Source organism: Rhizobium sophoriradicis (assembly GCF_003939025.1).
GTDB lineage: Bacteria > Pseudomonadota > Alphaproteobacteria > Rhizobiales > Rhizobiaceae > Rhizobium > Rhizobium sophoriradicis.
In genome coordinates, this window is the sequence record NZ_RQIH01000015.1 from 1 (window position 1) to 111,599 (window position 111,599).

Here is a 111,599-nt window from a genome sequence, read left to right on the forward strand (position 1 = left end):
GCTGCCGCCTGCCTGCGGCAACAACGCATCAACAAAGCTGAATTGACCCGTCTGCTTCACCGCCATCCAAATCATCTCCGTTCAAAAACAACGGAATCATATTCTCAGCATTTTGCAACAGTCCCCGCTGGGGAGAAGAGGATATGCCGCCCGCGCCTCGTCCCACGCGATATCTGCTGACGCTAATTTTCGCCATTTCGCCAGCCGTCCTACTGCCTTCGCATAGGGTGACAGCGACGCAGGGAGAGTGGTCCGCGGCCGCGATCCGGTGCATTCTCCTACGCATCGGTGGCAACCGCCAGCAGCCGGAAGTTCGCGCGGTGACGCCCTGTACCGATGAAGTCGCTTGCCTCCCGAGGACGCGACTTCGGCAGCCATCTTCCAGTCAACAGAGGAAACCCTCGCTGAGGACAAGGAGACTACCCATGAAGATCGTCATTATCGGCGGCACCGGCCTGATCGGCTCGAAGACCGTGGAGAGATTGCGCAAGAAGGGGCATGAGGTGCTGGCCGCCTCGCCGAATACAGGCGTCGACACGATTACCGGCAAGGGCGTGGCCGAAGCGCTGGCAGGCGCTCAGGTGGTGCTCGACCTTGCGAACTCGCCTTCCTTTGAGGACAGGGCCGTTCTCGAATTCTTCCAGACCTCGGGCCGCAACCTGCTGAAGGCAGGGGCTGCCGCCGGCGTGAAGCATCATATCGCACTCTCGATCGTCGGCATGGAGCGCCTGCAGGGCAGCGGCTACATGCGCGCCAAGATGGCGCAGGAAGAGCTGATCAAGGGCTCCGGCATTCCCTATACGATCGTGCATTCCACCCAGTTCCACGAATTTATGGCCGGCATCGCTCAGTCCAACACCGTCGGCGAGACCGTGCATCTGTCGCCCGCCTATCTGCAGCCAATCGCTTCGGACGACGTCGCCGATGTGATGGCCGACGTGGCGCTTGCCGCACCCGTCAATGGCACGATCGAAATCGGCGGGCCTGAGAAGATCCGCCTCACCGAGATCGTGACACGCCTGTTCAAGGCAACGAACGATCCGCGCCAGGTGGTAACCGATCCGCACGCCCGCTATTTCGGCGTCGAACTCGATGACGACTCGCTCGTGGCCGGCCCCAATGCGCGGCTCGGCCGGATCCGCTTCGAGGACTGGCTCAACCAGCAGCCGCCCCAGAAGAAGAGCGCCTGACAGGGATTTGCGCCTGTCGTATCAACTGAGGAGACCAGACATGCCAGGAAAGATCATCTCGGCGGCGGCACTCGCCCTCACTCTGGCCGCCGGCACGCAAGCGCAGGCCGGGGACAACAGAGCGCGGATAACCGTCGTTTACGATCAGAAGCTTCCCAATGTTCCAGGCAAGAGCATGAAGGCGGTGCTGGTGGAGTATGCGCCGGGCGGCATGTCGCCTGGGCATACCCATCCAGATTCGGCCTTCATCTATGCCACCGTTCTCGAAGGGGCGATCCGCAGTGCGGTGAACAGGGGCCCGGAGAAAACCTATAAGGCCGGAGAAAGCTTCTCCGAATTTCCCGGCGATCATCACAGCGTCAGCGCCAATGCCAGCAAGACCGAGCCGGCAAAACTGCTGGCAGTCTTCGTGCTCGATACCACCGAAACGGAACTGACGATCGACGACAAGTAGGCGGCCCGCGATGCCCGGCGCCGCCGGGCATCGTCCCCTGCCGCCTCAGGCCGCCTGCAGCGCCAATTCCAGGTCGGCGATCAGATCGTCCGGATGCTCGATGCCGATGGACAGGCGGATGGTCGATTCCAGCACGCCGATCCGCTCTCTTATTTCGGCGGGCACGCCGGAATGCGTCATGGCGGCCGGATGGCTTGCGAGCGACTCCGTGCCGCCAAGGCTGACGGCGAGCTTGAACACCTGCAGCGCATTCAGGAATTTGAAGGAGGCCGGTTGGCCGCCGCGGATATCGAAGGAGAAGGTCGAGCCCGCGCCGCTGCATTGGGCGGCGAAGGTGCGGCCCGACGGCGAGTCCGGATCGTGATAGGGCAGGTAATGCACTCTCTCGACCTTTGGGTGGTCGCGCAGGAAATCGGCGACCGCGCGGGCGTTGCTGTTCGCCCGTTCCATGCGCAGCTGCAGCGTTTCGAGCGAGCGGCCGAGCATCCAGCAGGAATGCGGATCAAGCTGCGTGCCGATTGCGCCGCGCAGCGCCTTGACCTGCTTGATCACAGCCTTGCGGCCGAGAACGGCGCCGGCGATGAGGTCGGAATGGCCGCCGACATATTTGGTCAGCGAATAGAGCGAGATATCGGCGCCATTCTCGATCGGCCGCTGGAAGACCGGGCCGAGCAGGGTGTTGTCGCAGACGACGATCGGCGTATGCCCCTGCTTCGCGCCGATCGCATCGGCGACGCGCCGGATCATCGCGACATCGACCAGGCTGTTGGTCGGATTGGCCGGCGTCTCGATCAGGATGACGGAGACGCGGCCCTTGGCCATCGCCTCTTCCGCCGCCTTCTGCACCGATCCCTCGCTGACGCCATCCGCAAAGCCGACCGCGGCGACGCCGAAATTGAGGAAGGTCTTTGCCAGCAGGGTTTCCGTGCCGCCATAGAGCGGCTGCGAATGCAGGATCGCATCGCCCGGCCGCACGAAGGCGAAGAGAGTCGTGGCGATCGCCGCCATGCCTGAGGAAAACAGCGCGCCGCTTTCCGTCCGCTCATAGACGGCGAGGCGATCCTCGACGATCTCGCTGTTGGGGTGGTTGAAGCGCGAATAGACGAGGCCAGCGCCCTTGCCGGCCGGCGGCTCACGACGGCCCGATACATAGTCGAAGAAATCCTTGCCGTCCTCGGCAGTATTGAAGACGAAGGTGGAGGTCAGGAACACCGGCGGCTTAACCGCCCCTTCCGAAAGCTCGGGGTCGTAGCCGTAGTTCAGCATCTGCGTTTCGGGATGCAGTGCATGATTGCCGATATGCGTTTTGGAAGGATGCGGGGCGGTCATGATCGTCTCCTCTGTCGAACCTGCCGAAGCATAAAATACATCAAAACCGCATCGAAGCAGCGGGCATCGATGCCGCTCCTTAACGATCAGCTCACGGTCTCGCCCAAAGTGTCCGCGACATAAGCCCCGCGCGCGCCCATCGGCAATGGCTGCCCCGTCGTCGTGTCCTTGGCCGTCTGATGCTCGAGCTCGGCGTTGAGTTCAGCGCCGATGATGAGAATGACGACGGAAAGCCAGATCCAGACGAGAAAACCGATCAGCGCACCGAGGGCACCGTATGTCGCATTATAATTGGCGAAATGCTCGAGATAGAAAGAGAAACCGAGCGACATGGCGGCCCAGGTAACGGTCGTCAGAGCCGCGCCCCACGTCATCCATCGAACCCTCGCAGGCTCGCGACTCGGCCCGAAGCGATACACCAGTGTAACGGCCACCGCCACTACGAGCAGCAGCAGCGGCCACCTGAGGAGGAGCGCCATCTGCTCCTTGAACTGATCGAGCCAGAGATAGGAGAGCACAAGCGGCATCACGCCGACAAGCGCCACCATGAGGACGGCGAAGAACACTGCGCATAAGGTGAAGCAGAGGCCGATAAGGTTCAGTCGCACGAGGCTCCGTTTCTCATCCTCCTCATAGGCCACGTTCATCGCATCGAAAATGGCGAGCGTGCCGTTGTGCGTACTCCAGAGGGCGATGGCGAGACCAACGAAGAAGGCGATGCCGAGCGTGCTCTCGCGTCGTTCGACGAGCGCCTTGATTTGGTCGGCGAGAAGATCGAACGCCCCGGGCGGCAGGAGAACGACCAGCTCGCGGAGATGTTCGGATATGGTGACCGGATCGGCAACCAGCCCGTAGAGGGAGACGAGCGCCGCCAGCGCGGGAAATATCGCCAGCAGCAGATAGAAGGTGACGCCGGCGGCAATCAGAGTGACACGGTCGTGCAGGATCTCGTGGAAGACCCGCCAGAACACGTCACGAAGACCGCTGAGCGGAATGGCCTCCGGCGTAGCGGCGCTGCGCCCATGATCGTCGTCGCGGGAGGTATCGCCGGGCGGGACGACAGCACCGCGCTGCCTTGCCTCAAGGATAACAAGCGCGGCGATCGCTGCGGCCATCGCCGTCGCGCCGATGGAGAACCTCTTGAGGCGGAACGCGTCTGCCATTACCCTATCCTCCGATTTGCTGCGGGGATAACGCCGATAGCCGCTAAAGGATGCAAACCGTTGCTTTCTTGCGGAGATTCCAGCAGGCGAAGGGCCCGGCGCCCTAAGAAGGCCAGGCCCGCGGCAGCTTCGCAAACTGCAAGCCTCTGGTTTTATTAAATTAACAGTGCACTACGGAAGCAAAACACGACTTTGGTTTCGTTACTGCTGTGTAACGGCGAATGTCGAGGCTTCGCGGTTCGGGCTCGTAGAGGCCCGATTATGCCTAAATAACGCGGCCCGGGCAGATGGCGGCAGGGCGGCTGCGTTTGCATTTCTTGACGCGCCCAAGCGGCCGGATCCGATCGACGCATGCGGAGGGCCAGCGGGGAATTCCTTATTCCGGGAGGCCGGCCTTGCGCAAAGCCGACGCCAGCCCCTTCATGAGCTGCGGCCGCACGACATCCATTCGCACGAAACCGCCCATTGTCCAGTCCGGCGCAACTTTCAGCAATCGCGCGGCCGCCGCTCGCGCAGCCTCCAGACGATGGAGATTGGCATAGCTTGCCACCAGGCTGGCGTGGAGAATGCTGAATCCCGGGTTCACCTGAATTCCCAGAGCCGAGTATTTCACGGCATCCTCGAACCGCCCGGTAAACAGGCTGACCCAGGCCAATGCGAGATAGGAATGATAATTCATCGGATCGAGCGGACTGAGCCGAAGGGCCTTGAATGCGTGGTCTCGGGACCGGTCATAGGTCTCGTTGAACATATGTACCATCGCGCTCAGCCCGTAGGCGAGCGACGAATTGCCGTCCAGCATCAAAGCCCTGTCGAGCGCATTGATCGAGCGCTCGTAGTCATGGGTGATGGTGGCGTGGACGAAAGCTCCGAGACACAGCGCTTGCGGATCGTCCGAGCCGGTGACGAGCGCCGCATCGGCGTGGCCGAGCGCCGCGGCCCTGTCCTCGGGATCGAAGCCGCCGCGCAGGAATCGCTGCTCGTATCCCCAGGCGGCATAGCCGTGCACGGCGGCATAGTTGGGATCCAGACGCAAAGCTTCGGTCAGCAGCCGCAATGCTTCGCTGGTGTCCGCCGGGGTGTTGGCATAGCTATGCGGCAATGCGCGAAGGAAGAAATCATAAGCGTCCAGGCTATCAGGCCGCTTGCGACGCGCCCTCTCTATCTCGGCACGCCTGATCGTCGGCACGAGCATCCCGACAATGCCCTCGGTCAACTGATCCTGCAGATCGAAAATATCTTCGGCCGCACCCTCGAACTTGTCGGCCCATATATGGGTGGCATCCTTCCCTTCAATCAATTGCGCGCTGATGCGCACCCGGCTTGCCGCCCGCCTGATGCTGCCTTCCAGCACGTAGCGGACGCCGAGTTCCCTGGCAATCTGCCTGACGTCGGTCGCCTTGTTTTTGTAGGCGAAGGTGGAATTTCGCGCGATGACAAACAGGCTCGGAATTCTCGAGAGGTTGGTGATGACATCCTCGACCAGCCCATCGGCAAAATACTCCTGCTCAGGATCACCGCTCATGTTCGCAAAGGCCAGCACGGCTATCGACGGTTTGTTCGGCAAAGCAGGCGGCCTGGACAGCCGCGCCTGCGGGGAGGCACCTTCCTGCACGAGACGGTGAACCGTGATCGGCTCGGCAATGTTTTTGACCTGCTGCTCACCCATCGCTTCAAAGCCGAAGGCGAGCGTCTTTTCGACCTCACGCGCGACTTTGCCGGAGATGCAAACACCGCCAGGATCGGCGAGTTGCTGCAAACGCGCTGACACGTTGACGCCATCGCCATAGCAGTCGTCGCCATCGACGATGATTTCGCCGAGATTGAGCCCCATTCTCAATTCGAGCCGCTCGTTCTCCTTCACCTCAGCGTTGCGCTCCTTGAGCGCACCCTGCAGCGACACCGCGCATTCGACTGCATCCACGACGCTGCCGAACTCGGCGAGCAACCCGTCGCCCATGAGCTTGAAGATACGGCCGCGCCGCTTCGCGATTTCCGGCTCGATCAGTGCTTTTCGAATCCCGATAAGACGCTCGAACGTCCCGGCCTCGTCACGCTCCATCAGCGCCGAATATCCAACGACGTCGGCCGCAAGGATGGCCGCAAGCTTCCTCTCCATGGCCCCCTCACAAGACGCCGTGCCGAAGGTTAACACACAAACAAGTGGCGACCTATAGACCACCACATCAAGCTCATTCGCCGCGCCGACCTGTGACGGCGAAGACCGAAACGGTTATCGGCAGCGGCGACTGCATGACACTGAATCGAGGGGGCCGATTCAGCCGGTTGTCCGCGGACAACGTTCACAGCGTAACATTCAGACATGCAATACGCGACTGAGCGCTACTCCGCATTCGCCGCCGCTGGCCTCCTGCGGGCCTGGATGATTTCCCCTACTGCGCTGTCGTATCTGTCATCGGGGAATACGATGTTCCAGAGGAGGCGATGCAACGCCTCCCGGGGGATGCTCCGATATCCAAGCCCCTCCAGCCGAAGCAGCATCAGCAGATGGTCGATCACGACGACCAGTCTCGCATAGGCGCTGACCTGATTCAGCGTCGGACGCATGGCGGCATATGAGTTGAAGCCAAAGGATGCGGCGATGGCCTCATCGAGGTGCGATGACTTGATGTGGGGATATTGCCGCCGCAGAGCCTTCTTCAAGGCGGCGATGTTCGAAGGCGAGAATCTCATCGATGGATGGAGCATAGGACGATCCAATGTTCTTGGTCGAAGTCTGCCGATTACGCTTCGACCTTGGTGAACATGGCCGTCGATAGATTCCAAACGCCCTTCAACCCGGCAGCAGGTTTGGTGTGGGCCTCCAGATCCGGAGTCTAACCTTCAAACCCGCCAACCTCAAGGGCCACGCTCTCACCAGCGTTTCATCAGCTGGCATTCAGAAACGTGACGAATACGAATGACCCGTTGCCCATCCGTTGTCCGCGGACAACCCGTTCGATATCCACACTGGAGCAGGAGGAGCAAAATCGCCGGACGTCACCAACTTGACCGCCACCCATGAGCCACCCCGCAGTCTTTCAAAAACAGCCTCCAGCCCTGCAGAACGCCGAATAGGGACAGACGCATCGGCACTTAATAGATGAAGGGAAGCATTGCACCGCATACCGCGGGGCCGCCATGCGCTACGCACCGCCGGATGGACTGTTGGGTATTGCTACGCACTTGAGTGAGTGCCGGCATCCAAAAGACAGCAAATAGAGTGCGGCTGGCTGCAACTGGTTGTCCACGGACAACATCGCACCAGGGCTGACAGCTGGCGATGAACAAACGCCGCATCCGCAGCCACGCTCCCGGCTCGCATCTACATCTGCGCAGTATTGACACAACCGCGGGCTTGAATTCGCCGTCTTGCCTCCCTACGTCGTAACGAGCTGACGCGCCGTCCCCTCCTAAGCTGCGTCGGCCCGATGGACAGCACTCCTCCTCCCATGCTGTCGGTCATTATTGAAGCCCGGCGCCCTCTCCCGCGCCGGGCTTCTCTCCTCCGAAAAGCGCCGGCGCGTCGGCCTCCCTTCGAGCACGTCGGTGTCGGGCTCCCCTGAGCGCCTGGCCGCCCTATACTCTCCAACCTCCCTCATTGGATGCCCCCCAGACATCGAACAGGACCGACAGCGAGCGAGCGAAGCATGCGCAGCGCGGATTGGTCTCACCGGCCGCTGCCGCAAATGACCCGTCGCGGGGCTAGCGAGGGCGCTGATCCAAAGGCGCGTTGCCGGAGTTTGACGGCGCTGTTCCGATCTCGATGCACCCGCCTCGTCCTTCGGGCCCCTGCGGGGGCACCTCAGGATGAGGCTCTCTTGAGCGCTTGCGGCCATCTGAAGGTTTCTCATCGGCGCGGCATCCTCCAACGCCCCTCATCTTGAGGCGCGCAGCCCGTAGGGCGAAGCCTCGAAGACGCGCCGCGATGCCACTCCTTGCATTCTTCCGGTTTCGGCGCACCGGCCTGGCCCCTTCGAGGCTCCAGCCTTTGGATTCCGCACCTCAACTGAGGTTCTCTTGAGCGCCTGCAGCATCTTGGAATGTTTGCGTGCTCGCGGCCACCTTGCGGCGGTGGCGGCCTTCCTAGAGGCTCCATCGAGCGCCAGCGCGGCATCCTCCAATGCTCCTCATCCTGAGGCGCGCAGCCCCCGTAGGGCGAAGCCTCGAAGGACAGGCCGCAACGCCGCTCCTTGCATGAATGAACACTGACCCGCCTACCTCATCCTTCGAGGCTCCAGCCTTCGGCTTCCGCGCCTCAGGGATGTGGCTCTCTTGAGCTTGCCGCAATTGGAACTGCTTGAGCGCTGGCGCTTATAGGTTTCTCGGGACGTCGGCGTCATATCGCCCCCCGGATGTAACGGAATTGAATCATCAGATTACTTCCATAAAGAAATCCGTCGCAGAGAAATCAATGCGTTATGCTTCGGTTTTCGGCTCAGCAGTGAAAGCCGATGGTGCGATCACAGCACCTTTCTCTAAGGCGAACCAAAATCGCCGCCGGCAACGCGCGAAATATGATGACATATTGCTGCTGCGCTGGCCTCAGCGGATCTGGCAGTAACATCCAGATCCAGGGTAAACCGATGTCCGGGATCGAAGACACGCGCTTGCCTGCATTTCTCTCTGGAGGCTTGCGCGTCGATCGACTTCAACCGCTCACGACGCGCGGGTGTGGAAACACGGCGTGCCAATTCCTCCTCATCGCAAAGCAATCTAATCGGAACCAGCAGCGCTTGGCATTGTCGGGCAGCGTCGGAAATCTGCTGAAAAGTGCGAGCGCTACGCTCGTCACCGTCGATACCGGCATGGGTGAAAATGAAGTTCGCCGGGTGAGGGCAGTATGCGACAATCGCATCCAGCACCGTCTGCCGTACTCTGCCGGTGTACTCCCAGATTCCCTTCGGAAGCGGTGTCGCACCGTCGTCATCGAGCAGGCGGAGTATCGGATTATTGAACCAATGATTATCGATGATCTTTGCAGGGAAGAGAGAACTCAGTTCTGTCGCGATAGTCAGTTTCCCCACGCCGGGGAAGCCTGTCAGCAAAACGAAAATGCTCATGAGAGTGTCAGCTTTCCAGTTGCACGCTGAGAGATCGGCAGAATAGGGGATATCGCGAAGGTCGCAATGGCGGCGGACAGTGGTCTATATCCGATCCTCTGCCCCACCCCTCAGACCACCAGCAACCCCTGCCTCTCCGCCAGTGTCACCACCGCCCGCGTCCCGGCATTGAATTCCAGAAAATCCGCCTCGATGCCGTCGCTGAAGATGACGCCGTGTTCGGGCATTTCGGAGACGATGGTCAGCGGCCGGGTATTGGAGACCAGGCCGGCGACAATGGTGGCGCCGGTGGTGCGGCTCGGGAAGGGTTCGCGCACGAAATAGCGCAGGAAGTCGGCGTCCCAGGCGAAGGACATGTCGATCGTCCGCTCAGCGGGGTCGAGACCGAGCGCGCTAGCGGTTCCGAGCCAGCCGGAATAGAGGCTCTTCAGCCAGCCGGTCGAGCCCATGCCCGTGGAGACGATGATGCCGCTCGAGGACTGGCGCTCCTCGCGCTCCTCGGCCTGCAGGACATAGCGGGCCGAGACGTGGCTTTGCGGGCCGATGAAGAGATCGTTGACCGCATGGATGACGGCGCCGGTATTCAGCGTTGCCTTGGCCATGCTGACGCGTTTGATCGGCCGCTTGTTCCTCAGCGCTTCGCCGATCACCTTCGGCAGGCTCTTGGGGTTGAAGGGAAGCAGCGGGCCGTCCCAGCGTGCAGGATCAGGGTTGACGCCAAGCACCGGCTGGCCGTCGAGATATTTCAGCGTATTGGCGACCAGCCCGTCCTGACCGAGCACGACGACGACATCGTCGGGGCCGAAGACGAAGTTCGGGAGGTAGCGGCGGTCGAGACGCTGCACGCGGGCGACGGCGCGCAGGATGGCCTCCACGTCGGCGATCGCCGTTTCGTAGCGCTTGTTCTCGGCGAGGTAATCGCTGAAATCGGCACCGAGATGCTCGACGTAGAATTGCGCCTGCTGCACCGTGTTGAACCGGGCGATGAGTTCGTCGAGGCGGGTCGGGCGGACGACGAGGATGATCTTGCGTTCGTCAGAGGCCGGCACGGTCCTTGCCCTCCTGCGGCTGCAATATCTCGCGCAGAAGATCGGGCGAGACGTTGAGCTGGCCGATCTTCGTCGCATTGTCGGCGAGGTCGCGGAAAGCGAGCGCCATCAGCTGGCCTGGCTTCATGCCGACCGAGGCGAGCGCCTGCAGCACTTTCGGATCGGCCTGCTCGCAGGATTTCATCATCGCCGTCAGCGCATAGGCCTGGGCATCGGCCTCGGCCTTGGCGTTGGTCGCGGCAAGCGTCACCAGATCGCGGTTCTGCTCTTCCAGCGCGATCTTGCCGGCCATTTCTTCCCGCCGGATCTGCAGCTGCCGCTCCTGCACGGCGCGTTCGGCTTCCATCTGCGCCTCGCGCACCTGCCGCCTCTTGTTCTCAAGCGTGATCTCGGTGGCGATCTCGTTTTCCTTGATCGTCCGCTCCTGCTCGATGGCGGCATTGCGCCTGCTATAGATAGCCTCGTCGGCCTGGCGAAGCAGGGCCTCGCGGGCATGGGCTTCCAGCGCCTTGGCCGTCTCGGCTTTCGGCATGACGGCGAGCAGCGACAAGCCGAGAATTTCAAGGCCGAGCGCTTCGATCGTCGGATGTACCTTAAGCGCTTCCGCCACGCCGGCGACGAGCGCCTCACCCGAGGCGAGAACTTCCTTGAGCGACAGCGTCTGAACTTCGGCGCGCATCGCCACCTGCACGCGGTCGATCACCCGGGTCGAAAGCTTCTGCGGATCCTCCGAGACATAGCGGCCCTTGTGGTCAAGCGTGAAGTTCAGGAGTGCTGCCGTGCGGCGCGGCTCGGCGATGCGATAGGTGATCTGCCCCTGCACGGTCACTTCCTGGAAGTCGGATGTCACCAGCGGAAAGATGAAGGGGTCGTTGACGCTCGCCGTCGGCACAAGCACCAGCGAGCTCGACGGCGCAAAATGCCAGAAGGCCAGACCGGCGCCTTCACGAATGGCTTTGCCGTTTTGATATTGGATGACGTATTGCGTAGGTTCCGTCTTGATGAAGCGCAGTCCGAACATGACCTTTTCCCTGTTGCTGGCGCGAGCCCCTGCTCGTGTCGACATGGAGAAAACATGACTTAGTGATAAATGTCAACTAACTTAGTTGGATATTTACACTAAGCCTCGCGTATGCTATGTTCGCATCATGACATCGCATGACAATGACGCCTTCAAACCGATCGCGACCGTCGATCTCGCGATCTTCTCGCTGTCGCCGGCGGGCCTTTCCGTGCTTCTCGTGCGGCGGGCGAACGCACCCTTTTCCGGCGACTGGGCCTTGCCCGGCGGCTGGATCCATATTGACGAGGATGCGGATCTGGAAGCTGCGGCACGGCGCGTGCTGAAGGAAAAAACCGGGGTCGAGACACCCTATCTCGAACAGCTGCAAACCACGGGCAGCCGCACCCGCGACCCGAGGGGCTGGAGCATCAGCATCGTCTATATCGCGCTGCTATCGGCCGATGACGTCGCCGAACGGCAGGGTGGAATGGCCGGAGAGGCCGAATGGCGGCCGATCGGGGGCGAGGGCGTCGGCTTGTCCCTTGCCTTCGACCATGCGGCTCTCCTGAAGGAGGCGCTCGGCCGCATCCGCAGCAAGGTCGAATATTCGAGCCTGCCCGGCCATCTGCTTCCGGTCCATTTCACCTTGAGCGAGCTGCAATCGGTCTATGAGACCCTTCTCGGCCGCAAGCTCGACAAATCGGCCTTTCGAAAGCGCATGGCCGAAGCCGATTTCCTGGAGCCGGTCGAGGGCGAAATGCGCCGGGCGAGCAACCGGCCCGCCCAGATGTTTCGCCTGAAAGATGCGCAGTCGCTGGCGCTGTTCGACCGGACGCTCTGACGCGCCCGATCAGGCGTTCAATCGCTGCTGCATCTGCCGGTCGAAGGCGCCCAATCGCCACATATTTGTCAGCAGCCGTTGCGGAACAATGACCTGCCAGTGAGGTTGTGGATAGGCCAATAAGGCAAAATTCCCAAGGAGGATATCGCAATGCATATGAAACTCGTAGCAGCTTCGCTGTTTGCCATCGGCATGGCCACATCAGCCTTCGCCCAGTCCAATCCGGCTCCGGCCGGCGCCACGATCGACAAGAATGCGGCAGATCAGGGCGGCGGCGCGAGCGGCGACATGAAAGCCAAGAAGCCGATGGCCACTGATACCACCACGACCGGCTCAACGACCGGCGGCACGATGAAGACGGACAAGGTCAAGTGCCCCGATCCGGTGAACAATTCCGACAATCTCCAGACGCAGGGCGGCAGGAGCAATGCTACTCCGATGGACGAAGCGTGCGCAGCCCACAACAATTGACGGCTTGCCTGCCCAGGAACCCCGCTTCGGCGGGGTTCGGGGTCGCAGAGAAGCTCACTCTCGTTGCCGAGGTGCGTTGGAGGATGCCGTGCCATGCCGCGCGGGGAGGGGATTCCGCACCCGACAAGGCAGCGGAAGATGACGTAAAAAAGGGCTGGCGCGCAGCGCACGCGATCCACAGCGGCGAACTGCACCCGCTTGACTCATCAAAATGGGATTGATACCGGTATGGGTAATCGATAACCCAAAGCAAGCCAGTGACCGCTTCACTCAACGACATAGCCGCCCGTGCAGGCGTTTCCGTCAAGACCGTCTCAGGCGCGTTACATGGCGGCTCCGCGCGCATGTCCGATGAAACCCGGCAGCGGATCAAGGAGATCGCCGAGGAGCTCGGCTATGTCACCAACTTCGCCGCCCGCAGCATGCGGCAGGGCTGGATGCCGCTCGTCGGCCTTGTCGCCGATGATCTGATCACCTCGCCTTTTGCCACGGAGATCATCAGGGGGCTCGACGGCGCCGTGCGCGCCGCCGACATGGCCGTCTTCGCCATGACGCTCGGCGGCCACCGGAGCATCGCATCGATCCTCGACGAGATGCGGCGCTTTCGTCCGCGGGCGATCGCCTACGCCGCCATGTATCACAAGAGCGTCGACCTGCCGCCCGAATTTGCCGATGCGGTCGGCGTCATGATCAATTGCCGCGATGCCAACGACCGCGTCACTTCGCTGGTGCCCGATGAAACTGGGGCGGCGCTCGAGATTACCAACTATCTCATCGATGCCGGCCGCCGCAACATCGCCTTCATCAATCTGCCGGGGCTGCTCGCCGGCGAACTTCGTGAACTCGGCTTCCGGCAGGCGCTCGATCAGGCTGATATCGACGGAGCCGGCGCCATCGTCCTGCCCGCCGTCAGCAAGGCGATCTACAGCGACCGGGCCCACAGCCTTGTCTCCGCGCATGTGCATGCGATGATGAACGGCTCCCGGCGCCCCGATGCCATCCTGTGCGGCAATGACCGCGTTGCCATGGAGGTCTATGCCGCGCTGCGCCGGACAGGCGCGTCCATTCCCGACGACGTCGCCGTTGCGAGTTTCGACAACCAGGTCGAGATCGCCTCGCGTCTCGACCCACCGCTGACCACCATGGCGCTTCCCCATCGCGCCATGGGCCGCCAGGCCGCACAAATCCTGCTTGCCGAAGACCGGGTCCCGGTCGGGGTGCAGAAACTGCCGTTCCAACTGGTGGAGCGGGCATCCGTATAAATTGAAATAGGCCCATTCAATTGAGGAGGAATTCTAATGGGTAAACGTTTACTTTGGTCTCTGGTCCTGTCCTCGGCCTTATCAGCCATGGGGGCGCAGGCAGCCGAGAAAACCGTCATCCAGGTCATGCACCAGGGCGATCCCGGTTTTGTCGCCGCCTATGGCAAGGTCGCCGAACGGTTCGAGGCGGCCAATCCCGATGTTGACGTGCAGTTCATCTATGCGCCGCACGATGCCTATAACGAGAAGTTCAGCGCCGCCGTCATGGCCAAGCAGCTGCCCGACGTCATGGAGCTCGATGCACCGTTCCTCGCCAATTACGTCTGGTCGGGCTATCTTCAGCCCATCAAACCGCTGATCGACAAGGATCTCCTCGACGACATGACGGAGTCCAACATCGCCCAGGGCACATACCCGATCGATAAGGACCTCTACGCGATCGGCCTGACCGACTCCTCGGTCGTTCTTTACGGCAACAAGAAATATCTCGAAGCGATCGGCGCCCGCATCCCGAAATCCGTCGAGGATGCCTGGACCCGGGAGGAGTTCGAAACCTATCTTGAGAAGCTTTCCAAAGTCGACGGCGTGAAGTGGCCGATCGACACCTTCCGCGGCTACGGCATCAAGACCGAATGGATCACCTATGCCTATGGCCCGATCCTGCAATCGGCCGGCTGCGATCTGATCGACCGCAAGGCCTGGAAATCCGAGGGCACGCTCGACAACGACGCCTGCGTCGATGCGCTTGTCATGATGCAGAAATGGGTCAAGAACGGCTGGGTCGTGCCGCAATCGGCCGGAACCAACCAGTTCTTCGCCGAAGGCAATCCGGCAGCGTTGGCGCTCGGCGGACACTGGGTCTATGCGGAAGCCGCCGCGACCATGAAGGACAACATCGTCGTGCTGCCGCTTCCGAAATTCGGCGCCAAGGGCGCGAGCCCCGACGGCACCTGGATCTGGGCTGTCACCAAGACGTCGGCGCATCCCGAGATCGCAGGCAAGTTCGTCAGCTTCCTGCTGAAGGACAAGGAGTTCCGCACTTACGTCGCAAGCCAGTCCGGCTATCCCGGCCTGAAGAGTTTCGCCGCTGAATCTCCGCTCTATGCTCCCGGCGGCCCGATGGCGATCGCCTTCGAGCAGGCCTCGAAGACGGCCATCGCCCGCCCGCCGCACCCAGCCTATCCGACCATCACCTCCGCCTTCATGCAGGCCGTCGACGAGGTGTTCAATGGCGGCGATCCGAAGGAAGCGCTGACATCGGCCGCCAAGAAGATCGACCAGGATATCGAGGACAATGACGGCTATCCGCCATTCGGCGACGAGCAATAGGCGTCTCGTCGTCGACAGGTCGCGGCCCGGCGATGTCTCCGGCAGACATCGCCGGGCGCGACCGGCAGCCAAATTGGGAAAGGAGGAGCTATATGGTCCTGCAGCAATCGACATCTTCGACATCAGTTCGAAAAGCCTCGGCGCGCCGCCACGACAAGGGACGGCTGATGCAGGAAGCCGCCATGCTGGCGCCGGCCGTCATCCTGTTGACCCTCTTTCTGATCGTGCCGTTCCTCCTGTCCTTCTGGACGGCGATGACCAACCAGCCTCTGGTGCCGCGGCCGACGCCGGTCCGGTTCGTCTGGTTTAACAATTTCATCCGTATCTTTCAGGACGACCTGTTCTGGACGGCCCTTTGGAACGTGTCCCGCTTCACCTTCTGGATCATTCCAGCGCAGTGCGGCCTCGCTTTTGCGACGGCGCTGCTGCTCCATCAGAAGCTGCCGTTCCGCAACCTGCTGCGCGGCATGTTCTTCCTGCCGGCAATCACCTCGATGGTCGTGGTCTGCGTCATCTGGGGCACGCTGTTCCAGTATCCCACCGGGCCGTTCAACCAGATCCTCGGTTTCCTCTCGGGCGGGGCGATCCAGCCGATCGACTGGCTCGGCGATCCGCAATGGGCAATGTTCTCGCTCGTGCTGCTCTCGGCCTGGCAGGCCTATGGTTTCCAGATGATCGTCTACCTCGCCGGGCTTCAGGGCATTCCTGACGAACTCTACGATGCGGCCAAGATCGACGGCGCCAACGCTTTCCGCCGCTTCTGGCATGTGACCATGCCCGGCCTCAGGCCGACCCATGTCTTCGTGCTTGTCATCACCACCATCCAGGCCTTCAAGCTCTATACCCAGGTCGCTATCCTCACGCAGGGCGGGCCGAAAAGCAGCACCGAAACGGTGGTGCACTACATGGTCCGCGCCGGCTTCGAAGAGCAGAAGATGGGTTATGCCTCCGCCGTCTCGGTCATCCTGTTCGTGATCGTTCTCGTCATCGCGCTGATCCAGCGCCAGCTCCTGAGGCGCTTCGATGTCTGATATCGCTCTCTCGATCCCGCAGGCCAGCACGGCGCAGCCGCGTTCCGCCACGAGGATTCTGCGCACCATCCAGACCGTCTGCATCTTCATCATCGCATTGGTGATCGTCTCTCCATTGCTGCTGCTCGTCGTCGCCAGCCTCAAGGACGACCGGTTCCAGATTCTGGCCGATATGGGTAGCTTCCGGGCCTTCTGGGTGTCGAACCCGACGCTTTCCAACTACGCCGAGGTCGGCCACCTCTCCGGCGAACTCGCCTTCGGACGCTATCTCATCAACTCGTTGATCATCCTGATCACCACGGTCTGTTCCGGCCTGATCGTCAATTCGATGGCCGGCTTCGTATTGGCCTGTGGATCGCTAAAGGGCCGCGCCGTCATCCTGTCCGTCGTGATTGCGCTCTACGTGATCCCGCAGGAAAGCATCATCATGCCGCTGGTGATCATGGTTTCCAGGGCTGGTATGTCAGATACCTTCGCGGTGCAGATCGTGCCCTGGGTCGCAAGCCCGCTTTACATCTTCCTGTTCTACCAGTTCTTCGCGCAGCTGCCGAAGGAATTGCTTGAGGCCGCAGAGGTCGACGGCGCATCCTTTTTCCGGGCCTATCGCTCCATCTTCCTGCCGCTCAGCCTGCCGGCACTCGCCACCGTGTCGATCCTCATGGGCATCGAGACCTGGAACCAGTATCTCTGGCCGATCCTCGTCACGCAGACCGATTATGCCCGCCCCATCGCGGTGGCCATCGCCACCTTCTTCGGGCAGGACAGCATCTACTGGGATCGGGCGATGGCCGCCTCCGTTTTGATGATGATCCCGATCCTGGGGCTCTACCTCGCATTCCAGCGCTGGTTCGTGAGCTCCTTTATCGGCTCTGCCGTGAAAGGTTGAATTGATGACAAGCCAAGCGATTTCGCCCTCGGATGAAGCGGGGCTGGAGACGATCAGCGCCGTGCTGCCGGCGGGTTGCACGATCCATGCCTGGATCAAGGCGACGCATGACGGCGCCCCGGCAAGGCTGACGTCACATGTCGATGGAGACCTGACCGGCGCCCTCGAAACGTCAAATCCTGATGAATTCGAGTTTCGGCCGCTGATGCTGGAACGAGGCGGAGAAACCGCCTTCTCCTACGATCCTGCTACAACAGAGGTCTCGGTACTCTATGCCTTCCGCCAAGCCTCGGTTCTCGAAAAAGGCATCCGGCTGCTGCATGCCCGCCCTGCCAACGCCGCCCCCGAAGTGCCGGGTGGCTATCATTTCCGCCCGCCTTTCGGCTGGATGAACGATCCGAACGGGTTTGGAAGGTTCGGCGGCAAGCTGCACCTCTTCTACCAGCACTATCCCCATAGCCTTCGGTGGAACAACATGCATTGGGGTCATGCGGTCTCGAAGGACTATCTTCGCTGGACGCATCTCCCGATCTTTCTTTTCCCTTCGGATGAACTCGCCGCGCGGGCCGACGGGCGGGGCGGGGCATTTTCCGGCTCGGCGATCGCTCTTCCCGGCGATCAAGCCGGCCTTCGCATTTTCTTCACCGAGCATATGAAGGACCGGGAACCGGAGGAACAGGTTCAGTTCACCGCCACCAGCCGCGATCTTGTCAATGTCGAGCCGGCGCGCCTGATCCTGCCGGCGCGTCCCGCCGGGCTCGGGCTGACGACCGATTTCCGCGACCCTTACGTCTTCAAAGGCCCCGACGGCAAATGGAAGATGCTGCTCGGCACGCGAGACCGCGAGGGCGGCGTCATCCTGCTCTACGAAGCCGACGATCCGGCCGCGGCGGAGGGATGGACCTTCCTCGGCACGCTTCACCGCGAGAACCGCTTCGGGATGACGGCGGCGGAATGCCCCTGCATGCTGCCCCTCGATGGCCCCGCCAGCGATCCGACGACCCGCTGGGCCCTGATCTTCGGCCTGCTGACCAGCCGCGACCCGACAACCGGCCGGCGCAACATGACGCTTGCGACCGTCGGCCGTTTCGATGGCCGCAGCTTCTCCGTGGAATTCGAGCAGGAGCTGGATTTCGGCACCGACGCCTACGCGTTCCAGGCCTTCGTCGACGAGGCCGGTCCGGTCGGCATTGCCTGGCTTGCGAACTGGACGGATATTTCGAGAGAGATCGACATGCCGACGGCGATGACCCTGCCGCGCCGGCTGGCATTGCAGAGCGGTGCGCTGATCACGCCGCCGGTGCCAGGTGTCGAAAGCCTCCGTCAGCGCCAGTTGGATGCCAAAGCTCTTCTGGATGGCCGGACCGTCGATCTCGCCAACGGCTCCGTCGAAATCCTGCTCACCCTCGGGCAGGCCGGCAACGCTTTCCGCCTCGATCTCGAACACCCCGAGGCAACGGTTGCAGTTCAGCTGAACGACGACGGGCTGAGCATTCCCTTCTCGGTGGCAAACACCAAGGCATCGCCCCGCTATATCGCCGCCGGCGCGCGCCCGTCGACCATCCGGATCTTCCTCGATGCGGGCTCGATCGAAGTCTTTGCCGACGATGGGCACTGGACCGGAACCAAGCGGCTGCCTGGCTTCAAGGGGGTGAGCACAGCGCGTCTGATCGCACCCGAGGGAAATATCATCGCCGCCGAAATCTGGCAGCTTGGTCTTTGATCTCAGGAGAAGCAGGTGCAAAGCACGGCCGCCGGGGCGGCGGCCGTTGCTGAATGAACGGGCTCAGGCTGCCTTGCCCTTGCCCTTCACGTTGGCCGAAGCCTCGGCGATCCGCGTGAGTTTCTTGTCGGTTGCCTCTTCTTCGGCCAGCGTTGCCTGCAGCAGCGGCACGGCATCCTTGAGGCCGAGCTGCTTTGCCCACGCGATCAGCGTGCCGTAGCGGGCGATCTCATAATGCTCGACGGACTGCGCCGATGAGATCAGGCCGGCGTCGAGGGCGACCGTGCCCTTGAACTCGTCCATAATTTCCTCGGCTTCGGCGATGATCCCCTGAATGGCTTCGCATGTCTTGCCACGGGCCGGCTTGCCGACCATCTCGAAAACCTGCTCGAGGCGTTCGACTTGAGCCTGGGTCTCGTCGCGATGCTGCAGAAACGCGGCCTTGCCCTCTTCCGATTGCGCGGCGCGGGCCATCTTTGGCAGGGCCTTCAGTATCTGCTTTTCGGCATAGTAGATGTCCTTAAGGGTATCGAGAAACAGGTCGTTCAGAGTCTTCTCGGTTGCCATTTCAGTCCTCCTGTGGCGTGTCGTGACGACAATCAACTCTCGCATCGGCCGGATGTTCCGCGTGGAAATGACGCCTCCGTGGCTGGAGGCGTCATCTCTATCCGGCCAAGGAAGAGGCCGACCCTTGTCGGGACGGCGATCAGCCGAACAATCGCCGAAAGCCGTTGTTCCCATTTGTACGGTCGTGAATGCTCCTTGTCCGCAATGCTGGTCGCGGGCGAGGTCGTGACTGGTCGACGAGAAAGCCGGTCCGGGCAAAACACCGCTTTGTCCGATATCGTACGGCAACGAATAGGACGGCAGGAACTTTCCCTCTCATCCCAGGAGAGAAAAATGACTTCCTCGTCTTCCGTACGTCCTGCGTCGCATTGCAAAGAAAAGTCCGCAATCGAGCTTGAGATCGTCGAACTGACGCCGGCATTGCGCGCCTTTGCCCGCAGGTTTCTGCGCAGTGAGGACGACATTGATGATCTCGTCCAGGAGACCTTGCTGAAGGCGCTGAACTCGCTGCATCTCTATCAGCCCGGCACCTCGCTCAAATCTTGGCTTTTCACCATCCTTCGAAATACGTTCTGCACCAATTACCGCCGGCAAAAACGCGAGCCGGTCGGGATGGATGCGGCGCTGGAACAGGTTGCGATCGCGCCGACCCAGGAGTGGACGCTACGGGAGCACGAGCTGCAGCGGGCCCTGACACGTCTTTCCGACGACCGGCGCCGCGCACTGACATTGGTAGCTGCCGGAACGAGCTACGAGGATGCCGCCAGGATGTGCGGGTGCCGGATCGGCACCTTGAAAAGCCGCGTCAGCCGTGCCCGCGAGTCCCTGCTGCAGATGCTCGGAAACCATCTCGCCGACTGAGCGCCCAGTCGGTTCATCGGCCGGCCGGCAGGAACAAAAGGTCCTCGTCCCGGTTCCAAATTCAAGCCGATAAGATGGCTCTACACGTACAGGTCAGACCCCTCCGCCATGGAGGGCCGCTGCCGACCGGGCTGGAGTGTCATGAATGCGCGAAGCCACGCTGTTTTTCCCAGAGTAAACCGTGCCGGGTGGACCGATACGCTTCGGGTGATCATGACGATCGTGGCCCCGACGGTTGCCAAGGGCATCATCATCCGCCGCCCGACGATCGAGCATCTGGCGGAACGCCAGGACTGGAATGCAAAAGCCGTGAAACAGATGCAGCGGCTGAAAAAGAAATACGGTCCGGCGCCTCTTCTGCTACCTATTCCATTCCGGCCGCAACTGCTCCTCCTGGATCCGGCCGATGTCTCCACGGTGCTCCAATCTTCGCCCGAACCGTTTGCCGCGGCAACGCCGGAAAAGCACGCCGCCCTTGCCCACTTCGAACCGAAGAACCTCCTGGTTTCGTCGGCCTCGCAGCGCGCCCAGCTTCGGCCAGCTCATGAGCAGGCATTGGCAACAGCAGATCGGCTCCATCCATATTCCGCCCATTTCAAGGGCGTCATCGACGCCGAATTCCTCCAGCTTTTGGGCGACATCAGATCCAACCGGTCGGGTGAGCTCGATTGGCCAGCTTTTTCGCAGGCCTGGTTTCGAGTCGTCAGGCGACTCGTCCTCGGCGAGCGGGCGCGCAATGACATCAAATTGACCGAGACCTTGAACGACCTGCGGGGACGGGCGAACTGGGCTTCTGCCGCCCCGGTCGACCGGCGCGAGCTTGCCCTGTTTCATCAGCAGGTCGGTCGCTATCTCAGCGAACCTGACAAGCACAGTCTCGTCAGCCGGCTTCCGAAAGGCGGTGAGATCGCCCCGGAAAGCCAGGTGGCCCAGTGGCTGTTCGCTTTCGACGCGGCCGGAATTACCGTCATCAGGACGCTGGCGATGCTGGCCTGCCATGTGAGCTATTGGGGCAAAGCCGTGGAAGAGGCCATGAGCGGGGACCTCGATCGTCCTTTCACCCGCAGTTGCCTGCTCGAGGTCTTGCGGCTCTGGCCGACAACACCCGTCATCCTCAGACAGCTGACCGAGGATATCAAATGTGGCGGCAGGATCATCCCGCGTGGCACGGGCGTCATCATCTTGGCACCATTCTTCCATCGAGACCCCGAGTTCCTCTACGCCAATCGGATGGACCCGAGCATCTGGGGTCCGAATGATGCGTTGCCGGCAGCAGGGCTCGTACCCTTCAGTGCCGGTCCCGTCATCTGCCCGGCACATAATCTCGTACCGACTGTTGCGAGCCTTGCCGTCGGCGCCTTCTTGTCGGCGGCTGATGTTGTGCTGCTCCAACCCTCGCTTGCTGTCGACAATCTGCCCGGCACTCTCGATCACTTCGCCATCCGGCTCCGGCTGGCCGCTCGACGCAGGGAAAAATAGGCTCTGCCCTTCGATGGCGGTCGTTCGCCAGGAAATTCCGCCCGCGCGTGCTACATCCTTTGCATTACGCCGTAGACGAGGATCGAGACGTAAAGCAGAAAGGCGATGGCGACCATTGTTGCTCTAATATGGCGATGACCAGCCACAGGGGTTTCAGGCCGTTCCGCTGCTGTTCACTGCTCAGCCCGTCCACCCGGACCGAACCGTCGCTCTCCTGGAACGCAGGCAGCAGAAGCGATCATAGCATCGAGTTTTCAAGGGAGGCCAATCCGTGATGGAACGGCCGAAAGCGTAGTGCCGAGCACGATCAAAAGCCCGACTAGGACGATGGCTGCGATATAGACCGCGAAAGCGCGACGATCCGAACCTTGGTTCATCTTCCTCTCCTTCGGCTCCCGAACCAGCCGAAAGGCGGAATGTTCCGGACAACCGGTTGAGAAGGGCTCTACCAGCGGAGCAGGCGAGGTCCGGCGGCGGGTATGCCGGAAGATAAGTCGCGGCCGGGCTTCGATCCGCTTGCTCAGGCCGGGCGTGGGGAAGGTATGTCGTTCGGACCACGCTTCGGTTTCCTGAGAGGTCCGATCAGCCGCTCATATTCGTCCTCTGCCTTGCCATAGGCGTCGGAGGCGAAGTCCTCCAGGCCGGCGCGATCCCTGACGATCACCAGGCCGCGAACGGAGCGGATGAAGCGGTAGCCTTCGAGCAGATGCAGGGCCGTGGTGACGCTCGGCCGCCGCACCGCCAACATCAAGGCGATGAACTCGTGCGTGAGCGCAAGTTCGTTGCCGTCGATCCTGTCGTGACACATCAAGATCCAGCGGGCCAACCGTTCATCGATCTCGTGGACGGCATTGGAGAGGGCGGTGAAGCCGGCCTGTGTGGCCAGAACATAGACGGCCTTGTGGAGCAGGCTGGCAAAAACCGGCTGGGTTTTCATCAGATCGAGCAGCGTGCCTTGCCGTAGACGATAGGCGAAACCCGGCACCTGGACGGTGACTTCCGGGACACTGATGCTTGCACCGACCACCGCAGCCGCCGGTGCAAAGCCGTCGCGACCGAACAACCCTGCTTCGACACGATTGCCCTCGGGCGAGATATTGATGACCGAACCTATCCCCTCGCAGGGAAAATAGGCGTGCTCGATGATTGCGTCGGCCGGGGCGATGATGAAACCGCGAGGTATGGCGCAGGGTTCGAGATGGGCGACAACCGCCGCATACTCATCCTCGGGCAACAGGCCCAGCAGGCGGTTCTCCTTCGGCTGCATCGTCGTTTCTGCCATATTCGCTCTCCTATGAGTGCGGGACTGCAGGCAGTGTTATGGGTTCATGGACGCGATGGTTGGCCCCCAGCCGACTTCGTCAATCGGTTCCGCTTTGGTCAGCTGGTGAGCCGCTGAATTGAAAGCCTACACCTTGGCCGTCTCGCCCAACTGGCGCAGCGACAGGAACTTCGTCGTAAGAGCGACCAGATTGCCATTGATCCATTCCGCCATCGCCAGCTCTTCGGCCAGATTAGCCTGAAGACCGGACGTAGCCGCTCCGTATCCGCCCGCCTCGGCGACCGCCAGCAGCGATTTATAAGCGGCAGCTTCGTAGTTTTCGAAGGCGAAATTGGCGAAGGCGTTCTTCAGGATTTCATCGCCGGCAGCCGCATGGCCGAGAGCGGCCACGGACCCGGCAACCGAAAGCGCCATATCTTTCAGGGTCGATTTATCCTCGCCCAATCCATCGAGAATCTCCTCCAGCCGCACGATCTGGCCGTCGGTTTCGCGTATGTGTCGATCGAGCTTTTCGGCAACTTCAGGATAGTTCTCGATTCGTTTCAATTGCGGCTTCATGATGCTGAGCGCCTGGTTTTCCATGGCGTGCGCATTTCTCAGACCGACGACGAAGACGTCGCGAATTTCGTTCTCTGCCATATCAGTTCTCCTTTTTCGCCAGCTCTAACCGCCCGGTCTCGCCCTGGTTCCAAAATAAGAATCAAACGCGGATGCCTTGGCGTGCGGAACCGTCCCCGCATCCGCTTGTTGGGGAGCATTCGCGCTTGCAACGTCGCTCAATCGAGGATCAGGAGACAATCATGCGGCTGCTATTCAACCTTTGCCTGCTCTTGTTGACGTCGGTACCCAGCTTGGCTGCCGATGATGCCGCTCGCAGCAAAGCAACCGATTTCGTCGCCCGCGCCGCCATGTCGAATATGTTCGAAGTGGAGGCAGCCAAGATTGAAACTGCCAAAGGCAAGGCAGAGGACGCCAGGCAGTTTGCCGGCGACATGTTGAAGGATCACGGCCGGGCAGGGTCGACGCTTGCCGATGCGGCCAAGGAGGACGGCATTGCGCTGCCCACAGCGCTCGACGACCAGTACAACAGGAAGCTCGAGGCGCTTCGCCAAAGCGATCAGGCAAATCTCGACCAAGCCTATCTTTCGACACAGCTGACGGCGCATCAGGAGGCTGTAGCGCTCTTCGCGGACTATTCACAAAATGGTCCGGACGGCGCGGTGAAACGCGCCTCGCAGAAGATTCTGCCGGACCTCAGGATGCATTTGACGAGGATCCAGGGGCTGACCTCAAAGTGAGCGTGGCCAGCATCAGGAAAAAAGCCGGTTCGGGGCCCTCTTTCACCACGCAGGAACTGCGCGGCGCTCGAAGGCTCAACGCGCTCCTCGGTCTCTTGCCTCGTTACCACACCGATCGGCGCTGGAATGCCAAAACGATCCAAGCCGTGGTTCGGGCGGTCCAGTCCCTGGTTCCTGATCTGCTGGCCCGTCACGGCCAAACCGCCGGCCGCACTACCTTGAGCGTTGGCAGTCCTGTCGGCGTAAGAATGATCCTGCCGCGAGCGAACGCTCGTGGCCTTTATATCCATTTCCATGGCGGTGCCTGGGTGATGGGCAATGCCCGTCTCGATGACGGCATCACCCGCCCGATCGCAAGGGATTGCGGGGTGCTGGTGGCCGCGGTGAATTTCCATAACGCCGTCGATGATCGGCTCGACGTCACCCTCGATGGCTGCAGGACGACGGTCAAGTGGCTTGTCGAGCACCTCGCCGAACTGCAGGTTGAACGGATCATCCTCGGCGGCGAGTCCTCCGGCGCCCATCTTGCCGCGGAGGCGCTTCTTCATCTGCGCGAGTGCGGCAAGGCACAGGCAGTTGCAGGATTTGTTTCCATGTGCGGTGGTTTCGACTTGACCGGATCGGAGAGCCTGCGGCGGTCGAGCGGAAAGAGTCTCGTGATCGACGGGCCATCGGCGCTCCGCAACCTTCAGCGGCTGACACGGAGCCTAAACGGGCGAGAGGCCAAAGGTCCGCTGTTTGCCGATCTCTCTGGGCTTCCGCCCGCCTTGCTGATCGCCGGAGCACTCGATCCGATCATCGACGACAGCCTTTCCATGGCGCGGCAATGGCAGCAGCAAAGCAGCAACGCCGACTGCGTGATCTTTCCCGAAGCCCCGCACGGCTTCAATCGCTTCCCGACGAAGCTGGCGGCGAGAGCAAACAGACTTGTCCGTGAATGGATATCGAGGACAATCGCGACGGCGGAGAGCTCGAGCTAGGCGGTCATCTGGCATGTTCCGGCTTATCAGCACTTCTCAACATCAAAATCTGTCGCCGAAGACGACATCGAGCGGCCCCAAGGTAAGGCTGGAGGGTTCATCAGACGCATCAGCAGCAGCCGCAGATTTGTACGCTAGTGCACAGTGTGTTGCTCAACGATTCTAGATGGTTAGGTTCGCCCGCGAGAGGGTCGCATTACCATAGATGCGCGAATGAATTTGGATCACCAGCAATTGACTTTTCGAAACGAACTTTTGCGGGCCATGGGGCCGCAGGAGCGTGCACTTCTCGTGCCCTATCTGGAGCCGCTCGATCTCGAGGTTCCCTTGGTCCTTGAATTGGAAGATACGCCGATCAGCAATGTCTATATTCTGGAATCTGGGCTTGCGTCGATCGTGGCGAGATTTCCGGGCGGGCGCGACCTCGAAGTGGGAATCGTCGGCCGTGAGGGCATGACCGGCGCCGCGGTCATACTCGGAGGCGAACAGTCCGCGAACCGGACATTCATGCAGATTTCCGGACACGGCTTCAAATTGCCCGCACCCGTCCTTTCTGCCGCCGTGGAAGAAAGCCGCGTCCTGCGCAGTCTTCTTCTTGCCTATGTTCAGACGCTGCTTGCCCAGACGACCTCGACGGTTCTTGCCAACGGCCATGCCAAGCTTGAGGAGCGGCTCGCGCGCTGGCTGTTGATGGTGCATGACCGAACCGATGGCACGACCATCTGGCTGACGCATGAGTTTCTGGCTGTGATGTTGGGCGTCCGTCGGGCCGGCGTCACCGTCGCGCTACACCTGCTCGAAGGCAAAGGGCTAATCCGCTCCACCCGTCGGCAGATCGTTATCCTCAACCGGCGCGGACTGATCGAAGAGGCGCACGGATCCTACGGTGCAGCCGAAGAGGAATATAGACGATTGATCGGCACTCAACTCACGCGTTGAGCCTGTACCGACGTTCGATCCGCCACGTCTGGAACGGACCTGCCTGGAATCTTGCGGCTGCGCCGATCAGTTTTTGCTTTTCCGCTCGGCTTCTGACGCGTGCCAGTCAGCATCAATCCTGCCCTCTTCCGCTTTATGGAAGAATTGCGAGCAGACGAGCCAGCCCTTGAGCGGACGCAGAAGGAGGACACAGGCAAGTGCGGTCACCGGGAGGGTGACCAGAAGATGAACCCAGATCGGCGGCTCGAACGCCAATTGGATCCATAGGGCGAAGGCGAGGGCGGGCACGGCGGCGATGCTCATTGAGAAGAAAGCGGGCCCATCTGCCGGATCCGCGAAGGAGTAGTCCAGGCCGCAGACATCACAGTGGCGTGCGAGCTTCAGATAAGTCGCAAACAGATGGCCCCGCTGACATCGCGGGCAACGGCCGAGCAATCCAGTGATCGCCGGATTGGTCGTTGGTTCAAATTCGCTGATGTCGTGGTTCGGTTCCATCTCCCCGAACTTCGGCCGCGCCATCGGGTTCCATATCCTTCATGCAGGCGGCCGTTCGGATCGCGTTCGGCTATGGCGCCTCCACCTGCCCGCCAGGTTTGAATGCGGTGGCTTTTGTCATACCGCGCGCATTCTGTGTCAGTGCGAGGCGGCCAACCGATAGCAGCTTGTCAGGGTCTGTCACGCCGTGGCGAAAGAGGCCGATCAGCAATGCGGCGATCTTCTGCATCGCAGGGCCGCACAACGGCTCGCCGGTCTCGCGGCAGATCGCATTCAGGATGGACCGCAAGCGGCTGATACCGGCAGAATCCAGTGCTTTGAGATGTTTGGACTGACAGTCAGGCATAGCGCCCTTCCTGATGCCGAAGCTTCCCATTGTGCCGCTTAATAATGGCGTTCGACGAAGGCCGGTACAACTCCCCTGGCAGAACTGTACGGAAGCGAACATCCTCAATGATAATAGGAGGCATCAGGTCCGAACAAAGCCGCGGCCACCGCATCGATATCGGAAGAACGACCGCTCAGCACAAAGCCGCCGGGAGGCGCTTGCGACTGCTGGTGATGGGCAAAGACGAAGGGGATTCGGCGTGTCTCGAGCCAGTCGTTCAGCCAGAGCAAGGCTTGATCGGAAATCCTGATGTCGATGATTACCGCCTCGAATTGAAGACCTTCGCTTAAGCGCTCCATCGCGCTGGAGACGACGACAGGCCCGGCGATCGAAGCCTGGCGGCGGATCAATGCCCGTTTTGCCTCGTTCGACAGAAAGCCGGACTCACCGATAATGAGGATCGTCTTGCCGGCGACCGGGTTGAGCGATTTCATGGCGGGCGCCTACAATAGCCTTGGTTTGACGATGATCATGCTGCTCAATGGCGACTCAAACCTCAGGCGATCCGCTTCTGCACCCTGCGTATCACATTCAAGCCTGCCGTGCGACGTTCTTCCTCGTTCCTGCCGAACCTGATCCGACCTCGTTGGTTCCACGGTCTTGTGGCTGGAAATCAACCCGGCAACCGGCATACGTACGCTTCCGTACCCGTGATTGAAATCGAAAATCCGAAGATTAGGATCACCTCACGTAATGGGGAGGAATGCGGAAATGACCCAGCATTCGGGGATTACGAAGCCGGCGCTGCAGCCCGAGGACATCGGCATGTTACACTCTGTACTGAAGGAATGGTGTCGGGAAAAGTCCTGCGAAATCGGCAGTCCGGCGGCGCAGCAGGTTGCGCGGGAACTTGTCTCCTGGTTCGAATGCGGGATCCGCAACCCGCATAGGCTCAGTGGTTTGATGCGGCACATGCATCTGGATTTCGAAAGCTTGCCAATCTCGACAGCCACATCAGGCGCGCGCTCGCCAGCCGTCAAGGCCGACCGGTTAGCGTGTCATGATGAATAGGAGGCGGCCTAACGCCCTAATCGCGGTTTGTTCCTCGTCCCTGAGCTTTCGAGAACGGCGGATTGTCCTCAGACAGATCATCGATGATCTTCAGCATCTCTGCGACGACCGTTCCGATCGACAGGCCCTCCACCGTCTCCTTCAGACGATCCGCAGGTCGATGACATCGATCGCCAGCGCCGATGAGGATTGCTGGGAAGATATCCTCAGGGAACTCCTCCAGCTTCGCGCGACGATCATGCGCCTTCAAACCGGCGCCGCCATCACCTACCATTGATCCCATGTCCCACACCGGACGACCTGATTGTTCTCAGTCCTTCGATGACATGCAGTTCGTTCGACACGCCGGAGCGCCGCACGCCGAGCATAAGCGCCAGGAATTCATGGGGTGAGCGGCAGGTCGTTGCCGGCCAGCGGCCGCTCAAGCATCTCTCGGCAATCGAATGACGAAACCCGCACCCGGCCGTCGATCTTCGATCTGGAGCTCGGCCCTCAGTTGCTGCACAAGCGCGCGCACCACCTTCATTCCCAGGCTTTTTCCGCCATTTTCGTCGGACGAAAATTCCGGGGGCAGGCCCTTGCCGCCGTCCGATACTTCGAGGCGGAGTTCACCGCCGTTGTTGCGCGCGATAACGCAGACTGCGCCGCCGCCATCGCAATAGGCGTGCTTGAAGGCGTTCGTTACCAGCTCGTTGACCAGAAGGGCGATCTGGATGGCACGGTCGGCATCGACAATGCAAGGATCCGCGTCGACGGAGACGGTGTGGAGGGAGGTCGACTGTTCGAGACGCTGGCACAGACTCGACAGGAAATCGGCGAGATCCACCGTTTCGATATGCGGCTGCCGCCACAATTGATCATGCACCTGGGCAATCGTTCCGACGCGTGCTTCCGCGTCACGCAGGGCCTGCTCGACGTCCGGGTGTTTCGTCGAGCGCGCCTGCATCGCGAGCATTCCCGCAACCAGCGCGAGGCTGTTTTTGATGCGATGGCTCATCTCCCGCATCATGACCTGCTGATGTTCGTCGGCGGAGTGCCGCTGGGTGTCGTCGCGGAGCACCTTGAGAAAGCCGGCACCATGATGATGGGCACGCAGCGGCATCGTCAATCCGCTGCCCCAGAATGTCGAACCGTCCTTACGTAAGTGGAAGCGTTCGTTTTCCGCGCGGCCGTGCTCCAGCGCGGCCTTCATCTCGCGTTCCGGTGCGCCATCTTCTCGATCCCCCGGGAGAAAGAGAATACGCGCGTCGCGTCCGAGAATCTCCTGTTCCTCATAGCCGAAGATCCGACAAGCTCCCGTGTTCCAGCTGATGATCATTCCTTCCCGATCGAAGGCGAAGATCGCATAGTCGATCGCACTTTTGAGAATGAGCTGCAGGCGCTCCTCACTGGCGCGCAGCGCTTCGTCCTGCTGCAGCCTTCGTGTGCGGTCGCGGACGACCTTCATCAGGCCGTAGATCTGGCCGGTGTCGTTACGAAGCGGCATCATCAGCCCGGAGGCCCAGAACATGCTGTTGTCTTTTCGGACGTGCCATCGATCGTCGCTGGCACGTCCGGCGGTAAGAGCAAGCCTCATCTCCTTGAGCGCTGCACCGGCGAGCTGATCCTCGAAGGTAAAGATCACGGCGCTGTTCTGTCCGAGGATTTCCGGTGCTGAATAACCGAAGAGGCGTTCCGCGCCGGTGCTCCACGTCGCCACGGTGCCCTCGAGATCCATCGCAAATATGGCGTAGTCCAGCGCACTCTCGACGATGTGGCGATAGATTTCTGCGTCGTCGCCCGGAAAGGTATATTGATCCATACCAGAGCACTCCCGGAATTCCATTCCGCTACATTAGCACCTGCGACGGCAGTTTCGGTCCGACGTGCGCTTGCGTACAAAAGCCTTGGGTCTGCGCAACCTGCTCGACGATGCAGGCTGCGCCAGGCGGCTTGCAATCTCTCCTCCCGGGGTCCATAATTGCTGGCATCTTCAGCAGATTTTATGGCGCTGGCGGCTAAGAGCGATGTGCTCTTGCCAAGCAAAGGACAGGGCCATGCGATGCACCCAAAATCTCATCCTATCGCATTTGACGGATACCGAGTTTCTCGCCTTCGAGACGGTACTCGAGCCGCTCATCCTGCCGCGCGATCTGCGTCTCGTTCATACCGGCATGCCGGTCAGTCACTATTACTTTCTGGAAAACGGTATAGCCTCTGTGGTAGCGGCATCTGCCGCGGGCAGGAGCGCGGAGATCGGCCTTGTCGGCAGGGACGGCGTGTCGCCGCCGGCCCTTATCGTAGAAGGGAATAGCTTCCCTTTCGAGATCACGATGCAGGTCGCCGGCCATGGACGTCGCGTCGAGACCGCTGCCCTGGCAGGATTTCTGCGTGAGAACCCCGCAGTCTTGCCGCTGCTCTCGCATTTTTTCCATAACTTCTTCGCGCAGGTCGCCCACACCGCGCTCTCCAACGCCGTTCACAAGATCGACGTGCGATTGGCGAAGTGGATCCTGATGTGCAATGATCGTCTGAACGGCGAGGAGATTGCCATTACTCATGAGCATCTCGCGACGGTGCTTGGCGTCAGGCGGTCGAGCGTTACCGATGCCTTACACATCCTGGAAGGCGAGCATCTCATTTATTCCACCCGCGGCCTGGTGATCATCCGCAACCGCCGGGCCCTCGAAGCTTTCGCGGCCGATGCCTATGACCTCCCAGGCGTCTCCGGCCCCGCTTCACCCGAAATCGCCCGACCGCCCCGCGCACGAGCTGCCGCCCACTGATGGGCTTCCTGCCGTCGCAGCCGCGTTAGCCATTCCTTGTAAGGCCTCAGCATCTGGCCTGGGAAACGCCTTTCGATGGCGCTTTCGGTGAGAACGATCTTGACGAAGGTCTCGTCTGTTGAAGAGGATCGGCCCGATCCTTGGCTACGCATTTCCAGTTTTGCCATCAGGCGGAAAAGCTCTTCGTCCGTCATTGATTTGAGCGCTGCGGCGAACGCACGCTCCTGAATAACCGCAAAACCCGCCATGGTGCACCTCCTGCCGATGGTGGCGAGCCCGCTCGCCGTGTTGGGCGGGCGGCCCTAAAGCGGCGTCGCGATCTTTCCGATTCGCTTCTCGCGCTTTAGCTCTTTGTTTTCACGCATGTCGTTGCCGCAAAACCGCTGCACGCTTTTGCGCGAACATGCTTTAATCACCTTCCCGGCAGATCCTTTTCAGTCGTCGCGGCCGCCGGAAGCCTGTTTTGCGAGCCCTCCCTATCGGAGGCACGCAGGGGGGCCGTCGGGGCGGTGGCGACATAGACACCCACTCCCAGGGCGCCGATGGCAACCACGAAAGCGCCGGCAATGGCAGCGATCGAGCGCCGGCCATCCTGCTTGATCATTCCGAAGCAGAGAGCAACGCCCAGAAGGGCCGCTCCTCCCGCCACCGCAAAAAGCCAGAGATAATTCATCGTCATGCTCCCAAATCGGCCACCAAAACACTGGATGGCCGCGAAGGTTCCCAGCACTCCGCAACCACCCGCCGACCCGGTCAGAGCGACCTGCGTCCACAGCAGCATTCGTGTTCTGCGTTTATGCGGCGTATTGACGCACAACCCGAGGAATGGTATCGATGCGTTAATTGGTCAGGCCAGTTGACCAGCCGCGGCTTGAGGAGAAGCCGCCAGGGAGACCGTGATGTTTTCGCCAGTGGAATCACGCCGCCTCTATCGCCAGGTAGCGGATCAGATTCGTTTGATGATCGCGAGCGGCGAGCTTGCCGTCGGCCAGCGGCTGCCGGCCGAGCGCGATCTGGCGGAGCAATTGTCCGTATCACGCCCGACGGTGCGCGAGGCGCTGATCGTCCTGGAAGTCGAAGGCCTCATCAACATCCGCATGGGATCCGGCATCTATGTGGTGCGCCAGCATAGCGCCAATGCCGCGGCAAGCGAACGCGAGCCGGTGGAGGGACCTTTCGAATTGCTGCAGGCGCGCGCCATCATCGAATGTGCCATTGCCGAGGAAGCGGCGGGCTGCGCCAAGCCGGACGGCATCGCCGTGCTGGACGAGGCGCTGATGCGCATGAGCGGCGGCGTCAATGATGCGAGCGCGGTGCTTGCCGCCGACCGCGCCTTCCACACCGGCATTGCCGCCATCGTCGGCAATGCGACGCTGATCCGGGTAACGGGCGAAATGTTCGACATGCGCATGACCCCTTATTTCGCCAGGCTCGCCAGCCATTTCGAGGGGCCGACGACATGGCGCAGCGCTCTGGACGAACATCGGGCCATTCGCGATGCGATCGCCGCCGGCGATGCGGCGGGCGCAAAGGCCGCTATGCGCACCCATCTTACCATGTCACAGAAGAGGTTTTCCGAGAGCTTCGGGGAGGAGTTTTCGGGAGAGGAGAAGCGCGGCTCCGCTAAGGGGCGCGCGAAAGGAACCGTCAAGACTTAACCGAGCTCGGAGGAGAGAGCGATGAAGAGCAGACTGGCAACGATACTTTGCACCGCAGCCGCGATCATGGCGAGCACGGCGATCGCCCACGCCCAAACAGTGCTGAAATGGGCGCATGTCTATGAAACGTCCGAGCCCTTCCACACCGATTCCGTCTGGGCCTCGGAGGAGATCGCCAAGCGCACCGACGGACGCTACAAGATCGAGGTCTATCCGGCCTCGCAGCTCGGCAAGGAAGCCGACATCAACCAGGGCCTCAAGCTCGGCACCGTGGACATCATCATATCGGGGTCGAGTTTTGCGGCGCGCGACTATAAGCCGATCGGTGTCACCTACTTCCCCTATATCTTCCGCAGCCCCGATCACCTGATCGCCTATACGAAGAGCGACGTCTTCAAGCGCCTCGCCAAGGGTTATGAAGACAAGACCGGCAACCACATCGCCGCCGTCAGCTACTACGGCACGCGCCATACGACCTCGAACAAGCCGATCGCCAAATGCGCTGATATGCGGGGCCTGAAGATCCGCGTGCCCGACGTTCCGGCCTATCTCGCCATGCCGCGTGCCTGCGGCGCCAACACGACGCCGATCGCCTTTGCCGAAGTCTATCTCGCTCTACAGAACGGCACCGTCGAGGCGCAGGAAAACCCGCTGACGACAATCGAGGCGAAGAAGTTCTTCGAAGTCCAGAAGAACATCATTCTCACCGGCCATATCGTCGACCACCTGAACACGGTTGTTTCCAAGCAGCTGTGGGCGAAGCTTTCCGACGAGGACAAGAAGATCTTCGGTGAGGTGATGCAGCAGGCGGCAGAGCGCACCACCAAGACAATCGCCGGCAAGGAGAACAGCCTCGTCGCAACCTTCAAGGAAAAGGGCCTGAATGTCGCCGAAGTCGATAAGTCCGACTTCGAGAAGACTGTGATGGAGAAGGTCAAGTTCGAGGACTTCGGCTACGAGAAGTCCGACTGGGAAGCCATTCGGGCGATCCAGTAAAAGCTCGTCAGCGATGCCCCTCACCCTAACCCTCTCCCCGTTTTGACGGGGAGAGAGGACGTGTCCTGCGAAACGTTGGCGAGGGACGGAGACGTTGCCGCATATCCCCTTCGCCCCGTTTACGGGGAGAAGGTGCCGGCAGGCGGATGAGGGGCCACGCCTCCAGCAAAGAACAAGGTTTATCTACAAATTAAAGGTCGCGCCGCCCGCGCCGCGCCATCCTCCCCAACAGGAACAAGGCCGATCATGTCGCAAGAAATTCACACGCCAATCACGGCCGAGGAAATCGGCCACGAATTCGAAGGGCACGCGCCGACTGCAAATGTCGCGGATTATGCCATCGAGGACTGGATCACGTTGATCGTCTTCTGGCTGATGACAGCTTGCGTCTTCCTGCAGTTCTTCACGCGTTATGTGCTGAACGACAGTTACGCCTGGACCGAGGAAATCGCCATCAACTGCCTGATCGGCGTCGTCTTCCTGGGGTCCGCCATGTGCGTCCGCATGTCGCGGCACATTCAGGTGGATGTGTTCTATCACTATATGCCGGCGGGCCTGGCGCGCGTGCTCGCGACCTTCGTCGATATCGTCCGCATCGGCTTCTTCGCCTATGGCTGCTATCTGATGTGGCGTTACGTCGAGATCGTCGCCGACGAGCAGATGGTCACCATCGAGCTGCCGCGCAATATCGTCTTTTACTCCGTCCTTGTTGCCTTCGTACTGATGCTGATCCGCGCGGTCATCGTCTTCATCGCCAATATGCGCCGCGGCTACTCCGTCCTGGAGCGGCCGGAAGAATTCCAGACCGTCGAAGGGTAATCCGATGTTGCTGCTGCTTGGTTCGTTTCTGCTGCTGATGCTTGTCGGCGTGCCTGTGGCCATTTCGATGGCCGTCGCATCCGTGCTCTATATCGTACTTTACGGCATCGCCCCTGACATAATCGTCGCCCAGCGCATGATCGCCGGTGTCGAAAGCTTCCCGCTTCTGGCCGTGCCCTTCTTTATCCTCGCCGGCAATCTGATGAACTCGGCGGGCGTCACCGGCCGCATCTATTCCTTCGCCGTCGCGCTCGTCGGCTGGATGAAGGGCGGGCTGGCGCAGGTCAACATCATCGGCTCGGTCATTTTCTCCGGCATGTCGGGCACCGCACTTGCCGATGCGGCCGGGATCGGCACGATCGAGATCAAGGCGATGAAGGATCACGGCTATCCCGTCGAGGCCGCAGTCGGCGTGACGGCGGCGTCTGCCACACTCGGGCCGATCTTCCCGCCGTCGCTGCCTTTCGTCATCTACGGCATGATGGCCAATGTCTCGATCGGCGCTCTGTTCATGGCCGGCGTTCTGCCCGGCGTCGTCATGACGCTGCTGATGATGATCACCGTCGCCGCCTTTGCCTATTACAAGCGCTGGGGCTCGGACGCACCCTTCGACGTCAGGCAGTTGCTGTCGGCCGGATTGGAGATCCTCGTCGTGCTGATGGTGCCCGTGGCGATCTATCTGATGATGCGGGCTGGGCTGTCGATGAATGCGGCCACGGGCATCGCCCTTCTCGTGCTTCTGGCGCTCGACTGGTATTTCGCCTTTTCCGCCGTCATGGCGCTGATGACCCCGGTGATCCTGATCGGCGGGATGACGATGGGCTGGTTCACGCCGACCGAAGCGGCGGTCGCGGCCGTGCTCTGGTCGCTGTTCCTCGGCCTGGTGCGCTACCGCACCATGACGTTCTCGACGCTCGCCAAGGCCAGCTTCGATACGATCGAGACGACGGCATCCGTTCTCTTCATCGTCACCGCGGCTTCCGTCTTCGCATGGCTGCTGACGGTCAGCCAGGCCGCACAGCTGCTTTCCGATGCAATCCTGTCGATCACCGACAATAAATGGGTGTTCCTCATCCTCGTGAACCTGCTGATGCTTTTCGTCGGCTGCTTCCTGGATACGATCGCCGCAATCACGATCCTCGTGCCGATCCTGCTGCCGATTGTCGCCAGGTTCGGTATCGATCCGGTTCAGTTCGGCCTGATCATGACGCTGAACCTGATGATCGGCCTGTTGCATCCGCCGCTCGGCATGGTGCTGTTCGTGCTGTCCAGAGTCGCGAAACTCTCGGTCGAACGCACCACCATGGCGATCCTGCCCTGGCTGGTGCCGCTCTTCCTCGCATTGATCCTGATCACCTTCATCCCAGCCGTATCGCTTTGGCTGCCGCAGCAACTCGGACTGTTGAGATAGGAGGGCCATGATGCGGACACGTCTGGCACGGCTTTATCAAAAGGGCGATCTCAGGGTGGAGACCGACACCGTTCCGGCTCCCGGCCCAGGCGAGGTGCTGCTGAAAATGGCAGCCGCAGGCATCTGCGGCTCCGACCTGCATTATTATCAGGATGGCGGCTTCGGACCGATCCGGGTGCGCGAGCCGATAATTCCGGGTCACGAGGCATCGGGAATCGTCGAGAGGGCAGGGGAGGGGGCAGACCTGAAACCCGGAACGCTGGTGGCGGTCAACCCCAGCCAGCCCTGCGGCGAATGCGAATATTGCGGGAAGGGACTGCCGATCCACTGCCTCGACATGCGTTTCATGGGCAGCGCGATGCGCCTGCCGCATGAGCAGGGCATGTTCCGGGAAAGGCTGGTGGTGCCGGCCAGGCAGTGCTTCGAAGTCGGAGCGGCGACGACCGCCGCGGAAGCCGCCTGCAGCGAGCCCTTGGCCGTTTGCCTGCACGCGGCATCGCGTGCGGGAGAGATCTCGGGCAAGCGCGTCCTCGTCACAGGCGCCGGCCCGATCGGCTGCCTGATGGTTGCCGCCGCCCGCTATCACAGCGCGGCCGAAATCGTCGTGACCGATGTGGCCGACGCGGCACTGGAGAGAGCAGAGGCGATGGGGGCGAGTCGGACGATCAATGTGTCTCGAGAGGGTGCGGCGCTTGCCGAATTCGAGACGGGGAAGGGCTATTTCGATCTCGTCTTCGAATGCTCGGCCGCCGCGCCCGCCATCCGCAGCGCGATTGCCGCCATCAGGCCGCGCGGCACGATCGTGCAGGTCGGTGTCACGGGAGAGATTCCGGTCCCGCTCAACGCCATCGTCGGCAAGGAACTCCATATCCATGGCACGCAGCGGTTCCACGAGGAATTCGCCGCCGCCGTCGCGCTGATCTCAAGTCGCGAGATCGACGTGCGGCCAATCATCAGTCACAGCCTGCCCCTCGAAGAGGCCGACGCCGCTTTCATCCTTGCCGGTGACCGTACGGCTGCTTGCAAGGTGCAGCTGACCTTATAGAGCACGGAAGTTTTCGCGGGCGACGACATGGCGCAAAAGCGCGGCGCGCTCGGGGAGCCTCAGCTTATTGAGGCTATCGGCGAACCTACGGTCGATGGTCGGTCGTGCCGCTTCGGAACAGGTGCGCAACGCGAACGTTTCCAGTATAAATCGACATGGCGCTGGGAGACAGATCCGCATGAATACGGCTTTTGACAAACCTCGGGGAAGGGTTGTCCTGGTCGTCGAGGATGACTATGTGCTGGCGAGTGATCTCGCTTCCAACCTGAGCGAAATCGGCGTCAAGATTGTCGGCCCTGCCCCCAACGTCGAGCAGGCACTGAAATATATTGATGATTCCTCCCAAATCGATGTTGCCATTTTGGACATCAATCTGGCCGGAACCATGGTATTTCCGGTTGCCGACGAGCTATCAAGGCGCAATATCCCCTTCTTCTTTGCAACCGGCTACAGCCGAGACGTTGTTCCTCCGCGTTTTGCCGATCGCATTTTCTTGGAAAAGCCGTTGGACAAGAGCGCGGTTTACGATGCGCTTTCCGACTGCCGGCGCTCAATTGAAAAGGCGGCGGGTGGCCAAAAGAACTTGATCCTTTCGATGCTTTCTCGACGCGAAAGCGAGATCATCCGGCCACATCTGAAGCCGGTGCAGCTGATCCAAGGTGAGGTCCTCGAGCAGCAGTTTGCAGAAATAACAACGGTGTCCTTCATCGAAACCGGTGTCGTTTCCCTTGTCGCCGCGTCTCTCGATGGCAGACAGGTCGAAGCCGGCCTGATCGGACGTGAAGGCGTGACCGGTGCCGGGTTGTTGGAGGGCGATTGGCGAACGCCTTACAACCTTATGGTGCAGATCGAAGGAACCGCGCAGCGCATCGACGTCGATAGTTTCCTTCGTCTTACGCACCGAGCCCCGCAGTTGCGCTCTCTTTCACATTCCTTTTCGCGAGCGCTCGGAATTCAAATCAGCTACACCGCCTTGGCCAACGGACGATACTCCATAGAACAGAGACTGGCGCGTTGGTTGCTGATGCTTCTCGACCGAACAGACAACCCGGTGCTGCATCTGACTCACGAATACATGTCCTTCATGCTCGGCGTCAGGCGCTCCGGCGTGACGGGCGCGCTCCACGTCCTGGAGGGCGAGAAGCTCATCAGGTCCGTACGAGGAAAGGTCATCATTGTGGACCGGGCCGGACTCATTCTCAAAGCTCACGGCTCCTACGGCATTCCGGAAGCTGAGTACGAGCGCCTGATGGGATTCCCGTTAAACGGTGCAAGGAGCGCTGGGAAAAACACCGTCAATCACGCGCCCATTTTCGCACCCCCCATACGCGGGCAAAAAGGACGCGAATAGATTCTGTCACGGCCGGGACATCGTGAAGCTATTATCCGTTCGGCGGCGCAACTTTCGCCCGCAGCGGGAGTTCGGCATGCGAAGGAGCTGGATCATGCAAAGACCATTTTCGTTCGCGGGGCGATTCTACCTGGTCGTCGAAGACGAGTACCTCGCCGCTTCCAGCATGGTCATGGCGCTGGAGGACGCAGGAGCCGAAGTCGCCGGGCCTGTATCTAATGTCGCCGGCGCTTTGAAGCTCGTCTCTGAGCGCGCGTCCGAACTTGATGCCGCAATTCTCGACATCAACTTGCGTGGGATAATGGCCCACCCGGTGGCCGAGAGGCTTGCCGAGCAAGGAATCCCCTTCGTTGTCGTCACGGGTTACGACTGCGATTCCGTGCCCGAGCCATTCAGCATGATGCCCTGTCTCAACAAACCCTGCGATGAACGAGAGCTGCTGACGGTCCTGGCTGGTCTGCCGGTACGGCAGCCGCCCGGAGTCCGCCGCTCTCATTGACCTCCGGCCCGATTGGAAGAACCCAGTGGAAAAAGGCAATTACACGAAACTCTTCTCGGGGAAGCGTATCCTGATCGTTGAGGACGAGTATTTTCTTGCCGACGAGACCCGCCGGCAATTGGAGGATTTCGGCGCGACCGTCATTGGCCCTGCGGCGAATGTTGGCCGCGCGCTTGACCTCATCAATCGCGAACGCGTCGATGCGGCGATCCTGGACGTCTTTCTTGGCGACGAGCTGGTATTTGCTGTCTCCGATGAACTGGAGGAACGAGAGATCAATTTTGTCTTTGCGACCGGCTACGACCCGTCACACATCCCCGCAAAGTATCGAGGATTTGCTCTCTGCGAGAAACCGACCGAGCTCGAAAAGATCGCCGTCGCGCTCTTTGGCCGGGCAGGGTCCCAGCCTCTGAATTGATCACCCCAGCCGGGCTCCGGGAATCTGCAGCTTTCGGCGGTGCATGCAGCAACGAGCGGAGCGATTCCGGGTGCCCGGCGGAACCAAGAGGGCTCGTCGGTTGTTGAACCTGATCAGGAAAGGTCAAAATCTATGTCTTCCAGCGCGACCAAGGATATCATTGCGATTGGCGGGTCGGCAGGGAGCAGTGCTGTCTTGAAAACCCTGGTCGCTGATTTGCCCGCCGACCTTCCTGCAAGCGTCTTCGTCAGTACCCATATTCCCGCGAATTCTCCGGGCTTTCTGCCGGAGATCCTATCGGCACGGTCCAAGCTTCCGGTCACGCAGGCGATCGACGGGCAGCCGATCGAGCGGGGCCACATCTATCTCGCTGCACCCGATCGCCACTTGTTGCTCATGGGCGAGACGATCAAGTTCGGTGCCGGCCCCCGGGAAAACATGGTCCGGCCGTCGATCGATCCCATGTTTCGCTCTGCTGCCCTGTCTTTCGGCCCACGGGTGGTCGGGCTCGTGCTGACTGGAATGCTGAACGATGGAGCGGCAGGATTGCACGCGATCAAAACCAATGGGGGGACGACCGTAGTGCAGCACCCGCTCGACGCGGAGGCAGACCAGATGCCCTTGGCGGCGCTTGAGGCAGTGGAGGTCGATCATGTGGCCCCTGCGGCTGACCTTGGCAAGCTCCTCGCAGGCATCGCAGGAAGCGATGCCGGGCCGGCTTGCGGTTCGCCATCGGACAGTCTGCGGCTGGAAGTCGATATTGCGGCTGGCGCACGACTTGGCAGTGTCGAACTTCGCAAGATCGCCTCTCCGACTGCCCTAACCTGTCCCGACTGTCACGGCGTGCTTTCCGAGGTTCGCGGCTCGCAGCCGCTGCGATTTCGCTGTCAGATCGGCCACGCCTATACCGCCGACGCGCTTGTTGCGCATATCGATGAGCTCGATGCGGCGATTAGGATTGCCATGCGAGTGATGGAGGAGCGGCTGACGCTGGTGGAGCGGATGGCGCGGGACGCGCGCGACACCGGCCGCACCGCCGTCGCCGAGCTCTACGAGGCAAGGGCTGTCGAGTACAAGCAGTATTCGGAGACCTTGCGGCAAGCTGCCCTGACGTCTCTGCGCCTCGGTCGCGCATCGCGTTTCCAAGATAGCTGATAAAGTTGTATCTTTCTGCTGTGCCGAACGTCTAGAGTCGGCGCAGCAGAGGCATGGATCGATGATGGCGTACGACGAACAGCAAAGCATGGAGCAGCAGGCCAGCGCGCCTGACCAGGGCCGCCACGAACAGCCGGTCGTGATCGTCGGCATAGCGGTGTGTGCGCAGTCTGTTAGCTCACTCGAACAGATATTCTCGCAAATCAACCCAGACCTCGGTGCATCCTACCTTGTGGCGGTGCGTCAGGAAGGGGTCGATGCCGCTGCCGTTCTTGATATGCTCGGGCGGCAGGATCGACTGGCGGTGACGGTCGCAGTCGATGGAGAGCGGATTGTTCCAAATCATATCTACATCGGCGGGTCCGACGATATGATGACCCTCGAAGACGGTCACATCCGCATTCGGCCGGCATCGGAGCCGATCGGCCATCGGGGCACGATCGACACGATGTTGATCTCACTCGCGGAACATGCCCAGGAGCGTGCCATTGCCGTAGTCCTCAGGGGGCTCGAGAGTGACGGCACAGCCGGTGTGGCGGCGACCAAGAAATTTGGCGGCCTGTCGATTGTGGAGTTGGGCGAAGGCGCCGATGGTGGATCTCCCGAGGAAGGGGGAGGGGCGTTGGCAATTGCCGACCTACGCCTGCCGGCGCAGGGGATTGCAACGCATATCTCGCTGTACGCCGGCAATGTGACCGAAGAAGACGCTGGTCTCGATGACGAGCCGCCAAGCGCGATCGAGGCGCAGATCACGCAGATTGCCACGATTCTTCGCAATGTCACCAGCCATGACTTCCACGGATACAAGCGCGGCACCTTCACGCGGCGCGTTCAGCGACGCATGCAGGTGCTGCAGATCGGCAGCATCGAGGCCTATATCGAGCGGCTGCGCGCCAGCCGCGACGAGGTCCAGAACCTTTTCCAGGACCTTTTGATCGGCGTGACGCAGTTCTTCAGGGATCCGGCCGAGTTCGAAGCGCTTGAGCGCGAGATTCCTAGGCTGTTCGAAGGCAAGGAGCCGGGAGACCAGTTGCGCGTCTGGGTGCTCGGTTGCGCCACCGGCGAGGAAGCCTATTCGATCGCCATGCTGCTGCGCGAGCATATGGCCACCATGGACTATCCCCCGGATGTGCAGATATTCGCGACCGATCTTGACGCGCGCGCGCTGGGGATCGCGCGTGGCGGCCGCTATTCCGCTGCGATAACCTCCCAGGTCCCGCCCGAACGGCTGGCCCGCTGGTTCGTGCGTGAAGGCGACACCTATTGCGTTGTCAAAGAACTGCGGGAGATGTGCATCTTCTCGCCGCACAACATCGTCAAGGATGCGCCATTCTCGCGCATCGACATCCTGTCTTGCCGGAACCTGCTGATCTATCTCGACAGTGAGCTGCAAAACCGGGTGATCCCGATCTTCCACTTTGCCCTCAGGCCAAGCGGCATCCTGTTTTTGGGTTCTTCGGAAAACGTCACCCGCCACGCCAAGCTTTTTGCACCCGTCGACCGTAAAAATCGGCTTTTTCGAAGGCTGGAAACGGCAACCCGCATCATTCCGGATTTCCCGCTCAGCCCGCGCCCGCGCAGCCCCGACCATCCGCTTTCTGCACCGGCTCCGATGCTGCAGACCGGGCGGCTGTCGGCTACGATCAGCCGGCAGGCGGAGGTCGTCGCCGAACGCTTCGCCCCCGCCTATGTGGTCGTCGATTCGCATTACGACGTGTTGCATTTCTCCGGACGCACAGGCCGCTATCTCGAACCGGCGTCGGGGACGGCGACGCTCAACCTGTTGAGCCTTGCCCATCGCGACCTCCGACTCGACATGCGTTCGGCCCTGCAGCGTGCGACGACGGAAGCCGTCAAGGTCGAGGTGCCACGGGTGCTGCTGCGCCAGGATGACCGCACCTACGCCGTTAACATCATCGTCGAACCGCTCGGCAGCGGCGACGTCACCTCGCTGATCGTCCTGTTTCAAGACGCGGGGCAGGTGGCCGAAGGCACTGCGCCCGATGGCGGAAGGCTGACGAGCGAAGAGCACGTCCAACGTCTCGAGACCGATCTGCGCGTCACTCGTGACCGGCTGCAGGCGACCATCGAGGAGCTGGAATCGACAAACGAGGAGCTCAAATCCTCCAACGAAGAATATCAGTCGATCAACGAAGAGCTGCAGTCGGCCAATGAGGAGATGGAAACCTCGAAGGAAGAACTGCAGTCGGTCAACGAGGAGTTGCAGACGGTCAACGGCGAACTTGCCCACCGTGTTACCGAACTTGACCGGACCAATTCCGACTTGAAGAACCTCCTCGAGGCAACGCAGATCGCCACCGTTTTCCTCGACAACGATCTGCGCGTCAGGAGCTTTACCCCGGCCGCGACCGAAATATTCCATCTGCTCGACACCGATGTCGGCCGGCCGCTCGACCATGTCGTCTCTCGCGTCGCCTATCCGGAACTGCTGGATGATGTTCGCCTCGTTCTCAGAACGCTTGTGCCTACTGACAGAAAGGTCAGCGATCCCACCAACAACCGGCACTACGCCGCACGCGTCCTGCCTTATCGCAGTGTCGACAACTATATCAGCGGTGCTGTCGTCACCTTCACCGACCTGACCGCCACTTACGAGGCGGAAGTGGCGCTTCGCCGCAGTGAGGAGCGCCTGCAGCGCGTCCTGGAGACGGATGCGGTTGGCGTAATTTTTCTCAATCAGGATGGTGTCATATTCGACGCCAACGAAGTCTTCCTGAAGATGTCGGGTTACACCCGCTCGCAAATGGAGCGCGGCGACCTGCACTGGCGCCGGCTGACCCCGGAGGAGCACCACGCCGAGAGCCAGGCCCAGATGGAAGCTCTGAAGGAAACCGGCAAAATCGGCCCCTATGAGAAGGAGTATTTTCTCGCTGACGGGACGCGTCGCTGGATGTTGTTTGCCGGCCGCGATCTTGGCGACGGCACGGTCGCCGAGTTCTGCATCGACATCTCGGCCCGAAAACAGGCGCAGGCAGCTCTGCGGCAGGGGGAGGAGCAGTTCCGCCTGTTCGGCGAAGCCTCCACCGACGTATTGTGGATCCGCGATGCGGAGACGCTGCAATGGGTCTATCTGACGCCGGCCTTCGAGACCATCTATGGTGTCGACCGCGAGCAGGCGATGACCGGCAACAATTTCCGAAGCTGGGCGGAACTGATCATTCCCGAAGATCGGGAACAGGCGCTCTCCGAGATCGGCCGGGTGCGGAATGGCGAGCGCGTCGAATTCGAGTACCGCATCAGGCGCGCCTCTGACCACGAGATCCGCTGGTTGCGGAACGCGGATTTCCCACTTTTCGGGGAGGAAGGAAACGTCAAGCAGATCGGCGGTATCGGCCGCGATATTACCGAGGAAAAAGCCTCTGCCGAGCGGATGAAGGTTCTCGTCGCCGAGCTTCAGCACCGCACGCGTAACCTGATGGCCGTCGTCCGGTCGATGGCCGAAAAGACCATGCGCACCAGCACCGATCTGGCCGACTTCCACGAAAGGTTCCGGGACCGTCTGGACGTGTTGGCTCGAGTGCAGGGCCTCTTGTCGAGGCTGCAGGAAGGCGATCGCATAACCTTCGACCAGCTCATCCGCTCTGAACTGGCCGCGCATGGCACGCTGGAAGGCGAAAACAGCCGGATAAGCCTGCAAGGTCCTGATGGCGTCAGGCTTCGTTCCACGACCGTGCAGACAATGGCATTGGCCATGCACGAACTCGGCACCAACGCGGCCAAATATGGAGCGCTCAGCCAGGCCCGGGCGCATCTGGCCATCACCTGGCGCGTCGAGCAATCCGGCGAAGGCGGCAAGCCATGGCTGCATGTCGAATGGCAGGAAAGCGGGGTGAAAATGCCACCCGCGGATTCCGGGCCGCAAGGGGGTGGTCAGGGCCGCGAACTGATAGAGCGAGCGCTGCCTTATCAGCTCGATGCGAAGACGTCCTACGTTCTCGGTGAGGACGGGGTTCATTGCACGATCGCAATTCCGGTTTCTCTCAGCAATCTGATCGAGGCCGAAGCCTATGGCTGAAGGGCTGCTGCGCGGACGCCGCGTGCTCATCGTCGAGGACGAGTTCATGTTGGCGGAGGACATGTCCCAGCAACTCGCCGAAGCGGGTGCGCTCGTGCTGGGACCGGCGCAATCTCTTGAGCGCGCATTCGAGCTGCTGACCGCAGCCGATGTCCTCGACGCAGCGGTCCTGGACGTCAATCTTCATGGAAAGCAGGTGTATCCGATTGCCGACACGCTTCTGGAACGCCATGTTCCTTTCGTGTTCACCACCGGCTACGACGCCTCGACGTTACCAGCAAGGTTCAAGTCGATGAGCTGCTATGCCAAGCCCGTCGACATGTCGCGGCTGATAGAAACGCTGCAAGCGGCAATCGCCGCCGCACACCAGTCATAATCCCATGTCCACTATCGTCGGACAAATTGCCGGTCCGTCGATAAGCGCTGCAACCGTCAGGCTCCGCCTGTCTGCTTGCCTCACGCCCCGCTTGCCAACGCAAGAAGCTCCGCCTTGAGCCTGTCGAGGTGAGCAACATGCATGATCTGAGACTCTTCGAAATTCATCAGAAGCCGGTTCGCTTCCGTGACGTCGGCGCCGCGATCGATCAACTCGGCCACGATCTCACGCTGCCGAGCCAGGTGCAGTTCTCCCGCAGCGACATGCTCGCGCGCCTGCTGCAAATGTTTCTCCACCATTGTCCGGTCCATGTGGACCTCCTTTCCTCCCGCGGCAGATCATGCGCCTAATATCTAACTGAGGAAACAGTAATCGTTGGTCGCAACAGGCAGGGATTCTTCGGCGTTCAACCGTGCCGCCGACACCGTTTGGAGCGCGGGCGATTGCAAGAGAAAGTTCGCCGCCGCGTCAAACCAATCTGAAGCCGCATTATCGCGGTATGGCAATCATTCGGCTACCTCCTCCCACGAAAGTCGCCAACCGTTGCCGTCACATTGCACACGCAGACATGCCGTCCGCAAGAGGCCTCGCCCACGCTCCTGCGCCACGGCCAGCATCCACAACAACGTGCGATACCGCACAGAAACAAAGCGAACCTCGCCTTGTTACTGGTAAATCCGCACGGGAAATTCCCTGCGGGCGGCAATCAGGAACGGGAGCAGGCAATGAACACGGCAAGGCAGTCGGCGCTGCTCCTCGGTTGGTTGACGTTGGCGCGCTGGATAGCTGGCGGCCTTGCGGCCGGCCGTGGCCGTGAAAATGCGGAGCTCGTCCACCGGCAAAGAGCGGCAGAATATCTGACCTTCGGCCTGAGCGCTGCCGGCTTCATCTCCGCAGTTTCCACGGCGGCGATCCCGGTGATCCGATGAGCTCAACCACCCGCGTGGCCATTGATCGGCACTTCCCACGGTCCTCGGGTATCCTGTTCGGCCTTGGCCTCGGCGGCTTCTTCGACGGCATTGTCTTCCACCAGCTGCTGCAGTGGCACCACATGTTCAGTGCCTGGTATCCGATCGACTCTATCGACAACCTCGCGTTCAACACCTTCTGGGACGGGGTTTTCCACTCGGCGACCTATCTGTTCCTTCTCGCCGGCCTGTTCATTTTCTGGCGCTCGGCGCGCCGCCCGCATTTCCGCTGGTCAACCAAGGAATTGATCGGCACGGCGCTGACAGGCTTCGGCCTGTTCAACCTTGTGGAAGGACTGGTCAACCACCAGCTGCTGGGCATCCATCATGTGAATGAAACTGCCGATCGGTCAGCATGGCTCTACTGGGATATCGGCTTCTTAGCGTGGGGAGCGGTCATGCTCGCTGTCGGCTGGACAATGATCCGCAGGCGAGTATGACTGATAGCAGCCCTTTTCTGCTCCGCGAGTTCCGGACCGCCATGATGGGCTGCACCCAACCAGTCTCTCTACCATCCGAGTGCGGTTCACCCGAGGACAATTTTCCATTCGCAGCTTTTTTGTTTCGCGCCCTGACGGCAAACCAGCCCCGGACATGTCAGCGTCGGGCGGCGATCTGTTCCGCAGCAGGCGGCGGACGGCGAAAGACTGAGACCTGGTTGCGCCCCGCTTCCTTGGCGCGATAAAGAGCCATGTCGGCCTCGTGCTGGAGATCAGCCAGGGAAACGCCGGTGTCGACCGCCGATTTGAAGGCCACGCCGACGCTCAACGTCACCGACGGGCCGACGCTGGAAGACGGGTTCGGAAGCGCGGCGGCTTCCACGCTTTCACGTATTCGCTTCGCCACCGCGACCGCATCTTCTTCTTCGACATCGGGAAGGACGATGAGGAATTCCTCGCCGCCGTGTCGTGAGACGAGGTCGCGATCGGCGCGCACGCAGCTCTGGATGATGCCGGCGATCTTGACAAGACAGCGATCACCTTCGCCATGCCCGAGATTGTCGTTGAGCGCCTTGAAGTGGTCGATGTCGCACATGAGCATGGCGACGATGCCGGTTTCACGGCCGTGGCGCCAGAGGCTCTCAAGCGTTTCCATCATCCAGCGACGATTGGCGATCCCCGTCAGCGGATCGGTTCTGGCCAGCCGTTCCAATCGGGCATTCGCATCGGCCAATTCCGCGACGCGGCGCTGGTCCCTGCAGTCGAGCAGAAATGTCTTCTGCGCCAGGATGTTCATCGTTCGCCTGGCAACCACGGTCGCGATGATCCCACAGGAAAAGAACAGGGTCCCGGCCACGACACTGCCCGCTTCCACGAGCGGGTTGTACCATTGAAAGGCGAAATAGAGGCAGAGGGCATAACAGGCGATGGCGATCGTCCAGCCGAGCGGCACGCTGAAGATGGTGATGGCGCTTGTGGCGACGAACAGCATGATGGTCAGATGGCGCTCGTAGAATTCGCCTCCCGCAAAGACGCCGACGAGTGCGACCGACAGCAGAATGAGGCACATTCCGCCGAGGAGCGATGCGCGTTGAACCGCCGCCGGGCGCGGCTTGGTCCAGACGAGCGCCGTCAGGATCGCCGCCGGCGGCAGCAGGCAGGCCGGGGCGACCATCAACAGGGCAACCTCACGGGGAAGCAGCATGGCATTCAGCGCCAGCGTCAGAACGCCGACGAAAGCGACCCATGTCATCCAGGACCGAATGACTTTCGCCCTCTGGCGCCATAGCCTTTCGTCGAACCGGCGCCGCAGGTCGCCCGACAGGCGAATGTCGCGGGTTCGACCCGATAAAAGGCGTTCGACCTCATCCGCCATCGCGCCGGTCAACGGCTGCGGCGAGAAAGACCCGGCTGCAGGACGGTCGAAGGACGTGCTTTTGGCATCATTCATCTTTGCTCTATCTAGCCGCAATCGGAAACTCGGCAAGGCTGCCGCGCGGACGTCCTGATTCCTGCGTTGATATTTTGTAAACAAGTTTGGCCGCGTGATCTGGGCCAGACCCTTTCGAACATGCTAACTAGCTTGTTCCGAGAGGGAGCATGATGAGACTTAAGCTGGTCGCAGTTGCGGTCGCGGCGCTGGCGCCGGTGGTGGCGATGCTCGTTTACAACGAAATCGCGCTCCGCCATCAGCGCAATGAAGAAGTGCGCGCATCCGCGGCACAAGCGGCCAGACAAGCATCTTCGGAAGTCGACAGGATCGTGGAGGGCCTGCGCGCCCTTCTCGTCTCCGTGTCCGCTATGCCGTCCGTGCGGCACCTCGACGTCCGAGGCTGCAATGAAGCTCTCAAATCGGTCGCCGAGAACATTCCGAACATCCGCACCATCTTCGTCGTCGGCCTCGACGGACGGCCGGTCTGCGGCAGCATGGCTTTTCCCGATGGCGTGACGTTCTCAGATCGCGACTATTTCCAGCAGGTGCTCAAGACCAAGAGCTTTGCCGTCGGCAGCTATACCCAGAGCCGCCTTGTCGACAGACCCGTGCTGCCGCTCGCCATGCCGCTGACGGAAGGCGACGCCGTCAAGGCCGTCATCGTCAGCGGGATCCGGGTGGACTGGCTGCAGAACCGCATTACCGAGCGCGGCGTAGCGCCGGGCAACGAGGTGACCATAGCCGACGACAAGGGAATCGTCGTCGCGCGCGTCCCCCTTCCCGAACGGTTCGTCGGCACTGTCATATCCGACGAATACCAGCGCCTGGTCCATGCCGAGCAGCCCGACGTGGTCGAGATCATCGGCCAGGACGGAACAGCGCGCATCCTCGGCTATCGCCCGATCGCTTTGCCGTCCAGCCCCCTTTATGTCAGCGCCGGCTTCTCGAAACCGGAGATTTTCGCGCCGATCAACCGGGCGACATTGATGAACACGCTCGCCATTTTCGGCGGCGCGCTTTTCGCTTTCCTCGCCGCCATCTTCATCGGCAACCGCTTCATTCTGGCGCCGATTTCCAGGATCGCGGATGTAATGGAAAAGTGGCGCGGCGGCCAAACGACGGCGCGGACCGGCATGAAAGGACCAGACGAGCTCGATGTCGTCGGTGCGACCCTCGACCGGCTGCTTGACGAACTCGATGAACGAAGACGCCAGAGCCAGGAGGCGGAGGAGGAGCGAAGCCTCCTTGTCCGCGAACTGGCGCATAGGGTCAAGAATGGCTTTACTCTCGTTCAGGCGATCGCCCGGCAAACCTTCTCGCGCTCCGATCCGGAAAGATACAATTCCTTCGCCGAGAGGCTCGCAGCGCTCGCCGGCACGTATGATCTCATCCTGTCGCGCGAGGGGTCGGCCTCGCCCGTCAGTGAGATTGTATCCGCAGCCTTGCGCGCCCACGTCGCGTCGCAGACCGAGCGCATTCGCCTGGATGGCCCGGAAGTGGTTCTTCCCGCAGACATCGCCCTGCCGCTTTCGCTCGTGGTGCACGAGCTGGCAACCAACGCAACCAAGTATGGAAGTCTCGGAAGCGAATATGGAACCGTCACCATCGAGTGGAAGCACGATGACGGACGCGTCCTTCTCGTCTGGACGGAAGCGGGTGGACCGCCGGTTTCGACGCCGACGAAAAGGGGCTTCGGTTCGGTGCTGATCGAACGGGCCTTCCCGTCGAAGGCGCAGGCGCGCTCCAGGTCGGACTACAGGCCCGGGGGCCTCGTCTTCGAAGTAATATTTTTGATCGGGGAACCGGTTGCGAAAGGCGAAGTTGACCCTCTGGGTAAGGATGACATGCATACGAGCGGAACATGAAAACCAAGGTAGTCGTGGTCGAGGACGAAGCTCTGCTGCTGATGATGGCAGTCGGCATCGTCGAGGAAGCAGGCTTGGAAGCGCTCGAAGCACGCAATGCCGATGAGGCTCTCATGCTCTTCGAAAGCGTGCCCGGCATTCGGATCCTGTTCACGGACATCGACATGCCGGGAAGCATGGACGGTTTGAAACTCGCAAATGCCGTCCGCAATCGCTGGCCGCCCGTCGAAATCATCATCGTCTCCGGCATGAAGCAGCCGGGCAAAGATGAATTGCCCGAGCGTGGCGTTTTCTTCCCCAAGCCTTACGATACTCGCCAGCTCTGCGACGCGCTCGTCAGAATGGCCGCCTAATAGGTGAGCCGGGGCACCGGCTAGCCACCTGATATGCCGCGGCCAATGCATCCTTTTGGAATCCTGTGCGTTTCCCTGATCAAACAGCGGGAGAACATCATGTCCAAACGTGAGCTCATCGATACTGGCACCGACAAGCGCTACGTCCGCCGCGACGATCAGGGCCGCTTCACCGAGTCGGCGGACGTCGGCCGCTCGCTGTCGGCCGACAAGCGGCGCAAGGCGAAGAATGATGCGAAGCCCGGAGAAGGCGATCGCGGCGACCATCACGCCAAAAAGCACTGAGCAGCGATCGGGATGTTGCGCGGCCGGCTATCTCTTAGCCGTCGAGGGCCGCTGCAAATCGATGCGACTGGTCACGACCGACTGGCCAGAAGCAGGATCTTGGTCGACGGTCTGCAGCCGAAGCCGGTTCTGTCCGACTTTCTCGATCATCAAAACTGCGTCTCGATCACCGTTGACCAGTCGCGCCCAGGTCACACGCAGGTTGAGGGCAGTACCTTTCCTGCTGCCTGCAAGCTTCGACGGCAGTCCTAACGGCCCGACATAATTGCCGGTATAACGCTCTCCGTCAGCCTTGACGGTCGCCGAGAAGGTTCTGGTGAAAACCGCAAGGCCGCGACACTTGCCGTTCATCGAAACGGTGGATGCGCTCGCATCAGATCGGAGGGTGCAGGAGACGTTCAGGTTCGTGCCGCCAATCCGCGTGAGCACCTTTCCAGTCCCGCTCCAGTCGCCGGCCAAAGACTGCAAAAAACCGACCTCTGACGCCATTGCCCCGACAGGAAGACAAGACAGCAGGAGCAAAGTTGCGATCAGGAAAGTACGCATGGTAGCCCCCAAATTTGCGTGTTCGGACAACAGATCAGCATGGCAGATTGTTCCCGGCGTCAGATCGTTTTTGTTGCGCGTGAAGGGCGGCGCTTTACGACTTACGCCTCCGTGGCTGCGATGGCGTCGATTCTGCGCAGCTTGAAGAAATAACGACGGTCGTCACCTGCAACACACATCATGCCAGCCAGCTCTTGCGCATTCATCCTGCGAAAATAATCGACGATCGGCTGCCCGTCATAACGCATTGCCGCGGTGGCGTCGTCCCCCGAGATCTGAAGCGCAAGCGACGCGGTCGTGCCCCGCGCACGTAATGCCTTCTGCAGATATGAGAACCAGGTCCGCGCGACCCTTGTGCGCCCGAAGGGTGCGGCTTTGATGGCCAGTCCGATTGGCAAAAACCGGGGTTCAATGGCCACCAGCCGATCCGCACGCCACTGAAAGAGCAGTGCGTCCGCGCGCATGTCTCCGTGAAACCGCTTGCCGAACCAGCCAAGGTTCTCGAGAACGCCGTCAAGCGGGTGATCGGACGGGATGCCCGCCCCCCTCCACAAGCCGATCAGCTCGCCCGGCCGAACCGGCTTCAGCGAAGAGAACCAGGCCTTCATCTCGTCCTGCCGACCCATGCTTTCCATCCGTTTCCAGTCACGCTAGCGAAATCTCTCGCCCACCATAAAGCAAACGGCGGCGCCACCGGCCAGATCATCCTGTTTCGATGCGGCGGGATCAAAGCCCGCACTTCGTTGACAACAAGGCATCCAGAGACACCGGCCTGAGGCCCTGCCGATCGACGCCGACGTCGTACTGGCGCGGCAGGGGCTTCAGACGGCCGTGGGAATGTCCGTGCAGATTGATCGATTTCTTGCCCATCTTGTTCCAGGTGCGGAACGGGTAGTGGCACAGGATCAGCAGATGGTCGTCCAGCGTCATCTCCTTGTAGTGCTGAACACTTGCCCATCCCGTCGCCTCCGTCGTCGTCGGAGGATCATTGTTCCCGACGATGAGGTGCTTGCGCCCGTTCAGCAAGGAAAGCAGCTGGTCGCAGTCCCCGCCACGGAAAGACATGACGTCGCCGAGGTGCCAGATTTCGTCCTGCGGACCGACGATCTCGTTCCAGTTCCGGATCAGCGTCACATCATGCGAGGCCATGTCGGGGAAGGGGCGCCGGTCGATGCGGAGGACGCGCGGATCTGCAAAATGGGTATCGCCGGTAAAATAGATCATCTGAGAGAGATGCCGCAGCCCGCGCCGTTGAAAAGCCGTCGCTAATGGCCAGCTGTCGCGATCGGATGTTTGACATCGGCAAGGGAAGGGCTGCGCACGATGCGATAGCGCGCTTCAATGAGGTTATAGACACCGAAGGCCGCCAGTCCGATCGCGACGGCGATGTAGAGGATCGAGCCGAACGGGAGCTGTCTCACCCACTCAAGCGCGTCCGCCATACTGCCCGCCTGTTGCGGGTCGACGCGGAAACCGGCATAGGCGAAAAAGATTCCCATGATCGCAAAAACGACGCCGCGGGCGACGAGGCCGTATATGCAGACCGTGGTCACCACGCCGCTGGCGTCGGCGAGCCTGAGATAGCGCTCGAATTTCTTTGTAATGCCCTTGGCTGCCGTCACCACCCCGCCGATGATAAAGCCGAGGCCGACGGCTACGGCGAGATAGGCGCCGAACGGCTGCGACATGATCCATTGGGCCAAGCCCTTCTCACCCGATCCCTCGCTACCGCCGCCGCTGAAGAGTGCGTGTCCCAGCGCGTATCCGGCAAGCCCGAGGTAAACGACAGCGCTGCCGAAGAGAACCGTGCGGATGGCGACAGCCTTGGCCTTGCTGCCGTGGCCATCGCTGTCGGCCAGGGACTGCGCCAGTCGCCAGCCGACGAAACCAAGAAGTCCAAGGCCGATGAGCCCGACCCAAACGCGGCCGAAGGGCTGTCCGAGAAGCGTTGAAAGTGCCGACTTCGTTTCCGGCTCTCCCCCGGCAACGCCGGAGAAGAGGGCCAAGCCCGCCACAAGAAGGAACACGGCGCCGCGCGCCACATAACCGCTCTTCGCAAGCAGGTCGAAACGAAATCCTTTGGGCATGATATTCTCCGTGCGTCTGTGTGGCTGTCATCCCTAACGCACCACCGCGCGGAAAGTTGTCATCGAGGAATGACCATGATCATCCGGGGAGTTGCCGATGCCCGTCCGTAGCGCCGGACTTCTCATCTACCGCTTTTTCGAGACGCGGCTGGAAGTCCTGCTCGTCCATCCCGGCGGTCCCTTCTGGGCGAAGAAGGACGAGGGCGCCTGGTCGATCCCGAAAGGATTGATCGAACCCGGTGAAGACGAATTGTCAGCAGCGATCCGGGAGGCGCAGGAGGAGCTAGGCGTCGAAATTCAAGGAGCCTTCGCCCGGCTCGGAGAATATCGCCAGCCCAGCGGAAAAGTGGTGGTCGTCTGGTCAGCGGAGGCGAACGCGACGCTGAGTGTCGAGGCGATACGGAGTTCGGAGTTTCAGATTGAATGGCCACCGCGATCGGGCCGCATCCAGAATTTCCCCGAGGTCGACCGCGCCGAATGGTTTCCAACCGGGAGGGCGGAGATCAAGATCCTCAAGGGCCAGCGCGCAATGATTGCCGACCTCCTCAAGCAACTCGGTCGAGAATGATGACCGCGGCCTTTCTCCCCTCATTCTATTTCGTAAGGACATCAACCGACCCCGGTGATCTCCGGCGTGAAGGCAATTATCTTCTCGGATATGCGGCTTTCGTCTCCGCTGCTCGCAGCGAGCAGAAGCGCGGCGGCGGTTTCACCCATCTGGCGCCGTGGCGAAATCGAGGTCGCGATTCTGACGGGGAGGGCACTGGCAACATCCAACCCGTTGAATCCGGCGATCAGGATTTCCGTGGGGCTGGCAATGCCGAGCTCCAGACATGCAAAGGCGCCGCCTGTGGCCATGTCATCGTTGGAATAATAGATGCAATCGAGATCCCGGGTCGCCGCGAGCATGGAGAGCGACAGCCGCTTGCCGTGCGCCACCGAGGAATAGGGGGCGTTGATCCGCTCGTCCACGAATGAAAGGCCACTCTCGCGCAGCACCTTCTCGAAGCCGGCCCTTCGTTTGCCGGCCCGCAAATCTCGGTCGATCGCGCTGCCGATATAGCCGAACCGCCGCCGGCCGGCCGCCAAAAGCGCCTTTGCCATCTCTTCTCCAGCCTTGCCGTGCGAAAGGCCGACGTTGAAATCGATGGGCGTGCCGTCGAGATCCATCAGTTGGATGACGGGGATCTCCGCATTCTGCAGCATTCTGACCGTTTCTGCCGGCTGATCGAGACCTGTCACGATAATGGCGGCAGGCCGCCAGGAGAGCATGTCGCGAATGATCTCGCGCTCCTTCGCCATGTCGTAGTCGGAGATGCCGAAAACCGCCTGCATGCCGGATCCCCGCAATCCGGCCGAGATGCCCGCCAGCATTTCGGGAAAGACGATGTTCGACATGCTGGGAACGACGACGGCGACGAGGTTGGTGCGCTGCGACGACAGCGAGAGCGCCAGCCGGTTGCCGACATAGCTCAGCCGCTCGGCCTGCTGGAGCACTTTTTCGCGCGTCTCCTTGGAGACGTCGGCCGCGCCCCGAAGGGCCCGCGATGCCGTCATCTTGCTGACGCCGGCCGCGGCGGCAACCTCTTCCAATGTAGATTTGCGCATCGAACCGATTCCTTAGTCGAATTGCCTCGCCAGCGGCCAACACCAGATTCATAGGCTCTTTTGCAAAAAAGGAAAACACGCACTACTTGACATATGCGACCAAAATAGGCGTTGTTACCGATACCGGTATCGATACCAGCGAACAAACCTGGAGCAGAAACGGGACGGACAAAGCTTCGGGCGTCCGGCATCGTAGAAATGTTTGACTGCCAAGATCTGCGGATCAGCCAATCCGGCTTGACCTGCAGGTTGCATACCTATCTGAATTCGATCGGACACATTCCGATCGCGCCGCCAGTTGCGACAGGCAGTGACCGCCAGGATAACGCGACGATTGCCGAAGACACCGGCCGAACGGGAGGAAGAGCCGCCATGCATGTGATGATTTTGGGCGCAGCCGGCATGGTCGGCCGCAAGCTGGTCGAGAAGATCGCGCGCGAGCCGCTGGTTTTCGGCCGGCCCGTCACCCGGTTGACGCTGGCGGACGCCTTTCAGCCGCCGGTGCCGGAATCGCTCCGGCCGATCTCGACGGCGCTGACGGTCGACCTCGCCGGTGCCGGCGCCGCCGACAGGCTGATCGAAGGCCTGCCGGACTTGATCTTCCATCTCGCCGCCATCGTCTCGGGAGAGGCGGAAGCGGATTTCGACAAGGGATATGCCGTCAATCTCGACGGCACGCGCGCGCTGTTTGATGCGGTCCGCCAGGCCGGCCTCACCAGCGCCTATGTGCCGCGTCTCGTCTTCGCCTCCTCGATCGCCGTCTTCGGCACGCCGTTTCCCGAGGTTATTCCCGACGAATTCTTCACGACGCCGCTGACGAGCTACGGCACCCAGAAGGCGATCGCCGAACTGCTGCTTGCCGACTATTCCCGCCGCGGCATTTTCGACGGTATCGGCATCCGGCTGCCGACCATCTGCGTGCGTCCCGGCGCGCCGAACAAGGCGGCATCGGGTTTCTTCTCCAACATCCTGCGTGAGCCGCTGGTCGGCAAGGAAGCGGTGCTGCCGGTCAGCGACAGCGTCCGGCACTGGTTCGCGAGCCCGCGCGCGGCCGTCGGCTTCTTCGTCCATGCCGCGACGATCGATACGGCAAGGATCGGCGCCCGACGCAACCTCACCATGCCGGGTCTTTCAGCGCTGGTCTCCGAAGAGATCGAAGCCTTGCGCCGCGTGGCCGGCGACAAGGCAGTCGCCCTCATCAAACGCGTGCCCGATCCGGTGATCGAACGCATCGTCGCCGGCTGGCCGACTCAATTCGATGCGGAGAGAGCGTCCTCGCTGGGCTTCAAGGCGGAGACGAGCTTCGACGAAATCCTGAAGGCACATATCGAGGATGAACTCGGCGGGAGGATCGCATGAGCATATCGACCAGCGGAGAGGCAAGAGTAGCGCTTGTCACCGGCGGCGGCACCGGCGTCGGACGCGCCATATCCCGGGGTCTCGGCGCTGCCGGCTACACGGTCGTCATTTCAGGGCGTCGGGCCGATGTGCTCGATAAGGCCGCTGCTGAGCTTGGCGGCGAGACGGGCGCGGAGTTCTTCGCGGTTTCCGCCGATGTCGGCGATGCCGCTTCGGTGCGGGCGCTATTCGACGCCATCTCGGAAAAATACGGGCGGCTCGACCTCCTGGTCAACAATGCCGGCGTCACTGTGCCCGGGCTGCCGCTGGAAGAGGTTTCCTTTGAGCAATGGAGCGCCATCGTCGCCGCCAATCTCACCGGCGCTTTTCTCTGCACCCAGCAGGCCTTCCGGCTGATGAAGGGCCAAAATCCGCGCGGCGGGCGCATCATCAATAACGGCTCCGTTTCCGCCACCACGCCGCGGCCGAATTCCGCACCTTACACGGCGACGAAGCACGCCATAACAGGACTGACGAAATCCACCGCCCTCGACGGGCGGGAATTCGACATCGCCTGCGGCCAGATCGATATCGGCAATGCCGCCAGCGACATGACGACGAGGATTGCGGCCGGCGTGTTGCAGGCAAACGGCAGTATGGCTGCGGAGCCGACGATCGACCCGGCGCATATTGCCGATGCGGTCGTCTACATGGCGGGCCTGCCGCTCAGCGCCAATGTGCTGACGATGACTGTCATGGCGACGAAAATGCCCTTCGTCGGGCGGGGGTGAACGGGCCGGGCTGACGCCGGCCGAAACCGACATATATGCAGTGCTCATGATCTGGGAGGAGGGAGTATGGCAAACGTTCAATTCGAAAATGTCCGGAAATCATTCGGCGCGCATCCCGTCATCAAGGGGGTGGACATCGATATCGCCGATGGCGAATTCGTCATCCTCGTCGGCCCCTCGGGCTGCGGCAAATCCACTCTTCTGAGGATGCTGGCCGGGCTCGAGAACATTTCCGGCGGCGAGATCAAGATCGGCGGGCGCGTTGTCAACACGCTGCCGCCCAAGGACCGCGACATCGCCATGGTGTTCCAGAATTATGCGCTCTATCCGCATATGACGGTGGAGCAGAACATGGGTTTTTCGCTCATGCTCAACAAGGCGCCGAAGGCGGAAGCCGAGAAACGGGTGAAATATGCCGCCGGCATCCTCGGCCTCGACAAGCTGCTCGACCGCTATCCGCGCCAGCTTTCCGGCGGCCAGCGCCAGCGCGTCGCCATGGGCCGCGCCATCGTGCGCGATCCCGAAGTTTTCCTGTTCGACGAGCCGCTCTCCAACCTCGATGCGAAACTGCGCGTCGCCATGCGCGCCGAGATCAAGGAGCTGCACCAGCGCCTGAAGACGACGACCGTTTACGTCACCCATGACCAGATCGAGGCGATGACGATGGCCGACAAGATCGTCGTCATGCATGACGGCATCGTCGAGCAGATCGGTTCGCCGCTCGAGCTTTACGATCGTCCCGCCAATCTCTTCGTCGGCGGTTTCATCGGCTCGCCGGCGATGAACATGATCCACGGCAGGCTCGATCCGGAAAATCCCGGTGAATTCGTCGCGGCCAACGGCACGCGACTGCCGGTCGCCAAGCCGCCGGCGAGTGCTGTGGGCCGCGACCTCGTCTACGGGCTGCGCCCGGAATATATCTCGCTCGATCCGAATGGGCTGCCGGCGGAGATCGTGGTGATCGAGCCGACCGGATATGAAACACATCTGACCGTCCGCCTCGGCGGCAGCGAGGTCAGCTGCGTCTTCCGCGAGCGTGTCGATGCCCGCCCGGGCGAAGCCATCCGCGTGGCGATCGACGCTGCGCATGTTCACCTCTTCGATGCCGAAGGCGGCAAGAGGTTGACCGACTGATGCCATCCGGCGGCACGGGAGAGGAGGAGTTCTCCCTGCTGCCGGAGAGCAAGCATTCCGGGAGCGTAAGCTCCCCCGGACATGCCAGGCCGCCGTTCACCAAGCGGGAGGTGAATGCCGGAGAATTGCTCCCGCTGTTCAATGAGGAGGAATCTCATGACGATCAAGAGACGTGAATTTCTTGCTGCATCGGCAGCCGTAGCCGGTGTCGCCGGCCTTGGCATCAAGCCATCCTTTGCGCAGGCCGAGCCGACCTACACGCCGGAAAGCGGCGCAAGCCTCAGACTGCTGCGCTGGACGCCTTTCGTGAAGGGCGATGAGGATGCGTGGATCGCCAATACCAAGAAATTCACAGAGGCCACAGGCGTGGAAGTGCGAATTGACAAGGAAAGCTGGGAGGACATCCGTCCGAAGGCGGCCGTCGCGGCGAATGTCGGCTCCGGACCAGATCTCATCATGTGCTGGTTCGATGACGCGCATCAATATCCCGACAAGCTGGTCGATCTCACCGAACTCGGCAATTATCTCGGCAACAAATACGAGGGCTGGTACGACGGCGTGAAGGGCTACGCCACACGCGACGACAAGTTCATCGCCATGCCGCTGACGACGATCGGCAATGCGGTCGTCTATCGCGACAGCCACGTCAAGGCGGCCGGCTTCAACGAATTTCCGAACGATACCGCGGGCTTCCTCGAGCTATGCAAGGCCATGAAGGCGAAGGGCACGCCCGCCGGCTTCCCGCATGGTAAGGCCGTCGGAGACGGCAACAACTACGCTCATTGGCTGCTCTGGAGCCATGGCGGCAAAATGGTCGATGAAAGCGGCACGGTGACGATCAACAGCCCGGAAACGCTCGCCTCGATCAACTACGCCAAGGAGCTCTACGCAACCTTCATTCCAGGCACGGAAAGCTGGCAGGACGTCAACAACAACCGCGCATTCCTGGCGGGCCAGGTATCGCTGATCGCAAATGGCGTCTCAGTCTATTACACGGCCAAGAATGATCCGAAGCTCGCCGAAATCGCCAAGGACATGCGCACGACGAACTTCCCGATCGGACCGGTCGGCAAGAGCGTCGAGCTTTTCCAGACGAGCTCGCTGCTGCTCTTCAAGCACACCAAATATCCGGAAGCGGCCAAAGCCTACATCAAGTTCATGATGGAAGCCGACCAGATGAACGCCTGGATCCAAGGCTCCAGCGCCTATTGCTGCCAGCCTCTCAAGGCCTTCGCCAAGAATCCGGTCTGGACCGCCGATCCAGTCCACGCACCCTATGCGCACGCTTCGGAAAAGCTGCGCCCGAACGGTTATGCCGGCCCGCTCGGCTATGCCTCGGCCGCGACCATGGCCGATTATGTGCTGGTCGACATGTACGCCGCCGCCGTCACCGGCCAGAAGTCGCCGGAGGACGCGATGAAGGAAGCCGAACGTCGGGCGAACCGCTACTACCGCGTCTGATCCGGAACCGAGGGTTGCGGCATGCCTGATACCGGCATGCCGCATGTCCTCAAGGACTGAATGCAATCTGGAGACCAGCAATGTCGACCTTGAAATCCGGGGATACGCGCGGCCCCTCGCTCATGCAGAACAACAATGTGCTCGGCTTCCTGTTCATGCTGCCGGCCGCCGTGTTTCTGGTCTGCTTCCTCACCTATCCCCTGGGGCTCGGCGTCTGGCTTGGCTTTACCGACACGAGGATCGGCCGAGACGGCATCTTCATCGGCTTGGAGAATTATGAGTTCCTCGCCGATGACGCGGTTTTCTGGCTGTCGGTCTTCAACACCATCCTTTACACGCTGGTCGCGTCGGTGCTGAAATTCGCGCTCGGCCTGTGGCTGGCGCTGCTTCTGAACCAGCACCTTCCGTTCAAATCCTTCTTCCGGGCGATTGTGCTGCTGCCCTGGGTGGTGCCGACCGTGCTTTCGGCGCTCGCCTTCTGGTGGATCTACGATTCCCAGTTCTCAATCGTCTCCTGGTCTCTGATGAAGCTCGGCCTGATCGACGCGCCGATCAACTTCCTCGGCGATCCCACAAATGCACGCATCTCTGTCATCGTCGCCAATGTCTGGCGCGGCATCCCCTTCGTGGCGATCTCGCTGCTCGCCGGCCTGCAGACCATCCCGGCCTCGCTGCAGGAGGCCGCCTCGCTCGATGGCGCGACGAGCTGGCAGCGATTCCGCTATGTGACGCTGCCGATGCTGACGCCGATCATCGCCGTCGTCATGACCTTCTCGGTGCTCTTCACCTTCACGGATTTCCAGCTGATCTACGTGCTGACCAAGGGCGGGCCGGTCAACGCCACGCACCTGATGGCGACGCTGTCATTCCAGCGCGGCATTCCGGGTGGGCAGCTCGGCGAGGGCGCGGCCATCGCCGTTGCCATGGTGCCCTTCCTGCTCGGAGCCATCATGTTCAGCTTCTTCGGTCTGCAGCGCCGCAAATGGCAGCAGGGCGGCCAGGATTAAGGGGGTATAACGATGTCGACCAATCTCAAAACGGCCGATGAGGTCCTGACCGACAATGCCGAGGGCATGAGCTATCTGAACCGCCTGCCGCGCCGCGTGGTGATGCTCTACCTGCCGATGGCGGTCTTCGTCTTTGTGCTGCTCTTTCCCTTCTATTGGATGGCGATCACCGCCGTGAAGCCGAACGAGCAGCTGACGGATTACAACAATTACAGCCCGTTCTGGGTGGTCGGGCCGACGTTCGACCACATCAAATACCTCTTCCTGGAAACCTCCTATCCGGGCTGGCTGTGGAACACGATGCTAGTGGCTGTGGGGTCGACGGCGCTGTCGCTCGTGGCCTCGGTCTTCGGCGCCTATGCGATCGAGCGCGTGCGCTTCACCGGCTCGCGGCAGATCGGCCTCGTCATCTTTCTCGCCTATCTCATTCCGCCGTCAATCCTGTTCATCCCGCTCGCCTTCATCGTCTTCAAGCTCGGCATCTACGACTCGCGCCTGGCGCTGATCTTCACATACCCGACCTTCCTCATTCCCTTCTGCACCTGGCTGCTGATGGGCTATTTCCGCTCCATTCCGTTCGAACTGGAGGAAAGCGCGCTGGTCGATGGTGCCAACCGCTGGCAGATCCTGGTCAAAATCATCCTGCCGCTCGCCGTGCCCGGCCTGATCTCCGCCGGCATCTTCGCCTTCACCCTGTCGTGGAACGAATTCATCTATGCACTGACCTTCATCCAGTCCTCGGAGAATAAGACCATTCCGGTCGGGGTACTGACCGAGCTGGTGCGCGGCGACGTGTTCGAATGGGGATCGCTGATGGCCGGCGCGCTGTTCGGCTCGCTGCCTGTCGTCATCCTCTATTCCTTCTTCGTCGACTACTACGTGTCGTCGATGACGGGCGCGGTGAAGGAGTAGCGCCCGGACCGGGCTTATCGGCAACGGGCAAGGCAAGTCATTTTGCCTTGCCATCGAAGCCGCTCTGCACGCAGCACTGACAGTGCAGGGTAGCAGTGCGATTCCGCTCCAACACGCCGATACTCAGTGGCCCGGTTTTCGGCCAGGGCTCTACCCACCGATCTTGCGTCCTTCGCCTCAGTCGAGAAAGTGCGTCCGGAAAGCCAGGCGCCGGAACCCTCCTCGATCGCCGCAAACTTCTATCGCGCGGTCCACCACACGAATATCCTCGACGCGTTCGCCTGAAGGCCACGAGATGGCGCCTATGGCATGCCTCGCTTCAGCTTCCCCGTCCCGGACGAGGGTGAGTGCCCCGGGACCTGAGAGGTCGTTTTCGCTGGAGTGGCTGCGCAAGGCTGCGGCCGCACTCTCTTCGACCCCCAAACAGCCGAAGTGTCGGCTCGACCACGGGGGATAGTCGCGGCCGCCGTTGGAATGCCAGAAAATAGTCATGGGCAAGCGGCGGGCATTCCGGAGGGAAAGAAACAGATCTCCCTCGACCGGCCGCGTCACCGCGGTCCAACCCAAGCTGTGTTCGCGGCCTTCTATGGCGATGACGACATCCTCATGCCGCGGGTTCCACGGGAACCGGCTCAGATCCACCGATCCGTCGATCCCAGGAAAGCGGTCGGGCGCCGTTGACCGCGAGGGGTAGCGCAGGCCGGAACGCCCACGGGCGGAATCGACTTCGGGCGGCGCCGGCGGCGTCTCCCATGCCGATTTGGGGGAGCAACTGATGAGTCCGCCCCGAGGCAGCGACACGTTGGCATGGTTCGAGATGGCAATGCGGCCGCTCCCGCCGGCGAAGACATGGCGCTGGTAGACCCAGGCGTGCCCGTCTTCAACCTCGAGTTCCTTGGTGACGGTCGCGCCGCAGACGGTGCGTTGCAGCCTGGCCCGCAGCCGCCCGGCCTCCTGTTCGGTGACGTGCCAGGGTGAATTGGCGGTCCAGCCATGAAGGGGTGATCCCTCTTGGCTGCCTGCGAAGGGTGCGCAGAAGAAATCGCCGCCGAGCACCATCAGATGCGGCGGCGTACCGGGCGGCATTATCTCCTCCGTGCCGACCCAGGGCGCACGGTGCAGCAGAGCGATTTCGTGCCCCTCATCTTCCACGGTAAAGCCGTCGAGGAGACCGGTCCGCGCATCGAAGCCGAAGCGGATTCCCTTGGCACGGATCTCGATCATGCCGCGATATGTTCGCCTGTGATGATCTTTTCGACCTCCTGGATCGATGAGGTCGCGGGGCTTAGATCATCGGCGACGACGGTGCCGCGTCGCATCACCACCATGCGGTCCACCACCTGGAAGACATGATGGATGTTGTGCGCGATGAAAATGCAGGAGTGCCCGGTGTCGCGTGCCTCGCGCACGAAACGCAACACGCCCTGGGTTTCGGCGACACCGAGATTGTTGGTGGGTTCGTCAAGGACGATGAGGTCGCTGTCGAAATACATGGCGCGTGCGATTGCCACCGCCTGCCGTTCCCCGCCGGACAGCGATCCGATCGGCGTAGTGGGCGGAATGTTCTTCGAAATGCCGACTCGCTTCAGAAGATCGGCGGCAACTGCGTTCATCCGCTCCTGATCCAGCCGGTCGAGGAAGCGGGGGCCTGTTCTGAGCTCCCGTCCGAGAAAGAGATTGCGGGCAATGGAAAGCTGCGGGACCAGGGCAGAGTCTTGGTAGATGGTTTCGATGCCGCTCGCGATCGCGTCGTTGGTGCTGCGCAACCGCACTTCGCGGCCCTTGATGACGATCTGGCCGGACGTGTAGGGAACCGCGCCCGACAGCACCTTGATCAGGGTGGACTTGCCCGCGCCGTTATCGCCGAGAAGGCCGACGATCTCGCCCTTTCTTATGGTGAGGTTGACATCGCGCAAGGCGTGGACGCGACCATAGAATTTCTCAATGTGTCGCATCTCGACGAGGGTTTCGGTACCGCTCATCCTCAGACCCCCGTATTGTGCCGGCGCTCGAGGCCGGCATGGAGCGCCATCATCGCCAGGATGATCGCACCGATGAAAATATTGTAGGCGAGACCGGGCACCCCGATCAGGACGATCCCGTTGCGCATCAGTCGCAGGATCAGGACGCCGAGCAGGGTCCCAAGAATTGTCCCGCGGCCGCCATTCAGCACGGTGCCGCCGATCACCACCATCGCGATGACCTCGAGTTCGTAGCCGGTTCCGGCATTGGGGTTGGCGGCCGAGACGCGGATCGACGAGACGATGCCGGCAAAGGCCGCCATTGCGGCAGACAGCATGAACAGGATGACCTTGACCCTGGCGATCGGCACCCCGCGGTTTCGGGCAGCATTGGGATTGCCGCCGGTCGCCTGGATCCAGTTGCCGAACCGGGTGCGGGTCAGGACGTAGTGTAGCGCCAACGCTAGCACTACGAACCAGATGAGGCTCATGAAAACACGCAGGTCGCCGATATAGAAGTCGCCGACCAGCAATTGCGCCAACCACTGCTCTTCGGCGTCCCAGGTGCGCTGCGGAAAGCCGGCCGTCAGCCACAAGGCCGTGCCGCGGATGACCAGCAGCGTACCCAGCGTCACCAGGAATGAAGGGATAGCGAGACGGGTGACGAACAGACCGTTGAAAAGACCGATCGCCAGAGCGACGGCTATGCCCGCAAGGAACGCCAGCGGTAAGGGAAGCACGTCCGCATTGAACAAAGTCCACATCACCACGGGGGCGAAGCCGAAGACGGAACCGACCGAAAGGTCAAATTCTCCCGCGGTCATCAGAAGGGTCATTGCGAGCGCGATGAGGCCGAGTTCGACGGTGAAAGTGAGGGCATTGCCGACATTGATCAGCGACAGGAAGGCGGGGTTGATCGCCGTGAAAATGACGAGCATCGCGATCAGAAGGACGAAAGGCCCGAATTCCGGATAGGCGATAAACGTCCTGACCAGGCTAGGCCTGTCGCGTGGCGGAGTAAGAGCGTCGCTGCTTTGCTCGATCATGGTGGACTCTCGCGTTGGGGCTATAACAGGCATCCGCGGCAAGCTACCGCGGATGCCGGGTTGGCATGCTTATTTGCCGCCCATGATCTTAGCGTAGAACGGCGCCTTATCGGCCTCGTAGAGTGCGCCAGTGATGATGTCGAAGTTGATCGGGATTCCGCTCGCTTCAGACATCAGCGCCGAAAGGCACATGTATGAGGTCGCCAACGGATCCTGCCACATTCCGGCATTCACATAACCTTCGCTGACCTCCGTAGTCGTATCCAACGAGTTGCCCCATCCCACCACCGGAATCTCGCCTTTGGCGATGCCGGCCTGATCCCACACGCGTTTGACAGAACCGGTTACGAGATCGCCGAGACCGATGACGGCATTGATCTTCTTACGGTTGGCGGTCACGTAGTCGGTCATCCGGTTGATGGCCTCGGCCTGGTCGTAGGACGCATCCTGGATTTCCCAAGTGATCCCGAGCGGCTTGAACACTTCGTCGGCACCCGCCGATTCCTCTTCGCCGTAGCCTGCACCCGGAACTTCGAGCGGCATCCAGACGAAATCTCCCTTCTTCACCAGCTTATGGTCGACCAGATACTGTGCCCAGGTGCGGCCGACGACCTTGAGATCGACGCCGACATAGGCTCTCCAGGCCGGCGCCGGGTCCTTGGTGTTGAAGTTGATGACCGGGATGTTGGCCCGGTTGGCCTCGTTGACAACATCCACCAAGGTGCCAGGCCCCGGGCTCGTCGTGCAGATGCCGTTCGCGCCGGCGGCGATGGCGGCGCGGATGGCTTCCTGATGGCTCGGTACATCATTCGAATGGAAGGACGTGTTCACCTTCACGCCGGTATCGGCAGCGAATTTCTCGGCACCCTGAAGAAAGTAGGTCCAGACCGGATCGGTCGGGGAGCCGTGCGATATCCAGTAAAAGGTTTTGTTCGCCGCACTCTGCGCCATTGCTGCTGCCGGCATCAGCGCCAATGCGGCCACCGCGCCCAGAAAAGTCCGTCTCAGCATGTCCCGTTTCCTCCCTTTGGTTTGGCCGGTCTATAGCTCCTCCCGGCCGGTGAAAGCTGTTGTATGACGCGTGACGTGGCGGCGGGCGGCCTCCTCATTGCCGATCGACCCCGTCGATGAACTTCTCCAGTTCGCGCGGATCCATGCGGATCAGATGACAATCCTGCGGGAAGGCACCACCGGCGACGTCCGCGGCATATTCGGTGAAAGCTGCGATCCGCTCGCGTTGCAGCCGCGCATATTCGGCATCGAAATCGCGATAGGTTCGGGCGTGGCGCGGGACGTGACCTTCGGTGTAGCCCAGTATATCGTTGGCGAAGAGATACTGCGCGTCGCAGCCAGCCCCGGCACCCATCGACCATAAAAGGATTTCGACCCGTTTGCTGATCTCGGCCGCGACTTCGGCGGGCACCACTTCAATTTCGACCGCGAAGGCACCGGCGCTCTCATAGGCTTTGACCTCCTTGAAGAGCCGCAACGCCGCCTCGGCAGTCTTGCCGACGGCTTTGAAGCCACCGGTCCAGGTGGCGCGGGTAGGAACCAGCCCGACGTGACCAACGACGGGAAAATATTCACGGGAGAGCTTTTCGACCGTCTTCAGCGAGCCCGAACAGTAGACCGCGTCGGCGCCGCGGCTCAGCGCATTGCCGCACCAGCGCAGATAATCGTCCGGGGTACCCATCTCGAGATGGGTCTGCCCGGTCATCGAGAAGACCGTCGGCGCAACCGCGCGGTAGTGCGGATCAAGGACGATCTCGGCCGGCACGGAGGCGACATCGATCCCCGCCGCTTCGGCGGCTGCCGCCTCATCGAGGCTGAAATAGCGCAACATGGTCAACTGACGCCGGCCCTTCCAGGCGCGCAGGTCCGCCACCGTCGGCAAACGGCGTGATGCGGCGCCCCGGCTCTCCTGTCTTCTCAACTCTGTCATTCGACCAGCACCAGGACTTGCCCGCCCTCGCGCCGGACGGAATAGGTTCGCAGGTTCTCGCAGGCAGGCGAGCGCTTGGCCTCACCCGTTCGATAGTCGAATTGGCCATTATGTCTGGGACACTCGATCACATAGTCGAGCACCAATCCGTCTGAGAGCTCCACCTGCTCGTGGGTACAGAGCCCATCGGTGCAAAAGAATTCGTCGTCAGGGCTGCGAAAGATTGCAAAGCTCCGTCCGCCATGGATCCAGCCCAAAACGTCTTCCTTTTCGATGTCGTCTTCGGCGCAGGCAGCGATCCAGGGCATATGGTCCTCGTTTCCATGTTCAATGGGCATCTCTGATGGCCGGGCGATCATGCGAGGGACCTTTCCGGCACAGCCGCATGCAGCTCTTCGCGATAAGGCTTCGCCCCTTGCGGCAAGGCACGCTTGAGATAATAGCCGGGCTCCCGTCTCTGCCGCATGATCGCTTGAAACACCTCGCGATAGCCGGCCCAGATCGAGGTGTTGGCGGGCGGCAGGTCGTGCTTGATCGCCTCGTGCAGCCTTGCCAGCGCATGGTAAGGCACCATCGGGAACATGTGGTGTTCGACGTGATAGCCCATGTTCCAATAGATGAAGCGGCTGACGGGATTCATATAGACGGTGCGCGAATTAAGCCTATGGTCGAGCACGTCCTCCGCGAGCCCGCCGTGCTGGAGGAGCCCGGTCATCACCATATGCCAACAGCCATAGATGCGCGGACCGCCGATCAGAAGAAGCGGGATCGCCGCCTTCCAACCTGCACCGGCGACGAGCATGCCTATGGTGGTCAGTATAGCGGCCGCGTAGATTGCCATATGCACCCGCGCCCAGAACACCGCCTTGGGCCATTCGCTCTCGGGCACGTAGTCCTTCTCGTCCGGCGAGAGGGCGCCGGCCGCATTACGCGCCAGCGTCCTGAGGTTCTGCCAGACCTCGACCACGCCGGTATAGGCGAGCGCTTTCAGCGTCAGCGCGATTGGATGCATCCAGGCGATCTCAGGGTCTCGGCCGACAATGATTGTATCGGTATGGTGGCGGGCGTGGCTCCAGCGCCAGTTCACCGGGTTGCGTGCCACCTGAAACGAGCAGATGTGATAAAGCACGTCATTCATCCAGCGCGTGCGAAAGGCGGTGCCGTGGCCGCATTCGTGCCAGCGTGCATCGCAGGCCGAGCCATACATCACCCCATAGGCAAACCAGAACGGCACCGCCCACCAGCTGCCCCAGAACCAGATGCCGCCAACGGCAAAAGCCACGTGGAGAACTGCCCATAGAATCGTGTCGCGGATCGCCGGCTGATCGCTGCGCTGCATCAACTCCTTCATCAGCTTGCGCGGCACGTCGGTGTGATACCATTCGGCCGCTACCAGACCCGCCTCGACGGCTTGTCTGGCGGAAGCACCGGTCAAACCGTAGTCGCGGGGGAGGGCGGCAGACTGCCCGCATGTTTCGCTATTAGCCGAATTGGCGCTCATGCGATCATCTCCGGTGGCGGGAACAAATGCTGCGCTGAAAGCGACTGACCGGTCCCGCTCAAGCCGTTCACCTGTATTGCCGCCGGCACCTCGGACCGCTCCGGACACATCACCCGTTCGCCCCTACATCCATATTCATCACGCAGGGCCGCTGCGAGATCTGCCGATCCTCGGCCTGCCCCGGTGATGTTGTAATGACCCTGCTGATGCCAAACTGGGCTGCCGATAGAAGCTTCGCAACTCGATATCACATCAAATCACATCAGTTACCTCCTCCCATATTGATTGGATTTCAGCGGAACTCTTGGTAATTATTATATTTTAGACGCTCACTTCATTTCGCGGTTCTTACTTATGTTGCAGGTGGGGTATGATGTGATTAACCTCATCTTTTGATGTGACAAAACGGCATTTCCCTCAACTGTGCAAAGGGAAGGACCATGAAGAAAACGACCATTTCCGATGTCGCCCGGAAGGCTGGCCTCTCGACTGCAACGGTCGATCGAGCATTGAACGACCGTGGTGGTGTCAGCGCCGCCAATCGCCAGAGGGTGTTTCGCGCCGCGAAGGAACTGGGCTATCTGCCGACCGAGGGAATGCTTGCCTTGCCCTCGCGCCCCGCACATCTGGAGTTCTTCATCCCCTTTGCGCACAACTCATTCATGCAGGACGTCGCCAGGAAGATCACCACCTTCGCGTCATCCCTGCCGCTCGTGGCGTCGTGCAATGTCACGGCACTCGACGGCATCGACCCTGACGCGCTCGTAGCGGCGCTGGAAGGTCTTCCGCTCCGGACCAACGGCGTCGGGGTGATTGCCGTCGATCACCCGAAGACACGGCATGCGATCCGGCGCCTGTGCGAATCCGGGGTCCGCGTCGTGACCATCGTGACGGATGTTCTCTCGACCCCACGCTCTGCCTTCGTCGGCGTCGACAATCTGGTGGCGGGGCGAACCGCGGCGCTGATCATGGGCCTCACGTCGCGTGAGAAGAAGGGATCGATAGGACTGTTCCTCGGCTCGCGAACGCTCCACGGACACCAGCAGCGGGAATATGGATTCCGGACATTGCTGGAGGAGCAATTCAAGCATCTGACGATCCTTCCTGCCATCGAAACCCGTGACGAGAACAAGCTGTCCCAGCCGGCGATGGAACGGATGCTGCGCGACACCGACGATCTCGTCGGCGTCTATTGCGTCGGCGCAGGCAGGCCGGCATCGCCGAAGTTCTGCAAGCAGCGAAAGGAAACAAGCGTCCCTTCGTCATCATGCATGACCTCACTGACGCGACGCGGGCATGGCTGGCAGAAGATCTGATCGACGTCGTGATCGACCAGAATGCGCGCCTGATCGGCGAGCAGGTTGTCATAAGACTTCTCGGCTCGATCGCGGCAAGCACGCCGACCTTGTCTTTGAAGAACATCGAGCCACGGATCATCTTTCGCGAGAATATCCCACTCGTTTGAAGCAGAGTGATTCCATGACGGGTTGTTGCGCCGGGCAGGCGTTGCACTTTCTGCTATGCCATGCCAGAAAACACGCGATAGTGGAATGTGGCCGAGTCGGGGGTTCCATTGAGTTTGAGTTTGAGTTTGGCAAAGATAGAAGAGCTTGCCCCGGATCAAGGCTCGCTCGCCGCGGCCAAGAAGCTTCTCAAACCCTCGAGCTGGCCGACGCTCGCCCAGGACGGATCGGGCCTCATCTGGGGCGAATGCCAAGGCTCCGGCGCCACGCCCTACAGAATTTCCGTCACCGAACCCGATGCCGGCTACAAATGCAGTTGCCCCAGCCGGAAGTTTCCCTGCAAGCATTCGCTCGCCTTGATGTGGATGCGCGCTGACGGCAAGGTCGATTTTGCGACCGGAACGGCGCCGGACTGGGTGAACGACTGGCTGTCGCGCCGACGCGGACCTTATGCGGGCGCTCCAACAGCCGGCGCCGATAAACCCAAAGCGTCGATCGCGGCGACCGAGGAAATCGAGGCGGTGGTTGATCCGAAGGCGGAGGCCCGCGCGGCGGCGGCTCGGGAACGCAACCGGCTTGAGCGCGAGACGTCCATCGCCAACGGCCTCGACGAACTCAATACCTGGATTGCCGACCAGATGGATGCTGGTTTCGCCGCCTTTCCGGCCAAGGCAACGGCTACCTGCCGGGTAATGGCTCAGCGCCTGTTTGACGCCAAGGCCTCCGGCCTGGCGCTCCGGGTCGATACCATTCCGGCGCGGCTTTTCGCCCGCGCGGAGGCGGCCCGCCCGATTGCTGCCATTCAGGAACTCGCTACCCTGCATCTGCTGGCCGAGGCCTATCGCCGCCAGGATAGCCTGTCCGAGCCATTGCGCCAGGATCTCAGGCAGATGATGGGCTGGAACGTCACGCGTGAAGCGCTGCTCGAGGATGAACGGGCGCTGCGCGTTTCCGGCGCCTGGCGAGTTTGGGCGACCCGCAGCGAGGTGCAGCCGGATAAGCTCCGCCGGATCGAGACCTGGCTTCACGGTAGCGACAGGCATGCGGTGCTCATCGAATACGTCCCGGTTTCCACGGGCGCCTCCTCAAGCGGCTACAGCGTTGGCGATACTTTCGAAGCTGAATTGATTTTTTATCCGTCGAGCGTGCCATTGCGCGCGCTGATCGCCAGCCAGGCAACCGGCAGCGTCATGTCCGACGCTGCGCTGGCGCTTCCGCCGCACGATCTCGCCGACGCCTATGGGCTTTACGAGGAGGCCTTGACCGAAAAACCCTGGCTCGGCGACTATCCGGTCATGTTTCGCGGGGCGCGGCTCAGGCGCTCGGGCGAAACCATCCACCTCAGCGGCCATGGGATCAGTCTTCCGCTTGCGAAATCGCAATCGGCGGCAAGCTGGCCGCTCCTGCAGCTCGAAGCGATCGATGGCGCCGGGCTTTGGGATGGGACCGAGCTGACGCTCTGCTGGTCTGAAACGGCGCTTGGACGGTGGACCGCATGAGCTTGACCAGCCTGAAGAGCGAGATCCTGCCGAAGCTTCTGTCCGGTACCCGGAGCGGTTTGCCGCTCGATCGTATCGGCGCCACCGATCCCCTGCAGGCGCTGGCGCTGGCTGGCCAGGCATTGCGGTTCGACCGTCCGCCGCCACCGGGACAGTTCCAAACCGAGGAGGCTATCACCGATCATGCGGCAATCCTGCCGGACGCGGCAAGGAAGCTCTTGCTTCGGCTGCTTTCCGGCAAGAACCAGGCGTCAGGTCAACTGTCCGCGGCAATCGTCCAAAAGCTTGCCGAAAAGAGGCTCCGGCTGCATCCGTTCGATCTGCCCAGGCTCGAACCGTTCGTGAAAGCCCACGCCGAAAATCTCGGAGCGGAAGCGCTTGCTTTTTCCGAGCGTGAAACGCCGGTCGCGCAGAAGCAGAATTACTTCGCGCCCGACAGCCTGAGTGACGACACCTGGATGCTGGCGACGCCAGCCGTGAAAGCTGGCTACATCAACGGCCGCAGAACTTCCGATCCGGATGCTGCGCGGGCGATGGTCGAGGCAGCCTGGACGTCGGAGAATGCCGATAGCCGCGTCCGCCTTCTCGCAGCGTTCTGGAAAAATCTGTCGGAAGCAGATGCGCCGTTTCTGAGGAGCTTGGAGAAGGATCGCGCGCCACGCGTTCGCGAGCTCGCTCAGAGGCTGCTCGTCCGCTTACCGGGGTTCGACGGGGACAATCCGGCTTTGCGCGCCGCCCTGGAACGCATCAAGGTTTCGCAGACCGGGCTGATTTTCAAGAAGGCGGCCCTGTCGCTCGACGTGCCCGCCACCGTCCGAGATTTTACAAAGATGAGCTGGCTCAACGAGACCTTCGGCCCAATCGGTCTGGAGGTTCTGGCCGACGCCTTGTCGATGACGGTAGATGGCGTGGTGGCTGCCGGCGAGAAGCAAGGCGACCTCTTGGCGGCACTGCTTTTCATGGCGACGCAGGATAGGCGGCTGGATATCGTCAAGCTGATCACCGAGCGCCATCTCCTCAACGGTTGGGAGGCCTTTCACCAGCTCGATAGCGAAATGCTGGCGGATTATCCCGCTGACATGCGGCAGCTCTGGATCGAATACATCTTTCGGCCGGGCAGGTGGGCGGCCGACACGTCGCCTTGGGCGATGCGGGCGATGGCGCAATGGCTGGGAGGGCAGACGACGGAGAACGTCTTCGGCGATATCCTGCGCTCCAAGCCGTGGCAGGCGTTGCGCGGGGACAGTGGGCGCTTCGAAGCCGATATCGCCGACAGCATGGCCGTCATGTGCCCGTCATCGATGCGTTCGACGCTGCGCGCCGAGCTTGCCGGGCTCGATCCCGCCAAAAGCAGCAATGCCATTCTTTTCCTCGACCTCATGGACAGCCTGGAGACCGCAAATGCCTGAAGCCCAACTTCGCCGTCCTGCAGAGCAGATCTACGCGGGCGAACTGGCCGCCCTTGCGAAGGGCGACGACCGTCCCCGACCCGCCAACTGGAAGCTCTCTCCGCAGGCGGTCGTTACCTATCTCCTTGGCGGAAAGGCATCCGATGGAGCGCCGGTATCGGCCAAATACGTCGGCAACCGGCGACTGATCGGAACGGCCGTCGCCACGCTCGCGACGGATCGGGCGCTGCTGCTGCTTGGCCTGCCGGGGACGGCGAAATCCTGGGTTTCCGAACATCTGGCCGCGGCGATATCAGGTTCTTCGCAACGCCTGATCCAGTGCACAGCCGGCACGGACGAAAATCAAATCCGCTATGGCTGGAACTATGCCTTGCTGCTCGCCAAGGGGCCGTCGCCGGAGGCGCTGGTCAAGACGCCTTTGGTGCGGGCGATGGAGGAGGGAACGCTGCTCCGGCTCGAGGAACTGACCCGCATGGGCTCCGACGTGCAGGACACGCTGATCACGGTTCTTTCGGAAAAGATCCTGCCTGTGCCGGAGCTCGATATCGCGATCGATGCCGAACGCGGCTTCAACGTCATCGCCACGGCCAATAATCGCGACAAGGGCGTCAACGAGCTTTCCTCGGCACTGAAGCGGCGTTTCAACGTCGTGGTCCTGCCATCGCCGAACACGCTCGAAGAGGAAACCCAGATCGTCGTGAAGCGCGTCGGCGAGATCGGCACCAACCTCAGTCTGCCGCCGATCCAGCCCGCGGACAAGGAACTCGCCCGCGTCGTTACCCTGTTCCGTGAAATTCGGGACGGCAAGACCCTGAACGGCAAGACGAAACTGAAGACCTCGACCGGTACGCTGTCGACCGCCGAGGCGATCTCCGTCGGCGTTTCGGCCTGGGCGGAAGCCGCTCATTTCGGCGATGGCCGCATCGATGCCAATGCGCTTGCCACCAATATTGTCGGCGCGGTCGTCAAGGATCCGGTGCAGGATGGCGTCGCCTTGTCGGAATATCTTGAAACCGTAGTGCGCACCCGCGACGGCTGGCGCGATCTTTACGAGGCCATCCGCGAGGTGATCTGAACCATGAAGCGGAAGGCTCATCTCTTCGGCATCCGCCATCACGGGCCGGGTTCGGCGGCGCTTCTGAAGGGCGCGCTCGATGCGCTCGATCCGGCCTGCGTGCTGATCGAAGGGTCGACGGAAGGCGATGCGCTGATCCAGCATGCGGCGCTGCCTGGCATGAAGCCGCCATTGGCCATGCTGTTTTACGCGGCGGACGAGGCCGCCAATGCCGTCTTCGCGCCCTTTGCGGAATTTTCTCCGGAATGGGTGGCCATGCAATGGGCGCTTGCGCACGGCCGTCCTGTCCGTTTCATCGACTGGCCCGCCGCCGTGTCTCTGGCGCTCACCAAAGCGGCCCGGGAGGAACGGCTTGCCGCCCTCGAAAGGAAGGCGGCGGAGTTGACAGAAAATAGCGACGGCGAAGATCCGGAGGAGGGCGCTTCGGAAGCCCCCACGATCCGCCTCGACCCGCTCGATCTGCTTGCCGAGGCCGCCGGATATGGTGATGGCGAGAGCTTCTGGAACGTATTGATCGAACAGCACGGCAGCGGCCAGTCGCCGCTTGAAATTTTCGCCGCCATAGAAGCGGCAATGACGGAAGCGCGTCAACATCAGGCGGATGCCGGCGGCATGAGCGATGCCGAATGGCTGCGTGAAAAGCGCCGTGAAGCCTTCATGCGCGGGCATATCCGGGATGCGCTGAAGCAGCATGACGGCGAGGTTGCGGTCGTGATCGGCGCCTGGCATGTGGGTGGGCTGCGCACCGAGACGACGGTCGCCGAGGACCGCGCCATCGTCAAGGATCTGCCGAGGGTGAAGGTGGAAGCGACCTGGGCGCCCTGGAGCGACGGGCGGTTGAGCTACGCGTCCGGCTATGGCGCAGGCGTCATTTCGCCCGGCTGGTATCGGCATCTCTGGAGCCTCTATTCCAGCGATCGTCATGACGGACCGGAAGCCTTTGCCGCCGTCTGGCAGGCGCGGACGGCAGCTCTTTTGCGGCAGGAAGGTTTTGACGCTTCGACAGCCTCAGCCATTGAGGCGGCCCGCCTTGCGCTCGGGCTCGCCAGCATGCGGGGACTGAGCGTGCCCGGACTGGCCGAAATGCGGGATGCCTCGCTTTCCAGCCTATGCCATGGCGACGACATCCCGCTCGCGATGATCGAACGCAGGCTTTATATCGGCAGCCAGATCGGCGAGATCGACGAAGCGGTGCCGCAAATGCCGCTCGCCAAGGATTTCGAGCTGTGGTGCCGCAGGACACGGCTGAAGCCGGAAGAAACGGCAAGCGAGATCAAGCTCGATCTGCGCAGCGAGGCGGGGCTGCTCAAATCGACCTTCCTGCACCGCCTCAACCTGATTGGCGTCCATTGGGGCCGGCTGATCGACGCGGAGGCCGGGCGCGGAACCTACCGCGAAATTTGGAGCCTCGCATGGTCGCCGGACATGTCCGTCGGGCTGGCGGAGGCGTTTGTCTGGGGCCTGACGATCGAACAGGCCGCAGCGGCTGCGACGATCGATCGAGGCAGAAACGCGAACGGCATCGCGGCGCTTTCGGAACTGGTGCGCGGCGCGCTGGTTGCCGATCTTCCCGAAGCCGCCAGCGCCTGTATCGATCTTCTGCAGGCCGCCGCCGTGCAGAACAATGACATCACCGATCTGATGAACGCGGTCGCGCCGCTGGTGCGCATTGTCCGCTACGGAACCGCCCGCAAGCTGCCGGAGTCGGAGCTTCGCGCGCTGATCACCGCACTCAGCGTCGAAGTCAATGCCGACGTCCGGATCGGTTCTCGCCAACTGGACGATGATGCCGCATCTCAGCGCATCATCGCCATGCGCGCCTATGACGAAGCTCTTGGCCTGTTTGGCGATCCCGCGCTGCTTGCGGAATGGCGGCGCCAACTTGCCCTCCTGGTCGACGACGAGCAGGCGGCGGCGCCGGTCGTGGGCTTCAGTCTCCGCCGTCTGCATGACCTTAGCCTTTGGGACGAGCCGCGGCTCTCGGCTGCCTTCTCGCGGCAGATCGTGGGCGAGAGCCCCACACGGGCCGGCGCCTTCATCGAAGCCTTCATTTCGGGGTCTGCGGAGGTGCTGATCCAGGATCAGACGCTGCTCTTCCTCATCGACGAATGGCTCTGCGGGCTGGACGAGGAGGTTTTCGTGGAGAGCCTGCCGCTCTTCCGGCGTGCGCTGACCGGTTTCGATGCGGTCGGCCGCAAGCGGATCATGGAACGCGTCGCCGGTGGAAGAAAGGAACGATCGGCCGCGCCTGATGTGATCGAGGACAACCCTGCCTTCGAACGGGCGCTGCCTTTGCTGAAGACGATCCTGGGAATGGACGCGCATGACTTCTGAACGTATCCGACGCTGGAAGCTGGCACTTGGTGACGACGACATGGAGGGTCTCGGCGAGCGGGACCAGCGCCTGAGCCGCGCGCTGTCGGTTCTCTACGAATCCGAAGGGCGCAAGGGGCGCGGCGGGCTCGGTGCGTCCTCGCCGAAAGTATCGCGCTGGCTCGGCGACATCCGCGAGTTCTTTCCTTCGCCTGTCGTCCAGGTCATCCAGAAGGACGCGTTCGAGCGTCTCAATCTCAAGGCGCTGATGCTGGAGCCGGAGTTTCTCGAGACGCTGGAAGCGGACGTGCATCTCGTTGCCGATCTCATCTCCCTGCGCGGTGCAATGCCCGCGAAGACCATGGAGACTGCCCGCGCGGTGGTCAACAAGGTGGTCGAGGATCTGATGAAGCGATTGCAGTCCAAAACGGTGGAGAAGGTGACCGGCGCCCTGAACCGTTCGCAGCGCACCCACCGGCCTCGCCACGCCGATATCGACTGGCCAAGGACGATCCGCGCCAATCTTCGTCACTACCAGGAGGATTTCCACACGATCGTGCCGGAGACCCTGGTGGGGTTCGCGCGCAAAAGCCGGACGCAGGCCGATCTCGATCATGTCATGCTGTGCGTCGACCAGTCCGGTTCGATGGCATCTTCGGTCGTTTACGCATCGATCTTTGCCGCCGTCATGGCGTCGCTTCCGGTCCTGTCGACGAAGCTCGTCTGTTTCGACACCGCGATCGTCGACCTGACGGAAGATCTGGCCGATCCGGTCAAGGTTTTGTTCGGCGTGCAACTCGGCGGCGGCACGGATATCAATGCGGCGCTTGCCTATTGCGAGACCAAGATCGACCGACCGAACAAGACCCATCTCGTTCTCATCACCGACCTTTACGAAGGCGGGGATGCCGGCTCCATGCTGGCGCGTGTCGCCGCGCTCAAGCAATCCGGCGTCAACGTCATCGTTCTGCTGGCGCTCTCCGACGACGGCAGGCCGGGCTACGACGCCCGCCACGCCGGCGCGATCGCCGCCATGGATTGCCCGGTCTTCGCCTGCACGCCGGATCAATTTCCTGACTTGATGGCCGTTGCCCTGACGAAGCAGGATATCGGACAATGGGCAAGCGCAAATGGAATCGGACTTGTGCGCGGTACCTAGTCCCCTTCAAAGCCGTTCAGTTCAGGCCGATCGCCCTGAGCAACGCTACGCAGACGACGCCGGCCGCGACGGAGACCAGCATCGGCAAGCGAAGGGCCGCGAGCGCGGTAACGGCACAGGCGGCGCTCTCCGCGATCCCTGTCGCAAAAGCGGTCGGCGCCACCACGGCCATGAGCACTGCGGGTGGAATGGATTCGATCGCTTTGCGCCTGCTGCCGTCCAGCGACACATACCGCAGCAGAAAGAGCCCGCTGACACGCGTCAGGATCGTCGCAGCCGCCATGGCCAGAATGGCGAACAAGGTCTGCAGGTCGAGCGTCATGGCGTCACCTCCAGGCGGCGCATACCGCTGAAGGTCGCGGCCGCGACACCGGCAAGAGCACCGGCCGCGACATACCAGACGCCGGGTACGAAGTGATGGGTAAGCACGGCCGCCGCCGCACTCGCAAGCAGAACGGCGCCGGTCTCGCGTCCCTTCCAGAAACCCATGACGAGCACGATGAAGACGGCCGGAAAGGCAAAGTCCAATCCGAGCGTTGCGGGATCGCCGAGGAACGTCCCGAGTGTGGCGCCCGCCAGCCCGGAAAGAACCCATGCCAGGTAGAAGGGCGCTGCCAGCCCAGCAAACCATGCCGGTTTCAGCCTCGCCACCCCGGCGCGGAATTCCGCCATCGCCCAGATTTCATCGGCCAGAAAAAGTATGGAGAGATAACGGGCGCGCGGTGAAAACGACTGCATCTTTGTGACGATCGATGCTCCCATCAGCACATGGCGGATGTTGACGAGAAGGGCTGCCAAGCCGAGGCTTGTCCAGGAGGCGGGATGTGTCCAGATATCCATCGCCACGAATTGCGAGCCGCCGGCAAAAACCAGCGCGCTCATCAGGCCGACTTCAAGAGCCGAGAGCCCCTTCGTCGCGGCGACGGCGCCGAACACCAGCCCAATGGGGATGACGGCGGCAACGAGTGGCGCGATCGCCCGCATTCCGCCTGAAAATTCGGCCCAGATTTTATTTTTGCGCACGTTCGAACCTCCGCTTGATGCCGAGGTCATAGAACCGTGGCGAAGCGACGTCTTGAACGAAAGTGATTATCGCGCCCGGTACTGGCCAGGGGTTAATCCCGTGCGCGCCTTGAAGTGCCTGGTGAAATGGGCCTGGTCGGCAAAACCGCATTCCAGCGCGACCTCTGCCGGCAGGTCACCCGCCCGTAGCCGGCGGCGCGCGCTCCTGATGCGGACATCGGTCAGGAAGGCGTGCGGCGTGATATGGAATTCCTTGCGGAAGGCGCGGATCAGATGCGCGCGGCTGAGGCCGGCGACGGCGGCGAGTTCTTCCAGCCCCAGATCGGTCGCATAGTGTTCCGTCAGATAATCCCGCGCGCGCCGAACCGCTGAACGCTCCGAGGTGTCGGTCGGCACGATGATCGAGCTTCCATGTTGGCGAAACATTGCGTCGAGCACCAGGAACATGCTCTGGCTGGTCTCCAGTGCCCCGACTCCGGCCTCCAAGGTCCGGTGGGCACCAAGAAACGCCGCGGCCAGTTTGGGATCATGAAGGATCTGCTTGCCGAAGGCCGGCGTGCCGTGAAAGACGCGCCCGGTGACATCCTCGAGGATTTCGCGAAAGAGCGACAGGTCGGGATAGATCATGCGATAGCGATAGCCGGCATCGGTCGGCGCCCCGTCATGCGTCTCGCCTGGATTGATCAAATAGAGATCGCCGGGGCCGGAGGCTTCGCGAGCACCGCAGATCGTGGCGATCTGGCTGCCGCTCTCGATGGCGCCGATGCTGAACGTATCATGGGCGTGCGGTGCGAACTCATGCGTCAGGAAGGTTGCGCTCAGGCATTCCATGCCGCCGAAGCGCGGATCGCGCCAAAAGCGCGTCGTCTCTGCTCCCGCGAGTGGCATGGCTTCGGTCGCCTGTTCCTGGGAAATATTCTGCATCGGGCGGATATAACAGTTTTACCGCGACGCTTCTTGAACAAAAGTGATCAGCGAAACCGGCCCTTTTGCCTTCGGAGCTTCGGCAACACATTCCCAGCCGGTCGCCAAAAGATATCGGTTTCTGGAACCGTTGCTCGAGTTATGCCGCGTTCAGACGTTCGGCGCTCACCGGCATGCCCATATGAAAGCCTTGGACGCGATCGATGCGAAGATCCTTCAGCAGGGACAATTGTGCAGCAGTTTCGACGCCTTCCACCAGGATCGTATTGCCACGATTGCGGATGAGCGCAACCATGTCCTGAAGCATCGTCAAACCGCGTTGGTTGGAGCAGTCGTGCAGGAAGGTTCGATCGACCTTGACCGTCTGAAACTCGATCGCCCTCAGCCAAGAGAGACCGGCGAAGCCGGAGCCGAAATCGTCAAGCCAAATTTCGACGCCGAGAGCCCGCAGATCTGCAATGCATTTCAGAACCTCCGACTGCATATCCATGTCCAGACCCTCGGTGACTTCCAAGGCCAGCCGCGACCCGGAGACCCCGCACCGAGCAAGAATATCAGCGACGCTCGCGGCGAAGCCGGGGGAGCGCAGTTGTATGGGCGACACGTTGACGCTGACGGTGGCCATCCGATCCGTCATCAGTATGTCACGGCACGCCGTCTCGATCGCCCACTTGCCCAATTCGAGGATAGCGCCGGTTCGTTCTGCAACCGGAATGAATGTCCTCGGCGAAACCGCAGTGCCATCCGGCATCCTGAGGCGCATCAAAGCCTCGACGGCTTTTGCTCTCTCGTTCGTCAGGTCGAAGATCGGTTGGTAGACGAGCGAGACCAGTTTGCGGTCAATGGCGGCTGTCAGCAGCGGGACGAGTTTACCAGCGTTGTCGTCGGGCCGAGGCAACGAGGGATCAAACCTGCGAATGCAATTTCGGCCACTCGCTTTGGCATTGTAGAGAGCAAGATCGGCTTCTCGCACTATTCGTTCAACTTTCTCTCCAACGTCCTCGCTGGTGAAAGCGACGCCAATGCTGACGGTTACGATCGCGCTGTCATCTGGTCGCTCGTCATGAGCGATCGCAAGAAACTCGACTTCCATCCTGATCCTCTCGGCCAGGCTCATCGCGACCGAGGGGGTTTCGGCCGGCATGACCACGATAAACTCCTCGCCGCCGTATCTGCCGATCATGCCCCCGGACGATTCTACAACCGCCTTCAGCAGATTGGCGATCACAGCCAGGCATCGGTCCCCCTCCTGATGCCCGTAGCGATCATTGAAGCGTTTGAAAAAGTCGACATCGATGAGGAACACGACGAAGTCGCGGCCCTCGTCTTTCCAGGCGGCCCAGCATTCGTCGAGACGTCGATCGAGCGCACGCCGGTTGTTTATCCCCGTCAGGTAGTCGGTATTTGAAAGCTCGAGCAGCGACCGTCCGCGCTCGGACGCTTCCCAGTGCTGATAGCGCGCCTCCGCCGCATTCAGCAACACGCTTCGACGCTCGACATTCAATCGCCAATTGATGGAAGAGGTGAATACAAAGCAGGAAATGTAGAACATCCCGAAGGCAATCTTGTAGACTTGGCTGGAAGGGAAATACGTCTCGATCGTGATGAAAAATGCGCAGAGCACGACGCTGGAGGTGATCACCGACAGCCGAAACGAGAAACTGAAAAAGAGGTTGGCGCCCATCATGAAGATGGCGCCGAAAATCATATAGTAAGACATGGCAGCGACGTCACGGGTGCCGATCGCCGGATAAAGCCAGCCCAAATAGCCCGCAAGCAATGCCGCGGCGCACGTGATGTCGAGCCAGACGATTTTCGCTTTTGCCAGTCGCAGGGCTTCGAAAGCCAGCAGCGCCATCACTGCGACGACGAATCGCGCGGCGATCGTCACAGGAGCAACGTCGGGGATAAGCCACTGGTCGGGAAGTGCGAAGGACACATAAACGGCGACGGCGATCCAAAGACCATGCCGTGCGCTTTGCCTTCTGACAGAATCATTTTCGGCTTCCAGAGACTTGCAAGCCTCCGCAAATGAAAAGCTGTCGGTTGATTCATCGCACCGCACAGTCGGGTAAGCCGCGCTCATGTAACGATGCCAGCCCGGCTACGATCTATCGAAACTAAACTGCAAGCCATGCTTCGGCGCCCTCCAGAATTTCGTTCGGCAACCTGCAACGGGTTTGTCTTATTATTTAACCTTCGTAGAGAAGCAGGTTCCCACCCGCAACAGTAGAATTACCCTTATCCCGTGTAGATTCTAGTCGCATCCTGTTTCGAGGTTGATTATGCTTAACGCTAGGTCAAGGAGTCTCGAAATGGCACGAAGTCTTGTCTTGGATGGTGAAAGTCTTGTGGCGCCCGGTGAAATTCGTCAGGCAACGAGGAGGTTTGCCGCGCCAAAGCCCGGCGACCTTATTGTTGCCAAAGCCGAGCTTGCCCTCAGCCTTGACCTGTCGATCCGTCAGTTCAAATCCGGCGTCGAGCCTGGTGCGATAATCCAGCGTCTCACCGACGCCCTGCATCAGTTGCGGCGCCGCTTTCACCCCGACGTGTGGGACGTCATCGTTCCGATCGCGCAATCTCATCCGGTTGCCGACTATCTGCATCAGGATCCATTGACCCGCTGGTCGTTTGAAAAGCCGCGCGGCTATTCTGGCGACGCACGTCTTCTCGACTTCATCTACGGCAGGCCTGAGATCGAGGACGCAGTCGCATCATCGAGCAAGTTGGGACGTTCGATCTACGCCTATACCCGAAACGCTTCGTCATCCCTAGCGGTAAGGGAGCGTCGAGATATTCTGGCGCGCCGCGTCGACGAAATCGCTTCGGTTCGGCCGGGCTCCACCGAGATCCTGGCCATTGCGTCGGGGCATCTTCGGGAAGCGCCTTTGTCGCGCGCGCTCGGCGCCGGCGCGATCAAACGCTGGGTGGCTTTGGATCAGGACCCAATGAGCGTCGGAACCGTAGCCCGCGATTTCGCCGGTACGCCTGTCGAGGCTGTGAACGGGTCGGTCAAATCCCTGCTCGGTGGAAGGCATGCGCTCGGAATGTTCGATTTCGTCTACGCCGCCGGTCTCTATGACTATTTGCCGGACGCGGTCGCCGTCAAACTGACCAGGAAGTGCGTCGGCATGCTTAAGCCCGGCGGCACGTTCCTCTTCGCCAACTTCTCACCGGCAACGGATGTCGATGGTTACATGGAGACATTCATGAACTGGGCGCTGCTGTTGCGGTCAGAACACGAGATGGGGTTGATCGCAGGTGAAAGCGTGACTGGGGCGGATGTGAAGGTGTCGGTATGGTCCGGCTCAAATCGCAGCATTGTCTACTGCGAAATCGAAAGAACGTCCTAGGGCGCCCTTTGGCCGACACGCAACGGCGTTGGCGCCAAGTTAGCGCACAGGAGAGCGGCACGGACCCTGCAGAGCGGCTTTACTGAAGGATTGTTTGCCATTGCTCCCTAAGTCCCACCACCAGGTCTTTACAACTAACATGTTAGTCTGCTAAGCCTGATCCACTAGATGGGGAGGAATGATATTGCCAACAAAATTCGGGCTGTCTGTCGCCCTTGCCACGCCGTTTGACGGCAACAGCGATATCGCCCTCGAGGCGATGATTGCGCAGGGGCAACGGTGCCTGGCTGCTGGCTGCGCCAGCGTGACGCTGTTCGGCACGACGGGCGAGGGCTCATCCATCGGAAGTCGGGAACGCGAGCGCATGCTCGCGGCGTTCCTCGACGCAGGGATCGCGGCGGAAGACATCATCGCCGGCGTGCTGGTCGACTCGGTGGAGGATGCGGCGGTACAGGCCGGTCATGCCCTTTCGCTCGGAGCGAGGAATATCCTTCTGGCTCCGCCGTCCTATTTCAAAAATGTCGGCGACGAGGGCGTGTTCCAGTGGTTTTCAGCGGTCTTCGCCATGCTGGGCGATCAGGCGCGGGACATCATCGTCTACAATATTCCCTCGATCACCATGGTCCCGCTGACGGTGTCGCTGATCGGCCGCTTGCGGACTGCCTTTCCGAACATCGTCACAGGCGTCAAGGATTCTTCCGGCGACTGGCCGTTCACGGAAAGCTTGCTCAAGGCGCATGGCGACCTCATCATCCTGGTCGGCGACGAACGCCATCTCGCCAGAGGCGTTCGGCTTGGCGGCCAGGGGGCGATCTCCGGCATGGCGAATTTCGTACCCCGCGACGTCAAGCTGATGGCCGAAGACGGCAAGGACGACCCCCGCGTCGAAGCATTCGTGGACGAGCTGCTCAAATTTCCTGTTGTCCCAGCCGTGAAAGCCATGGTGGCGCATCAGACATCGGATGAAATCTGGCTTGCGGTTCGTCCGCCGCTCGTTTCAATATCCGGCGAGGGGCACGCCCAGCTCGCCCGCGCTTTCGACGATCTTTTCCGGTCGAAAGCCGCGTAGGTCGGACATGTTGCTGGAGGAGGCGATGGACGGAACGGACGAGCAGCCGACGCTGCGGGAAAAGGCCTATGCAAGTTTCACGCGCCACCTGCTTGCGCGTGACGTGCGTCCCGGCCAGTTCGTTTCGCAGCGCCGTCTCGTGGAATTGACGGGACTGACGCTCGGCGCGATCCGCGAGCTCATCCCGAGGCTTGAAGCCGAGGGGCTGATCAAGACGGTGCCGCAGCGGGGCTTGCAGATCGCTCACATCGATTTGAACCTCATTCGCGAAGCCTTCCAGCTGCGCGTGTTCCTGGAGAAAGAGGCCGTGGCGCTCTTCACCCGGTCAGCGTCGGACGAGACGATCGCCAGGCTGTTGAAGCAGCATCGAGATATTGCCGAGGCCATCCGAAACGGCGATGGCTCGCACGAATTGGAGCTGCGTGCCCAGGCCGTCGATTGGGGCATGCACGATGCCTTTATCGATGCCCTGGGAAATACCATTATTTCGAACGCCTACCGCGTGAATTCGATCAAGATGCGCCTGATCAGCCAGGATCGCTTTCGCATCGACGGTCACGTCGGACCCGTCATGGGCGAGCATCTGAAAGTGCTCGAGGCAATCGAACGACGATCGGCGGAGGACGCCGTCAACAGCCTTGTCGCACATATCAATCATGCAAGGGATCGTGCGCTCAAGATATAATCGGGAATGAACAGCCGGGGATGAGGAGATCGCCGGCAACAAGGAGGAGGATCAACATGCCATCATTCTTCAATCCGACACGCCGCGGTTTTCTGGCGGGGACTGCCGCGCTTGGGGCCAGCAGCATGCTCGGCATGCGCCCGGCCGCCGCTGCCGTCGACTGGAAGCGCTTCACTGGCACCACGCTCGAAGTCAACTTGGTCAAAAGCCCACGCAGCGAAATCCTTCTGAAGTACCTGCCCGAATTCGAGGAGCTCACCGGCATCAAGGTCAATGCTGAAGCGACGCCCGAACAGCAGCAGCGCCAGAAGACGACGATCGAGCTCAGCTCCGGCAAGCCGAGCTTCGACGTGGTCCACATGAGCTACCACGTCCAGAAGCGGCAGTTCGAAAAGGGTGGCTGGCTTGCCGATATCAGCGGCTTCCTCAAGGATCCCGCGCTGACCGATCCGTCGCTCGTGGAAAGTGATTTCGCTGAAGCCGGGCTTGCCTTCGCCAAGGACGGTGACGGCGTGCTGCGCTCTCTCCCCTTCTCGGTCGATTACTGGATCATCTACTGGAACAAGACGCTGTTCGAGAAGACGGGCCTGGCCTACCCGACCAGCTTCGAAGAGCTGGCAAGTGCTGCCGAAGCGCTGACCGATCCCTCGACCAACACCTACGGCTTCGTCGCCCGCGGCCTGAAGAACGCCAATACGCCGGTCTGGACGTCGCTGCTGCTCGGCTATGGCTCGAGCCCGCTCGGTCCCGACGGCAAGCTGCGCACGACGTCGCCGGAAGCGATCGATGCGGCCAAGCTTTACCAGAAGCTGATGACCAAGACCGCCCCTCCCGGCGTCTCCGGCTTCAACTGGGCCGAGGCGCAGTCGGCTTTCCTGCAGGGCAAGATCGGCATGTGGCTGGATGGCGTCGGTTTTGCGCCGCCGATCGAGAACCCGGAAAAGTCGCGCGTCGTCGGCCAGGTCGGCTACGGCATCATGCCGAAGGGTCCGAAGGCACAGGCCGCAGGCACCTTCGGCGACGGGCTCGGCGTCGTCGCGGCAAGCCAGAAGAAGGAAGCCGCCTATCTCTTCTGCCAATGGGCGATTTCCCATGAAATGGGCGCCCGCTTGCTGCAGGCCGGCGCCGGCGTTCCGTTCCGCCAGTCCGTGCTCGAGGATGCCAAGGTCCGCGAAGGCGTCAAGATGCCGGCCGCCTGGCTCGATGCCGTCGTCGGCTCCGGCAAGATCTCGCAGCTCGCCCTGCCGGTCATCATTCCGGTCACCGAGTTCCGTGATATCTATGGCGTCGGCCTCACCAACATGATCGGCGGCGCCGATCCTGAAGCCGAACTGAAGGCGGCGACGGCGCAGTTCGAACCCGTCCTGGCGAAAAGCGAGGGATAATGGCCTCGGCAAGCATCGAAACGGCCGCAGTGGCCAAGGCGCCGAAAGGCGGGAGCAAACCGGACCGGTTTGCTCCCAACTACTGGCCCTTCGTCATCCCGGCGCTCATCGTCATATCAGCCGTCATCGTCTTTCCATGGGTGTTTACGGTGTGGATGAGCGTCAACAGCTGGACGCTCGGTCAGTCGCAAGTCTTTGCGGGGCTCGACAATTATGTCCGTCTTGTTACCGACATGCGCTTCTGGGAGTCGCTGTGGCACACGGTGCTCTATACGACGCTCTCCGTGGTCGTTCCCCTGTTTTTGGGCACGCTCGCCGCGCTGATCTTCGATGCCCAATTTCCGCTCCGCGGTCTTATCCGCGGCATATTCGTGATGCCGATGATGGCGACCCCGGTCGCCATCGCTCTCGTCTGGACGATGATGTACCACCCGCAACTCGGCGTGCTCAACTATCTCCTCTCCTTCGCCGGCATCGGCCCGCAGGAATGGATCTACAATCAGAGCAGCGTCATTCCCTCGCTGGTTCTGGTCGAGAGCTGGCAGTGGACGCCGCTCGTCATGCTGATCGTGCTCGGCGGCCTGGCGGCGGTTCCGCGCGAACCTTATGAAAGTGCGGAGATCGACGGCGCCAATGTCTGGCAGAAATTCCGCTATCTGACGCTGCCGATGATCGCGCCATTCCTGATGATTGCGGCGATTATCCGCAGCATCGATGCCGTGAAAAGCTTCGACATTATCTACGCCATGACCCAGGGCGGCCCGGGCACGGCGTCGGAAACGATCAACATCTATCTCTACAACACCGCCTTCGCCTATTACGACATCGGCTACGGCTCGGCCATGGCGGTCGTCTTCTTCATCCTCATCGTCCTGCTCTCCTTCGTTCTGATGATGATCCGGCAGCGCGTGAACTGGTCCGACGGGGAGGCACGCTGATGAAGCGCAAGACACTCGACCGTATCGGACTGCTGTTCGTCGCGCTGGTGATGATCTCGCCGGTCGTCCTGTTCTTCCTCTGGATGATCTCGCTGTCGCTGAAATATGAGATCGACAACGGCGCCTATCCGCCGATCTTCATTCCGGAGCGTTTCGCCTGGACGAACTATCTGAAGGTCTTCGAGGAGAACAATTTCTTCCTCTATCTCTGGAATTCGGTGCTGGTGACGGGATCGGCCACGCTTCTGGCGCTGCTGATCGGCGTGCCGGCGGGCTACGGCATCGCGCGACTGAAGGCCGAGAAGTCCGCCATGGTCATCATGATCGCGCGCATGACGCCGGGCCTGTCCTTCCTTATTCCGCTCTTCCTGCTGTTCCAGTGGCTGAACCTGCTCGGCACGCTGATGCCGCAGATCATCATCCACCTCGTGGTCACCGTGCCGATCGTCGTCTGGATCATGATCGGCTATTTCGAGACGACGCCGATGGAGCTGGAAGAGGCGGCGAGCATCGACGGCGCCACGCCGTGGCAGGTTTTCCGCCTTGTCGCCCTGCCGATCGCAAGACCCGGAATCGTCGTCGCCTTCATCCTGTCGGTCATCTTCTCGTGGAACAATTTCGTCTTCGGCATCGTGCTCGCCAGCCGCGAGACGCGCACACTCCCCGTCGCCGTCTACAACATGCTCTCCTTTGAACAGGTCAGCTGGGGGCCGCTTGCGGCGGCGGCGTTGATCGTCACCTTGCCTGTGCTGATCTTGACCGTGTTTGCTCAACGGCAGATCGTGGCGGGGCTAACGGCCGGCGCCGTCAAATGAACGGGCGAGGCGAACGTCGATGACTTCCTCTGGCTTCGACCTGCCGCCTAATCCGGCGCGCCGCGTCCTATGCGGCGGCGCGGCGGTTCTCGATACCCTCTTCCGCGTGCACTCGCTGCCCACGGGCCAGGGCAAGATCCTGCCTTACGAGATGCTGCAGGTCGCCGAAGGCATGGCGTCGAGCGCGGCATTCGCCGTCGCCCGGCTTGGCGGCCATGCCAGCCTCTGGGGCGCGGTTGGCGACGATGCCACAGGCGAACGCATCATCTCCGATCTCGGCGATAGCGGCATAGACACGAGCGGCATGACGGTTGTGCAGGGCGCCCGCTCGGCCGTCTCGACGATCCTCATCGATGATGAGGGCGAGCGCTTGATCGTGCCCTTTTACGATGCGCGGCTGCACGATACGGTCAGGCCGGTCACCGAGCAGGAGATTTCTGCCTTCGACGCCGTGCTTGTCGACGTCCGGTGGCCGAAGCTTGCGCTGCGGACGCTGATCGCGGCCGGCAAGGCTGCCAAACCGGCCATTCTCGACGGCGACGTTGCGGGCGAGGGCGTCATCGAGATGCTGGCGCCGGCCGCCAGCCACATCATCTTTTCGCAGCCTGCAGCCGAGCGGCTTGCCGGGACCGCTGATCTCGTCGGCACCGTCGGCTTTCTGAAGCGGAAATTCGCACATGCCTTCATCAGTGTCACGGCTGGCGAGAACGGCTCACTGTGGTTCGATGATGCAAGCGGCGACATCCGTCGTCTTGTCGCTCCGAAGGTAAGAGCGATCGATACGCTTGCGGCGGGCGACATCTTCCATGGCGCTTTTGCGCTGGCGATTGCGGAAAACATGCCGATCGAAGAAGCGATGCGATTGTCATCGATGGCGGCGGCTCTGAAATGCCGGAAGTTCGGCGGACGCATCGGCGCACCCACCAGAGTGGAAGTCTGCGAAGCACTGCGCGACTGGGACGTGGGCGCCGTCTCGGCAGGCAAGCGAAATCGAGAACGGTAGTCCGTACCGCGATACTGTCGCCAAGCTCCAATGACAAGCAAACAACAAACCAACGAGAAAACAGCGGCTTATACCTTTTACGGCTTCTGAAAGCAGATATCGCCGGCGACCACTCTGTTAGTCTCAGTTGCACCGAAACCAGAAGATGGAACTGCTCCGCGCCGATTTACTTGGTCAGCAGGCCTCTGGTCCGCTAGAGTCCCAAGTCTCCACCTGGCCGCAGACCGAAAAGCAGGAATACGCTTATCTCATAGTAAGCTGATGCATCTGGAGCGCCTATGATGAAGCCGAGCGGATCCACCGAGGCAGTGAGAATCGAGGACCTTGACGACGCGGGGCTGGTTGAACACGCGCGACATCGAGACTCCGCCGCATTCTGGCTGATCATCAAGCGTCACAATCAGCGGCTTCACCGGGTCGCCCGCGCCATCCTGAATGACGACACCGAGGCGGAGGACGTACTTCAGGAGACCTATATCCACGCCTTCACCCATCTGGCCGAATTCCGCGCGGAGGCGCGGCTGTCGACCTGGCTCACCCGGATCGCGCTGAACGAGGCGCTGGGACGCCGCCGGAAAAAGCGACCCACCGTGGACGCGAAAGTCATCGAAGGCATGGTCGCTCCGTTCAGCGCACACAAGCCTGATCCCGAAGAGGCGGCCGCTCTCGCTGGAATCCGCGGCCTCCTGGAGCGAGCCGTCGGTGACTTGCCGGAGCCGTTTCGCATCGTCTTTGTCATGCGGGACGTCGAGGAAATGAGCATTGAGGAAACCGCTTTTCTTTTGGCATTGCGACCTCAGACAGTGAGCACCCGTCTTTATCGCGCACGCCGGCTGCTCCGCGAGGCGCTGGAGGACAAGCTCGCAACCGTGTTCACGGATACGTTTCTCTTCGCCGGCGCTCGTTGCGACCGCCTCGCGCAATCAGTCCTCGCTCGGCTCGCAATCCTTGGTTCCAAAGGATCTGTTGAACGCGGCAACTGAGCGCAGGTAGACGCCGTCCACGCCGAGATTACGCCGGCTCCTTTCGCAGGGCCTTTGTAGCGGGACACGGGAATATTTTGGCGGCCCGGACCATCTAATCGTCAGGCAAATGCATTCGGTGCCGCGGTGCTGACAGCGGTGTTGAATCAACAAACATAGGAGACCGCCATGCACGGCGCACTTCACCTATCCCGGCGTCAGTCGCTTCAGGGACTTATCGTACTCGGTGCCGGAGCGGCACTGAGCGGAATCGCGCGGCCTTCTCCGGTATTGGCACAGGACATATCGGACGAGGACATTTTCCGTTTTGCGCTCAACCTCGAATATATGGAGGCTGAATACTACCTGCGCGGCACCACCGGAAAGGGCATCGACGCAGCCGATGCCGGTTCGAAACCCGGCGACGTCGTTGGTGGAAAGCAAGTCTCGTTCGAGACGCCCGCCATCGGCGAATTCATGCAGGAAGTGGCGGAAAATGAACTCGCGCACGTCCGCTTCTACCGCAAGACGCTTGGAACCGACGCGGTTGACCGGCCGGCCATCGATTTCGATGCGGGCTTCAAAGCCGTCGCGCAAGCAGCAGGCCTCGGGCCGGATTTCGACCCCTTCGGCAACGAGACGAACTTCGTTCTCGGCGGGATGTTGTTCGAGGATGTCGGCGTCACCGCCTATGCCGGTGCGGCGACAGTTCTGAAAAACAAGGACTTCCTCGCCGCAGCCGCAGGCATCCTGGCGGTCGAGGCCTATCACATGGGAATGGCGCGATCTACGCTATACCGAAAGGGAGAGGAAGCCTGGAAGGCCGCCAACGCTGTCTCCGATGCGCGAGACAAAATCGACGGGTCAGACGACAAGGACCAGGGGATTCAGGCGGACGGAAAAGCCAACATCGTTCCCTCGACGCCCGATGCGATCGCGTTCACCAGAACGCCGCAGGAGGTGCTGCGGATCGTCTACCTCACCGACAAGGACGGAGTGAGCAAGGGCGGCTTCTATCCGGAAGGGATGAACGGTACGCTCAAGACCACCTGAGCCAGTTGGTTCGACTACCCTTCAAGGCGAGGGGACTATAATTTGTCCGGGGCGCCCGACAAGGCAGGCCATCGCGTCTGAATGTTCAGTCGATCGCAAAAACGCCGATCCGAGAGATCGAGGCGCAGGGAAACGCGTCATTCGTTGACAATCCACCGCGTGGCACTCACCTGGTTCATGGCGGCTTCAGTGATCGCAATGGCATTGGCACCTGGAGATTTACGCCGAAACAAGCCGCAACCGTTCATGGCGAATGCGGATGTCGAGGCGGACGCCATGTGGGGTGCGGTTAGGCTGGCACTGGAACGAAATTTGTCCGCACAAGTTCGGGTCTGTTGAGCGAGAAGGCCCGCAAGCATGAAGATTCTGGTTATCGGAGCGACAGGGCTGGTTGGTAGCGCCGTCTGCGCCGGGCTGGCGACGGGCGGACATAATGTCATCAGCGCGGTTCGTCCTGGCAAACAGCCCGATGGAGGGCTCGGCACCTGGGTTGAAGTCGACATAGCAAAGGCGGTTGAACCCTCTGACTGGCTGCCTCACCTCGAAGGAATAGATGCGGTCGTCAACTGCGCCGGGGCGCTGCAGGACGGAATGAGGCACAACATGACGGCCGTCCACGCGCAGGGACCGCGAGCCTTGTTCAGTGCATGCGAGCAATCCGGTGTACGCCGAATTATTCATTTCTCGGCGATCGGGGTGGATCGGCAGCAGCCGTCAGCGTTCTCACGCACGAAGCTTTCCGGCGACATGGCTCTGATGGAGACGAATCTCGATTGGGTGATCCTGCGTCCCGCCGTGATCCTTGGGGACTCCGCGTTCGGTTCCAGTGCATTGTTCCGGGGACTTGCCGCTCTGCCGGTTCTGCCGGCGATGCCGTCGACCGGGAAACTTCAGGTGGTGCAGCTCGAGGACGTCACGGAGACCGTCCTTCGTTTTGTCGACAAAGCAGACCCATCGAAACTCTCGCTTGAAATCGTCGGCCCGCAACCGCTTGATTTCGACGAGATTGTAGCGCGGTACCGGAGATGGCTTGGCTGGCCTCCCGCCAAGCGCTATCTGCTGCCCCGCCCGCTCGCCAGCCTTCTCTATCGGCTCGGCGATATCGCAGGATTGCTGGGATGGCGGCCGCCGGTTCGAAGCACCGCCGCAAGGGAGATCGTCCGCGGCGCCGTGGGCGATCCAACGGATTGGACCGCCGCTACCGGAATCCGGCCGTTATCGTTGGACGATGCTTTGGCGCGTCGCCCTGTTTCGGTCCAGGAGCGTTGGTTTGCCAAACTCTACTTTCTGAAGCCGGTCATTTTTCTGCTGCTGCCACTCTTCTGGATAGCGACCGGGATAATTTCGCTGACGTCGGGTTTCGAGGAGGGCGTCGAACTGATGCTGGCGGGCGGCGCAGGTTGGCTCGCGGCACCAAGCGTGGTTGCCGGAGCTCTTGCAGACATCGTGGTCGGATGCGCTATCGCTTTGCGCCGCACAGCGCGTTGGGGCCTCTACGCAGCTGTCCTGCTATCACTCTTCTATGCAGCAGCCGGCACGGCAATATTGCCGGAGTTGTGGAATGAGCCCCTCGGCCCGCTGACCAAGATATGGCCGATCCTCGTGCTACACTTGGTCGCTCTGGCGATTCTGGAGGAGCGATGATCTATTTCGTACTGAAATTCCTGCATATCATCGGCGCCGCTGTTCTTCTCGGCACCGGCGCGGGGATCGCCTTCTTTATGTTGGTGGCGCATCGCACCGGCAATGCGATCACCGTAGCCGCCGTCGCGCGGATCGTGGTGCTTGCGGATTTCGTCTTCACGACAACGGCCGTGATCGTTCAGCCGATCACCGGCATAGCGCTGGCCTGGCATGTCGGTTATTCCCTTTGGGATCGTTGGATATTTTGGTCGATCATCCTCTATCTGGTCACGGGCGCCTTTTGGTTGCCGGTCGTTTGGATGCAGATGGAGATGCGCAATATCGCGAAGCAAGCAGTGGTGAAGGGTGAGCCGCTGCCGGCGCGCTATCACAAGCTATTTTGGACCTGGTTCTGTTTCGGCTTTCCGGCTTTCGCTGCGGTCCTGGCAATTATCTGGCTCATGATTACACGGCCGGCTCGATGAGAGCGCGGCTCTTGTTGTCTTTGCGCTGACGCGCTTTGTCATGCCGCTATGACATCAGCAACACCTTCAAAAGCGGTTGACCAAGATTGATTATTGACTCATCACGCAATGTGAACATAATAGGAACATCGGCGAGGCGGCCGCCAATCTGAAAACGAATGTATAGAGCACGGATATGCGAGAGCAGCCGACCGGCAAAGTCGTGGAGACGAAGGGCTCGAGTAATCGCTATCACAGGGGCGATATGCCAGCAGCAAGAGCAAAGTGCTGGACGACATCCGCCACCTGCGTCGGCAGTTGGCACTGACAGAAGGCGCTATGAGCCCGCGGTTGGCCCGAGCTACGATCGAGACCGATAATGCCGGAAATGAACATATCGAAGAAGCTGTCGCGCTGGTCGTTGGAGGAGGCACGGCAAGTAGGACACCTACTGGTTATCCGCTGCGGGCTTTGCAATATTACACGTCGGTTTCTGCCGGATGACATTCTTAAGCTCCATAGGAACACCACCTTGAGCCGCCTGAGGTTTGTCTGCCAAGAATGCAACAAGAGTGCTTACATCGAGGTGAACGTCTATTGCCCGTCATCATGGGAAGTCGGAAAGCTTGAGGTCCCGGCGGCTGGCCGGAATGCGAGACGTCCGGAAGCCTATATGGCGAGACGGAACCCTTTAGAAGGCCGCAGCGGCGCAGAGACGCCAAGGGACCCAGCGCCGCGGGATCCAGCATCAAGCAAACGCTTAGCCGGTGATACGAGCCGGAGCCGCCCATACTGCGAAGGGCAATAGCCGGGTACTACCGACATCAAGCCCGTTCAATGTAGTTGTCGTTACGGTGTCCGACGCGGGGTTCGCCGGCTAAGGGTTGCAACCATGGGCCTCGCATCGTGCGTTTCTGCTTCAAACTCGATTATGCCGCCGTACACTCCCACGTCAAAGCCGCACCTGAATTTCACCAGGTGCGGTTTATTGGCGCTGGATGGGGAGACTCGTGATCTATTCAGCAGTTAATGTGGCCAATTGCGGACCTTCGGAAAGGGGAGAGAGTGGCTCAGGCCGGTCTTCGAGGTCGTTCAGCAGTGCCGTCCATAGCGAGACGCATAGTCCGACCATCACGACGAGGAAGGGTGCTGCGGCGATAATCGACGCGGTCTGCAAGCCCTGCAAGCCTCCCATCACCAGCAGCACACAGGCCGACGCTCCGGCGAGGCCACCCCACAGCACGACGACGCCGCGTGCGGGCTCAAGCGTGCCGTGAGACGAGAGCATGCCCATCACTATCGAGGCGGCATCCGCGCCCGAGATAAAGAAGATGGCGACAAGGAAGATCGCGACGAATGAGGTGAGCGCGGTTGCAGGATATTGTTCAAGCAGGGCAAACAGCGAGATGGCGGCCCCCTTGGTGTTGACGGCCTCGACGAGGCCGCCGGCTCCCATCAGTTCGGAATGTAGCGCAGTGCCACCCATGATCGTGAACCAGAGGAAGGTTACGCCGCTCGGAATGAGCAGAACGCCGATGATGAATTCTCGGATCGTACGCCCCTTGGAGATGCGTGCAATGAAGACGCCTACGAAAGGCGCCCAGGAAACCCACCAAGCCCAGTAAAAGATCGTCCAGCTGCCCAACCATTTGCCGTCGCTGAAGGCGGCGGTGCGGAACGACATGGTGACGAGATCGGATAGATAGTCGCCAAGCGCCTCGGTGAAGGTGTTGAGGATGAAGATGGTCGGCCCGACGATGGCTAGGAACAGTAGCAGCACGGCCGCGATCACCATGTTCATGTTGCTCAGGAACTGAACGCCCTTGCCCACCCCGGAAACTGCCGAAAGGATAAATAGCACCGACAACACCGTGATGATCGCAAGGGCCACTCCCGTCCCCTCACCGATTCCCCAAAGAAAATTCAGACCGCTGTTGATCTGTTGGGCGCCAAGGCCGAGCGATGTCGCCGTGCCGAACAGCGTGGCTATAACGGCGAGAATATCGATCGTCTTACCGATCGGTCCGTTGACGGCGCTACCGAGCAGGGGGGTGAATGCGCTCGATATCAGGATAGGCAAGCCCTTACGGTAGGTGAAGTAGGCGATCGCCAGCCCGACAATGGCATAGATCGCCCAAGGGTGCAGCGCCCAATGAAAGTAGGAATATTTCATTGCGACTAGCGCAGCTTCCCGGCTTTGCGCGGCCGCCAGACCGTGAGGAGGTGCGCCAAAATGGAAAACTGGTTCGGCAACGCCCCAGAACATCAAGCCGATGCCCATGCCGACGCTGAACATCATGCAGACCCACGAAGCCGTCCGGAATTCCGGAACCTCGTCATCGGCCCCAAGCCTGATCTTGCCGAAACGGCTGATCGCCAGGAACCCGGCAAAGATCAGGAAGAACGCGGTCGAGACAACAAAGCCCCATCCGAAATCGCCGATAATCGCCGAAAGCGCAGCTTGGGTGACGGAGGCAAGGCTCTCCGGAGCCACCGCTCCCCATGAGATGAACCCGGCCGCTATTGCTATTGCCGGCCAGAATACCGCCGGATCTATGCTGCGGAGTCTGTTCGCAGTCGACATGCTTATCCCTCCAAGGTTTATGTGCTGACGTTCCCTTTGAATTTTAAAATGGGCATCGCGATAGAACCTGTCCGAGAGGCCAAGTCGCGATGCCAATGCCGTAAAGCTAACGACGCTGAACGCGCCTTTGTGACCTTGCGGCTCTGGGGCCGCCTTCTTTATGTGACTAGCAGATCACCCGGTTTGCACTCGCCTCCGTTACGACCGTCGGCTTGTCGAAAACCGACCTCTGCTAGACAGAACCGACATTCATTGAAGCGATCAGCTGGGCTGCGATGTGGCGAAAACTGTGAAATTGATGGTTCCTGGGGGATGGCGAAACGCAGCAGACCAGCCAGCTGCGACGGCAAATTTCCATCCGGAGCGAGCTGAACCGGATGAATGCCAAGCCAAATGCGCAGAAGGAACTTGCTTGGCCTTCTTTATCCGTGTCCGGACGAGATTGGCATTGACGTCGTGTGCAACGCCAGCCGTGAGACCGAAATGCAGGGCTGTAAGCTCGCCGCGACAAGCCGATCTGGCGAGGCTGGGTCACCATGGCGGGCCGCGGCGGATTGCTCAAACGAGGAGCATCAGTTCTCCGTTTACGGAAACCGCCGCCTTTAGCCGAGCCGCTCGGATTTTTTCCTTCAGTTCTAAAATAACGACGCGCAACTACATCCTACAGGGACAAGGGTCGTCATAAGGCGCGTCTTTAGAGCTGCGGAAAAAAAGGCTCGGTCATTTGAGCCGAGGTCCGACGGTTGACCATTCCTGGAAACTCGAACTCCCATGAAATATTGCCGGCAGGTTTTTTGACATCGAGACCTGCCGGCGACCAGTCTTAATGGGCCTTGCTTGAGTAGAGCAGAGTGGCGGCTGCAAGAACGCAACCTACTGCGCCGACCGCCGCGAAGATGTAGAAGTTCCATTGCGGGGCGAGACCGGCGCCAAGCACAGCGCCACCGATGGCTGGGCCGATCATGCCGCCGATACGGCCGATGCCAAGCGAGAAGCCAAGGCCCGTGCCGCGGATTTCGACCGGATAGAGACTGCCGACGAGAACATTGGCAAGAATCTGTGTGCCGATGGTGCCGGTTCCAGCGAGCGCCACGAGTCCATAGACCTGCAAGCCCTCATCGACTTGCGTCAGCAGCCAGATGGCGCAGGCACCGAGCGCGAACATGCCGGCGACGACCAACTTGACATTGCCTCGGTCAGCAATCCTAGCGCCGATCAACAGCCCGATCGCCGCGCCAAGATTGAGCGTCACCGAGAACAGCAGCGCAGAGCCAAGGTCGTAGCCCATCTTGTTCATGATGGTCGGAAGCCAATTGACCATGCCGAAGGTCAGCAGAAGCGAACAGAAGTGGATGCCCCAGGCATTCAGCGTCGGCAGAAGACGGCCCTCGGAAAACAGCGACTTTACGCCGGCCTGGCGGTCCGCTGCAGGGCGGGGGGTCGGACGGGGCAGGCCGAATTGGGTAGCGATCTCGTTGGCTTCGGCGTGACGGTCCTTGCTTGCCAGCCATTCGGGCGATTCAGGGATGAGGCGCAGGAAGAGCGGCAGGAGCAGGATCGGCGCGCCGCCGATGATCATCAGTGGCCGCCAACCATAGGTCTGAACCAGCAGGATACCGAGAATGCCGGACAGGATACCGCCGATCAGATAGCCGAGGAGCGTGATCGAATAGGCCATGGCCTTCCGTTTCGGCGGAGAGAATTCAATGATCAGCGCGGTGACGGTCGGGAACAGTGCGCCGAGACCCAGACCGGCGAGAAAGCGCGTGCCCTCGAAGGCGAGGAAGCTCGGCGCGAAGCCGCTGCCAATCATCATGACGGAAAAGCTCAGCAAGCTGCCGATGATGACCTTGCGACGACCGATCCGGTCGGCGAGCGTTCCGGCGACAAGCGCGCCGAGCAGCATGCCGAACAGGGTGATAGAGGCGGCGCGTCCGACCATGCCTGGTGTCAGCGCCCAGCTCGCCTCTCTGAGCAGTGCTGGCGCGACTGCGCCATAGACAATCAAGTCGTAGCCATCGAAGAGGATCAACAGGCCGCAAAGGGCGACGATCATGTTCGGGCTGCGCACGCTTTCCTTGACGATAGCAATATCTTGTATGGCCATTGGTTCCTCCCCATACATCCGAGTACAGGAAGTACGCTCCGCCTGCGGCAAGTTGGCGTCAATCCGTGTACAAATCCTCCAGGATCGTTGCCGGCATGGTTCCTCCCAGCGCCGAACCTCGCCCCTCCACGGACGATGTCAAAGCAACGACTAGGCGCTATTAAATACTTGCGAATAAAATATTTGCAACTGCAAACTTACCGCTCCGCACTTTTTCCTTTGGTCGAGATGGCGGGCAGGTTGCTGTGCATCCGGCGTAGCGCCTTCTTCAGCGCTTCGATCTCCTCGTCGGACATGTCCTGAACGGCGGTTCTTTCCAACTCCACCGCCAGCGGCATGAGTTGTTGGGTCAGCGCCTCGCCCTGCGGGGTAAGCCGCACGATCACTATACGGCCATTGTCTTCCGGCCGCGTCCGGGACACGAGCTTGCGTTTCGCCAGAGTGCCGACGAGGCGCGACAGCGTCGATATCTCAACCGAGACGACGTCGGCAAGGTCGCCCAGCGTACTCTCGTTTCGCTCCTTGAGCATGGCCAGAACCCGATACATGGCGACGGTGAGGTCATGTTCGGAAATTCTCTGCGCGAACACTTCGGCAATTCGAACGCCGGCGCGGTTGAGAAGGTATGGAACGGAATCGGTAAGTTTATACATGTGCCTGATCTGCCGGTGGGATTCCGCCTGCTTTGTTCAGTCTTCGACATGCACGCAAATGACCGCGATGACAACACGGTCGTCTTTTCACGGCGCTGAAAACCGGACCATACCCCGTATTTTTTCCAACCCGAATAAATTTGCGTTGACAATAGTTGCAAATGCAATAATTTATGCCCAGGAGACACGGGAGGAAATCATGTCTGCCACAGCTTCCATCGGCGTCGTGCCGACAGCCGCCCCAAAATCCGCGGTCACGTTGGCACACCCAATGATCAGCGATGCGTTCCGCTCCATCATGCGCAGATTTCCGGCCACGGTAACGGTGATTTCAGCGTGTCGCAACGGCGCCGACCACGGAATGACGGCCACCGCCGTGACGTCGCTTTCGATGGAGCCGCCTTCACTGGTCATCTGCCTCAACAATCGCACCTACCTGCACGACATGCTGCTCGAGGCCCCGGAATTTGCCGTCAACGTGCTGACCGACCGCCAGGTGGCGGTTTCCGAAGGGTTCAGCGGCAAGGTTGCGCCGGAGCTTCGCTTCGACTCGAGCGAATGGGTGCGCCATGGACGCGGCATGATGGTGCTTGAAACTGCCCATGCTTCGGTCGTTTGCCGCCGCATGGGCGCCGTTCCCTATGGCACCCACACGATTTTCATCGGTCAGGTAATCGACACCCGCCTTTCAGAGGCGACCGTGCCGCTGATGTACGAGAACGCCAGTTATTGCGCGCCGCGGCACGCGCTTTCCACATCCCAGAGCTAAAGGGTAACCCATGACCAATACAGCAGCCCTGTTCCCCGCGCCGGTGCGGGCAGAAAAAGCATGTCTTGCAGACCGTATCGCCCCGGTTCTCGAAGAGATCCGCGCCAGTGCGCGCGAAACGGAAAGGGCGGGCAGGGTGCCCACGCGCAATATCGACCTGCTCCGCGGCGTCGGGTATTTCGACATTGTCAAGCCTGCACGCTTTGGTGGCGAGCAGGGTTCTTTCGCAGAACTGGTCGCTGCCAATATTGAACTATCAGCGGCCTGTGCGTCGACCGGCTGGGTCGCAGGCCTCTTGTCGGCTCATCAGTGGCTTCTGGCGATGTTCGGCGAACGGGTCCAGGAGGACGTGTGGAACGCCAATCCCGATGCGCTGCTGTGCGGCTCCTATGCGCCGGTGCGCATGGCCGAAAGGGTCGAAGGCGGCTTTCGCCTGTCCGGTGACTGGGCGTTCGCAAGTGGTTGCGAGAACGCCCAGTGGGCGCTTTGTGCGGCGATCCTTCCGCCACACAGTGAAGGTGAGCGGCCGGTTCCGGCCTTCCTCCTTGTCCCTGCCACCGATTACGCGATAGCAGAGACCTGGGACGTGGTCGGGCTTGGCGGCACTGGCTCGAAAAGCCTGACCCTCAACGACGTCTTCGTTCCCGAATACCGCACCCTGACCTTCCCGGACGCCACGACGGGCCGTACGCCTGGCGGTAGGTTTTACAAGGGAATTGGACTGTTCAACATCCCGCTTCTGATGGGTGTCCCGTTCTGCCTCGCCAGCACGGCGGTCGGTGCTGCAAAAGGCGCGCTGTCGAGCTATCTCGACCACATGGGCAGCCGCGTGACGCGCGGCGCTGTCGCTGGCGGCAACAACAAGATCGCCGAGTTTCCGACGATCCAGCTCCGCGTCGCCGAGGCAGCCGCCTCGATCGATGCGGCGCGCGAGATCATGCTGCGCGACATCGCCCGCGCCCAGGACCTCGCTCAGCGACGCGAAGACGGCACGGTTGAAATCACCGATGACGACCGGCTTCTTGCGCGCCGCACGCAATCATTCGGCGTAGGCCTCGCGCTGCGTGCGGTCGAGGCCATGAACGCTTCAACGGGCGGGCTCGGTCTGCAGATGTCAAATCCCGTGCAGCGAGCATGGCGGGATGCGAACGCCGTCGGACGCCACATCTCCATGAACTGGGACGCCGTAGGCACGATGGTCGGCCAGCAGCTCCTCGGGCTTCCACCCAAGGGCCAATACTGACCGCTGCATAAACACCGATTTAGCGAGAGAAAGAGAGCATATCGTGCAAGGTAAGATCGCACTTGAAGAACATTTCGCCATTCCCGACACGTTGCAGGATTCGGCAGGCTTCGTGCCGGGCGACTACTGGACCGAACTGTCTGCCCGCCTTCTGGATATTCAGGACAAACGTCTGAAGCTGATGGACAACTACGGGATCGAGAAGATGATCCTGTCCCTGAACGCGCCGGCCGTCCAGGCCATTCCTGATAAAGCGCATGCAATTGACATCGCTCGCCGCGCGAACGATTTCCTGGCGGAACAATGCGCGAAGAACCCAAACCGCTTCCTCGGATTTGCAGCTCTGCCGCTGCAGGATCCGGAGGCAGCGGCAGAGGAATTGCGGCGCTGCGTCACGACAATGGGTTTTGTCGGCGCACTGGTGAACGGCTTCTCGCAGGAAGGAGATGGACAGACGCCGCTGTATTACGACCTGCCGCAATATCGGCCGTTCTGGGCAGAGGTCGCGAAGCTCGATGTTCCCTTCTACCTGCACCCGCGCAATCCGCTGCCGCAGGACAGCCGCATTTATGCCGGTCATTCCTGGTTGATGGGGCCTACCTGGGCCTTCGCGCAGGAGACGGCAGTCCATGCCCTGCGCCTGATGGGTTCGGGTCTGTTCGACGAGCATCCGTCGCTGCGCATCATTGTCGGCCACATGGGCGAGGGGCTGCCTTACATGATGTGGCGCATCGACAACCGCAATGCCTGGGTAAAGGTCGAAAAGAGCTACCCCGCTAAACGCCGCATTGCCGACTATTTCAACGAGAACTTCTACATCACCACGTCAGGCAACTTCCGCACCCAGTCGCTGATCGACGCGATGCTGGAAATCAGTTCCGACCGCATTCTGTTCTCGGCTGACTGGCCGTTCGAGAACATCGACCATGCGGCAGACTGGTTCGATGGCGCGACGATCGCGGAAGCGGACCGACTGAAGATCGGCCGTACCAACGCGATGTCACTGTTCAAGCTCGATCGATAGCATGGTCGCGCCCTTCACCTATGCCGTCAGTCCGTCCCGTATCGTTTTCGGGGCGGGCTCGGTCTGCCGGCTTGCCGAGATGGTCGAAGCCCAAGGCTGTAAGCGTGCCCTTTTCCTGTCGACCCGGCCGCAACAGCAGATGGCGAACGAGGTTGCCGGACGGCTCGGACCGCTCGCGGCTGGGGTTTTTGCCGATGCAGCCATGCACACCCCGGTCGACGTTACCGAACGGGCGATAGCCGCTTATAAAGCTGCCAGCGCCGATTGCATCATCGCCATCGGCGGCGGCTCGACCATCGGGCTCGGTAAGGCGATCGCCTATCGCAACGACGCGCCGCAGATCGTCGTTGCGACCACCTATGCGGGTTCGGAAGTGACGCCGATCCTCGGCCAGACCGAGAATGGCGTAAAGACGACGGTCCGGCATCCGCGCATCCTGCCGGAAGTCGTGATCTACGATCCCGATCTGACGCTCGGCCTACCGGTCGCCATGAGTATCAGCAGCGGTCTCAATGCAATGGCGCATGCAGTCGAGGGACTTTATGCGCAGGACCGCAACCCGATCTCGTCCATGATGGCGATGGAGGGCATCCGCGCACTGAAGCAGTCGCTGCCAAAAATCCTGTTGCGGCCGAGTGACATCGATGCCCGCAGCCAAGCGCTCTACGGCTCCTGGCTGTGCGGAACGGTGCTTGGAGCTGTTGGAATGGCGCTGCATCACAAGCTCTGTCACACGCTGGGCGGCAGTTTTGACCTGCCGCACGCGGAAACCCACGCTGTCCTGCTGCCGCATTCTGCAGCCTACAATGCAAAGGCCGCCGCCGAGGCTCTGGCACCTGCGGCCGATCTGTTCGGCGGGCCAATAGGCGGCGGGTTGCATACGTTCGCCGCGTCGCTCGGTGCGCCGCTCACGCTGAAGGATCTGGGGATGAAGGAGGCGGATCTCGACCGTGCGGCCGAACTCGCTACCCGGGCGCCTTACTGGAACCCGCGTCCGATCGAGCAGCAAGCGATCCGCGCCCTGTTGCAAGCTGCCTGGGAAGGCGCGCCGCCGCAATGACCCATCGGGAGGAACATGCCATGTCCGGATATTTCAGCGAGGAGAAATCCGTTGAAACCGTCAATGCGAGGATGGGGAAGGACATCAACCCGCGTCTGGCGGAAGTCATGGCGTCGTTGGTCAAGCACCTCCACGCCTTTGCCAGGGATGTCGCCCTCTCCCAGGCCGAGTGGGAACTGGCGATCGACTTCCTCACCCGTACCGGCCATCTGTGCGATGACGAGCGGCAGGAATTCATCCTGCTCAGCGATACGCTCGGCTTTTCCATGCTCGTGGATGCGATCAACAACCGTCGCCCGCCGGGCGCGACAGAAAACACCGTATTCGGGCCGTTTCACGTCGAGGGCGCGCCGGTCCGGCAGATGGGCGACAATATCTCCCTCGACGGAAAGGGCGAGAGCTGCCTATTTAATGGCCGCGTGCTCGACCTTGAGGGACGGCCGATAAAGGGTGCTCGCATCGACGTCTGGTCCGACAATGCCGATGGCTTTTATGATGTGCAGCAGCCCGACACCCAGCCGAAATGGAACAATCGCGGCATCTTCATTACCGGCCCGGACGGCGTCTACAGCTTCGTCGGCATCAAGCCGGTCTCCTATCCGATCCCGGACGATGGCCCCGTCGGCCAGATGCTGAAAGCGCTCGGCCGACATCCATACCGGCCTGCCCATACCCACTATCTGGTCACCGCCGAAGGTTACCAGAAGCTCGTCACCCACACCTTTGTCGGCGATGATAACTATCTAGGTTCAGATACGGTATTCGGGGTTAAGTCGAGCCTCGTGGCGCCGTTCGAAAGGATCGAAGACGGCCAGACGATTTGGCGTTCAGATTTCGATTTCATTCTGACTCCAGTGGATCGGACGCGGTGAGTATTTTGAGGCGCGCAATAAATTGCGGAAGGGACGCATTGCTTTTTACACTGCACGTCCTCGCTTGAGCGGGGTATCGTCCTCAAAAGGTAAGAATCCCAACCGACACGTGGTGTGACTTGCACGAAAATCGAGCTATGCCGCAGGCGGTACACAGAACAGAGCCTGTCGGCGGCGAAACCTGTGCGATCGCCATGTTCAGGGCGGCGCGTGCGGAAGTCAGTCCGGGGCCGGTGGCGACAATCGATACCGGATCCGTCTGCAGAGTAGAAGTCGGGCGATTTAGGGATGCGCTGGCAGGCTGAGTTACGACTCAATCCAAAATAAATTCATTGGCTAAGTTGTTCCCAGGCGGTTTGTTTTGCGCCACTCTTCGTACTCTCCGCGGGCATCGTCATGCAGCGGATAGTAGCGCTGCAACGACCCGCCCGCCATCAGCTTCACTCGCGAGAATTCCTCCCAATCATGATGCTTCTGCGATTCTTCGATTACCACCGAGGCCATTGCGACTGGAAGCACCACCACCCCATCATCGTCGGCGACGATGATGTCTCCGGGGATTACCGTGACACCGCCGCAGGCAATCGGAACGTTGACGGCGTTGGGATAGATGCCAGTCTGCACATGATAGTTGGGCGTCCAGCCGCGCAGCCATAAAGGCAGATCCAGCTTCTCGACATTGGGCCGGTCGCGCATGCACCCATCAATCACGATCCCAGCGCCGCCTCGGCCCTTGAAATAGGTCGACATCATATCACCGAAGACGCCCGAACTCATGTCGGCGCGCGCGTCGACCACGACCACATCGCCCTCCTGCACGTGATAAAGCACATGGCGGTGCAGCTGCGTCTCCGGATCGGCATATTCTCCCTCGGTGAAGAGGTCCGGCCGCTGCGGCAAGAATTGAAGCGTCAGGGCCGGCCCGACGATCGACTTTCCGCGATTCTGCGACACCGGACCGACCATGTGCGGATTGCGGAAGCCCATGTGGCCAAGCGTGCCGGAAACCGTCGCGGCGCCGATCTCCTTCAGTGCGTCGATCAGCTCTTTGGACGGTCGCGTAATGTCGGGCGTATGGGTCATTTTAGGCTCCGGTGGATGAAACTACCAGTTTGTGACAGAACCGTCGCGGCGCTTCAGGTGAGGCGCTTCCCAGAAACGAAAGCTCTCCGCCTTGACCGCCTCTTCGTTGACCTCGACGCCAAGCCCCGGCTGATCGCTGACCGGGTAGTCGGGGCCGTCGAGCCGTGGTTGCACGGGGAAGAAGTCGGAATTATCGAAGCCCAGCTTTGCCTCTGGCGCTCTGGTCTCGAGCCAGGCGAAATTCGGCACAGCGGCGGCGAGATGGATAGTCGCGGCCGTGCAGACTGGGCCTAGCGGATTGTGCGGCATCAGGTCCACATAGTGCGCCTCGCTCCAACCAGCGACCTTCATCGCTTCGGTGAGCCCGCCAACATTGCAGACATCGAGCCGGTTGAACTGATGGATGCCGCGCTCGACGTAGGGCAGGAATTGCCATTTGCTGGCAAATTCCTCACCGATGGCGAACGGGATGTCGGTCATCGTGCGTAGGGATTCGTAGGCCTCGGGTGTCTCGTCCCGTATCGGCTCCTCAAGGAAATCAAGCACGCCGCGGCCGAGCTTGTTGCAGAAGCTCGCCGCCTCTGCCACCGAGAGCCGATGATGATAGTCGATGCCGAGGACGACGTCGTCGCCCAGCGCCTCGCGCGCCTTGTTCAGCATCGTCGCGGTTGCGCCGATCGACTCGCGCGGCTCAAAAATGTCGTTGCTGTTTTGCCCGATGGGGAAGAAGCGGATCGCCTGCCATCCTTGTGCACGTAGTTCGCGGGCGCGTTCGATGGCTACTTCGCCCTCGGCCTCGTCGCCGGTCGAGGCGAAGGTGGGAATGCGGTCGCGCTGCTTGCCGCCCAAGAGTTCGTAAGCCGGCACCCCCAGCGCCTTGCCCTTGATGTCGTGAAGGGCAATGTCGATGGCAGAAATCGCCGCCTGCAGAACCCGCCCGCCTTCGAAGTATTGGCTGCGATAGATTTCCTGCCAGATCCGACCGATCTGCATCGAGTCGCGGCCGATGAGAAACTCGCGATAATGCTCAATCGCGCCGGCCACGGCCTTTTCGCGACCGCTCAGGCCGCTCTCGCCCCAGCCGAAGACGCCGGTGTCGGTCTCGATCTTGACCAGCATCTGGTTGCGCGTTCCTACCCATACCGGATAGGGCTTGATCGCAGTGATCTTAAGCTTCGTAGTCATCCAGGCCCTCGTTTCACACGCATCCGCTTGGCCTCAGTGGGCTTTGAGGGCCATTTCTGTTTCGCCGTCGAACAAATGCATCCGCTCCTGATCGAATTCGAGCCAGATCCGTTCGTCGGGCGCGACGGCAATGGTCGGCGGCACGCTGACATTGACGATTGCGCCGGACAGAAACGCCTGTACGAAGGTGACGTCTCCGGTCGGCTCTACCGTATAAGCCTTGGCAGGGACACTTCCAGGCGTCGCGCTCTTGTGCAGCTTGATCGTCGAGTGACGGGCGCCGAGCACGATTCTCTTGCTTCTTGCCCTCGCGACCTTTTGGGCGTTGGTTGGCGAGAGGTCGAGGCGCCAGCCCTCCGCGCTCGTCAAGACAGTGTTGCCGCTTGCCGTTGATGCCTCCAGCGGAACAAGGCTCATCGCCGGGCTGCCGACGAAGCTCGCGACGAACATGTTCACCGGATGGGCAAAGACCTGCGCCGGGGAATCATATTGCTGCAGGTAGCCGCCGTTCATCACCGCCATCCTGTCGGCCATGGTCACGGCTTCGAGCTGGTCGTGCGTCACGTAGATGATCGTCGCCTTGAGGTCCTGGTGGAAACGCTTGATCTCCGACCGCATTTGCACGCGCAGCTTAGCGTCGAGATTGGAGAGTGGTTCATCCATCAGGAATACCGCCGGATCGCGAACCAGGGCACGGCCCAGCGCCACCCGCTGCTGTTGCCCGCCCGAAAGTTCGCGTGGCTTGCGCTCGAGCAATTGCGTCATGTCGAGCACCCGCGCCGCTTCCTTGACCTTCTTGTCGATCTCGTCTCTGGGCAGTTTGCGCATCTGTAGCGGGAAGGCCAGATTTTTGTAGACCGATTTCTGCGGATAGAGCGCGTAGTTCTGGAACACCATCGCGATATCCCGGTCCTTGGGGTCGAGGTCGTTGACCACCCGGTCGCCGATGACGATGTCGCCAGATGTGATGGGGATGAGCCCCGCCACAAGGTTGAGCGTGGTCGTCTTGCCGCAGCCTGAAGGGCCGACGAGCGCTACGAATTCGCCGTCGTTGACCGTCAGCGAAACATTGTTGACAGCTTTGAAGCTGCCATAGGTCTTGACCAGATTTTTGAGGACCACGTGGGCCACCGGCAACTCCCTAGTGCTTGACTGCGCCTTCCGTGAGGGCGCGTACGAAGTATCGTTGCAGGACGAGGAACAGGACCACGACCGGCACGCTCATCATGAAGCTGGCCGCCATCAGGCCCGGAAAGTCCGTCGTATTTTCTGAAAAGAAGCGCTGGATGCCGACCGGCAGTGTCAACTGGTCGTTTTTGGAGAGGAAGGTGTAGGCGTAGATGTACTCGTTCCACGCACCGATGAAGGAATAGATCGCCGTGGCGATGATGCCCGGCGCCGAAAGCGGCATGACGATCAGGAGAAAGGCCTGGAACCGCGTTGCCCCGTCGATGCGCGCGGCCTGCTCGAGTTGCACCGGGATGTTGTCGTAGAATCCCTTAAGGAGCCAGATTGCCAGCGGCAGGCCGAATGTGAGGTAGGTGAGGACGAGCGACCCATGCGTGTTCACCAGCCCGATTGCGCGCATCAGGATGAAGAGCGGCACAAGAAAGATCACTGCCGGGAACATGTTCCGAAGCAAGACGGCGAAGAACAGAAAGTTGCGGCCCGGGAAGGTGAAGCGCGAAAACGCGTAGGCCGCGGGAACCGCCACGATCACCGAAAGGATGGTCGTGGCGGTGGAGACAAAAAGGCTGTTCCAGAAGAAGCGCAAGAAGTCCTGGCCGACGCTGTTTTGCGGATCGAGCAGCTTTCGGTAGCTGGCGAGGGTGGGCTGGTCCGGCCACCATTGCGGTGGGAATTGCATGGCCGCGAAGCCGGACTTGATCGAGGTGATCAGCATCCAGATCATTGGTAATGCGGTGTAAAGCAGCATGAACACCAGGAAGATACGTCCGCCCCATCGCCATCCGTCGATGCGCATACGGCGACGGGCGTGGGCACGATGAGCAGTCTCGGCGTTCGTGCTCATTGGCTCTCGTCCTTCCGCTCGTTACCGTTCAGCGCACGGACGTAGAAGTAGCCGAGCGACATCAGGATCAGGAACAGCAGCACCGAATAGGCCGATGCCACCCCCCAGCGCTGGCGGCCGAAGGCGAGTTCGTAAATGTGGGTGATCCAGATATGTGATGCGTTCGAAGGCCCGCCGCCCGTCATGATCCATGGGATGATGAAAGAATTGAAGTTGGCTACTGCAAGCAGAAGGACCGTCACCGTCGACACGTTTCTCAGGTGCGGAAACGTTACGTGCCAGAACCGTTGCCATGCGTTGGCACCGTCGACCTTTGCGGCGCGCAGCAACTGGTCGGGTACCGTCTGCAGGCCGGCCATCATCATGATCATGGCAAACGGGAACTCCCGCCAAATATTGACGACAATCAGCGAGGGCAGCACTGTGCCGACGCTGTCGATAAAATTCGGCGGCCTGTCTGCCCATCCGAGGCCGACCAGCACCGCGCCAACTATCCCAAAGTCGGAGTGGTAGATCCACTTCCAGATATAGGACGCGGCGACCGCGCTGATGACCCAAGGAATGATCAAGATGGCGCGCAGGATGCCTCGGCCGACAAATTCACGATGGAGAGCCAGGGCGCAGGCGTAGCCAAGGACAAATGCGATCAAAGTTGACGCCAGTGTCCAGATTAGAGTGTTCGAGGTGACCTTCCAAAACACCGGGCTTGTGAGAATTGCGGTGTAGTTGTCGAAGCCGACGAAGATCTTGTCCCGGAGCTGCAGGCCAGGCGGAGTATTAAAGAACGACAGCTCGATCGTGTAGTAGATCGGGTAGGCTATGACGATGAGCATCACGGCGAGCGCAGGCAGCACGTAAGCGTAGTCAGCGCGATGCTCCCACGTCTTTCGCAGGGCGCCGAGCCTATCGGGTTTTGGTCTTTGCCGAGGCTCGGCCTTGCCAGTCAAGATCGTCACTGTGCCGTGCCCTTATTCTTCGGAGAAAACCGGCTGCAATCGAGGCGCAGCCGGTCAGAGCGTCAGGCTTGGACTAGAGTCCGCCGTCCATCAGGTCTTCTACCTTCTTGGCTGCGTCGTCCGCCGCTTGGTCGACGGTCATGGCTCCGGTCAGGGCATTTTGCAGCATGTCCGGGATGATGATGTTCATGATCTCGGGGGACTGTGGCAGCGCCGGGAAGGGGATGCCGTATGGCAGCATCGAGGTCGTGACATCGAGGAACTTGATGCTGTCCAGACGTTCCTTCATCCATTTGGTCTTGAAGCCGTTAAGGTTCCCCGGGTTCGACCCGGCATAAGCCATCTTCAGCGACCATTCGGGGCTCGTCCACATGCAGATGATGGCTTTTGCAGCCGGCTCGTCTACCTTGCCGCCCTCAACATATTCGGGCTTCAGGATGTGAATGTTGGAGCCGCCGAACACGACGGCACGCTTGCCGTCCGGGCCGGTCGGAATGAGGCCGTAGCGCATGTTGTCGATCACCGTCTGCGCCTTGTCCTTGTCGGTATCCGTCGCCTTTTTCTGCAGATCGAGCATGACGTTGTAGTCGGACGGATGCGAGATCATCATGCCGAGCTGGCCAGCGAGGAACAGAGGCTGGTTGTCGGCCTGCTGGTTGGTGAGCGCCGAAACCGGAACCGACTTGTCGCGTACATACATATCGTAGGAGGCTTGCAATGCCGCCTTGCTCTGCGGGCTATTGAGCTGAACCTCCTTATAGGTCGGGTTGGCAGTAGCTTCGTCGAAAACGCCGCCGCCATAGGCCCACAGCTGCGGCATGAAGCGGTATGGCGTATTTCCGGCATTCTTGCGAGCCACGAGGCCGTATCCAGCAATGCCGAGCTTGTCGTGGATCTGCTTGGAATACTTGACGACGTCGTCCCAGGTTGCCGGGGCCTTGTCCGGATCGAGGCCTGCACGCTTGAAGATGTCGGCATTCCAGATGAACGCCATCGTCTCGTTGTTAGTTGGAATGCCGTAGGTCTCCCCCTCCCAGCTTACAGCCTTCATTGCGCCGGGCCAGAAATCCTCGGCCGAATATCCTACGTCCTCGGGTTTGAGAGGCTGCAAATAGCCCTTCGCGGCGAACTCGGTACCACCCAGGATTTGCAGGCGAACCGCCATGGGCGCTGCATTGCCAAGGAGCGCGGTCCGGAACTTGTCCAGCAGGTCATTGTAGGTGAGGGCTTGTTCCTCAAGCTGGATGTTTGGATAGGTTTTGCGGAAGGTCTCGAAGAAGTCCTTGTAATACTGGCGCAGGAGGTCGGGGTCGCCCTCGAACACGCCCTGATACCAGAAAGTCAGTCGCCCCTTGTAGTCGAGCGGGGTGACCTTGGAGCAATCGGCCGCCGTGTCAAACTCCTGTGTCCCCGCAATGGAGCGCACATATTGCGGCGACCACTTGCTCAAGTCGACCGGCGCGCTGAGCGCAGACACGGACATCAACGATACCATCAAAGCAGTGGATACAGTGCCGCGTACCACGACACCGCCGAGCGAAAGACTCGTCATAGGTATTCTCCCAGGTTTGTCCCAAGCCGCTCTCAATCAAGGCGGTCTTGCTCCCAGGCCGTGGGATTCTCCCACTTAATGTATCCCTTCGACCTTATCATACGTTTTCACGTCAAAGATTGTCTGTCAACTGAAGAAATCGTACATTGTTTTGAGGGGATTTGCATGATATCCCCAGGATATGTGTATGGATTGGGGACAGTCTTGGCTGAAACAAGTGAATTTAAAGCACAGCCCCCCGAGGGGATCGACGCTACCGGGGCCTCGAGCGAGGGCGCCTCTGTCTACCAGCTGATCAGGGACGACATCATCGAAGGGAGGCTCGCGGCCAACGAGCGGCTCGTCATCACCGATCTCGCCCGGCGCCACGGCACCTCGACCAACCCCGTGCGGGAGGCTTTGCAACTGTTGCGCGGCGAGGGCTTCGTCACCTTCGTTCCCAACCGCGGAGCGCGCGTCCGGCCCATCGATCAGGACTTTGTTCGGGATATCTACGAGATAGGCGTTTTGATCGAACCCTCACTGACGCGCTGGTTCGTGAATATGGCCACCGTCGAGGACATTGCTGAACTCGAACGCATCCAGGGCCTGATTGAAGAGAACGACTTCGCCGACACGTTCAGGCACAGCGAGCTGGACACCGCCTTCCACACCGTAATGTACCAAAGGCACTACAACCGCCACGCAGCCGAGCTTTGGTGGAAACATCGCGAAGTGCTTCGAGCCGTGAGCCGGCGTTTCAACTTCACGCTCGCCCGGCGTGCCGCGATCCTTAGCGAGCATCGCGAGCTCATCGCGCATGTGAAAGCGGGGAATGCAAACGAAGCAGGCGAACTCATTGCGCGCCATGTCGAGGGCTCCGGCAGGCACATCCTCGAACACATGCGTGCGCGTAATGCCGCCCGCGCAGGGTAGAATACCGGGCCTGGAATATCGTTTATCCCGACCACTTGAAGGGCAGTTGAGATGAAAATCACCAGCGTTCGGCCGTGGCTAATCAAGTCCGATGCTTCTTATTGGGGAGAGTTTCTGTTCGTCGAAGTGACGACTGACGAAGGGCTGAGCGGCTGGGGTGAGATCACGACCACGACAAGGCTCGCCAATCGCGCCCTCTGCACGATCCTGCGTCAGATCGGTGCCGCTTTGACAGGCGAGGACCCGGCTCGTATCGAGTATCTGTGGCACAAGATATTCCGCAGCTTCACCTATATGGGCAGTCGCGGCGCCGCAGTGGAATGCGTCAGCGCCGTCGACATAGCCCTGTGGGACATTCGAGGCAAAGTCCTTGGTAAGCCGATTTACGAGCTGTTGGGTGGGCCGGTACGCGATGAAATTTCGCTCTACACCCATCCCAACCAGGCCAAATTTACCAGCAATGAGGCTGTGGTCCGCGAGATTCGAGACATAGTCGATTCCGGCCACACTGCGCTCAAGTTCGATCCTTTCCCTTACCAGGGACGCACCGCCGATGGAATGCCGCGCGAACAGCGGGACGGCTACCTCGATGGCGGCATGACCCGCAAGGACGAGCGCGAAGCTGCCGAACTCACTTCTCTGATCCGTGAGACAGCGGGGTCTGATGTCGACATCCTCATTGATGCGCATGGCCGGTTCGACGTACCCACCGCCATTCGCCTTTGTCGGAGCCTTGAGGAAGCTGGTCAGATCGACTGGTTCGAGGAGCCTTGTCCACCGGAGAGCCTCAACGCTCTCAGACAGGTCCGCGAGAAGGTCACGGTCCCCATCTCGTGGGGCGAGCGCGGCCACACGAAGTGGGATTTCGTGCCGGTGCTGGAAAACAAGCTTGCCGACTACATCATGCCGGATGTCACCTGGACCGGCGGCATTACCGAACTCAAGAAGATTTCCGCCCTCTGCGAAGCCTACTACATCCCGGTCTCGCCGCATGACGCCGCAGGGCCGATCAACGTGGTTGCGGGTGCGCAGGTGATGATGACCGTTCCCAATTTCTACAAACTCGAAACGTCAGAGTGGAACCTCGGCAAATACGATCACCTCATCGACAGGCCACTCGATGTTTCGAACGGCAGCCTAAAGCTTTCGGCAAAGCCTGGTCTCGGGGTCGAGATGAACCGCGACTACCTTGAAAGCCACGAGATAGAGCTGGACTAGCAACACTCCATGTTGCCAGCGCGGACGGCGACGAGCCCGCCTACCGAAACGAGGTAAATCATGCCAGAGGCATATGGAGCCGACCAGGCGCTCAATCGGGTGAACACGCATTCCAAACCGTCCGACCTTCGCATAACCGACATGCGGGTAGCCGAAATTGTCGACGCGCCGTTCACCTCAGTGCTGCTGAAGATTTACACGAACCAGGGCATCGTCGGGCTCGGCGAGGTGCGCGACGGCGCCAGTGCCACCTACGCGCTGATGCTGAAGAGCCGGCTGCTTGGTGAGAACCCTTGCAACATCGATCGACTGTTTCGACGGATCAAGCAGTTCGGCGGGCACGGTCGACAAGGCGGAGGCGTATCGGCGGTTGAGATCGCGTTGTGGGATCTTGCCGGCAAGGCCTATGGCGTTCCCGTCTATCAGATGCTCGGCGGCCGGTTCCGGGAGAAAGTGCGCCTCTACTGCGATACTGACGCCACGGTGCCGAGCGGCACCGAGACCGGCAGACGCCTCAAACGGCGCATGGAGCTCGGCTTCACCTTCCTTAAGATGGATCTGGGCCTGATGCAGATCGCGGATGTGCCGGGTGCTGTCGTTTTTCCTGCCGGCTCACTTGAAGGGTACCGCGACCGCCCCGGCCGCGGACCGCTGAAGACCATTGAAGAGCGGCGCGTCCGCAATGCTACCTACGATCTGCACAACGTCGCGCACCCATTTACTGGTCTCCACTTTTCCGACAAGGGCCTCGACCTGCTTGAGCAATACATTGCCGAGGTTCGCGAGGTCATCGGCATGCAGGTTCCGCTCGCGATCGACCACATCGGCCAT

The 111,599-nt window shown here is 61.0% G+C and carries 110 protein-coding genes and 1 pseudogene (1 of these 111 running past the window's edge); 66 read left to right on the top strand and 45 right to left on the bottom strand.

What is annotated here, in order from left to right; all coding sequences use genetic code 11:
* The 3 genes from EFR00_RS33325 to EFR00_RS23865 form a co-directional block, all read left to right on the top strand.
* A partial coding sequence (locus tag EFR00_RS33325) for a hypothetical protein (RefSeq protein ID WP_208655975.1) occupies positions 1 to 180 on the top strand: 180 nt, incomplete at its 5' end.
* Positions 181 to 425: 245 nt separating this feature from the next.
* Positions 426 to 1,190, top strand: a complete 765-nt coding sequence (locus tag EFR00_RS23860) for an SDR family oxidoreductase (protein WP_077989883.1) — start codon at positions 426 to 428, stop codon at positions 1,188 to 1,190.
* A gap of 40 nt (positions 1,191 to 1,230) precedes the next feature.
* Positions 1,231 to 1,644, top strand: coding sequence for a cupin domain-containing protein (locus tag EFR00_RS23865; protein ID WP_077989882.1), 414 nt, complete (start codon positions 1,231 to 1,233; stop codon positions 1,642 to 1,644).
* Positions 1,645 to 1,689: 45 nt separating this feature from the next.
* Here EFR00_RS23865 and EFR00_RS23870 read toward each other — a convergent pair whose 3' ends face one another.
* The 7 genes from EFR00_RS23870 to EFR00_RS23900 all read right to left on the bottom strand — a co-directional run bounded on the left by EFR00_RS23870 (position 1,690) and on the right by EFR00_RS23900 (position 11,269).
* Positions 1,690 to 2,973 carry a cystathionine gamma-synthase family protein gene (locus tag EFR00_RS23870; RefSeq protein ID WP_077989881.1) on the bottom strand — a complete coding sequence of 428 codons (1,284 nt, stop codon included), beginning with the start codon at positions 2,971 to 2,973 and terminating at the stop codon, positions 1,690 to 1,692.
* A gap of 86 nt (positions 2,974 to 3,059) precedes the next feature.
* A complete protein-coding gene (locus tag EFR00_RS23875; protein WP_040111991.1) occupies positions 3,060 to 4,136 on the bottom strand; it encodes a YihY/virulence factor BrkB family protein in 1,077 nt (358 codons plus the stop codon).
* Between the two features lie 376 nt (positions 4,137 to 4,512).
* A complete protein-coding gene (locus EFR00_RS23880) occupies positions 4,513 to 6,255 on the bottom strand; it encodes an adenylate/guanylate cyclase domain-containing protein (RefSeq protein WP_077989880.1) in 1,743 nt (580 codons plus the stop codon).
* Positions 6,256 to 6,479: 224 nt separating this feature from the next.
* Positions 6,480 to 6,800 (bottom strand): hypothetical protein, encoded by a 321-nt coding sequence (locus tag EFR00_RS23885; protein ID WP_225887956.1) that lies wholly within the window; start codon positions 6,798 to 6,800, stop codon positions 6,480 to 6,482.
* Positions 6,801 to 8,614: 1,814 nt separating this feature from the next.
* Positions 8,615 to 9,199 carry a phosphotransferase-like protein gene (locus tag EFR00_RS23890; protein WP_009995267.1) on the bottom strand — a complete coding sequence of 195 codons (585 nt, stop codon included), beginning with the start codon at positions 9,197 to 9,199 and terminating at the stop codon, positions 8,615 to 8,617.
* 110 nt (positions 9,200 to 9,309) lie between these two features.
* Positions 9,310 to 10,248 (bottom strand): diacylglycerol kinase catalytic domain-containing protein, encoded by a 939-nt coding sequence (locus EFR00_RS23895; RefSeq protein ID WP_077989878.1) that lies wholly within the window; start codon positions 10,246 to 10,248, stop codon positions 9,310 to 9,312.
* On the bottom strand, positions 10,235 to 11,269 hold the full coding sequence (locus EFR00_RS23900) for an SPFH domain-containing protein (protein ID WP_077989877.1): 1,035 nt from the start codon (positions 11,267 to 11,269) through the stop codon (positions 10,235 to 10,237). Before EFR00_RS23900 ends, EFR00_RS23895 begins: the two co-directional genes overlap by 14 nt.
* Positions 11,270 to 11,396: 127 nt before the next feature.
* On the opposite strand from EFR00_RS23900, the gene EFR00_RS23905 reads away from it, so the two are divergent.
* The 7 genes from EFR00_RS23905 (at position 11,397) to EFR00_RS23940 (ending at position 18,794) form a co-directional block, all read left to right on the top strand.
* Entirely contained in the window at positions 11,397 to 12,092 is a 696-nt protein-coding gene (locus tag EFR00_RS23905; protein WP_077989876.1) for an NUDIX hydrolase, read from the top strand.
* Between the two features lie 150 nt (positions 12,093 to 12,242).
* Positions 12,243 to 12,563, top strand: a complete 321-nt coding sequence (locus tag EFR00_RS23910) for a hypothetical protein (protein ID WP_064684170.1) — start codon at positions 12,243 to 12,245, stop codon at positions 12,561 to 12,563.
* A 257-nt stretch (positions 12,564 to 12,820) separates the two neighbouring features.
* Entirely contained in the window at positions 12,821 to 13,825 is a 1,005-nt protein-coding gene (locus tag EFR00_RS23915; protein ID WP_077989875.1) for a LacI family DNA-binding transcriptional regulator, read from the top strand.
* Between the two features lie 36 nt (positions 13,826 to 13,861).
* A complete protein-coding gene (locus tag EFR00_RS23920; RefSeq protein WP_086156593.1) occupies positions 13,862 to 15,154 on the top strand; it encodes an ABC transporter substrate-binding protein in 1,293 nt (430 codons plus the stop codon).
* Positions 15,155 to 15,246: 92 nt separating this feature from the next.
* Entirely contained in the window at positions 15,247 to 16,185 is a 939-nt protein-coding gene (locus EFR00_RS23930) for a carbohydrate ABC transporter permease (protein WP_077989874.1), read from the top strand.
* On the top strand, positions 16,178 to 17,071 hold the full coding sequence (locus EFR00_RS23935; RefSeq protein ID WP_077989873.1) for a carbohydrate ABC transporter permease: 894 nt from the start codon (positions 16,178 to 16,180) through the stop codon (positions 17,069 to 17,071). Before EFR00_RS23930 ends, EFR00_RS23935 begins: the two co-directional genes overlap by 8 nt.
* Before the next feature lie 4 nt (positions 17,072 to 17,075).
* Positions 17,076 to 18,794 carry a glycoside hydrolase family protein gene (locus EFR00_RS23940; protein WP_077989897.1) on the top strand — a complete coding sequence of 573 codons (1,719 nt, stop codon included), beginning with the start codon at positions 17,076 to 17,078 and terminating at the stop codon, positions 18,792 to 18,794.
* A gap of 63 nt (positions 18,795 to 18,857) precedes the next feature.
* Here the strand turns inward: EFR00_RS23940 and EFR00_RS23945 are convergent, their stop codons facing one another.
* A complete protein-coding gene (locus tag EFR00_RS23945) occupies positions 18,858 to 19,361 on the bottom strand; it encodes a YciE/YciF ferroxidase family protein (RefSeq protein ID WP_009990029.1) in 504 nt (167 codons plus the stop codon).
* A 333-nt stretch (positions 19,362 to 19,694) separates the two neighbouring features.
* Between EFR00_RS23945 and EFR00_RS23950 the strand changes: the two genes are divergently transcribed.
* Both EFR00_RS23950 and EFR00_RS23955 read left to right on the top strand, forming a co-directional pair.
* Positions 19,695 to 20,222: a sigma-70 family RNA polymerase sigma factor gene (locus EFR00_RS23950; protein ID WP_040112008.1), complete on the top strand. Its 528-nt coding sequence runs from the start codon at positions 19,695 to 19,697 to the stop codon at positions 20,220 to 20,222.
* 141 nt (positions 20,223 to 20,363) lie between these two features.
* Positions 20,364 to 21,701, top strand: a complete 1,338-nt coding sequence (locus tag EFR00_RS23955; RefSeq protein ID WP_077989872.1) for a cytochrome P450 — start codon at positions 20,364 to 20,366, stop codon at positions 21,699 to 21,701.
* A 254-nt stretch (positions 21,702 to 21,955) separates the two neighbouring features.
* Here the strand turns inward: EFR00_RS23955 and EFR00_RS33940 are convergent, their stop codons facing one another.
* The 3 genes from EFR00_RS33940 to EFR00_RS23965 form a co-directional block, all read right to left on the bottom strand.
* The gene (locus EFR00_RS33940) at positions 21,956 to 22,078 is read right to left on the bottom strand and encodes a hypothetical protein (protein WP_280950812.1); all 123 of its coding nucleotides are present in this window, start codon (positions 22,076 to 22,078) and stop codon (positions 21,956 to 21,958) included.
* Positions 22,079 to 22,221: 143 nt separating this feature from the next.
* Positions 22,222 to 22,983: a Crp/Fnr family transcriptional regulator gene (locus EFR00_RS23960; protein ID WP_077989871.1), complete on the bottom strand. Its 762-nt coding sequence runs from the start codon at positions 22,981 to 22,983 to the stop codon at positions 22,222 to 22,224.
* 126 nt (positions 22,984 to 23,109) lie between these two features.
* Complete coding sequence (locus tag EFR00_RS23965; RefSeq protein ID WP_040112012.1) at positions 23,110 to 23,622, bottom strand: ferritin-like domain-containing protein; 513 nt, start codon at positions 23,620 to 23,622, stop codon at positions 23,110 to 23,112.
* A gap of 161 nt (positions 23,623 to 23,783) precedes the next feature.
* Here EFR00_RS23965 and EFR00_RS23970 point away from each other — a divergent pair, with 161 nt between their 5' ends.
* From EFR00_RS23970 to EFR00_RS23980, 3 genes are all read left to right on the top strand, one after another.
* The gene (locus EFR00_RS23970; protein WP_077989870.1) at positions 23,784 to 24,281 is read left to right on the top strand and encodes a DUF4142 domain-containing protein; all 498 of its coding nucleotides are present in this window, start codon (positions 23,784 to 23,786) and stop codon (positions 24,279 to 24,281) included.
* A gap of 248 nt (positions 24,282 to 24,529) precedes the next feature.
* Entirely contained in the window at positions 24,530 to 25,261 is a 732-nt protein-coding gene (locus EFR00_RS23975; protein WP_225882610.1) for an alpha/beta hydrolase, read from the top strand.
* A 219-nt stretch (positions 25,262 to 25,480) separates the two neighbouring features.
* Positions 25,481 to 26,200 carry a Crp/Fnr family transcriptional regulator gene (locus EFR00_RS23980; protein ID WP_077989895.1) on the top strand — a complete coding sequence of 240 codons (720 nt, stop codon included), beginning with the start codon at positions 25,481 to 25,483 and terminating at the stop codon, positions 26,198 to 26,200.
* A gap of 66 nt (positions 26,201 to 26,266) precedes the next feature.
* Here the strand turns inward: EFR00_RS23980 and EFR00_RS23985 are convergent, their stop codons facing one another.
* From EFR00_RS23985 to EFR00_RS23995, 3 genes are all read right to left on the bottom strand, one after another.
* A complete protein-coding gene (locus EFR00_RS23985; RefSeq protein ID WP_225887959.1) occupies positions 26,267 to 26,719 on the bottom strand; it encodes a DUF983 domain-containing protein in 453 nt (150 codons plus the stop codon).
* Positions 26,720 to 26,765: 46 nt separating this feature from the next.
* Entirely contained in the window at positions 26,766 to 27,041 is a 276-nt protein-coding gene (locus tag EFR00_RS23990) for a hypothetical protein (RefSeq protein WP_077989869.1), read from the bottom strand.
* A gap of 104 nt (positions 27,042 to 27,145) precedes the next feature.
* Positions 27,146 to 27,517 (bottom strand): hypothetical protein, encoded by a 372-nt coding sequence (locus EFR00_RS23995; protein ID WP_077989868.1) that lies wholly within the window; start codon positions 27,515 to 27,517, stop codon positions 27,146 to 27,148.
* 277 nt (positions 27,518 to 27,794) lie between these two features.
* Here EFR00_RS23995 and EFR00_RS24000 point away from each other — a divergent pair, with 277 nt between their 5' ends.
* Positions 27,795 to 28,094 carry a hypothetical protein gene (locus EFR00_RS24000; RefSeq protein ID WP_009996582.1) on the top strand — a complete coding sequence of 100 codons (300 nt, stop codon included), beginning with the start codon at positions 27,795 to 27,797 and terminating at the stop codon, positions 28,092 to 28,094.
* 16 nt (positions 28,095 to 28,110) lie between these two features.
* Here the strand turns inward: EFR00_RS24000 and EFR00_RS33145 are convergent, their stop codons facing one another.
* The 3 genes and pseudogenes from EFR00_RS33145 to EFR00_RS24015 all read right to left on the bottom strand — a co-directional run bounded on the left by EFR00_RS33145 (position 28,111) and on the right by EFR00_RS24015 (position 29,895).
* Entirely contained in the window at positions 28,111 to 28,368 is a 258-nt protein-coding gene (locus EFR00_RS33145) for a hypothetical protein (RefSeq protein ID WP_077989867.1), read from the bottom strand.
* Between the two features lie 19 nt (positions 28,369 to 28,387).
* A pseudogene (locus EFR00_RS33600) lies at positions 28,388 to 28,508 on the bottom strand (Crp/Fnr family transcriptional regulator); the annotation flags it as partial.
* Positions 28,509 to 28,515: 7 nt separating this feature from the next.
* Positions 28,516 to 29,895 carry a sensor histidine kinase gene (locus tag EFR00_RS24015; protein WP_009996586.1) on the bottom strand — a complete coding sequence of 460 codons (1,380 nt, stop codon included), beginning with the start codon at positions 29,893 to 29,895 and terminating at the stop codon, positions 28,516 to 28,518.
* 235 nt (positions 29,896 to 30,130) lie between these two features.
* Between EFR00_RS24015 and EFR00_RS24020 the strand changes: the two genes are divergently transcribed.
* Positions 30,131 to 30,859 carry a Crp/Fnr family transcriptional regulator gene (locus tag EFR00_RS24020; RefSeq protein WP_009996587.1) on the top strand — a complete coding sequence of 243 codons (729 nt, stop codon included), beginning with the start codon at positions 30,131 to 30,133 and terminating at the stop codon, positions 30,857 to 30,859.
* Positions 30,860 to 31,271: 412 nt separating this feature from the next.
* Here EFR00_RS24020 and EFR00_RS24030 read toward each other — a convergent pair whose 3' ends face one another.
* A complete protein-coding gene (locus EFR00_RS24030; RefSeq protein ID WP_009996590.1) occupies positions 31,272 to 31,532 on the bottom strand; it encodes a hypothetical protein in 261 nt (86 codons plus the stop codon).
* Between the two features lie 226 nt (positions 31,533 to 31,758).
* On the opposite strand from EFR00_RS24030, the gene EFR00_RS24035 reads away from it, so the two are divergent.
* From EFR00_RS24035 to EFR00_RS24085, 11 genes are all read left to right on the top strand, one after another.
* Positions 31,759 to 32,517, top strand: a complete 759-nt coding sequence (locus EFR00_RS24035) for a FadR/GntR family transcriptional regulator (protein WP_009996592.1) — start codon at positions 31,759 to 31,761, stop codon at positions 32,515 to 32,517.
* A gap of 21 nt (positions 32,518 to 32,538) precedes the next feature.
* On the top strand, positions 32,539 to 33,513 hold the full coding sequence (locus tag EFR00_RS24040; RefSeq protein WP_077989866.1) for a sialic acid TRAP transporter substrate-binding protein SiaP: 975 nt from the start codon (positions 32,539 to 32,541) through the stop codon (positions 33,511 to 33,513).
* Between the two features lie 246 nt (positions 33,514 to 33,759).
* Positions 33,760 to 34,332: a TRAP transporter small permease gene (locus tag EFR00_RS24045; RefSeq protein WP_040112020.1), complete on the top strand. Its 573-nt coding sequence runs from the start codon at positions 33,760 to 33,762 to the stop codon at positions 34,330 to 34,332.
* A 4-nt stretch (positions 34,333 to 34,336) separates the two neighbouring features.
* A complete protein-coding gene (locus EFR00_RS24050; RefSeq protein ID WP_040112021.1) occupies positions 34,337 to 35,743 on the top strand; it encodes a TRAP transporter large permease in 1,407 nt (468 codons plus the stop codon).
* A 10-nt stretch (positions 35,744 to 35,753) separates the two neighbouring features.
* Positions 35,754 to 36,788 (top strand): L-idonate 5-dehydrogenase, encoded by a 1,035-nt coding sequence (locus EFR00_RS24055; protein ID WP_077989865.1) that lies wholly within the window; start codon positions 35,754 to 35,756, stop codon positions 36,786 to 36,788.
* A gap of 178 nt (positions 36,789 to 36,966) precedes the next feature.
* The gene (locus EFR00_RS24060; RefSeq protein WP_077989864.1) at positions 36,967 to 38,139 is read left to right on the top strand and encodes a helix-turn-helix domain-containing protein; all 1,173 of its coding nucleotides are present in this window, start codon (positions 36,967 to 36,969) and stop codon (positions 38,137 to 38,139) included.
* 94 nt (positions 38,140 to 38,233) lie between these two features.
* The gene (locus tag EFR00_RS24065) at positions 38,234 to 38,638 is read left to right on the top strand and encodes a response regulator (RefSeq protein ID WP_077989894.1); all 405 of its coding nucleotides are present in this window, start codon (positions 38,234 to 38,236) and stop codon (positions 38,636 to 38,638) included.
* Between the two features lie 25 nt (positions 38,639 to 38,663).
* Entirely contained in the window at positions 38,664 to 39,056 is a 393-nt protein-coding gene (locus EFR00_RS24070; RefSeq protein WP_010057933.1) for a response regulator, read from the top strand.
* Between the two features lie 132 nt (positions 39,057 to 39,188).
* Positions 39,189 to 40,211: a chemotaxis protein CheB gene (locus EFR00_RS24075; RefSeq protein WP_077989863.1), complete on the top strand. Its 1,023-nt coding sequence runs from the start codon at positions 39,189 to 39,191 to the stop codon at positions 40,209 to 40,211.
* Positions 40,212 to 40,275: 64 nt separating this feature from the next.
* The gene (locus EFR00_RS24080; protein ID WP_077989893.1) at positions 40,276 to 44,247 is read left to right on the top strand and encodes a CheR family methyltransferase; all 3,972 of its coding nucleotides are present in this window, start codon (positions 40,276 to 40,278) and stop codon (positions 44,245 to 44,247) included.
* Entirely contained in the window at positions 44,240 to 44,623 is a 384-nt protein-coding gene (locus tag EFR00_RS24085; protein WP_010037648.1) for a response regulator, read from the top strand. The genes EFR00_RS24080 and EFR00_RS24085 overlap by 8 nt, the downstream gene beginning before the upstream one ends.
* Positions 44,624 to 44,703: 80 nt before the next feature.
* On the opposite strand, the gene EFR00_RS24090 is transcribed toward EFR00_RS24085, so the two are convergent.
* Positions 44,704 to 44,934 (bottom strand): hypothetical protein, encoded by a 231-nt coding sequence (locus EFR00_RS24090; protein ID WP_040112032.1) that lies wholly within the window; start codon positions 44,932 to 44,934, stop codon positions 44,704 to 44,706.
* Between the two features lie 414 nt (positions 44,935 to 45,348).
* On the opposite strand from EFR00_RS24090, the gene EFR00_RS24095 reads away from it, so the two are divergent.
* Both EFR00_RS24095 and EFR00_RS24100 read left to right on the top strand, forming a co-directional pair.
* Positions 45,349 to 45,552 carry a hypothetical protein gene (locus tag EFR00_RS24095; protein ID WP_009990592.1) on the top strand — a complete coding sequence of 68 codons (204 nt, stop codon included), beginning with the start codon at positions 45,349 to 45,351 and terminating at the stop codon, positions 45,550 to 45,552.
* Complete coding sequence (locus tag EFR00_RS24100; RefSeq protein ID WP_051649954.1) at positions 45,549 to 46,031, top strand: DUF2243 domain-containing protein; 483 nt, start codon at positions 45,549 to 45,551, stop codon at positions 46,029 to 46,031. Before EFR00_RS24095 ends, EFR00_RS24100 begins: the two co-directional genes overlap by 4 nt.
* A 157-nt stretch (positions 46,032 to 46,188) precedes the next feature.
* Here EFR00_RS24100 and EFR00_RS24105 read toward each other — a convergent pair whose 3' ends face one another.
* Entirely contained in the window at positions 46,189 to 47,481 is a 1,293-nt protein-coding gene (locus tag EFR00_RS24105; protein WP_009994974.1) for a GGDEF domain-containing protein, read from the bottom strand.
* 152 nt (positions 47,482 to 47,633) lie between these two features.
* Between EFR00_RS24105 and EFR00_RS24110 the strand changes: the two genes are divergently transcribed.
* The 3 genes from EFR00_RS24110 to EFR00_RS24120 all read left to right on the top strand — a co-directional run bounded on the left by EFR00_RS24110 (position 47,634) and on the right by EFR00_RS24120 (position 49,966).
* Complete coding sequence (locus EFR00_RS24110; protein ID WP_077989892.1) at positions 47,634 to 49,328, top strand: sensor histidine kinase; 1,695 nt, start codon at positions 47,634 to 47,636, stop codon at positions 49,326 to 49,328.
* Complete coding sequence (locus EFR00_RS24115; RefSeq protein ID WP_010048629.1) at positions 49,325 to 49,681, top strand: response regulator; 357 nt, start codon at positions 49,325 to 49,327, stop codon at positions 49,679 to 49,681. Before EFR00_RS24110 ends, EFR00_RS24115 begins: the two co-directional genes overlap by 4 nt.
* 99 nt (positions 49,682 to 49,780) lie before the next feature.
* A complete protein-coding gene (locus EFR00_RS24120; protein WP_064684193.1) occupies positions 49,781 to 49,966 on the top strand; it encodes a hypothetical protein in 186 nt (61 codons plus the stop codon).
* A gap of 27 nt (positions 49,967 to 49,993) precedes the next feature.
* On the opposite strand, the gene EFR00_RS24125 is transcribed toward EFR00_RS24120, so the two are convergent.
* From EFR00_RS24125 to EFR00_RS24140, 4 genes are all read right to left on the bottom strand, one after another.
* A complete protein-coding gene (locus EFR00_RS24125) occupies positions 49,994 to 50,512 on the bottom strand; it encodes a hypothetical protein (protein WP_077989862.1) in 519 nt (172 codons plus the stop codon).
* A 101-nt stretch (positions 50,513 to 50,613) separates the two neighbouring features.
* Entirely contained in the window at positions 50,614 to 51,147 is a 534-nt protein-coding gene (locus EFR00_RS24130; protein WP_077989861.1) for a GXWXG domain-containing protein, read from the bottom strand.
* A 91-nt stretch (positions 51,148 to 51,238) separates the two neighbouring features.
* On the bottom strand, positions 51,239 to 51,736 hold the full coding sequence (locus EFR00_RS24135) for a metallophosphoesterase family protein (RefSeq protein ID WP_040141548.1): 498 nt from the start codon (positions 51,734 to 51,736) through the stop codon (positions 51,239 to 51,241).
* A gap of 41 nt (positions 51,737 to 51,777) precedes the next feature.
* Positions 51,778 to 52,599 (bottom strand): DUF1206 domain-containing protein, encoded by an 822-nt coding sequence (locus tag EFR00_RS24140; protein ID WP_009987208.1) that lies wholly within the window; start codon positions 52,597 to 52,599, stop codon positions 51,778 to 51,780.
* Between the two features lie 97 nt (positions 52,600 to 52,696).
* Here EFR00_RS24140 and EFR00_RS24145 point away from each other — a divergent pair, with 97 nt between their 5' ends.
* The gene (locus EFR00_RS24145) at positions 52,697 to 53,167 is read left to right on the top strand and encodes an NUDIX hydrolase (RefSeq protein ID WP_077989860.1); all 471 of its coding nucleotides are present in this window, start codon (positions 52,697 to 52,699) and stop codon (positions 53,165 to 53,167) included.
* A 41-nt stretch (positions 53,168 to 53,208) separates the two neighbouring features.
* Here the strand turns inward: EFR00_RS24145 and EFR00_RS24150 are convergent, their stop codons facing one another.
* Entirely contained in the window at positions 53,209 to 54,207 is a 999-nt protein-coding gene (locus EFR00_RS24150) for a LacI family DNA-binding transcriptional regulator (RefSeq protein WP_077989859.1), read from the bottom strand.
* Between the two features lie 372 nt (positions 54,208 to 54,579).
* On the opposite strand from EFR00_RS24150, the gene denD reads away from it, so the two are divergent.
* From denD to EFR00_RS24180, 6 genes are all read left to right on the top strand, one after another.
* Positions 54,580 to 55,566, top strand: coding sequence for a D-erythronate dehydrogenase (denD, locus tag EFR00_RS24155; protein WP_077989891.1), 987 nt, complete (start codon positions 54,580 to 54,582; stop codon positions 55,564 to 55,566).
* The gene (locus tag EFR00_RS24160; RefSeq protein ID WP_040141551.1) at positions 55,563 to 56,336 is read left to right on the top strand and encodes an SDR family oxidoreductase; all 774 of its coding nucleotides are present in this window, start codon (positions 55,563 to 55,565) and stop codon (positions 56,334 to 56,336) included. The genes denD and EFR00_RS24160 overlap by 4 nt, the downstream gene beginning before the upstream one ends.
* Before the next feature lie 66 nt (positions 56,337 to 56,402).
* Positions 56,403 to 57,470, top strand: coding sequence for an ABC transporter ATP-binding protein (locus EFR00_RS24165; RefSeq protein ID WP_077989858.1), 1,068 nt, complete (start codon positions 56,403 to 56,405; stop codon positions 57,468 to 57,470).
* Between the two features lie 156 nt (positions 57,471 to 57,626).
* Positions 57,627 to 58,931 carry an ABC transporter substrate-binding protein gene (locus tag EFR00_RS24170; RefSeq protein WP_077989857.1) on the top strand — a complete coding sequence of 435 codons (1,305 nt, stop codon included), beginning with the start codon at positions 57,627 to 57,629 and terminating at the stop codon, positions 58,929 to 58,931.
* A gap of 80 nt (positions 58,932 to 59,011) precedes the next feature.
* A complete protein-coding gene (locus EFR00_RS24175) occupies positions 59,012 to 59,938 on the top strand; it encodes a carbohydrate ABC transporter permease (protein ID WP_077989856.1) in 927 nt (308 codons plus the stop codon).
* A 12-nt stretch (positions 59,939 to 59,950) separates the two neighbouring features.
* Entirely contained in the window at positions 59,951 to 60,850 is a 900-nt protein-coding gene (locus EFR00_RS24180; RefSeq protein ID WP_077989855.1) for a carbohydrate ABC transporter permease, read from the top strand.
* Positions 60,851 to 61,027: 177 nt separating this feature from the next.
* Here the strand turns inward: EFR00_RS24180 and EFR00_RS24185 are convergent, their stop codons facing one another.
* From EFR00_RS24185 to EFR00_RS24215, 7 genes are all read right to left on the bottom strand, one after another.
* A complete protein-coding gene (locus EFR00_RS24185) occupies positions 61,028 to 62,074 on the bottom strand; it encodes a hypothetical protein (protein WP_077989854.1) in 1,047 nt (348 codons plus the stop codon).
* Positions 62,071 to 62,832 carry an ATP-binding cassette domain-containing protein gene (locus EFR00_RS24190; RefSeq protein WP_077989853.1) on the bottom strand — a complete coding sequence of 254 codons (762 nt, stop codon included), beginning with the start codon at positions 62,830 to 62,832 and terminating at the stop codon, positions 62,071 to 62,073. Before EFR00_RS24190 ends, EFR00_RS24185 begins: the two co-directional genes overlap by 4 nt.
* Positions 62,833 to 62,834: 2 nt before the next feature.
* A complete protein-coding gene (locus tag EFR00_RS24195) occupies positions 62,835 to 63,857 on the bottom strand; it encodes an ABC transporter permease (protein WP_077989852.1) in 1,023 nt (340 codons plus the stop codon).
* Between the two features lie 69 nt (positions 63,858 to 63,926).
* On the bottom strand, positions 63,927 to 64,868 hold the full coding sequence (locus tag EFR00_RS24200; RefSeq protein WP_077989851.1) for a substrate-binding domain-containing protein: 942 nt from the start codon (positions 64,866 to 64,868) through the stop codon (positions 63,927 to 63,929).
* A 94-nt stretch (positions 64,869 to 64,962) separates the two neighbouring features.
* Positions 64,963 to 65,799: a 3-methyl-2-oxobutanoate hydroxymethyltransferase gene (locus EFR00_RS24205; protein WP_077989850.1), complete on the bottom strand. Its 837-nt coding sequence runs from the start codon at positions 65,797 to 65,799 to the stop codon at positions 64,963 to 64,965.
* Positions 65,796 to 66,107: a MocE family 2Fe-2S type ferredoxin gene (locus EFR00_RS24210; protein WP_077989890.1), complete on the bottom strand. Its 312-nt coding sequence runs from the start codon at positions 66,105 to 66,107 to the stop codon at positions 65,796 to 65,798. Before EFR00_RS24210 ends, EFR00_RS24205 begins: the two co-directional genes overlap by 4 nt.
* 47 nt (positions 66,108 to 66,154) lie before the next feature.
* Positions 66,155 to 67,300, bottom strand: a complete 1,146-nt coding sequence (locus tag EFR00_RS24215) for a fatty acid desaturase family protein (protein ID WP_077989849.1) — start codon at positions 67,298 to 67,300, stop codon at positions 66,155 to 66,157.
* Between the two features lie 440 nt (positions 67,301 to 67,740).
* Here EFR00_RS24215 and EFR00_RS24220 point away from each other — a divergent pair, with 440 nt between their 5' ends.
* The 7 genes from EFR00_RS24220 (at position 67,741) to EFR00_RS24245 (ending at position 76,218) form a co-directional block, all read left to right on the top strand.
* Complete coding sequence (locus EFR00_RS24220; RefSeq protein WP_245435268.1) at positions 67,741 to 68,616, top strand: LacI family DNA-binding transcriptional regulator; 876 nt, start codon at positions 67,741 to 67,743, stop codon at positions 68,614 to 68,616.
* Between the two features lie 8 nt (positions 68,617 to 68,624).
* Complete coding sequence (locus EFR00_RS33605; protein ID WP_245435269.1) at positions 68,625 to 68,765, top strand: hypothetical protein; 141 nt, start codon at positions 68,625 to 68,627, stop codon at positions 68,763 to 68,765.
* A gap of 126 nt (positions 68,766 to 68,891) precedes the next feature.
* Complete coding sequence (locus EFR00_RS24225) at positions 68,892 to 70,262, top strand: SWIM zinc finger family protein (RefSeq protein ID WP_225882608.1); 1,371 nt, start codon at positions 68,892 to 68,894, stop codon at positions 70,260 to 70,262.
* Complete coding sequence (locus tag EFR00_RS24230) at positions 70,259 to 71,671, top strand: DUF5691 domain-containing protein (protein WP_077989847.1); 1,413 nt, start codon at positions 70,259 to 70,261, stop codon at positions 71,669 to 71,671. The genes EFR00_RS24225 and EFR00_RS24230 overlap by 4 nt, the downstream gene beginning before the upstream one ends.
* Positions 71,664 to 72,746: an ATP-binding protein gene (locus tag EFR00_RS24235; protein WP_077989846.1), complete on the top strand. Its 1,083-nt coding sequence runs from the start codon at positions 71,664 to 71,666 to the stop codon at positions 72,744 to 72,746. Before EFR00_RS24230 ends, EFR00_RS24235 begins: the two co-directional genes overlap by 8 nt.
* A gap of 3 nt (positions 72,747 to 72,749) precedes the next feature.
* Complete coding sequence (locus tag EFR00_RS24240; protein WP_077989845.1) at positions 72,750 to 75,080, top strand: DUF5682 family protein; 2,331 nt, start codon at positions 72,750 to 72,752, stop codon at positions 75,078 to 75,080.
* Positions 75,070 to 76,218: a VWA domain-containing protein gene (locus EFR00_RS24245; protein ID WP_077989844.1), complete on the top strand. Its 1,149-nt coding sequence runs from the start codon at positions 75,070 to 75,072 to the stop codon at positions 76,216 to 76,218. The genes EFR00_RS24240 and EFR00_RS24245 overlap by 11 nt, the downstream gene beginning before the upstream one ends.
* A 16-nt stretch (positions 76,219 to 76,234) precedes the next feature.
* On the opposite strand, the gene EFR00_RS24250 is transcribed toward EFR00_RS24245, so the two are convergent.
* The 4 genes from EFR00_RS24250 to EFR00_RS24265 all read right to left on the bottom strand — a co-directional run bounded on the left by EFR00_RS24250 (position 76,235) and on the right by EFR00_RS24265 (position 80,251).
* On the bottom strand, positions 76,235 to 76,540 hold the full coding sequence (locus tag EFR00_RS24250; protein WP_077989843.1) for an AzlD family protein: 306 nt from the start codon (positions 76,538 to 76,540) through the stop codon (positions 76,235 to 76,237).
* Positions 76,537 to 77,271, bottom strand: coding sequence for an AzlC family ABC transporter permease (locus EFR00_RS24255; RefSeq protein ID WP_077989842.1), 735 nt, complete (start codon positions 77,269 to 77,271; stop codon positions 76,537 to 76,539). Before EFR00_RS24255 ends, EFR00_RS24250 begins: the two co-directional genes overlap by 4 nt.
* Positions 77,272 to 77,307: 36 nt before the next feature.
* Positions 77,308 to 78,165 carry an AraC family transcriptional regulator gene (locus tag EFR00_RS24260; protein ID WP_077989841.1) on the bottom strand — a complete coding sequence of 286 codons (858 nt, stop codon included), beginning with the start codon at positions 78,163 to 78,165 and terminating at the stop codon, positions 77,308 to 77,310.
* 139 nt (positions 78,166 to 78,304) lie between these two features.
* Positions 78,305 to 80,251 (bottom strand): putative bifunctional diguanylate cyclase/phosphodiesterase, encoded by a 1,947-nt coding sequence (locus EFR00_RS24265; RefSeq protein WP_077989840.1) that lies wholly within the window; start codon positions 80,249 to 80,251, stop codon positions 78,305 to 78,307.
* A 229-nt stretch (positions 80,252 to 80,480) separates the two neighbouring features.
* On the opposite strand from EFR00_RS24265, the gene EFR00_RS24270 reads away from it, so the two are divergent.
* The 11 genes from EFR00_RS24270 to EFR00_RS24320 all read left to right on the top strand — a co-directional run bounded on the left by EFR00_RS24270 (position 80,481) and on the right by EFR00_RS24320 (position 91,536).
* A complete protein-coding gene (locus EFR00_RS24270; protein WP_077989839.1) occupies positions 80,481 to 81,518 on the top strand; it encodes a class I SAM-dependent methyltransferase in 1,038 nt (345 codons plus the stop codon).
* Positions 81,519 to 81,702: 184 nt separating this feature from the next.
* On the top strand, positions 81,703 to 82,587 hold the full coding sequence (locus tag EFR00_RS24275) for a dihydrodipicolinate synthase family protein (RefSeq protein ID WP_086156639.1): 885 nt from the start codon (positions 81,703 to 81,705) through the stop codon (positions 82,585 to 82,587).
* Between the two features lie 7 nt (positions 82,588 to 82,594).
* On the top strand, positions 82,595 to 83,272 hold the full coding sequence (locus tag EFR00_RS24280) for a GntR family transcriptional regulator (RefSeq protein WP_183740372.1): 678 nt from the start codon (positions 82,595 to 82,597) through the stop codon (positions 83,270 to 83,272).
* Between the two features lie 56 nt (positions 83,273 to 83,328).
* Positions 83,329 to 84,657: an ABC transporter substrate-binding protein gene (locus EFR00_RS24285; RefSeq protein ID WP_077989836.1), complete on the top strand. Its 1,329-nt coding sequence runs from the start codon at positions 83,329 to 83,331 to the stop codon at positions 84,655 to 84,657.
* Positions 84,657 to 85,595: a carbohydrate ABC transporter permease gene (locus tag EFR00_RS24290; RefSeq protein ID WP_077989835.1), complete on the top strand. Its 939-nt coding sequence runs from the start codon at positions 84,657 to 84,659 to the stop codon at positions 85,593 to 85,595. The genes EFR00_RS24285 and EFR00_RS24290 overlap by 1 nt, the downstream gene beginning before the upstream one ends.
* Positions 85,595 to 86,410: a carbohydrate ABC transporter permease gene (locus EFR00_RS24295; RefSeq protein ID WP_077989834.1), complete on the top strand. Its 816-nt coding sequence runs from the start codon at positions 85,595 to 85,597 to the stop codon at positions 86,408 to 86,410. The genes EFR00_RS24290 and EFR00_RS24295 overlap by 1 nt, the downstream gene beginning before the upstream one ends.
* A 19-nt stretch (positions 86,411 to 86,429) precedes the next feature.
* The gene (locus EFR00_RS24300) at positions 86,430 to 87,413 is read left to right on the top strand and encodes a sugar kinase (RefSeq protein WP_077989833.1); all 984 of its coding nucleotides are present in this window, start codon (positions 86,430 to 86,432) and stop codon (positions 87,411 to 87,413) included.
* A gap of 278 nt (positions 87,414 to 87,691) precedes the next feature.
* Positions 87,692 to 88,396: an RNA polymerase sigma factor gene (locus EFR00_RS24305; RefSeq protein WP_077989832.1), complete on the top strand. Its 705-nt coding sequence runs from the start codon at positions 87,692 to 87,694 to the stop codon at positions 88,394 to 88,396.
* A gap of 168 nt (positions 88,397 to 88,564) precedes the next feature.
* Positions 88,565 to 89,428 (top strand): ferritin-like domain-containing protein, encoded by an 864-nt coding sequence (locus tag EFR00_RS24310; RefSeq protein ID WP_096762474.1) that lies wholly within the window; start codon positions 88,565 to 88,567, stop codon positions 89,426 to 89,428.
* A gap of 357 nt (positions 89,429 to 89,785) precedes the next feature.
* Positions 89,786 to 91,072, top strand: coding sequence for an SDR family oxidoreductase (locus EFR00_RS24315; RefSeq protein ID WP_077989830.1), 1,287 nt, complete (start codon positions 89,786 to 89,788; stop codon positions 91,070 to 91,072).
* Positions 91,069 to 91,536, top strand: coding sequence for a DUF2269 family protein (locus EFR00_RS24320; RefSeq protein ID WP_077989829.1), 468 nt, complete (start codon positions 91,069 to 91,071; stop codon positions 91,534 to 91,536). Before EFR00_RS24315 ends, EFR00_RS24320 begins: the two co-directional genes overlap by 4 nt.
* A 994-nt stretch (positions 91,537 to 92,530) precedes the next feature.
* On the opposite strand, the gene EFR00_RS24325 is transcribed toward EFR00_RS24320, so the two are convergent.
* From EFR00_RS24325 to EFR00_RS24340, 3 genes are all read right to left on the bottom strand, one after another.
* The gene (locus EFR00_RS24325) at positions 92,531 to 94,099 is read right to left on the bottom strand and encodes a BCCT family transporter (protein WP_077989828.1); all 1,569 of its coding nucleotides are present in this window, start codon (positions 94,097 to 94,099) and stop codon (positions 92,531 to 92,533) included.
* 823 nt (positions 94,100 to 94,922) lie between these two features.
* Positions 94,923 to 96,206 carry an MFS transporter gene (locus EFR00_RS24335; protein ID WP_077989827.1) on the bottom strand — a complete coding sequence of 428 codons (1,284 nt, stop codon included), beginning with the start codon at positions 96,204 to 96,206 and terminating at the stop codon, positions 94,923 to 94,925.
* Positions 96,207 to 96,403: 197 nt separating this feature from the next.
* Complete coding sequence (locus tag EFR00_RS24340) at positions 96,404 to 96,859, bottom strand: MarR family winged helix-turn-helix transcriptional regulator (RefSeq protein ID WP_040112066.1); 456 nt, start codon at positions 96,857 to 96,859, stop codon at positions 96,404 to 96,406.
* A gap of 199 nt (positions 96,860 to 97,058) precedes the next feature.
* Between EFR00_RS24340 and EFR00_RS24345 the strand changes: the two genes are divergently transcribed.
* Genes EFR00_RS24345 through EFR00_RS24365 form a run of 5 tightly spaced genes read left to right on the top strand, consistent with a single transcriptional unit; the run spans position 97,059 to position 101,827 of the window.
* Positions 97,059 to 97,628, top strand: a complete 570-nt coding sequence (locus EFR00_RS24345) for a flavin reductase family protein (RefSeq protein WP_040112067.1) — start codon at positions 97,059 to 97,061, stop codon at positions 97,626 to 97,628.
* Positions 97,629 to 97,638: 10 nt separating this feature from the next.
* A complete protein-coding gene (locus tag EFR00_RS24350; protein WP_077989826.1) occupies positions 97,639 to 98,871 on the top strand; it encodes an acyl-CoA dehydrogenase family protein in 1,233 nt (410 codons plus the stop codon).
* Between the two features lie 43 nt (positions 98,872 to 98,914).
* A complete protein-coding gene (gene tsdA / locus EFR00_RS24355; RefSeq protein WP_077989825.1) occupies positions 98,915 to 99,895 on the top strand; it encodes a gamma-resorcylate decarboxylase in 981 nt (326 codons plus the stop codon).
* A 1-nt stretch (position 99,896) separates the two neighbouring features.
* On the top strand, positions 99,897 to 100,955 hold the full coding sequence (locus EFR00_RS24360; RefSeq protein ID WP_077989824.1) for a maleylacetate reductase: 1,059 nt from the start codon (positions 99,897 to 99,899) through the stop codon (positions 100,953 to 100,955).
* A gap of 20 nt (positions 100,956 to 100,975) precedes the next feature.
* Positions 100,976 to 101,827, top strand: a complete 852-nt coding sequence (locus tag EFR00_RS24365; protein ID WP_077989823.1) for an intradiol ring-cleavage dioxygenase — start codon at positions 100,976 to 100,978, stop codon at positions 101,825 to 101,827.
* A 336-nt stretch (positions 101,828 to 102,163) separates the two neighbouring features.
* On the opposite strand, the gene EFR00_RS24370 is transcribed toward EFR00_RS24365, so the two are convergent.
* From EFR00_RS24370 to EFR00_RS24395, 6 genes are all read right to left on the bottom strand, one after another.
* A complete protein-coding gene (locus EFR00_RS24370; protein WP_009989786.1) occupies positions 102,164 to 102,910 on the bottom strand; it encodes a ribonuclease activity regulator RraA in 747 nt (248 codons plus the stop codon).
* Positions 102,911 to 102,931: 21 nt separating this feature from the next.
* Positions 102,932 to 104,095, bottom strand: coding sequence for a mandelate racemase/muconate lactonizing enzyme family protein (locus EFR00_RS24375; RefSeq protein ID WP_077989822.1), 1,164 nt, complete (start codon positions 104,093 to 104,095; stop codon positions 102,932 to 102,934).
* 33 nt (positions 104,096 to 104,128) lie between these two features.
* A complete protein-coding gene (locus EFR00_RS24380) occupies positions 104,129 to 105,226 on the bottom strand; it encodes an ABC transporter ATP-binding protein (protein ID WP_077989889.1) in 1,098 nt (365 codons plus the stop codon).
* A 10-nt stretch (positions 105,227 to 105,236) separates the two neighbouring features.
* A complete protein-coding gene (locus tag EFR00_RS24385) occupies positions 105,237 to 106,127 on the bottom strand; it encodes a carbohydrate ABC transporter permease (RefSeq protein WP_077989821.1) in 891 nt (296 codons plus the stop codon).
* Complete coding sequence (locus EFR00_RS24390) at positions 106,124 to 107,083, bottom strand: carbohydrate ABC transporter permease (RefSeq protein WP_077989820.1); 960 nt, start codon at positions 107,081 to 107,083, stop codon at positions 106,124 to 106,126. Before EFR00_RS24390 ends, EFR00_RS24385 begins: the two co-directional genes overlap by 4 nt.
* 73 nt (positions 107,084 to 107,156) lie before the next feature.
* Entirely contained in the window at positions 107,157 to 108,635 is a 1,479-nt protein-coding gene (locus tag EFR00_RS24395) for an ABC transporter substrate-binding protein (protein ID WP_040112075.1), read from the bottom strand.
* A 204-nt stretch (positions 108,636 to 108,839) separates the two neighbouring features.
* On the opposite strand from EFR00_RS24395, the gene EFR00_RS24400 reads away from it, so the two are divergent.
* The 3 genes in view from EFR00_RS24400 to EFR00_RS24410 are tightly spaced (at most 60 nt apart) and all read left to right on the top strand, a layout consistent with a single transcriptional unit that may run on beyond the window.
* Positions 108,840 to 109,550, top strand: coding sequence for a GntR family transcriptional regulator (locus EFR00_RS24400; protein WP_077989888.1), 711 nt, complete (start codon positions 108,840 to 108,842; stop codon positions 109,548 to 109,550).
* A gap of 51 nt (positions 109,551 to 109,601) precedes the next feature.
* A complete protein-coding gene (locus tag EFR00_RS24405) occupies positions 109,602 to 110,768 on the top strand; it encodes a mandelate racemase/muconate lactonizing enzyme family protein (protein ID WP_077989819.1) in 1,167 nt (388 codons plus the stop codon).
* A 60-nt stretch (positions 110,769 to 110,828) separates the two neighbouring features.
* Positions 110,829 to 111,599: the 5' portion of a mandelate racemase/muconate lactonizing enzyme family protein gene (locus EFR00_RS24410; protein WP_040112078.1), read on the top strand. 591 nt of this gene lie beyond the right edge of the window; the window shows 771 of its 1,362 coding nt (coding positions 1-771); it begins with the start codon at positions 110,829 to 110,831; its stop codon lies off the right edge, out of view.

What these genes read in the sequence shown, in the direction of transcription:
- EFR00_RS23860 (WP_077989883.1), top strand. Translation starts at nt 426, where the DNA reads ATGAAGATCGTCATTATCGGCGGCACCGGCCTGATCGGCTCGAAGACC.
- EFR00_RS23865 (WP_077989882.1), top strand. Translation starts at nt 1,231, where the DNA reads ATGCCAGGAAAGATCATCTCGGCGGCGGCACTCGCCCTCACTCTGGCC.
- EFR00_RS23870 (WP_077989881.1), bottom strand. Translation starts at nt 2,973, where the DNA reads ATGACCGCCCCGCATCCTTCCAAAACGCATATCGGCAATCATGCACTG.
- EFR00_RS23875 (WP_040111991.1), bottom strand. Translation starts at nt 4,136, where the DNA reads ATGGCAGACGCGTTCCGCCTCAAGAGGTTCTCCATCGGCGCGACGGCG.
- EFR00_RS23880 (WP_077989880.1), bottom strand. Translation starts at nt 6,255, where the DNA reads ATGGAGAGGAAGCTTGCGGCCATCCTTGCGGCCGACGTCGTTGGATAT.
- EFR00_RS23890 (WP_009995267.1), bottom strand. Translation starts at nt 9,199, where the DNA reads ATGAGCATTTTCGTTTTGCTGACAGGCTTCCCCGGCGTGGGGAAACTG.
- EFR00_RS23900 (WP_077989877.1), bottom strand. Translation starts at nt 11,269, where the DNA reads ATGTTCGGACTGCGCTTCATCAAGACGGAACCTACGCAATACGTCATC.
- EFR00_RS23905 (WP_077989876.1), top strand. Translation starts at nt 11,397, where the DNA reads ATGACATCGCATGACAATGACGCCTTCAAACCGATCGCGACCGTCGAT.
- EFR00_RS23910 (WP_064684170.1), top strand. Translation starts at nt 12,243, where the DNA reads ATGCATATGAAACTCGTAGCAGCTTCGCTGTTTGCCATCGGCATGGCC.
- EFR00_RS23920 (WP_086156593.1), top strand. Translation starts at nt 13,862, where the DNA reads ATGGGTAAACGTTTACTTTGGTCTCTGGTCCTGTCCTCGGCCTTATCA.
- EFR00_RS23930 (WP_077989874.1), top strand. Translation starts at nt 15,247, where the DNA reads ATGGTCCTGCAGCAATCGACATCTTCGACATCAGTTCGAAAAGCCTCG.
- EFR00_RS23935 (WP_077989873.1), top strand. Translation starts at nt 16,178, where the DNA reads ATGTCTGATATCGCTCTCTCGATCCCGCAGGCCAGCACGGCGCAGCCG.
- EFR00_RS23940 (WP_077989897.1), top strand. Translation starts at nt 17,076, where the DNA reads ATGACAAGCCAAGCGATTTCGCCCTCGGATGAAGCGGGGCTGGAGACG.
- EFR00_RS23945 (WP_009990029.1), bottom strand. Translation starts at nt 19,361, where the DNA reads ATGGCAACCGAGAAGACTCTGAACGACCTGTTTCTCGATACCCTTAAG.
- EFR00_RS23950 (WP_040112008.1), top strand. Translation starts at nt 19,695, where the DNA reads ATGACTTCCTCGTCTTCCGTACGTCCTGCGTCGCATTGCAAAGAAAAG.
- EFR00_RS23955 (WP_077989872.1), top strand. Translation starts at nt 20,364, where the DNA reads ATGAATGCGCGAAGCCACGCTGTTTTTCCCAGAGTAAACCGTGCCGGG.
- EFR00_RS33940 (WP_280950812.1), bottom strand. Translation starts at nt 22,078, where the DNA reads ATGAACCAAGGTTCGGATCGTCGCGCTTTCGCGGTCTATATCGCAGCC.
- EFR00_RS23960 (WP_077989871.1), bottom strand. Translation starts at nt 22,983, where the DNA reads ATGGCAGAAACGACGATGCAGCCGAAGGAGAACCGCCTGCTGGGCCTG.
- EFR00_RS23965 (WP_040112012.1), bottom strand. Translation starts at nt 23,622, where the DNA reads ATGGCAGAGAACGAAATTCGCGACGTCTTCGTCGTCGGTCTGAGAAAT.
- EFR00_RS23970 (WP_077989870.1), top strand. Translation starts at nt 23,784, where the DNA reads ATGCGGCTGCTATTCAACCTTTGCCTGCTCTTGTTGACGTCGGTACCC.
- EFR00_RS23975 (WP_225882610.1), top strand. Translation starts at nt 24,530, where the DNA reads ATGATCCTGCCGCGAGCGAACGCTCGTGGCCTTTATATCCATTTCCAT.
- EFR00_RS23985 (WP_225887959.1), bottom strand. Translation starts at nt 26,719, where the DNA reads ATGGCGCGGCCGAAGTTCGGGGAGATGGAACCGAACCACGACATCAGC.
- EFR00_RS23990 (WP_077989869.1), bottom strand. Translation starts at nt 27,041, where the DNA reads ATGCCTGACTGTCAGTCCAAACATCTCAAAGCACTGGATTCTGCCGGT.
- EFR00_RS23995 (WP_077989868.1), bottom strand. Translation starts at nt 27,517, where the DNA reads ATGAAATCGCTCAACCCGGTCGCCGGCAAGACGATCCTCATTATCGGT.
- EFR00_RS24000 (WP_009996582.1), top strand. Translation starts at nt 27,795, where the DNA reads ATGACCCAGCATTCGGGGATTACGAAGCCGGCGCTGCAGCCCGAGGAC.
- EFR00_RS33145 (WP_077989867.1), bottom strand. Translation starts at nt 28,368, where the DNA reads ATGGTAGGTGATGGCGGCGCCGGTTTGAAGGCGCATGATCGTCGCGCG.
- EFR00_RS24015 (WP_009996586.1), bottom strand. Translation starts at nt 29,895, where the DNA reads ATGGATCAATATACCTTTCCGGGCGACGACGCAGAAATCTATCGCCAC.
- EFR00_RS24020 (WP_009996587.1), top strand. Translation starts at nt 30,131, where the DNA reads ATGCGATGCACCCAAAATCTCATCCTATCGCATTTGACGGATACCGAG.
- EFR00_RS24030 (WP_009996590.1), bottom strand. Translation starts at nt 31,532, where the DNA reads ATGAATTATCTCTGGCTTTTTGCGGTGGCGGGAGGAGCGGCCCTTCTG.
- EFR00_RS24035 (WP_009996592.1), top strand. Translation starts at nt 31,759, where the DNA reads ATGTTTTCGCCAGTGGAATCACGCCGCCTCTATCGCCAGGTAGCGGAT.
- EFR00_RS24040 (WP_077989866.1), top strand. Translation starts at nt 32,539, where the DNA reads ATGAAGAGCAGACTGGCAACGATACTTTGCACCGCAGCCGCGATCATG.
- EFR00_RS24045 (WP_040112020.1), top strand. Translation starts at nt 33,760, where the DNA reads ATGTCGCAAGAAATTCACACGCCAATCACGGCCGAGGAAATCGGCCAC.
- EFR00_RS24050 (WP_040112021.1), top strand. Translation starts at nt 34,337, where the DNA reads ATGTTGCTGCTGCTTGGTTCGTTTCTGCTGCTGATGCTTGTCGGCGTG.
- EFR00_RS24055 (WP_077989865.1), top strand. Translation starts at nt 35,754, where the DNA reads ATGCGGACACGTCTGGCACGGCTTTATCAAAAGGGCGATCTCAGGGTG.
- EFR00_RS24060 (WP_077989864.1), top strand. Translation starts at nt 36,967, where the DNA reads ATGAATACGGCTTTTGACAAACCTCGGGGAAGGGTTGTCCTGGTCGTC.
- EFR00_RS24065 (WP_077989894.1), top strand. Translation starts at nt 38,234, where the DNA reads ATGCAAAGACCATTTTCGTTCGCGGGGCGATTCTACCTGGTCGTCGAA.
- EFR00_RS24075 (WP_077989863.1), top strand. Translation starts at nt 39,189, where the DNA reads ATGTCTTCCAGCGCGACCAAGGATATCATTGCGATTGGCGGGTCGGCA.
- EFR00_RS24080 (WP_077989893.1), top strand. Translation starts at nt 40,276, where the DNA reads ATGGCGTACGACGAACAGCAAAGCATGGAGCAGCAGGCCAGCGCGCCT.
- EFR00_RS24085 (WP_010037648.1), top strand. Translation starts at nt 44,240, where the DNA reads ATGGCTGAAGGGCTGCTGCGCGGACGCCGCGTGCTCATCGTCGAGGAC.
- EFR00_RS24090 (WP_040112032.1), bottom strand. Translation starts at nt 44,934, where the DNA reads ATGGACCGGACAATGGTGGAGAAACATTTGCAGCAGGCGCGCGAGCAT.
- EFR00_RS24095 (WP_009990592.1), top strand. Translation starts at nt 45,349, where the DNA reads ATGAACACGGCAAGGCAGTCGGCGCTGCTCCTCGGTTGGTTGACGTTG.
- EFR00_RS24100 (WP_051649954.1), top strand. Translation starts at nt 45,549, where the DNA reads ATGAGCTCAACCACCCGCGTGGCCATTGATCGGCACTTCCCACGGTCC.
- EFR00_RS24105 (WP_009994974.1), bottom strand. Translation starts at nt 47,481, where the DNA reads ATGAATGATGCCAAAAGCACGTCCTTCGACCGTCCTGCAGCCGGGTCT.
- EFR00_RS24110 (WP_077989892.1), top strand. Translation starts at nt 47,634, where the DNA reads ATGAGACTTAAGCTGGTCGCAGTTGCGGTCGCGGCGCTGGCGCCGGTG.
- EFR00_RS24115 (WP_010048629.1), top strand. Translation starts at nt 49,325, where the DNA reads ATGAAAACCAAGGTAGTCGTGGTCGAGGACGAAGCTCTGCTGCTGATG.
- EFR00_RS24120 (WP_064684193.1), top strand. Translation starts at nt 49,781, where the DNA reads ATGTCCAAACGTGAGCTCATCGATACTGGCACCGACAAGCGCTACGTC.
- EFR00_RS24125 (WP_077989862.1), bottom strand. Translation starts at nt 50,512, where the DNA reads ATGCGTACTTTCCTGATCGCAACTTTGCTCCTGCTGTCTTGTCTTCCT.
- EFR00_RS24130 (WP_077989861.1), bottom strand. Translation starts at nt 51,147, where the DNA reads ATGGAAAGCATGGGTCGGCAGGACGAGATGAAGGCCTGGTTCTCTTCG.
- EFR00_RS24135 (WP_040141548.1), bottom strand. Translation starts at nt 51,736, where the DNA reads ATGATCTATTTTACCGGCGATACCCATTTTGCAGATCCGCGCGTCCTC.
- EFR00_RS24140 (WP_009987208.1), bottom strand. Translation starts at nt 52,599, where the DNA reads ATGCCCAAAGGATTTCGTTTCGACCTGCTTGCGAAGAGCGGTTATGTG.
- EFR00_RS24145 (WP_077989860.1), top strand. Translation starts at nt 52,697, where the DNA reads ATGCCCGTCCGTAGCGCCGGACTTCTCATCTACCGCTTTTTCGAGACG.
- EFR00_RS24150 (WP_077989859.1), bottom strand. Translation starts at nt 54,207, where the DNA reads ATGCGCAAATCTACATTGGAAGAGGTTGCCGCCGCGGCCGGCGTCAGC.
- denD (WP_077989891.1), top strand. Translation starts at nt 54,580, where the DNA reads ATGCATGTGATGATTTTGGGCGCAGCCGGCATGGTCGGCCGCAAGCTG.
- EFR00_RS24160 (WP_040141551.1), top strand. Translation starts at nt 55,563, where the DNA reads ATGAGCATATCGACCAGCGGAGAGGCAAGAGTAGCGCTTGTCACCGGC.
- EFR00_RS24165 (WP_077989858.1), top strand. Translation starts at nt 56,403, where the DNA reads ATGGCAAACGTTCAATTCGAAAATGTCCGGAAATCATTCGGCGCGCAT.
- EFR00_RS24170 (WP_077989857.1), top strand. Translation starts at nt 57,627, where the DNA reads ATGACGATCAAGAGACGTGAATTTCTTGCTGCATCGGCAGCCGTAGCC.
- EFR00_RS24175 (WP_077989856.1), top strand. Translation starts at nt 59,012, where the DNA reads ATGTCGACCTTGAAATCCGGGGATACGCGCGGCCCCTCGCTCATGCAG.
- EFR00_RS24180 (WP_077989855.1), top strand. Translation starts at nt 59,951, where the DNA reads ATGTCGACCAATCTCAAAACGGCCGATGAGGTCCTGACCGACAATGCC.
- EFR00_RS24185 (WP_077989854.1), bottom strand. Translation starts at nt 62,074, where the DNA reads ATGATCGAGATCCGTGCCAAGGGAATCCGCTTCGGCTTCGATGCGCGG.
- EFR00_RS24190 (WP_077989853.1), bottom strand. Translation starts at nt 62,832, where the DNA reads ATGAGCGGTACCGAAACCCTCGTCGAGATGCGACACATTGAGAAATTC.
- EFR00_RS24195 (WP_077989852.1), bottom strand. Translation starts at nt 63,857, where the DNA reads ATGATCGAGCAAAGCAGCGACGCTCTTACTCCGCCACGCGACAGGCCT.
- EFR00_RS24200 (WP_077989851.1), bottom strand. Translation starts at nt 64,868, where the DNA reads ATGCTGAGACGGACTTTTCTGGGCGCGGTGGCCGCATTGGCGCTGATG.
- EFR00_RS24205 (WP_077989850.1), bottom strand. Translation starts at nt 65,799, where the DNA reads ATGACAGAGTTGAGAAGACAGGAGAGCCGGGGCGCCGCATCACGCCGT.
- EFR00_RS24210 (WP_077989890.1), bottom strand. Translation starts at nt 66,107, where the DNA reads ATGCCCTGGATCGCTGCCTGCGCCGAAGACGACATCGAAAAGGAAGAC.
- EFR00_RS24215 (WP_077989849.1), bottom strand. Translation starts at nt 67,300, where the DNA reads ATGAGCGCCAATTCGGCTAATAGCGAAACATGCGGGCAGTCTGCCGCC.
- EFR00_RS24220 (WP_245435268.1), top strand. Translation starts at nt 67,741, where the DNA reads ATGAAGAAAACGACCATTTCCGATGTCGCCCGGAAGGCTGGCCTCTCG.
- EFR00_RS24230 (WP_077989847.1), top strand. Translation starts at nt 70,259, where the DNA reads ATGAGCTTGACCAGCCTGAAGAGCGAGATCCTGCCGAAGCTTCTGTCC.
- EFR00_RS24235 (WP_077989846.1), top strand. Translation starts at nt 71,664, where the DNA reads ATGCCTGAAGCCCAACTTCGCCGTCCTGCAGAGCAGATCTACGCGGGC.
- EFR00_RS24240 (WP_077989845.1), top strand. Translation starts at nt 72,750, where the DNA reads ATGAAGCGGAAGGCTCATCTCTTCGGCATCCGCCATCACGGGCCGGGT.
- EFR00_RS24245 (WP_077989844.1), top strand. Translation starts at nt 75,070, where the DNA reads ATGACTTCTGAACGTATCCGACGCTGGAAGCTGGCACTTGGTGACGAC.
- EFR00_RS24250 (WP_077989843.1), bottom strand. Translation starts at nt 76,540, where the DNA reads ATGACGCTCGACCTGCAGACCTTGTTCGCCATTCTGGCCATGGCGGCT.
- EFR00_RS24255 (WP_077989842.1), bottom strand. Translation starts at nt 77,271, where the DNA reads ATGACCTCGGCATCAAGCGGAGGTTCGAACGTGCGCAAAAATAAAATC.
- EFR00_RS24260 (WP_077989841.1), bottom strand. Translation starts at nt 78,165, where the DNA reads ATGCAGAATATTTCCCAGGAACAGGCGACCGAAGCCATGCCACTCGCG.
- EFR00_RS24265 (WP_077989840.1), bottom strand. Translation starts at nt 80,251, where the DNA reads ATGAGCGCGGCTTACCCGACTGTGCGGTGCGATGAATCAACCGACAGC.
- EFR00_RS24270 (WP_077989839.1), top strand. Translation starts at nt 80,481, where the DNA reads ATGGCACGAAGTCTTGTCTTGGATGGTGAAAGTCTTGTGGCGCCCGGT.
- EFR00_RS24280 (WP_183740372.1), top strand. Translation starts at nt 82,595, where the DNA reads ATGTTGCTGGAGGAGGCGATGGACGGAACGGACGAGCAGCCGACGCTG.
- EFR00_RS24285 (WP_077989836.1), top strand. Translation starts at nt 83,329, where the DNA reads ATGCCATCATTCTTCAATCCGACACGCCGCGGTTTTCTGGCGGGGACT.
- EFR00_RS24290 (WP_077989835.1), top strand. Translation starts at nt 84,657, where the DNA reads ATGGCCTCGGCAAGCATCGAAACGGCCGCAGTGGCCAAGGCGCCGAAA.
- EFR00_RS24295 (WP_077989834.1), top strand. Translation starts at nt 85,595, where the DNA reads ATGAAGCGCAAGACACTCGACCGTATCGGACTGCTGTTCGTCGCGCTG.
- EFR00_RS24300 (WP_077989833.1), top strand. Translation starts at nt 86,430, where the DNA reads ATGACTTCCTCTGGCTTCGACCTGCCGCCTAATCCGGCGCGCCGCGTC.
- EFR00_RS24305 (WP_077989832.1), top strand. Translation starts at nt 87,692, where the DNA reads ATGATGAAGCCGAGCGGATCCACCGAGGCAGTGAGAATCGAGGACCTT.
- EFR00_RS24310 (WP_096762474.1), top strand. Translation starts at nt 88,565, where the DNA reads ATGCACGGCGCACTTCACCTATCCCGGCGTCAGTCGCTTCAGGGACTT.
- EFR00_RS24315 (WP_077989830.1), top strand. Translation starts at nt 89,786, where the DNA reads ATGAAGATTCTGGTTATCGGAGCGACAGGGCTGGTTGGTAGCGCCGTC.
- EFR00_RS24320 (WP_077989829.1), top strand. Translation starts at nt 91,069, where the DNA reads ATGATCTATTTCGTACTGAAATTCCTGCATATCATCGGCGCCGCTGTT.
- EFR00_RS24325 (WP_077989828.1), bottom strand. Translation starts at nt 94,099, where the DNA reads ATGTCGACTGCGAACAGACTCCGCAGCATAGATCCGGCGGTATTCTGG.
- EFR00_RS24335 (WP_077989827.1), bottom strand. Translation starts at nt 96,206, where the DNA reads ATGGCCATACAAGATATTGCTATCGTCAAGGAAAGCGTGCGCAGCCCG.
- EFR00_RS24340 (WP_040112066.1), bottom strand. Translation starts at nt 96,859, where the DNA reads ATGTATAAACTTACCGATTCCGTTCCATACCTTCTCAACCGCGCCGGC.
- EFR00_RS24345 (WP_040112067.1), top strand. Translation starts at nt 97,059, where the DNA reads ATGTCTGCCACAGCTTCCATCGGCGTCGTGCCGACAGCCGCCCCAAAA.
- EFR00_RS24350 (WP_077989826.1), top strand. Translation starts at nt 97,639, where the DNA reads ATGACCAATACAGCAGCCCTGTTCCCCGCGCCGGTGCGGGCAGAAAAA.
- EFR00_RS24360 (WP_077989824.1), top strand. Translation starts at nt 99,897, where the DNA reads ATGGTCGCGCCCTTCACCTATGCCGTCAGTCCGTCCCGTATCGTTTTC.
- EFR00_RS24365 (WP_077989823.1), top strand. Translation starts at nt 100,976, where the DNA reads ATGTCCGGATATTTCAGCGAGGAGAAATCCGTTGAAACCGTCAATGCG.
- EFR00_RS24370 (WP_009989786.1), bottom strand. Translation starts at nt 102,910, where the DNA reads ATGACCCATACGCCCGACATTACGCGACCGTCCAAAGAGCTGATCGAC.
- EFR00_RS24375 (WP_077989822.1), bottom strand. Translation starts at nt 104,095, where the DNA reads ATGACTACGAAGCTTAAGATCACTGCGATCAAGCCCTATCCGGTATGG.
- EFR00_RS24385 (WP_077989821.1), bottom strand. Translation starts at nt 106,127, where the DNA reads ATGAGCACGAACGCCGAGACTGCTCATCGTGCCCACGCCCGTCGCCGT.
- EFR00_RS24395 (WP_040112075.1), bottom strand. Translation starts at nt 108,635, where the DNA reads ATGACGAGTCTTTCGCTCGGCGGTGTCGTGGTACGCGGCACTGTATCC.
- EFR00_RS24405 (WP_077989819.1), top strand. Translation starts at nt 109,602, where the DNA reads ATGAAAATCACCAGCGTTCGGCCGTGGCTAATCAAGTCCGATGCTTCT.